This window comes from Bifidobacterium myosotis, assembly GCF_002259745.1.
Taxonomy (GTDB): Bacteria; Actinomycetota; Actinomycetes; order Actinomycetales; family Bifidobacteriaceae; genus Bifidobacterium; species Bifidobacterium myosotis.
Genome location: NZ_MWWW01000004.1, coordinates 230686 through 333501, shown reverse-complemented (window position 1 = coordinate 333501; position 102816 = coordinate 230686). Strand labels below are relative to the sequence as shown.

At 62.9% G+C, this 102816-nt stretch carries 71 protein-coding genes and 3 tRNA genes (1 of these 74 only partly in view); 41 read left to right on the top strand and 33 right to left on the bottom strand.

What is annotated here, in order from left to right; all coding sequences use genetic code 11:
• The coding region (locus BMYO_RS02875; protein WP_143249093.1) for a transposase at positions 1-599 on the top strand (599 nt) is incomplete at its 5' end.
• Between the two features lie 823 nt (positions 600-1422).
• On the opposite strand, the gene BMYO_RS02870 is transcribed toward BMYO_RS02875, so the two are convergent.
• The 5 genes from BMYO_RS02870 to BMYO_RS02850 all read right to left on the bottom strand — a co-directional run bounded on the left by BMYO_RS02870 (position 1423) and on the right by BMYO_RS02850 (position 8923).
• Positions 1423-3405 (bottom strand): glycoside hydrolase family protein, encoded by a 1983-nt coding sequence (locus BMYO_RS02870; protein WP_094667049.1) that lies wholly within the window; start codon positions 3403-3405, stop codon positions 1423-1425.
• A gap of 811 nt (positions 3406-4216) precedes the next feature.
• Complete coding sequence (locus BMYO_RS02865; protein WP_190972388.1) at positions 4217-5155, bottom strand: carbohydrate ABC transporter permease; 939 nt, start codon at positions 5153-5155, stop codon at positions 4217-4219.
• A 22-nt stretch (positions 5156-5177) separates the two neighbouring features.
• A complete protein-coding gene (locus tag BMYO_RS02860) occupies positions 5178-6173 on the bottom strand; it encodes a carbohydrate ABC transporter permease (RefSeq protein ID WP_233428063.1) in 996 nt (331 codons plus the stop codon).
• A 24-nt stretch (positions 6174-6197) separates the two neighbouring features.
• The gene (locus BMYO_RS02855; protein ID WP_233428061.1) at positions 6198-7451 is read right to left on the bottom strand and encodes an extracellular solute-binding protein; all 1254 of its coding nucleotides are present in this window, start codon (positions 7449-7451) and stop codon (positions 6198-6200) included.
• Positions 7452-7849: 398 nt separating this feature from the next.
• Complete coding sequence (locus BMYO_RS02850) at positions 7850-8923, bottom strand: LacI family DNA-binding transcriptional regulator (protein WP_094667047.1); 1074 nt, start codon at positions 8921-8923, stop codon at positions 7850-7852.
• A gap of 586 nt (positions 8924-9509) precedes the next feature.
• On the opposite strand from BMYO_RS02850, the gene BMYO_RS02845 reads away from it, so the two are divergent.
• The 10 genes from BMYO_RS02845 to BMYO_RS02795 all read left to right on the top strand — a co-directional run bounded on the left by BMYO_RS02845 (position 9510) and on the right by BMYO_RS02795 (position 24461).
• Positions 9510-9965, top strand: coding sequence for a holo-ACP synthase (locus BMYO_RS02845; RefSeq protein ID WP_094667046.1), 456 nt, complete (start codon positions 9510-9512; stop codon positions 9963-9965).
• Positions 9966-10163: 198 nt separating this feature from the next.
• On the top strand, positions 10164-12371 hold the full coding sequence (locus BMYO_RS02840) for an alpha-amylase family protein (protein ID WP_233428060.1): 2208 nt from the start codon (positions 10164-10166) through the stop codon (positions 12369-12371).
• 437 nt (positions 12372-12808) lie between these two features.
• A tRNA-Gly gene (locus tag BMYO_RS02835) sits at positions 12809-12882 on the top strand.
• A gap of 604 nt (positions 12883-13486) precedes the next feature.
• A complete protein-coding gene (locus tag BMYO_RS02830; RefSeq protein ID WP_094667045.1) occupies positions 13487-14845 on the top strand; it encodes a Fic family protein in 1359 nt (452 codons plus the stop codon).
• Positions 14846-15301: 456 nt separating this feature from the next.
• Entirely contained in the window at positions 15302-15982 is a 681-nt protein-coding gene (locus BMYO_RS02825) for a hypothetical protein (protein WP_094667078.1), read from the top strand.
• 197 nt (positions 15983-16179) lie between these two features.
• Positions 16180-16449, top strand: coding sequence for a 30S ribosomal protein S15 (gene rpsO, locus BMYO_RS02820; RefSeq protein WP_033891585.1), 270 nt, complete (start codon positions 16180-16182; stop codon positions 16447-16449).
• 474 nt (positions 16450-16923) lie between these two features.
• Positions 16924-19704 carry a polyribonucleotide nucleotidyltransferase gene (locus BMYO_RS02810; protein ID WP_094667043.1) on the top strand — a complete coding sequence of 927 codons (2781 nt, stop codon included), beginning with the start codon at positions 16924-16926 and terminating at the stop codon, positions 19702-19704.
• Positions 19705-19922: 218 nt separating this feature from the next.
• Positions 19923-20501 (top strand): LemA family protein, encoded by a 579-nt coding sequence (locus BMYO_RS02805; protein WP_094667042.1) that lies wholly within the window; start codon positions 19923-19925, stop codon positions 20499-20501.
• 104 nt (positions 20502-20605) lie between these two features.
• Entirely contained in the window at positions 20606-22930 is a 2325-nt protein-coding gene (locus BMYO_RS02800) for a DUF2207 domain-containing protein (protein ID WP_094667041.1), read from the top strand.
• 304 nt (positions 22931-23234) lie between these two features.
• A complete protein-coding gene (locus BMYO_RS02795; protein WP_233428058.1) occupies positions 23235-24461 on the top strand; it encodes an ATP-binding protein in 1227 nt (408 codons plus the stop codon).
• Positions 24462-24490: 29 nt separating this feature from the next.
• Here BMYO_RS02795 and BMYO_RS02790 read toward each other — a convergent pair whose 3' ends face one another.
• Positions 24491-25000 (bottom strand): cupin domain-containing protein, encoded by a 510-nt coding sequence (locus BMYO_RS02790; protein WP_094667039.1) that lies wholly within the window; start codon positions 24998-25000, stop codon positions 24491-24493.
• A 259-nt stretch (positions 25001-25259) separates the two neighbouring features.
• Here BMYO_RS02790 and BMYO_RS02785 point away from each other — a divergent pair, with 259 nt between their 5' ends.
• The 11 genes from BMYO_RS02785 to BMYO_RS02735 all read left to right on the top strand — a co-directional run bounded on the left by BMYO_RS02785 (position 25260) and on the right by BMYO_RS02735 (position 38476).
• A complete protein-coding gene (locus BMYO_RS02785) occupies positions 25260-26603 on the top strand; it encodes an O-acetylhomoserine aminocarboxypropyltransferase/cysteine synthase family protein (protein WP_094667038.1) in 1344 nt (447 codons plus the stop codon).
• Entirely contained in the window at positions 26600-27196 is a 597-nt protein-coding gene (locus tag BMYO_RS02780) for a CoA-binding protein (RefSeq protein WP_233428056.1), read from the top strand. The genes BMYO_RS02785 and BMYO_RS02780 overlap by 4 nt, the downstream gene beginning before the upstream one ends.
• A 59-nt stretch (positions 27197-27255) precedes the next feature.
• Positions 27256-28302, top strand: a complete 1047-nt coding sequence (locus BMYO_RS02775) for a nucleoside hydrolase (RefSeq protein ID WP_094667037.1) — start codon at positions 27256-27258, stop codon at positions 28300-28302.
• A 286-nt stretch (positions 28303-28588) separates the two neighbouring features.
• Complete coding sequence (locus tag BMYO_RS02770; protein WP_094667036.1) at positions 28589-29680, top strand: substrate-binding domain-containing protein; 1092 nt, start codon at positions 28589-28591, stop codon at positions 29678-29680.
• 134 nt (positions 29681-29814) lie between these two features.
• Complete coding sequence (locus BMYO_RS02765) at positions 29815-31494, top strand: sugar ABC transporter ATP-binding protein (protein ID WP_094667035.1); 1680 nt, start codon at positions 29815-29817, stop codon at positions 31492-31494.
• Entirely contained in the window at positions 31491-32480 is a 990-nt protein-coding gene (locus BMYO_RS02760; RefSeq protein WP_211276814.1) for an ABC transporter permease, read from the top strand. The genes BMYO_RS02765 and BMYO_RS02760 overlap by 4 nt, the downstream gene beginning before the upstream one ends.
• 6 nt (positions 32481-32486) lie before the next feature.
• Positions 32487-33758, top strand: a complete 1272-nt coding sequence (mtnK, locus tag BMYO_RS02755) for an S-methyl-5-thioribose kinase (RefSeq protein WP_094667034.1) — start codon at positions 32487-32489, stop codon at positions 33756-33758.
• Positions 33755-34798 (top strand): S-methyl-5-thioribose-1-phosphate isomerase, encoded by a 1044-nt coding sequence (gene mtnA, locus BMYO_RS02750; protein WP_094667033.1) that lies wholly within the window; start codon positions 33755-33757, stop codon positions 34796-34798. Before mtnK ends, mtnA begins: the two co-directional genes overlap by 4 nt.
• A gap of 10 nt (positions 34799-34808) precedes the next feature.
• Complete coding sequence (locus BMYO_RS02745) at positions 34809-35927, top strand: RuBisCO large subunit C-terminal-like domain-containing protein (protein WP_158216931.1); 1119 nt, start codon at positions 34809-34811, stop codon at positions 35925-35927.
• Positions 35928-36249: 322 nt separating this feature from the next.
• Complete coding sequence (locus BMYO_RS02740) at positions 36250-37116, top strand: aldo/keto reductase (protein ID WP_094667031.1); 867 nt, start codon at positions 36250-36252, stop codon at positions 37114-37116.
• Between the two features lie 184 nt (positions 37117-37300).
• On the top strand, positions 37301-38476 hold the full coding sequence (locus BMYO_RS02735; protein ID WP_094667030.1) for a nucleoside hydrolase: 1176 nt from the start codon (positions 37301-37303) through the stop codon (positions 38474-38476).
• A 597-nt stretch (positions 38477-39073) separates the two neighbouring features.
• Here the strand turns inward: BMYO_RS02735 and rimM are convergent.
• The 5 genes from rimM to ffh form a co-directional block, all read right to left on the bottom strand.
• Positions 39074-39688, bottom strand: coding sequence for a ribosome maturation factor RimM (gene rimM, locus BMYO_RS02730; protein ID WP_094667029.1), 615 nt, complete (start codon positions 39686-39688; stop codon positions 39074-39076).
• Positions 39689-39711: 23 nt separating this feature from the next.
• Positions 39712-39945, bottom strand: a complete 234-nt coding sequence (locus BMYO_RS02725) for an RNA-binding protein (protein ID WP_007051427.1) — start codon at positions 39943-39945, stop codon at positions 39712-39714.
• A gap of 23 nt (positions 39946-39968) precedes the next feature.
• Entirely contained in the window at positions 39969-40433 is a 465-nt protein-coding gene (gene rpsP, locus BMYO_RS02720; protein WP_094667028.1) for a 30S ribosomal protein S16, read from the bottom strand.
• Positions 40434-40769: 336 nt separating this feature from the next.
• Positions 40770-42122 carry an endonuclease/exonuclease/phosphatase family protein gene (locus BMYO_RS11655; RefSeq protein ID WP_094667027.1) on the bottom strand — a complete coding sequence of 451 codons (1353 nt, stop codon included), beginning with the start codon at positions 42120-42122 and terminating at the stop codon, positions 40770-40772.
• Positions 42123-42540: 418 nt separating this feature from the next.
• Positions 42541-44199 (bottom strand): signal recognition particle protein, encoded by a 1659-nt coding sequence (gene ffh / locus BMYO_RS02710; RefSeq protein ID WP_169834021.1) that lies wholly within the window; start codon positions 44197-44199, stop codon positions 42541-42543.
• 412 nt (positions 44200-44611) lie between these two features.
• On the opposite strand from ffh, the gene BMYO_RS02705 reads away from it, so the two are divergent.
• Positions 44612-45520 carry a cation transporter gene (locus BMYO_RS02705; protein ID WP_094667025.1) on the top strand — a complete coding sequence of 303 codons (909 nt, stop codon included), beginning with the start codon at positions 44612-44614 and terminating at the stop codon, positions 45518-45520.
• Between the two features lie 401 nt (positions 45521-45921).
• Here the strand turns inward: BMYO_RS02705 and cysS are convergent, their stop codons facing one another.
• Complete coding sequence (gene cysS, locus BMYO_RS02700) at positions 45922-47571, bottom strand: cysteine--tRNA ligase (RefSeq protein ID WP_094667024.1); 1650 nt, start codon at positions 47569-47571, stop codon at positions 45922-45924.
• A gap of 102 nt (positions 47572-47673) precedes the next feature.
• On the opposite strand from cysS, the gene BMYO_RS02695 reads away from it, so the two are divergent.
• On the top strand, positions 47674-48402 hold the full coding sequence (locus BMYO_RS02695) for a type 1 glutamine amidotransferase (RefSeq protein WP_094667023.1): 729 nt from the start codon (positions 47674-47676) through the stop codon (positions 48400-48402).
• A 548-nt stretch (positions 48403-48950) separates the two neighbouring features.
• A complete protein-coding gene (locus tag BMYO_RS12370) occupies positions 48951-51233 on the top strand; it encodes an ABC-F family ATP-binding cassette domain-containing protein (RefSeq protein ID WP_094667022.1) in 2283 nt (760 codons plus the stop codon).
• A 141-nt stretch (positions 51234-51374) separates the two neighbouring features.
• On the opposite strand, the gene BMYO_RS02685 is transcribed toward BMYO_RS12370, so the two are convergent.
• From BMYO_RS02685 to coaD, 9 genes are all read right to left on the bottom strand, one after another.
• Complete coding sequence (locus BMYO_RS02685) at positions 51375-51797, bottom strand: type II toxin-antitoxin system VapC family toxin (RefSeq protein ID WP_094667021.1); 423 nt, start codon at positions 51795-51797, stop codon at positions 51375-51377.
• A gap of 6 nt (positions 51798-51803) precedes the next feature.
• The gene (locus BMYO_RS02680) at positions 51804-52088 is read right to left on the bottom strand and encodes a FitA-like ribbon-helix-helix domain-containing protein (RefSeq protein ID WP_094667020.1); all 285 of its coding nucleotides are present in this window, start codon (positions 52086-52088) and stop codon (positions 51804-51806) included.
• Between the two features lie 141 nt (positions 52089-52229).
• Positions 52230-52784 (bottom strand): acetolactate synthase small subunit, encoded by a 555-nt coding sequence (gene ilvN, locus BMYO_RS02675; protein WP_094667019.1) that lies wholly within the window; start codon positions 52782-52784, stop codon positions 52230-52232.
• A gap of 22 nt (positions 52785-52806) precedes the next feature.
• Complete coding sequence (locus BMYO_RS02670; protein ID WP_094667018.1) at positions 52807-54810, bottom strand: acetolactate synthase large subunit; 2004 nt, start codon at positions 54808-54810, stop codon at positions 52807-52809.
• A gap of 268 nt (positions 54811-55078) precedes the next feature.
• Positions 55079-55840: a ribonuclease III gene (gene rnc, locus BMYO_RS02665; RefSeq protein ID WP_094667017.1), complete on the bottom strand. Its 762-nt coding sequence runs from the start codon at positions 55838-55840 to the stop codon at positions 55079-55081.
• Between the two features lie 98 nt (positions 55841-55938).
• Positions 55939-56133: a 50S ribosomal protein L32 gene (gene rpmF, locus BMYO_RS02660; protein ID WP_094667016.1), complete on the bottom strand. Its 195-nt coding sequence runs from the start codon at positions 56131-56133 to the stop codon at positions 55939-55941.
• 335 nt (positions 56134-56468) lie between these two features.
• Positions 56469-57074 carry a YceD family protein gene (locus BMYO_RS02655; protein WP_094667015.1) on the bottom strand — a complete coding sequence of 202 codons (606 nt, stop codon included), beginning with the start codon at positions 57072-57074 and terminating at the stop codon, positions 56469-56471.
• A 406-nt stretch (positions 57075-57480) separates the two neighbouring features.
• On the bottom strand, positions 57481-58458 hold the full coding sequence (locus tag BMYO_RS02650) for an ATP synthase subunit B family protein (protein ID WP_094667014.1): 978 nt from the start codon (positions 58456-58458) through the stop codon (positions 57481-57483).
• On the bottom strand, positions 58455-58955 hold the full coding sequence (gene coaD / locus BMYO_RS02645) for a pantetheine-phosphate adenylyltransferase (RefSeq protein WP_094667013.1): 501 nt from the start codon (positions 58953-58955) through the stop codon (positions 58455-58457). Before coaD ends, BMYO_RS02650 begins: the two co-directional genes overlap by 4 nt.
• A 483-nt stretch (positions 58956-59438) precedes the next feature.
• On the opposite strand from coaD, the gene BMYO_RS02640 reads away from it, so the two are divergent.
• A complete protein-coding gene (locus tag BMYO_RS02640; RefSeq protein WP_094667075.1) occupies positions 59439-59720 on the top strand; it encodes a DUF3039 domain-containing protein in 282 nt (93 codons plus the stop codon).
• A 1301-nt stretch (positions 59721-61021) separates the two neighbouring features.
• On the opposite strand, the gene BMYO_RS02635 is transcribed toward BMYO_RS02640, so the two are convergent.
• On the bottom strand, positions 61022-62032 hold the full coding sequence (locus BMYO_RS02635) for an aldo/keto reductase (RefSeq protein WP_094667012.1): 1011 nt from the start codon (positions 62030-62032) through the stop codon (positions 61022-61024).
• A 284-nt stretch (positions 62033-62316) separates the two neighbouring features.
• On the opposite strand from BMYO_RS02635, the gene BMYO_RS02630 reads away from it, so the two are divergent.
• Positions 62317-62802 (top strand): MerR family transcriptional regulator, encoded by a 486-nt coding sequence (locus BMYO_RS02630; RefSeq protein ID WP_233428073.1) that lies wholly within the window; start codon positions 62317-62319, stop codon positions 62800-62802.
• A gap of 285 nt (positions 62803-63087) precedes the next feature.
• Here the strand turns inward: BMYO_RS02630 and BMYO_RS02625 are convergent, their stop codons facing one another.
• Entirely contained in the window at positions 63088-64410 is a 1323-nt protein-coding gene (locus tag BMYO_RS02625) for a nicotinate phosphoribosyltransferase (protein ID WP_094667011.1), read from the bottom strand.
• A 115-nt stretch (positions 64411-64525) separates the two neighbouring features.
• On the opposite strand from BMYO_RS02625, the gene rph reads away from it, so the two are divergent.
• From rph to BMYO_RS02610, 3 genes are all read left to right on the top strand, one after another.
• The gene (gene rph, locus BMYO_RS02620; RefSeq protein ID WP_094667010.1) at positions 64526-65290 is read left to right on the top strand and encodes a ribonuclease PH; all 765 of its coding nucleotides are present in this window, start codon (positions 64526-64528) and stop codon (positions 65288-65290) included.
• A 381-nt stretch (positions 65291-65671) separates the two neighbouring features.
• Complete coding sequence (locus BMYO_RS02615) at positions 65672-66445, top strand: non-canonical purine NTP pyrophosphatase (RefSeq protein WP_094667009.1); 774 nt, start codon at positions 65672-65674, stop codon at positions 66443-66445.
• Positions 66446-66743: 298 nt separating this feature from the next.
• Complete coding sequence (locus tag BMYO_RS02610) at positions 66744-67997, top strand: aminoacyltransferase (protein WP_420807279.1); 1254 nt, start codon at positions 66744-66746, stop codon at positions 67995-67997.
• A 119-nt stretch (positions 67998-68116) separates the two neighbouring features.
• Here BMYO_RS02610 and BMYO_RS02605 read toward each other — a convergent pair whose 3' ends face one another.
• The 3 genes from BMYO_RS02605 to BMYO_RS02595 form a co-directional block, all read right to left on the bottom strand.
• Positions 68117-69118 (bottom strand): AEC family transporter, encoded by a 1002-nt coding sequence (locus tag BMYO_RS02605; RefSeq protein ID WP_094667007.1) that lies wholly within the window; start codon positions 69116-69118, stop codon positions 68117-68119.
• Between the two features lie 288 nt (positions 69119-69406).
• Positions 69407-69488, bottom strand: a tRNA-Leu gene (locus BMYO_RS02600).
• A gap of 64 nt (positions 69489-69552) precedes the next feature.
• Positions 69553-69625, bottom strand: a tRNA-Thr gene (locus tag BMYO_RS02595).
• A 495-nt stretch (positions 69626-70120) separates the two neighbouring features.
• On the opposite strand from BMYO_RS02595, the gene pgi reads away from it, so the two are divergent.
• Complete coding sequence (gene pgi / locus BMYO_RS02590) at positions 70121-71821, top strand: glucose-6-phosphate isomerase (RefSeq protein ID WP_094667006.1); 1701 nt, start codon at positions 70121-70123, stop codon at positions 71819-71821.
• A 1223-nt stretch (positions 71822-73044) separates the two neighbouring features.
• Here pgi and BMYO_RS02585 read toward each other — a convergent pair.
• The 4 genes from BMYO_RS02585 to BMYO_RS02570 form a co-directional block, all read right to left on the bottom strand.
• The gene (locus tag BMYO_RS02585) at positions 73045-74523 is read right to left on the bottom strand and encodes a class I SAM-dependent rRNA methyltransferase (RefSeq protein ID WP_094667005.1); all 1479 of its coding nucleotides are present in this window, start codon (positions 74521-74523) and stop codon (positions 73045-73047) included.
• A 53-nt stretch (positions 74524-74576) separates the two neighbouring features.
• Complete coding sequence (locus BMYO_RS02580; protein ID WP_094667004.1) at positions 74577-75215, bottom strand: hypothetical protein; 639 nt, start codon at positions 75213-75215, stop codon at positions 74577-74579.
• A 263-nt stretch (positions 75216-75478) separates the two neighbouring features.
• Positions 75479-76090: an HAD family hydrolase gene (locus BMYO_RS02575; RefSeq protein WP_094667003.1), complete on the bottom strand. Its 612-nt coding sequence runs from the start codon at positions 76088-76090 to the stop codon at positions 75479-75481.
• Positions 76091-76101: 11 nt separating this feature from the next.
• Entirely contained in the window at positions 76102-76986 is an 885-nt protein-coding gene (locus tag BMYO_RS02570) for an aldo/keto reductase (protein WP_094667002.1), read from the bottom strand.
• Positions 76987-78108: 1122 nt separating this feature from the next.
• Between BMYO_RS02570 and rplS the strand changes: the two genes are divergently transcribed.
• From rplS to araA, 7 genes are all read left to right on the top strand, one after another.
• Entirely contained in the window at positions 78109-78474 is a 366-nt protein-coding gene (gene rplS / locus BMYO_RS02565) for a 50S ribosomal protein L19 (protein WP_094667001.1), read from the top strand.
• A gap of 795 nt (positions 78475-79269) precedes the next feature.
• On the top strand, positions 79270-80130 hold the full coding sequence (gene lepB, locus BMYO_RS02560) for a signal peptidase I (protein ID WP_420807286.1): 861 nt from the start codon (positions 79270-79272) through the stop codon (positions 80128-80130).
• 411 nt (positions 80131-80541) lie between these two features.
• Positions 80542-81342, top strand: coding sequence for a ribonuclease HII (locus BMYO_RS02550; RefSeq protein ID WP_420807285.1), 801 nt, complete (start codon positions 80542-80544; stop codon positions 81340-81342).
• Between the two features lie 511 nt (positions 81343-81853).
• Entirely contained in the window at positions 81854-82969 is a 1116-nt protein-coding gene (locus tag BMYO_RS02545; RefSeq protein ID WP_094667000.1) for a LacI family DNA-binding transcriptional regulator, read from the top strand.
• Positions 82970-83649: 680 nt separating this feature from the next.
• Positions 83650-85296 carry a xylulokinase gene (locus BMYO_RS02540; protein WP_094666999.1) on the top strand — a complete coding sequence of 549 codons (1647 nt, stop codon included), beginning with the start codon at positions 83650-83652 and terminating at the stop codon, positions 85294-85296.
• A gap of 113 nt (positions 85297-85409) precedes the next feature.
• Positions 85410-86102, top strand: a complete 693-nt coding sequence (locus tag BMYO_RS02535; RefSeq protein ID WP_094666998.1) for an L-ribulose-5-phosphate 4-epimerase — start codon at positions 85410-85412, stop codon at positions 86100-86102.
• 354 nt (positions 86103-86456) lie between these two features.
• Complete coding sequence (araA, locus tag BMYO_RS02530; RefSeq protein ID WP_094666997.1) at positions 86457-87974, top strand: L-arabinose isomerase; 1518 nt, start codon at positions 86457-86459, stop codon at positions 87972-87974.
• Positions 87975-88876: 902 nt separating this feature from the next.
• Here araA and BMYO_RS12535 read toward each other — a convergent pair.
• Together BMYO_RS12535 and BMYO_RS02515 are read right to left on the bottom strand one after the other, a co-directional pair.
• Entirely contained in the window at positions 88877-89848 is a 972-nt protein-coding gene (locus BMYO_RS12535) for a gamma-glutamyl-gamma-aminobutyrate hydrolase family protein (protein ID WP_233428055.1), read from the bottom strand.
• 388 nt (positions 89849-90236) lie between these two features.
• Positions 90237-92060 carry an AMP-dependent synthetase/ligase gene (locus tag BMYO_RS02515; protein WP_094666996.1) on the bottom strand — a complete coding sequence of 608 codons (1824 nt, stop codon included), beginning with the start codon at positions 92058-92060 and terminating at the stop codon, positions 90237-90239.
• A gap of 716 nt (positions 92061-92776) precedes the next feature.
• Here BMYO_RS02515 and BMYO_RS02510 point away from each other — a divergent pair.
• Together BMYO_RS02510 and BMYO_RS02505 are read left to right on the top strand one after the other, a co-directional pair.
• Complete coding sequence (locus tag BMYO_RS02510) at positions 92777-94369, top strand: sugar porter family MFS transporter (protein WP_233428047.1); 1593 nt, start codon at positions 92777-92779, stop codon at positions 94367-94369.
• Positions 94370-94827: 458 nt separating this feature from the next.
• Entirely contained in the window at positions 94828-99051 is a 4224-nt protein-coding gene (locus BMYO_RS02505) for an ATP-binding cassette domain-containing protein (protein ID WP_094666994.1), read from the top strand.
• Positions 99052-99214: 163 nt separating this feature from the next.
• Here the strand turns inward: BMYO_RS02505 and BMYO_RS02500 are convergent, their stop codons facing one another.
• Positions 99215-101674: a sugar porter family MFS transporter gene (locus BMYO_RS02500; protein WP_233428046.1), complete on the bottom strand. Its 2460-nt coding sequence runs from the start codon at positions 101672-101674 to the stop codon at positions 99215-99217.
• Between the two features lie 374 nt (positions 101675-102048).
• Here BMYO_RS02500 and BMYO_RS02495 point away from each other — a divergent pair, with 374 nt between their 5' ends.
• A protein-coding gene (locus tag BMYO_RS02495) for an ABC transporter substrate-binding protein (RefSeq protein ID WP_094666992.1) crosses the window boundary here: on the top strand, positions 102049-102816 show its 5' portion. Its footprint extends 588 nt past the window's final position; only the first 768 of its 1356 coding nucleotides appear in the window; the start codon lies at positions 102049-102051; the stop codon falls past the right edge of the window.

The window sequence follows — 102816 nt, the reverse complement described above, 5'->3', positions numbered from 1 at the left end:
CGAAGTGGATCGACTCATGCGTCAAGGAGCACTGCCCGAACGCGGAGCGCGTGCTCGACGGCTTCCACATCGTCAGCTGGATGACCGGCGCGCTCGACGACGTCAGGAAGCGCCTGTGGAACGATGCGAGGCGCGGCGGCGACCAGGAGGGCGTCAAGCGCATGCGCGGCGTCAAATACGCCGTGTTGAAGAACCCCGACCATCTCACCGACCGGCAGGACGAATCCCTCGCCGCATTGAGGAACACGGATCCCAAGGGCCAGCTCTACCGCGCATGGCAGCTCAAGGAACTGCTGAGGAACCTGCTCAAGCACCCGCTCGGACAGGCCACCGCGGAACTCAAACACTGGGTGTTCTGGGCGTCCCACAGCCGCATCCCCGAGATCGTCGAACTCTCCCAAAAGATCCGCAGACGGCGGCCCGACATCCTGCGCACGATCGAGCTGGGCTACTCCAACGCCAGACTCGAGGCGTTCAACAACAGGATCAAGGTCACCATCCGCATGGCCTACGGCTTCCACCACGTGGACAACCTCATCGCCCTGATCATGCTCCGATGCGGCGGCCTCGACATCCGACTACCAAAGCCCACAACCTAACCCACGAAAACAGCACAAGCCTCTTATTTAGAGACAGACCACTAGCGGTGCAAAAGGCTCGATTGGCGTTCGCTATGCGGTGTGCGATGAGGCGATCGCGTTTCCGTAATGATGTGGATTGCTCAATAACCAGTGGCTGTTCGGTGTCGGGTGTAGAAGTTTCTACGCGGTGTGTGTGTTGAAACAGGTCCCAGATCCTCGCGGGCACTTCCAGATTGTCCTCAGCGCGGTGTGTGCGATGAAAACGGGTCGATTTAGATAGGGTATCTGCGTTGTGAGGGGTACTTGGGGCGGTTTGCGGAGAGGTAACTGCTTTGCAAGGGGTACCTGATGGGCGATATGGCGAGTAGGAATGCCGTCGTTGCAACGCTCGTACTTGGCATATGTACGATTAGGTACCCCTTGCAAAGCAGATAGGTCTCCGGGAAGCGGCGAAAGTACCCCTTGCAACGCAGATATCGCAGATATCCCGCTTGAATGGGCTCGAATTGGGGCAGCAAGGGGCTGGCTGGTAGCTGAATGCCGCGAAGATGCCGGCTGTGCTTGCGATTCGAATACAGACCAGCCCTCGTGACGTGGCCATCTCGCTCGAACAGGCTCGAATCGGGCGTATCTGCGTTACGAGGGGCTGGTCGCTCCGGCTAATCCCGCCGGGAATGCCACGAAGACGCCAGTTGTGCTTGTTATTCGGATGCGGACCAGCCCCTCGTAACGCAGATAGGCGATTGACGGCGAACACACCCCTGATACGGCGGATGGGCGCCCGCCGAGAGCGGACGCCCATCCTGATAAGCGCGTGTGCGGTGCTGTGAGCTGAGCAAGACTAGCGCGCGCTACGCAGTTCGCGAACGACGACCGAGCCGGTGAGCCCGCTGATGACCGGCTCGGTCCTGAAGTCCGGGGCGTTGACGTTGTCGCAGTCGAAGAGGATCGCGCCTGCATCCTCGCCGTCGTTGACGAACACCTCGGCCACGCCGTGATCGTAGAACACTTCCACCCGCTCCACGTGCTTGGTGGCGGAAACGTAGTCGAAACCGTCGGTCGGCAATCCGGTGGTGGTCAGATGCACCGCGGTGCCGTCGCTCGTCAGACGCAGTGTGGCGTCGGCGGCCGTGCCGTCCGGCTGGGTGCGCACGCCGGAGACCAACGTCATCGAGAACGCCGAACCGGCTTCGGGGCGGATGTCCGCATAATACGCGTGACTGGGCGCTGCGAACCGCCGGGTTTTAGCGTCGGTGGCTGCTGCGCCATTTGCGGTGCCATCTGCGCTGTTGCTCGCGATGCCGTTCGCAGCCGCGGAGTCCTTGACCGAAATCTCGTCGAGCATGTCGCCGATCAGCAGGTCGTAGACCTCCTGAACCGGTCGGGACGTCAGACGGCCGTCCGCCACATGCAGCTCGCGCGGTAGGCTCATCACGCCGTTGGCGTAGTCGTCGCGCTCGATGCGCACGCCGAACCAGTCGCACAGCCAGCCGATGGCGATACGGCGGTCTACGGGGGTGCCGTTCGCCACCGCATGACGGTCGCGGAACGACTGCACTGCGTAGTAGCAGGAGCCGAAATCGCACCAACCGGTATGGTCCACGCGGAACTTCGGGGCATCCGCCGTGTCGTCGGCAATAGCACCCGTGTACCAGCGGATGGGCTGGAACCGTCCGGAGGTGTCACGCAGCTTCATCACGGACCCGATGGCCATGGCCGTGCCGTCGAGCGAGAAGGCGTCCGGACACTCGTACGTGTACGTTTCGGGCAGGCCGGTCTCGAACAGCAGCGGGCCGGCATAACGCCATTCGGCCTTGTTCAGATCGGTGTCGGTGGCACGGAACAGGGCAAGCGCCGACGTGCGCGTCAGGTCGGGCTGCCACTGGCCGGCCTTGTCGAACGGTGAATCGGCGTACCAGAAGGATTCATGGTTCGCAGGTACCGGGGCGGAACCGTCCTCGCCGATGGCGGGTGCCTGTTCGGACGGCAGGTTGCTGGCCACCACGATGGTCGGCGTTCCGGCCAGCGCCGTGCCGTCGAACAGGGTGTCGTCGATCTTCGGGTCGCGGAAGTCGCGGCCCATGTCTTCCGTGGGGCGGCGGATCACCGTGGTCTCCGGACTGAAGGTCAGCCCGTCGGTGCTGATGGCCGTCGTCTGCGTCTCCTCCACGGAATCGTGGTCTCCGCGGCGCTCCCAATGACGGGTCAGGTAGATGCGGATGACGCTCGCCTCGTCGCCCGGCACGATACGGCCGTCGGCGTCCACAGTGACGGCCGAGCCCGAGAACGCGCCGCCGGCGAGCTTCGGGTCACGCGGCAGGTCGTCCTGCGGCAGCAGCGTAATCGGCAGGTCGGTCCAGTGGAGGAGGTCGCGGCTTACGGCATGGCCCCAATGCATGTTGTCCCACTGCCAGCCGTACGGGTTGAACTGATAGAAGAGGTGATAGCGTCCCTGGAAGCGGCACAGGCCGTTGGGGTCGTTCATCCAGTGTTGCGCCGGCTCGAAGTGGGCGCGCGGGCGGTGCGCGGCGGCGCGCGTGTCCGGCGTGACGATGCGGATGCCGCGCTCCAGCAGGTTTTCGCCGCCGGACAGGTAGGCGAAGCCCAATGTGAGACCGTCGATATGCAGGGTGTAGTGCTCGGCGGGGTCGATGGGCAGGATGATGCGCTTGCGACGCTCGGCGGCGTCGAGATGCGCCTCAAGCGGCGACACGTTCGGATTCGCGGGAGTAAGCCGCAGGGTGGCGGGGGTGTTGCCGTCGCCGTGGTATTCGGCGAACGCCTCGAACGAGGTGTAGCCGTCGGCGTTGATGATGTTGGTCATGGGAACATACTCCTTGAGGTCGGGAATACGGCAAAATCAGGATTGTCGACGGGCGCGTCGTGGTCGTCGGCGCGGTTTGCCGTGGTGGGATGGGTTCGATTGCGGTTGGGGTGGATGGTCAGGCGGGGTGGATGGCCAGATGGGTGACGCGGGGGTGACGTGCCAGCCGATGTGGCTGAGCTGGATGGTTAGGTGGGGTAAGGGTGACGTGCCCGCCGGTGTGGTCGGGGCGGATTGGATAGGGATTGTCGGGTAATGGTACGCACCGTCCGAATATGGGTTATGCCGGATGGGTGAAAAAGGGAAAGCCCATCCGGCAAGTATTGATTTGTGGCGAGGCTGGGGCCGTTGACCTTGGGCTCCCTTCAGTCAGCTTCGTTGACAGCTCCCCTCGGAGACGGGAGCCGAGGCGTGGCCCGGAGATTAGGGGAGGTTGGTCTTTGGCGAGGCTGGGGCCTCTTGGTCTGGGGCCTCTCGGTCTGAGGCTCGCTTGGTCTGGGGCTCCCCTCAGTCGCCTTGCTGACAGCTCCCCTCAAAGAGGGGAGCCGAATTCGCAGTTCAGGATTAGGGGAGGTCCGTCTTCGGTGAGGCTCAATTCTGCAATTACGGACTCGCCTCTGACGAGACTCAGTGCTACCTCGCGACTGTCGTCGCTCGGCTGAGCCTAAAACAGTCCACCGGACTGTTTTCTTAACGGCTCAGTCCGCAATTACGGACCCGCCTTTCGGCGAGACTCAGTATTGCCTTCGCTTGACTGTCGTCTCGCTCAGGCTGAGAGTCGTCGAAAGCCCACTGGGCTTCCTTTGGACTCTCAGCCCTTTACTCCCGAGGAGGCGATGGAGCTGACGAACTGCTTTTGGAAGAGGACGAAGACGATGATGATCGGGACGGTGATCAGCGAGCTGTAGGCCATGATCTGGCCCCAGGAGGTGGTCATCTGCTGGAAGTACTGCACGCCGATCATCACGGGCCTGAGGTTCTCGGACTGCACCACCATGAGCGGCCAGACGTACTGGTTCCACATCGGCAGGAAGCTCAGGATCACCACGGTGGCGGTGGCCGGGCCGGACAGCGGCATCACGATGCGCGAGTAGATGCGGAACCAGCCGGCGCCGTCCACGCGGGCGGCCTCGTCGAGGTCCTTCGGAATCGTCTCGAAGTACTGCATGTACAGGTACACGGAGAAGGCGTTGGCAATGAACGGCACGATTTGCACCGGCAGAGTGTCGATCCATCCACGGGTGAAGTACAGGCCGAACTGGTCCACCACCGGCCGCGGCAGCTGGTTGACCCACCACAGCAGCGGAATCGCGTACGTCTCGAACGGCACCATGAGCGTGGCGAGGATGAACGTGAAGATGACCTTCTTGCCGCGCACCTCGAGACGCTGGATGGCGAAGGCCGCCATCGAGTTGACGATCACGCCGAGCACCACGGTCACCACGGTGATGATCACCGAGTTCATGAGGAAGGTGGCCGCGGGCACGCGGGTGAAGACCTGCGCGTAGTTCTCGAGCGAGATGTGGCCGACCGGCAGGAACGCCTTGATCGAGCCCAGGTCGGCCATGATCTCGTCGTCGGGCTTCAGGGAGCTGACCACCATGAAGATCAGCGGGAAGGAGAACAGGCAGGCGAACAGGATGCGTACAATCCAGCCGCCCACGGACAGCCGGTTGTGCTTGTAGGCCACCTTCTTGGATTCCTTCGCCGCGCGCTTGTCGTGCGCGGCCATGGTCGTTGCGTTGCTCATTGTAAAATCCTTCTCTCGTCTCTTACTTCTCGCGGGTCAGGTGCCGCTGGATGCCGGTGATCACCATGATGATGCAGAAGAACACAAGCGTGATCGCGGAGGCATAGCCCATCTCCTGCTGCTGGAAGCCGGAGCGCACGGCCTCGAAGACCACGGTGGTGGTGGCGTCGCGCGGGCCGCCCTGGGTCATCACGTTGATCTGCGTGAACAGGCTCATCGCGGCGATGGTGATGGTGATGAGGATCATGTTGCGCGTGGAGCGCAGGCATGGCCAGGTCACGTTCTTGAACTGCTCCCAGGCGCTGCAGCCGTCCAATTCGGCGGCCTCGTACAGCTCGCCGGGGATGGTCTGCAGACCGGACAGCCAGATGAGCATGTGCTGGCCCACGGCCTGCCAGATGGACATCACGATGATGGCGCCCATCGCGGTGCGCGGGTCGTTGAGCCAGTCCACGGCCTGCCAATGGCCGAAGGTGAGCTTGGCCATCACCTGATTGAGCATGCCGTCGTTCTGATAGATGAACATCCACAGCAGCGAGACCACCACCATCGAGGTCACCACGGGCAGGAAGTAGACCGTGCGGAAGAACACGGAAGAGCGCACCTGCTTGTTGATGAGCACGGCGAGCAGCAGTCCGAGGCCAGCCTGCACCGGCACGACGACCACGGCGAATACCACCACGTTGCGCAGGGCGAACCAGAACGTCGGGTCGGAGAACAGTCGGGTGAAGTTTTCGATGCCGATGAACCGGGTGGGGTTCGGACTGATTGTGCGGGCGTTGGTGAACGCCAGGCCGAAGGCCAGCAGCACGGGGATGCCGATGAACAGCAGCAGCAGGATGGATGCGGGCAGCAGCATCGCCCAGCCCACGGCGTTCTCGTGGCGCTGTTCGGCGGTGCGCTTGCGCCGGGTCGGTGCGGGTGTGGGTGTAGCGGCGGGCGTGGCGACGGGTGCGTCGGCATGCCCGGCGATTGCGGCGTTCGTGGCGCTCGCGGAGGTTGCGGTTGTGTTGGTCATGATGATTCCCTCTCAGTTCTCCGGTCAGTTCTTCCGGTAGCCGTCGGCGCCCTGGATGTTGCCGTCGATGTGGTTGACCGCCTTGTCGAGCCAGGTGTCCACGTCGGCGCCGTTCATGATGTCACCGATGGTCTTGCGGAACTCGGTGGAGATGAAGTTGTAGGCCGGGGTCTCAGGGCGCATCTTGACGTACTTCTTCGAGATCTCGGTGAAGATCTGCATGTCGCCGCCGTCCGAGAACTCGGGCACGAGCTTCTGCGCGCCTTCGGTGGTCGGGATGTTCATGCCGGCCTTGGCCATGTTGGCGACGTACTTGTCCTGCAGGGAGAAACGGATGTAGTCCTGAGCCGCGGCCTTGTTCGGGCAGGACTGGGTCATGCCCACGGTCCAGGAGCCGCCGCCGGTCACCGAGCCGTGGCCGAAGTCGGTCATCGGCATGACCACGATGTCGTCGTAGTCCTTGGCGTACTTCTTGAAGGTGCTCATCGACCAGATGCCGCCGTAGAGCAGGCCGGACTTGTTGTTGACGAAGTCGAGCGCGGTGTCCGAGCCGCCCTTGGAGGAGATGTAGCCCTTGGCCACGAGGTCGCGCATCCAGCGGGCGAATGCCTTGCCCTCTTTGCCGTTGAGCACGCCGTCGGCGCTCTGGTAACCGTCGCGGTTAATCAGATCGCCGCCGAAGGACTGCAGAATCGGAGCGTAGGCGTAGGCATACCATTCGCTTTTGTTGTCGGCGGTGCCGATTTCGAACGGGTAGGTCCATTCGCCGCTGGCCTTGAGCTTGGCGAGCGCGTCGTCCATCTCGGCCTTGGTCCACGGTTCGTCCACGGTGGCTACGCGGATGCCGAGCTTGTCGAGCACGGATTTGCGGGCGAACAGGGCCACCGTGGCGTCGAAGTAGCCCACGGTGTACAGGTCGCCGTTCCAAGTGCCCTTGCCGGATTCCATGAGGTCGTCGGCGCGTTCGAGCAGCGCCTCGTCGGTGAGCGGCTCGAGGATGCCGGCCCACGCCCAGTACGGGGTGTTCGGCTGGTCCACGTCCACCAGGCACGGCAGGTTGTTCGCGGAGGATGCGGAGATGATGGAGTCATTGTACGAGCTCTGCGGGAAGGCTTGCAGCTTGACCGTGGCCTTCTTGTCGGGGCTGGCGTTGTAGTCGTCGATGATTTGCTGGACGCCGGCGAGCTCGGCCTCGCTGCCGGCCGAATGCGTCCAGATGGTGATTTCGTTGGCGTTGGCCTTCGCCGCCGCGCGAGCCGCCTCGCCGCAGCCGCCCACGGTCGCGAGGCTTGCGATGGCGAGCGTCGCGACCGTGGGCGCGGGTGACCGCGCGGTTTCTGGCGGTGCGCCTTGCGACGGATGCGCGCCTGATGGTGTGGGGCATGATGCTCCTCCTTCTTTTCTTGTTCTTCCTTGAATGATGAGGGGTAAGTGTGTTGGGTGTCGAACCGGTTCGAGGTTGGAATGTGGGCGGTTCGGGTGTGAGGCGAGCGGGTGGGTGGTTCGGGTGTGAGGCAGGTGGGTGGGCTAGGAGTGGCTCAGGCGGGTGGGCCGGGCTCGTGGGCCGACTCCTTGCCAAAGGAACCGGGAAGGAGCCGGGCAGGAGGGAATTCCGGGGATCCGGAATCGGCCGTCGCTTGGACTAGTTGCGTGCGGATTGGCTACGCACGGACCGGTTATGTGCGCTGCGGCCTCATCCAGGACTGTTTGATTCTCAGCTTGCAGTCCAGCTTCGCTGCGTGGTCGGTGAGCGGAGGCAGCGGCACGCGGTCAACGGGATAGCCCTCCTTCGGGAAAGGCGCGACCTCGGTCCCTTCGATCATCGAGACCAGCTTGCCCACGGCCCAGTAACCCATCTCGTAATGCGGCAGCTCCACGGTGGACAGCGGCGGGTCGAGCGCCTCGGCGATGACCTGATGGTTGTCCACGCCCACCACGGCGATGTCCTTGCCGATCGCCAGCCCGCGGCGGATGGCCTCCGTGTAGATGCTCCACGCGCGCGTGTCGTTGAAGCAGAAGAACCCGTCGATGTTGGGATGACGGTCGAAGAACGCGGGCATGCGGGCCGCCGCGTCGCTGCCGGACTCCACGTTGATCATGAGTTCGGGGTCGAACGGTATGTCGTGCGCGGCGAGGGCGTCCACGTATCCCGAGATGCGGCCCGGCTGGGCGATCATGTTGTGGATGGTGCCCACGTAGGCGATGCGCCGGCATCCGGCGTCGATGAGATGACTGGTGGCCTTGAATCCGATGCTGTGCTCGTCGGGCACGATGCTGGGCGCGGCGTCGGTGGCGTCGGTCGAATCGGCGACGACCACTTTGCAATCGCGCAGGGACTGCGGCAAGAGGGTGCGTTGGTTGAACATGCGCGCGTAGATGAAGCCGTCGGTGCCGTACTGCTTGAGCGCCAGGATCTCGCGGTCGGAACCGGTGCCCTTGCCTCCGTTGCTGATGCCGACGGTGATGAGCAGGTATCCGAGGGCGCGGGCGGCGTCCTGCGCGCCTTCGATCATGCGGCCGGCGAACGGCGTGGTGGCCACCTCGTCGCTGAGGAACGCGATGATGCGGCTGCGGTTGGTGCGCAGGCCGCTGGCGAGTCGGTTGGTGCGGTAGCCGAGTCCTTCGGCGATGCCGCGTATGCGCTCGGCCACTTCGGGGCTCACGCGTCCGGCGTCATGCCCGTTGAGCACCAGCGAGACCGTGGAGATGGATACGCCGGCTTGGGCGGCGATGTGCTTCATCGTGACCATGCGTTCCCTCCTTGTGGTTGCTTTCGTGTCTGCTCGTGTTCGGTTGCGGTTGCCGGCCGTGCGCTGGTGGTGCGCCGGTGTCCGCGCCGGTCGTGCGGTCGTGCGGTCTTGCGGGCCGCTGGCGGGCCTCGAATGTATGTGTACGGGCTGTTGTGCGGTTGGTTATCGGTGCCGTGCGGCGTTGCGGTGGCTTGCGCGACCTTCGTTGGCTTTTGTTGTTAACCAAGTTAAGACGTCAAACGTTTGACTACAAAATGTGTCATTGCCGGAGTGTTGCCTTAAATTTCAACGGTTATTTGATTCGTTCTCGCAGGTCAACAATTTGACTGACGTGGGTGGTGCGGTCGGATTGGAGTGTGCTGACCGGGGCATGCATACCGCCACCGTTTTCGCGCGGTACGAAGAAGGCTCGAGTGTGCGGACTGTGGTGCAGCCCGGGAAGCGCGCCCAGGGCAGGCTGACGAAGCGGGCGGACGTCGGCGGCGGTCATCGTGCGTAATCGCAATCGCACCGCTGTGGCGACCGTCGCTCCGATTATTGTCATGTAATAAGTGCCGTAGTGGATTTCTGCCGATGAGAGGTGCGTATGGGTGTGTGCGGATTGGGCCATGACGTGGTGGATGTATCGGCGTTCGCGGCGCAGCTCGCCGAGCCGGGCACGCGCATGCGCGCGCTGTTCTCGGTGCGTGAGGTCCGTCAGGCGTCCGAACGGGCGCGGTCCAAGGGCGACGGCGAGGCCGTGCATCTGGCCGCCAAATGGGCCGGCAAGGAGGCGTTCCTCAAAGCGTGGTGCGAGGCGCTGGGGTCGGCAGACTCCCCGTTCACGCTGGACGACTTCCCGTGGCGCGAGGTCGAGGTCCTTGATGATTCTCATGGCGTGCCGCATGTAACGCTCTCCGGTGAGGTCGCGCTCACGTTCAGGGATGGGGGTGTTGCGCGCCGGCAGGCGAATGCGGGCGTGGAGGCGATCCCGTCCGTCCATATTTCATTGAGCCATGACGGGCCGGTCGCCTCCGCCGTGGTGATCATTGACGTTGGCTGACGTTGCGCTTTTGTGCTCTTGCGTTCTTGTGCTCTTGTATTCTTGTGCGCTTGTATTCCTGTGCTCTTGCATTCCTGTGCGCTTGCATTCCTGTCATTCCGGCGTGCCGCGATTGCCTGTATCGAACCGGTTTGATATCGTGTATCCCAACACGTCGGCGACGGATACCGGCGGACAACAGGGACGAAGGAGTTTCCTATGGCTCAAGGTGAGTCAACGCATCAGGCCAAGTCGAACCGCGCAGCCAAGCGTGGCGTCAATGAGACGATTGCGAGTGCCGTGGGCGGTGCCGTCAATGGTGCCAATGGTGCCAAAACGGGTGTGCGCGCGACCAAGTCGCAGGTCGCTCCGGCTGCGTCAGTCGGTGTGACGCCTCAACCGCGGAAAACGAGCCGAGCCGCCAAATCCGTCAAATCCGCAGCCGGCACCGTCAAGGCGGCGGCGACCCGCGTCGCCAATCGTGCCACCGGGAAGAGCCCGGCCCGTGCCGCCGCAAGCCCGGTGTTCGCCGCCCGTCTTGAGTCCCGTAAGGCCGAACTCGAGCGCCTGTTCATGAGCCTGTACGACGATCATGATGCCTTCGACGCACTCGTCGAGCGCATGGCCGAGGCGTACGCCGCCCGCCCCGCCGATCTCAAGCGTCTCGACAAGGCCCGCGAGCAGGACCCGGAGTGGTACAAGCGTGGCGACATGTTCGGCATGACCATGTACACCGATCTGTTCGCCGGCGATCTCAGGAAGCTCGCCGACAAGATTCCGTACCTCAAGGAGCAGAAGCTCACCTACCTGCACCTCATGCCGCTGCTCACGATGCCGCATCCGAACAACGACGGCGGGTATGCGGTCGAGGACTTCGACACCGTCGATCCCAAGCTCGGCACCAACGAGGACCTCGCGAACCTCGCCAGGAAGCTGCGCCGCGCCGGCATCAGCCTGTGCATCGACTTCGTGATGAACCACACCGCGTCCTCACATCGCTGGGCCAAGGCCGCACAGGACGGCGATCCGGAGTACCAGGACTACTACTTCTGCTACGACGACCGCACCGTGCCGGACGAGTACGACGCGCACGTACCGCAGGTCTTCCCGAATACGGCGCCCGGCAACTTCACCTGGAACGAGCAGATGGGCAAATGGGTCATGACCCAGTTCTATCCGTTCCAGTGGGACCTCAACTACCGCAATCCCAAGGTGCTGGTGGCGATGCTGGGCAGCGTGATGCATCTGGCGAACCTCGGCGTGGAGGTGTTCCGCATCGACGCCGTGCCGTACATCTGGAAGGAGCTGGGCACCAACTGCCGCAACCTGCCGCAGGTCCACACCATCGTGCGTATGCTGCGCATCGTACTCGAATGCGTCTGTCCCGCCGTGGTGCTCAAGGGCGAGGTGGTCATGGCGCCGAAGGAGCTCGCCGCGTACTTCGGTACGCCCGAGGCTCCCGAATGCCACATGCTGTACAACGTGTCCATCATGGTGAACCTGTGGAGCGCGCTCGCCAGCCGCGACGTGCGCCTGCTCAAGGCCCAGATCGACAAGCTCGACGCCCTGCCCGAGAACTGCTGGTTCGTCAACTACCTGCGTTGCCACGACGACATCGGCTGGGGACTGGATGAGGACGTGGAACGTGAGCTCGGCATCGACCCGCTCAAGCACAAGGAGTTCCTGTACCACTTCTACGAGGGCGCGGTGCCCGGCAGCTGGTCGATGGGCGAACTGTACAACTATGACGCCGTCACCCGAGACGCCCGCAGCTGCGGCACCACGGCCTCGCTGACCGGCATCGAACGGGCGATCATCACGCATGACCGGCCTCTGCTGGAGACCTCGATTAAGCGTGACCTGCTCATGCACCAGACGATGGCGTTCCTGCGCGGATTCCCGATGCTCAACTGCGGCGACGAGATCGGGCAGCTCAATGGCTGGGATTACAAGGACGATCCGGATCGTGTGGAGGACAGCCGCAACCTGCATCGGTCGAAGTTCGACTGGGAGGCCGCCGCATTGCGCAAGAAGTCCGGTACGCTGCAGAACCGTCTGTGGCGTGGCATGGAGGGACTGCGCGAGGAGCGTCACGACCCGTGCTTCGCGCCGGATGCGTGGGTGAGCACATGGGATACGTTCAATGATTCCGTGCTTGCCGTGGTCCGTAAGGTGGATGGCGCGAGTGACGGGGTTGATGCGGGTGGTGCTGATGTCGCTGGTACCGCTGGTGTCGCGGCTGGCGGGGCTGCGGCCCGCGTGGATGCCGTTGGTGTGGATGCCGGTTCGGCAGGCGCTACGCTGGTGGGTTTGTTCAACTTCTCCGACGAGCCCCAACATGCGCACCTCAACGCCAGTGACGGCATCATCGCCGAACCGGTTGACGTCGATCTCGAGCCGTACGAGGCCCGGTTCGTGCGGCTGTGAGGCGTGCGTGGACTGAGTCGGGACTGCGCTGACTGCGCGGTGCTTTTCGGGTCCTAGTGGTCCGTCTCTTAGTTGTCTGAGTGGTGTTGGCCCCCTTCTGGCGAGGGGCTGGCAGCGAAGCTGACTGGGGGAGACAGGAGATGCAGTGCCCAATTATTAGTGGGACGGACCACTAGCAGACGGTAAGTACGCGTCTCATCGAAGGTCGCGCGTACTTACCGTCTCTATTGGGCTCATCAGGGACGGTAAGTACGCGACTGCTTCGTTGCGCCGCATACTTACCGTCTGCTGTGACCGTGTTGGAGACGACGAGTACGCGATTGCCCTGTCATTCCGCATACTTACCGTCTGCCGAGGAGCTCATTATGCTCGCCGCCGGTTGCGACGCCCGAAGAAATGTGTATAATTGCCCAAGTCGCCAAAAGCGACGACCACACGCGGATGTAGCTCAATGGTAGAGCCTCAGTCTTCCAAACTGATTACGCGGGTTCGATTCCCGTCATCCGCTCCACTTGAAAAGGCCGGAAACCCAACGATTCCAAGGGTTTCGGCCTTTTGTGTATCTGCTCACAACGCCGCATACTGCTGCGCCATGATGCAAAATTAGGCGCAGAAAGGCAAGATAGGGCGACTAATAGGGTCGCCTCTGACCGACAGTTAGGAAGAGGCGCCGAAGCTCACATCGAACAAGACATCGGAACCGAATGTGGTTGTTGGGTGTTAATGATGTATCGCTGAGTGACTGCTACGTAGCGGGTGTTGATGCCTTATAAATAGTGTAATGGCGCGGTTTCATCTGCTTGATGACGCCGGATTCGTAGGGGACAGCTTCACCGGGGGAACGTGCACCTCGCCGCCTACGAGGATTCCCGCAATCTCGCTTCCAACATCGACGAATGACGCGAGCATGGGGCATTCAGAAATCAGGACTGGTTCAAAACCATTGGAAACATTGACTTAGACCATTCCCTGACGTCGGGAAAATAATCGGGAATGATTTCAATCGTCTGGAATTTATACTGTTTATATTATAAACAGTTTTGTTTGACTTATTCCTCTCTCTATTTTATAGTTTCTATAATTTATAGGTCAAATCAGGAAAGAATGCTTGGACAATGGGCATGGAATATAGGAGTTTGGCACGGGTATTTCACGCCGATAGGACGAACAACGCCTTCAACAACCATGCGAAGCTTGCCCGGCAACGACTCGAGGCGGACTCCACATTTAGGACTGGGGTCGTCACCCCTCTGGGCGAACTGTACGCCGCCACGCCACGCGAGACATCCCTGCTCATGGAGAAGATACTCCTCGCGGAGCGGCGGATATCCCGGCTCTGGAACCAGTTCCCCGGCGTCATGCGCTGGGACTACATACGGCATTCCATCAGCGAGGAACTGTTCGCGACCAACGAGATGGAGGGCGTACGCAGCACCCGCAAGGAAACCCGGGAAGCCGTGGCCGCGGCCGAAAAGGCCAGGAAGGGAGGCGACGACGCCAAGGCCAGGTTCAGTGAATTTGCCAAACTGTATCTGCACCTCACGGACAGGGACTCCGCACTGCCGTCAGGGATTGCGGACATCCGCGACATCTACGACAAGGTCGTGCTAGACGAAATCGACAAGAACGACAAGCCGGACGGCGAGCTGTTCCGGAAGGGCGACGTGGAGATACAAGGCCCTCACGGGCTCGCGATCCACAACGGAGTCACAGGCGAAAGCAACATCAGCGCACTTCTCACCAGCATGATCCATCTTGCGACCTCCGACGAGATTCCCCGGCTGCCGGCGGCCATCATGTCACATTTCCTGTTCGAATACATTCACCCGTTCTACGACGGCAACGGCAGGACGGGTCGGTACCTCTTGGCCCTGTACCTGAACCACGACCTGACCATGCCCACCGTGTTGTCGCTGTCCCGCACCATCGCGGAAAACAAGAACGCCTACTACAAGGCGTTCATGGAAGCGGAGGGCAAGCTGAACTGCGGCGAGCTCACGTTCTTCGTGAACACTATCCTCGGGTTCATCCAACGGGCCCAGGACGAGCTGATCGACGAACTCGAGGTCAGGGTCGACCGGCTCGGCAAAGGCGAGGCGGTTTGTGACCAGCTTGAACGGAAGCACGGTCTGTCCGCGAAAGCAGTCTCGATACTGTACGGCGTGATCCAGGAGGAGATGTTCGACTCGTCCAAGTCCATGACGCTGGACGATGCCGCATATCATATCGGCCTATCCAAGCAGAGCGCGAGAAAGTATGTGGGGGAGCTCATGGACATGGGCCTTGTCATTCAATCCGGGAAGCGCCCCCTGAAGATACGGGCGTCGGAATCGTTGAAGGGTATCCTCGATGCCGGAATAGGAGAGGACGGTGGAGAACACGGCGACAAAACCCAACAACAAGAAGAAGCAGGGGGGCGACCGGGAAGACGACTCCAGAGACTCCTCCCACAACCTGTAGACGAGCTAACTTGAATCTTGCGCATGGCGCTGCCTCGCGACTTCATCGTCCCGCAGCACAACCGCGAGTACCATATAACCGATACGTAATGAACGAACCGGCGGCGGTCGGCGGCGATAGCGACAACGGCCGCCGCGATGGGACAGGACGGGGGATGTATGGCGCGCGCCAACAAGACCGCGGATGCTCTGAATTCCAACATGACTGAACAGATGACTGAGATGTCTGAACAGGGGGATGTTGCAGTACGTCAGGACGTGGCGGAGCCCAACAATGTCGAGGCCGCGCCTGGTGTGACTTCGCCTGACGCGACTCCTGTAACTGCCGCATCCGCCGCCGCTGCACCCGAATCCGCGACGCCCGCATCCACTGCGCCCGCATCCGCTGTTGCGCCAGCCTCCGTTGCATCATCCTCCGCTGCACCCGCCTCCGCCGCCGAGTCTGAACTCGCCAAGCTCATCAAACCGGCGCTGCCAGACACGCCCGTCGAACCGAACGAAGCCGTCGAAGTGGTGGGCGGCAAGGTGGAAACCGTTGAGGTTTCCAAGCACCCGGATCCGTCCATCCCCGAAACCGATTTGTCCCTAGCAGACATCGAGCGTCGCCGGTCGCATCCCGTGCGCTGGGCGGTTCTGATTCTCGCGGTGTTGGCCGCCATCGTAGGGCCCTACTGGTTCGGCCGTTCGCTGGCCGTCAACGACACGCTGGCCGTCACCGCGGCACTCGGCGGCATCGACCCGCGTGGCATCGCCCTTGTGGGATGGTCTACGGTCGTCATCACCTATGTGGGATTGGCGATGGCGGTGGTCGTTTCGCCGTCCTGGCCCTGGCTGGTGGTGTTCGTGCTGGGACTGGCCGCCGAGCAGTTCGTGGCGGGCCTGAGCATGCTCAACCTCAATTTCTGGTACTCCACATACGTGGTGTACGGCGATCAGGCGGGATTGGCGAACGCGGCGAACGTCGGCATCATCGCCGCCGCGATCGGCGTCGCCGTGTATGCCGTGATTTTCGTCGGCCTTCTGGTAATCATCAAGAAGACCTCGCCGCTTAACGTGCTGACGAAAAGCTGGGCGAGCTTCATCCTGTACTTCGCGATCGAGGCGCTGGCGTTGTTCGTGGTACTGTTCGGCGGTGTGCTGACCACCGTATGACCGTATGGCCGTATGACTGTATGTCCGACCGTATGACGTGAGCGAACGTCAAACCGCGCTCTCTATTCGCCTCCATCCGCCTCCGTCCGCCCCTCGACCTATAGTTTTCATTTGGCGTGATTTCGCCCGCGGATAGAGAGCGTTTCGGGTACACCCACCCGAATCACCGCGCAACGAACACAATTAAGGAGGATGCCGTGGCACTGACGGCTGAAGAAAAGACCCAGATTATCAACGAGTACGCGACGCACGAAGGTGACACCGGCTCCCCGGAGGTTCAGGTGGCCCTGCTGTCCAAGCGCATCTCCGACCTGACCGAGCACCTCAAGCAGCACAAGCACGACCACCATTCCCGTCGTGGTATGCAGCTCATGATCGGTGATCGTCGTCGTCTGCTTGACTACCTCAAGCGCGTGGACATCAACCGTTACCGCTCCCTGATCGAGCGCCTGGGCCTGCGTCGATAATTGAAGACTTCCGCCCGAGCACCTAGGATGGTGCTCGGGCGTTTTGCATATCGCCAGCCAACGGCAACAACGGCAAGAGGGTTATGAGGATAGGCCGGAAGACGGCGGCCGTGGGCACCGAAGGTGCCGGAAGTGAACAGGCCGTCGCGGACCGCAGGCTCATGGACGCGCGAATACATCGGGTGCATGAGGGCTGAGGACACGAGGATCGGCCGATAAGAGAGCCCGAATGAGACGGGTTGACACGAGGGGCGGAGGCCAGGGGGTCGCCGCCGACGAGGGTATGTGACGTCCGCTGAAGAGGACAATCGCGGTGTATGCGAGCTTCGGTCCAGTCGCATCGGCGCACGGTCGGGACGACCGGGGCGCGGAAGAACCGAAGACGAACCGGTATCGGGCGGCCGGAAGGCCAGACGCCCGGCACGCAACCGCGGACAGTATGTAGGAATAACAGAAAACAGAAGGAGGAACCCTATGGAGGGTCCCGAAATCAAGGCCGTTGAGGCCGTCATCGACAATGGATCGTTCGGCAAGCGCACGCTGCGCTTCGAGACCGGCCGTCTTGCCCAGCAGGCCGACGGTGCCGTCGCCGCCTATCTGGACGACGATTCGATGATCCTGTCCACCACCACCGCCGGCTCCAGCCCGAAGGAGAACTACGACTTCTTCCCGCTGACCGTCGACGTCGAAGAGAAGATGTACGCCGCGGGCAAGATCCCGGGCTCGTTCTTCCGTCGCGAGGGCCGTCCGTCCAGCGAGGCCATCCTCGCCTGCCGTATCATCGACCGCCCGCTGCGCCCGCTGTTCCCGCACACGCTGCGCAACGAGGTGCAGGTCGTCGAGACCGTGCTCGCCGTGAACCCGGACGATGCGTACGATGTCATCGCACTGAACGCCGCTTCCGCCTCCACCATGATCTCCGGTCTGCCGTTCTCCGGCCCGGTGTCCGGTGTGCGTCTGGCGCTGATTGACGGCCAGTGGGTCGCCTTCCCGCGCTGGAGCGAGCGTGAGCGCGCCGTGTTCGAGATCGTGGTCGCCGGCCGTGTGATCGACAACGGCGATGTCGCCATCGCCATGATTGAGGCCGGTGCCGGCAAGAACGCCTGGCACCTCATCTACGACGAGGGCCAGACCAAGCCGGACGAGACCGTCGTGGCCCAGGGCCTCGAGGCCGCCAAGCCGTTCATCAAGGTGATCTGCGAGGCGCAGAACGAACTCAAGGAGAAGGCCGCCAAGGCCACCAAGGAGTTCCCGCTGTTCCCGGAGTACACCGAGGAGCTGTACAACCGCATCGACGAGATCGCCCACAAGGATCTGGACGAGGCCCTCTCCATCGCCGAGAAGCTGCCGCGTCAGGACCGCATCCACGAGATCAAGGAGCACGTGCGCGACGTGCTCGCCACCGAGTTCGAGGAGATGGACGACGTCGAGAAGGACAAGGAGCTCGGCAACGCCTTCAAGGAGCTGCAGCGCCAGATTGTCCGCCGCCGCATCCTGACCGAGGACTACCGCATCGACGGCCGTGGCCTCAAGGACATCCGCACCCTGTCCGCCGAGGTGGATATCGTGCCGCGCGTGCATGGCTCCGCCCTGTTCCAGCGCGGCGAGACCCAGATCCTGGGTGTCACCACGCTGAACATGCTCAAGATGGAGCAGCAGATCGACGCGCTGTCCGGCCCGCAGTCCAAGCGCTACATGCACAACTACGAGATGCCGCCGTACTCCACCGGCGAGACCGGTCGCGTCGGCTCCCCGAAGCGTCGCGAGATCGGTCACGGCGCCCTCGCCGAGAAGGCCCTCGTGCCGGTGCTGCCGAGCCGTGAGGAGTTCCCGTACGCCATCCGTCAGGTCTCCGAGGCCATCGGCTCCAACGGTTCCACCTCCATGGGTTCCGTCTGCGCCTCCACGCTGAGCCTGCTGGCCGCCGGCGTGCCGCTCAAGGCCCCGGTTGCAGGCATCGCCATGGGCTTGGTCTCCGGCGATGTGAACGGCGAGCACGTTTACAAGACCCTCACCGATATCCTGGGCGCCGAGGATGCCTTCGGCGACATGGACTTCAAGGTGGCCGGCACGTCCGAGTTCATCACCGCACTGCAGCTCGACACCAAGCTCGACGGCATCCCCGCTGACATTCTGGCCGCCGCCCTGCAGCAGGCCCACGAGGCCCGCACCACGATTCTCGAGGTCATCAACGAGTGCATCGACGGCCCGGCCGAGATGAGCGAGTACGCGCCGCGCATCCTCACCACCTCCGTGCCGGTCGAGAAGATCGGCGAGGTCATCGGCCCGAAGGGCAAGATGATCAACCAGATTCAGGAGGACACCGGCGCCGAGATCGCCATCGAGGATGACGGTACCGTCTACATCTCCTCCGAGGGTGGCGAGGCCGCCGAGAAGGCCAAGCAGATCATCGACTCCATCGCCAACCCGCATGTGCCGGAAGCCGGCGAGACTTACAACGGCAAGGTCGTCAAGACCACGTCGTTCGGCGCGTTTGTGAACCTGACCCCGGGCACCGACGGTCTGCTGCACATCTCGCAGATCCGCAACCTGGCCAACGGCGAGCGCATCGACTCCGTCGAGGACGTGCTCAAGGAAGGCGACACCGTCGAGGTCGTCGTGCAGGGCGTGGACGACCGTGGCAAGATCTCCCTGGCCATCCCCGGCTTCGAGGATCAGGACTCCGGCGCCGCCCGCGGTGGCCGTGGCGGCTCCCGTGAGGACCGCGGCGATGACCGTCGCGGTGGCCGTGGCTCCCGTGATGACCGCCGTGGCGGCCGTGGCCGTCGTCCGGCCGATCGTGATGACCGCGATTTCGATCGTGATGACCGCGACGATCGCGACGATCGTCCGCGTCGTCGTCGTTCGGATGACCGTGACTTCGACGATCGTGATGACCGCGACGACTTCGATGATCGTCCGCGTCGTCGTCGTCCGGCTGATCGCGATGATCGTGATGACCGTGATTTCGATCGTGATGACCGTGATGATCGTGATGATCGTCCGCGTCGTCGTCGTTCGGATGACCGTGATTTCGATGATCGCGACGATGATCGTCCGCGTCGCCGTCGCTCCTCGGATCGTGATGACCGTGATGATCGTCCGCGCCGTTCCTCCGGTCGTGGCCGTGGTACCGACCGCAACCCGCGCTACGCCACCGACGACAACTACGACGATTACCGCGCCGACCGTGAAGAGCGTTCCGAGCGCCCGCGCCGTCGCGTCCGCCGCGACTTCGATCCGTTCGAGGACTGAGATCAGCCGGTCTTAGGTTCCTCTCGCTGAGGGGAGCTGTCAAACGAAGTGAGACTGAGGGGAGTTCCCCGTAAGCAGTTACTCCCCTCCGCCCGCTTCGCGGCCAGCTCCCCTCAGCGAGGGGAGCCAACGATAAGCTCAAGCCCGTCGCTATATGCGGCGGGCTTTTTGCGTAGTATCGTTGGACTCAAGAAGGGTCCCCGCACGAAGGAGCGCACATGAGCGTCGGCCTGATTATCGGCATCGTTGTCATCGTTCTCGTCATCGCCATCATCATCTGGGCCATCGGCGCCTACAACAATCTCGTCACACTGCGAAACCGGGTGAAGAACGGATGGGCGCAGATCGACGTGCAGCTCAAGCAGCGTGCCGACCTGATTCCGAACCTCGTCGCAACCGTCAAGGGGTACGCGGCGCATGAGAACGCGGTCCTCAGTCAGGTGACCGCCGCCCGTGCCGGTGCCGTGGCCGCGGCAACCGATCCGAACGGCACTACGGCGCAGCGTGCCGAGGCTGAAAACCAGCTTTCCCGCGCATTGCTCAACCTGCAGGCGACGGCCGAGGCCTATCCGGCGTTGCAGGCCAACCAGAACTTCATGGATTTGCAGGGCCAGCTCAAGGATCTGGAGAACAAGATCGCCTACGCCCGCCAGTTCTACAACGACGTGGTGCTGAAGCTCAACACCGCCATCGAGACCGTGCCCACCAACATCATCGCCGGGCTCTTCCACTTCGAGCAGGCCCAGTATTTCGAGGCCGACGAGCCCGCCCGCCAAGCGCCGCGGGTCGCGTTCTGACGCCGCGGTTCCGGCCGGAGATAGGCGATGAGAACGTGGCGTTGGCGTGACGTTGGCGTGGTTGGTGTGACGTTGACGACAAAGCCACGATAGGGAAGGGAATCATGGGAAAGCGATTCATCCGTGCGGGTATCCTCAGCGTCATCATCACGCTGGTGATGGCCTCCATCTTCGCCGTGCTCACGTTCGCACCCAGCATCGCCGATGACGCGGACTTGAGTTATCGCACGCTCGACTATGACGTGAACGTCACCACCTCCGGCGATCTCGAGGTCACGCAGCACATCGACGTGAAGCTCAAGCAGCGCGAGGACGGCGACGGCAACGTCAAGCCATGGAAGCAGCTGTACCAGCAGTACCGTCTACGCGCGGATAACCTCACCGACATCACGGACATCAGCGTCACCAACGTCACCAGCGGGACCGACTATGCGCAGCAAAGCGAACCCCAGTCACCCAGCGACGTGTCGGACGCGGCCTGGGATTCCGATTACGCCAACCACTGGTACATCGCGGATGTGACCGCCGGCGACTATGCCCCCAAGCTCTATCATCCGGGCGAGGACGGATTCGCCCCCGCCAATACCGCCGATTCAGTCAAAACCGTGGAAATCGGCTGGAACATACCCGCCACCGACGAGGCGGACAGCATGAAGTTCGACGTGCGCTTCACCATGCATGACGTGGCCACGCAGTGGGATGACGTGGCGGCCTTCCAATGGGAGCCGTTCGGCCGGTCGAACCCGGTACCGATCGGTACGGTCAGCGGTACCGTGCACTTCCCCGCAGGCGTCAGCGTGAACGACTCCTGGGCGTGGCTGCACACCGAGCGCACTTCGGAGACGGCTCGTGCCGCGGACGGCGGCCTCACCTTCAAGGCGTACAACATCAAGTCCGGCGACTATCTGGATTTGGTGGCCGCCTACGCAGTCACCCCGAACGGCAACAGCGGCATCGCCCGCACGCGCGCGGGCGATCATCTGGATGCGCTCAAGCGCAGTGAGGCCGAGCAGGAACGGCAGTGGCGTGAGAGCCAGCGCAACGCGGCCCGCGCGCGACTCATTTTCTGGATTGCCACGGTCGTGCTCGGCGCGGCATTGTGTGCGTGGGGACTGTATGCCTCCATCACCAGCAACCGTCGCGCGAAATACCGTGGCGAGCTGGAGTATTGGCGTGACCAGCCCGGCATCAGTCCGGCCGCCGCCGCCAAACTCGTGGACGTGGTCGAGCCGTCCAAGACGTCCCTGTCCAACCGGCAGCTCACCGCCACGTTGCTGGCGCTCGCGGTGAAGAAGGCCATCGCCATCTACCCCGGCCCGGCGGACATGTACCGCGGCATCGACATGAGCAAGGCCACCCCGCTGGCACTGAGCCGTATGATCGACGGCGATCCAGGCCGTCGGAAGGCCGCTGCAGCCACCAGTACCATCGTGATTCTGCCGGTGTCGCTCGATGACCGGTCCAACCGGGAGCAACTGGGGCTGAGCGAGTCCGAGGGTGCGCTGCTGCACCTGCTCATCGTGATCTCCAAGCGCGTCGGCGCGCCCGTGTTCGATCTCAAGCAGATGCGGGCGGCCTGCGTCGGTTGGGAGGACGGGTATCTCGAGCTCGGCAAATTCACCGGCGCGTGCGGCATGGAATACGCGCGGCTCAACGCCTCGCGCTCGCGGGCATGGCAGTGGATACTCGCCGGTACGCTCGCCGCGGTGCTCGGTTTCGGCGCGATGCTCGCCAACGTCATCATCGGGTACGGCATGGTCGGCCTGATTACCGGGCTGCCGATATTCCTTGTCGGCCTGTTCTGTGCCACCTCCGGCGCGATGCACGAGCTGACCGATCAGGGACAGCAGCTCGCCGGCCGTTGCCTGGGCCTCAAGCACTATATGCAGGACTTCTCCAACTTCACCGACCGCGGTACCGCCGATTTGGCGCTATGGGACTGGTACATGGTCTACGCCGCCGCCTTCGGCATCTCCGAACAGGTGATGCGTGAGCTTGCGCGCGCCTATCCGCAGGTATCCGACCCACGTTGGCTCGATGACAACGCGGCCGATTCCATGTTCTACTGGACATACCGGCCGTACGGTTGGGGTGCTTGGGGCGACAACCGGTACGGGCGCGGGGATTCGCGCGGTGCTGGTGCTGGTGGACTTGGCGCTGGGGCTGGTGCCGGGGCCGCCGGTGGACTCGCCGGACAGTTCGGTGCGACCCCGTTGTTCGGCGGCAGCTCCTATGCGCCGAGCTTCGGTGATTTGGGCTCGCAACTGTCCGCAGGCTTCGCCGACATCACCTCCACCATCGATGCCGCCGCGCCGTCCAGCTCCGATTCCGGCGGCGGCATCGGCTTCGGCAGCGGTGGCAGTTTCTCCGGTGGCGGCTTTGGCGGCTCGTCCGGCGGTTCCGGCGGCGGCTCCTTCGGAGGTCGGTGATTTTCGATATGAGGGGCAGCGCGGTGATTTAGTTCGGTTGGTGATGCGGCGGGCGGTGATGTGGCGGGAGGCTCCGCTGGGCTGAAATCCATAGCAAGACGACACTCTCGATAGCGTTATTCAGCGGAGATGAGCGACTTCGGTGCTGGAAACTGTTGGACGAGTGCAGCCATGGTGCCAATGCCAATGCCGTCCATTCGCATGCAACGTAGCATCGCGCGTGAATAGCTTATGGTGCACTATAAATAGCAGTTAGTATCACCTCTTATTTTGGGTATACTAAAAATACGAGGTGATGCATGTCATGGTTTTCATCGAACGAAAGAAACTGATTGAATCATTGCGGTCGCATCGTGATACTCCGGAAATCAAAGTGCTTACCGGCGTGCGGCGATGCGGCAAGAGCACATTGCTGTCGAAATACGCGGACATGCTGATAGCTGAGGGTGTGCCGGAGTCCAATGTTTTCGTGCGCAGGTTCGATGCATTTGATATCCCAATCGGATACGACGAGAAATCGTTGTATGCGGACCTTGTCGAAGCCTTCCGCCAATCCCGAAACGGTACGTTCTATGTGTTTCTGGACGAAATCCAGGATGTGGCCGGCTGGGAGGAGGTCGTACGCAAACTGCACACTCGGGACAATACGGACGTGTACATCACCGGTTCGAACGCGAGGCTGCTGTCCGGCGAGCTCGCCACATACCTTACAGGCCGATACGTAACCGTACCGGTGTATCCACTGTCGTTCGAGGAATATCTCGGCTACCGTCGTGCGAAGAACGCCGATGATTCCGTCGATCGGTTATTCGGCCAATACATGATGTTCGGCGGTATGCCGGGACTGTTCGCCGCGGGATTGCCGGATGAGCGCAGGGCGACGGAGATTCTCACTGCGGTATATGAGTCGGTGATCATAAAGGATGTGGCTGGCCGGTACGGCGTGCGTGATCTGGCCACGCTGGAGAAGCTGTCCCGTTACCTGTTCTCCACGTCGGCGAACCTGTTCTCGGTCAATAATGTCGTCCGCGCATTGAAAAGCGCTGGTGTGAATGCGACATATACGACCATCGACAATCAGATCAACGCACTTGAGAAGGCGTTCATCGTGTATTCCGCCGAACAGGAGCGTATGCGGGGAAAGGAGATGCTCAGACCGCAGCGCAAGTACTATCCGGTGGACAACGGCTTGCGTAATCTTGCGACCGGTTTCAACGGCGCGGATCGCGGAGCCCAGCTCGAAGGCATTGTGTTCATGGAGTTGAAACGGCGCGGTTATGCGGTTTCCATCGGTGCATTGCCGGCGGGCGAGATAGATTTCGTGGCCCGCCGCAACACGGAGAGGCTGTATATTCAGGTCACCTTGAATATGACCGAGGAACAGAACCGGCAACGCGAGCTGGCCCCGTTGCGAAAGCTAAACGATGCCTTCCCGCGTCTGGTGCTTACGCTCGACTGGTTCAGCGAGGGCACGACCGAGGAGGGCATTCGGATTATGAACGTCATCGATTGGCTGTGTGCCGGACGGTAGCGTGCGAACACGTCCGTCGCACAGCGCACTCAGACCCGAATGACGCCTTTGAGCTCGGGGTGCTCGGCGTAGATCTGCTCCAGCTCCTCGGCGGTAGGGCGGATCGGATGATCGCGGTCGGCCTTGACGATGCAGATGAAGCCGAGCGGTCCATCATCGGTGGCGCTGAACTGATGCCATTCATTCGGCCCCACGAACACCAGATCGCCAGCTTTGACATGCCGCGTCTCGAATCCGACCAGTGCGGTGCCGCTGCCACGGAAGATGATCACCTCATGGGTGTGCTCGTGATGTTCGAACGTGCTCCAGCCGCCGGATTGCACCTCGAAGTAGCGCACCTGATTGCCTTGGCCGGCGTTGGAATCGAACAGGATGCGACGCGTCACCGTGCGGAAGGTGGTGTCGTGCTCCTTGTAGACCAGCTGGTCGACGTCTTCCCATCGTCCTTCTTCGGTTTCGGCGCGGAAGGGGACCAATGGCTTGATGACGTGACTGGGCGTGCGGTAGGTGTCTTGTTGCGATTGCTGCTGTTCTGCCATGCTCCCTATCATGCATCAGGAGGCGTCGCCGGGTACGGCAAAGTGGTCCCGGGTGATATCGCAATAAGTTATAGAGGGCTATCAAAGGCATGAAAACGTTGAAAAACCGCGATTCGGCGGATGCCCTGCGCGGCTATGGATTCCTGTTATATTCGCTTCTATGCTTGCCGTATATCCATGTGCGGCGATGGTCGGTGCGAGGTAAGGCAGCGTTGCTGCGGCCCGCATATGGCAAACAGGTGGGAAAGGACACACAATCATGGCGGATGAGGAATTCGGCTTCGCTACCCGTGCGGTGCATGCCGGCAATATCCCGGATAAGGCCACGGGCGCTCGTGCGCTGCCGATTTACGAGTCGGCCGCGTTCGTGTTCGAAAACAGTGATGACGCGGCGGCCCGGTTCGCTTTGCGCAAATACGGCGAGATCTACTCGCGGATTGTCAATCCCACGGTGGCCGCACTCGAGGAGCGCGTGGCCAGCTTGGAGGGAGGATTAGGTGCGGTGGCCACGGCAAGCGGCCTGTCCGCCGAATTCATCACGTTCGTGGCGCTCGCGTCGCAGGGCGATGAGATTGTCGCCTCCGCGCAGCTCTATGGCGGCACCATCACCCAGCTGGACGTCACGCTTCGCCGTCTGGGCATCGTCACCAAGTTCGTGGACAGCGAGGACCCCCGGGATTATGCTGCGGCCATCACCGACAAGACCAAACTGATCTATGTAGAGGCTGTGGCGAATCCGTCCGGCGAGATCGCGGACATCGAGGGACTGGCCGAAGTGGCGCACGCCGCGCACATCCCGCTGGTGGTCGATTCGACGATGGCCACGCCGTATCTGATGCGGCCCATCGAGCATGGCGCCGACATCGTGATTCACTCGGCCACCAAGTTCCTCAGCGGCGCCGGCACGGTGTTGGGCGGTGTGGTGGTGGACTCCGGCACCTTCCAATGGAGCCAGGAGCGCTTCCCTGCCTTCTACGAGCCGGTGCCGTCCTACAACGGTCTGACGTGGGTGGGCAATTTCGCCCAGTACGCCTTCCTGACCAGGTTGCGCGCCGAGCAGCTTCGTGACGTGGGCCCCGCCATCAGCGCGCATTCCGCGTTCCTCATCGCTCAGGGCATCGAGACGCTGCCGTTGCGCGTGCAGCGGCAGGTCGACAACACGCGCCGCATCGCCGAATGGCTGCAAACCCAGCCGCAGGTCGAGGCCGTGTACTGGGCCGGTCTGGAGAGCCATCCGCATCACAGCCGTGCGCTGAAGTACTTCCCGAACGGCGATTCCGGTTCGGTGTTCTCCTTCGACATCAAGGGCGGACGCGCGGCGGGCAAGAAGTTCATCGACTCGCTGAATCTGTTCAGCCATGTGGCGAACATCGGCGACGTGAAGTCGCTGGCCATCCACCCGGCTTCGACCACGCACGGGCAGCTTTCCGCAGAACAATTGCGCGAGGCGGGCATCGGCGAGGGCACCATTCGCTTGAGCATCGGCATCGAAACGGTGGATGACCTGCTGCGCGACCTCGAACAGGCGTTGCAGGCCAGCGCCGAAGTCGCGGGACAGTCCGAATCCGGCGAGCATGGCGAGAATGGAAAGGAACAGGCATGAGCGAGCAGACATCCAACCAGCAAGCACCGAAGATTACGCTCAACCGTGCGGGGCAGGGCATTGGTTTGACGGCTCCCCATATGGCCGCCGCATGTGAGGCTCCGACCCCGGTGGGGGAGCGGCGCTGGAAGGAACCGGATGCGCTGACCCGACGCCACATCCTGGAGAACGCCAAGTCGATCGCCATCGTCGGCGCCTCCTCCAATCCGGCGCGCGCCAGCTACTTCGTGGCCACGTACCTGCTGCAGACCACGCCATACAAGGTGTATTTCGTCAATCCGCGCGAGACGGAGATTCTGGGCCATCCAGTCTATCCTGATCTCGCCTCGCTGCCGGAGGTGCCGGACATCGTGGATGTGTTCCGTCGCGCCTCCGCCATCCCACCCATCGCCGAGGAGGCCGCCAGAATCGGCTCCCCGGTGCTGTGGATCCAGCTGGGTATCTGGAATGACGACGTGGCCGAACAGGCCGAATCCCTGGGCCTGCAGGTGGTCATGGACCGGTGCATCAAAATCGAATACGCGCGCTTCCACCAAGGCTTGCATCTGTTCGGTTTCAATACCGGCGTGATCACCTCACGCATCGCGAAATGATGCCGATTATCGGCGGAACCTGTGGACCGCAGTGAAAGGCGAGCAATAGGCGAACGACCATGAATGATTGTCATCAAAGCCTTCGGCATCCTGTGACGGCGGAACTGTGCGGGGCATCCTCCGCCCCGGGCCGTGTCGGTGAGGCTTGGCCGCTCATCATCGATACTGATCCTGGTATCGACGACGCGGCGGCCATAGCGGCGCTGCTGTCCTCGGACGCCGTCGATATCCGTCTCATCGCCACCGTTAGCGGCAATGTGGACATCGGGCATACCACCGACAATGCCCTGAAACTGTTGACATTTCTGAACCACAGGATTCCCGTGGCGCGCGGCGCTGCGACGCCGCTGAGCCGGCCGGTGGTGTACGCGCCGGAGATTCACGGCGATTCGGGCATGGACGGTTTCGTCTTCCCCGAGCCGGATACGTCGCTGTTGATCGGCGAGGACGCCGTGAGTGCCGAGGCACGGGTGATCACGGCCGCCGATCGTCCGGTGGATATTCTGGCGCTTGGACCGCTCACCAACATCGCCCTGCTGATTCAGCGCCATCCCGAGGTATTGCCACGCATCCGTCGAATCGTGCTGATGGGCGGCACATTCGCACATCGGCCGGAAATCACCGTTCCTGATTTCAACATCGCGGTGGACCCGGAAGCTGCGGCCGTTGTCTTCGGTGCCGGTATACCTGTGGTGATGATCGGCGTGGAGATCGGATGGGACGCACGGTTGAACCCATCGGATGTTGCGACCTTGCGCGCAGGAGGAACGGTCGGTGCGATGATCGCCGCGCTGTTCGGCGTGTATGACGACGGACGGGTGGACCGGGGCGTGCAGATGTATGACCCGACCGCGGCCTGGTACCTGCTGCATCCTGAGCTGTTCACCGTGCGGCCCGCTACGGTGCGGGTCGTCGGCGTTGACGGCCCGTTCTCGGCCATCACCACCGAAGTGACGTTTGCCGATAATTCCGATGATTCCGATAATCCAGAAGCCGATTCCGGGCTCCAGACGCATGTCACAGTGGCGACGGACATCGACGTGGACGGGTTCCGTCGCACGTTCGTGGACCATATCCGGCGTGCTGATGCGCGCGGACGCGCATGACGGTGAGGACAAACAAGCCAACAAGCAGCAAGTTGCATGGTTGATTGCACAGGGGCACGGCGTGTCGCAGCGCCGTGCCCCTTGACATATCCGGATTCGTGTATCCCGTGACCGGCGGGAATCAGCAAAACCATAGCAGGGTATAATAATTGGGTATATTTCCCAGCTTGAATCGTCTGTCACCGCGCATTTAGTGTGTAAATCACCGCTTCACCACACCCCTCCGAGTTGGGTTCACGGCGAGGGAGAGAAGCGAAATCACATACTTTCCGAGAGGGGAAAAGACATGGCAGCGAACAACGCACCGGCACAGGCCGGCAAGAAAAACCAACTGCTCATCCTGATCATCGCGGTCGTCGTGGTTCTGGCCGTCGTGGTCGGTGGTGCGTGGGCGATCAAGACCCGTCAGGCCACAGCCAATGAATCGGCCAACGCCAACGGCGAGGACACCGTCAACATCGCGCTCGTCTCCCGTGGCACCCAGGGCGACTTCCTGAACCAGTGGCTTGACGGCGCCAACAAGGAGGCCAAGCGCATCGGCGCCAACCTGCACATCTACGACGCCAAGGGCGACGATAACCAGCAGATTCTCGATGTGCAGTCCGCCATCGCCACCAAGCCGGACGTCATCCTCGTCGATCACAGCCTCGAAGGCGTCACCAACAACGTCAAGGCCGCGCTCGACGCAGGCATCCCGGTCGTCGGCTTCGACTCCGTCGTCAACGACGACCGCGTGGTGCACGTCTCACAGTCCGACGCCGATCTCTCCAAGCTCATCACCAGCCAGCTGGTCAAGGACACCAACGGCAAGGCCGAAGTGATCTACGCCTACGTCGCCGGCTTCGCCCCGCTGGATCGTCGTAACGCCGTGTGGGAGAAGGTCAAGGAGGAGAACCCCGGTCTGAAGCAGGTCGCTCAGGTGGGCGTCGTCAACGAGGCCACCGCGCAGCAGACCGCCGAGCAGGTCAAGGCCTCCCTGCAGGCCAACCCGAACGTCACCGCCGTGCTCGCCCCGTATGACGAGTTCGCCAAGGGTGCCGCCCAGGCCGTGGACGAGCTCGGACTCAACGGCAAGGTCAATGTCTACGGCGTGGACATCTCCGACGCCGACATCGCCGAACTCAAGAAGGACAACAGCCCGTGGATCGCCACCGCCACCACCGACCCGGCCAATGACGGCGCCGTCTCCGTGCGCACCGCCTATCTGGCTGCCAAGAAGCAGCTCGGCGACACCAAGACCGTGACCGTCCCGCCCACCCTGGTGACCGGCGACGTGCTGCGCGAGAAGGACATCACCAGTCTGTCCCAGCTGGTCACCGCCTTCCCGAGCCTGCGCACCGACGATCTCTCCCCGGTGGAGGACGCCGCCAAGCAGTGAGTGAAACCTCGGTGTCCCGGGCCGGCCGGTCACGGCTAGGACCGGGACACCATGTGAATCTGCTCTGTGCAAGCTCGGTCCAGTCCGATAATCCAGTACATCCAATCAACCATCGACAGTAAAGAAGGCATCCTGTGAGCACTGCAACTCAAGGTGCTCAGGAAACCGCACAGCAAGGTGGGGTCGGCGACGGCCCCACCGCTCGTGTGGTTCTTGAGATAGACAACGTCACCAAACGGTTCGGCGCTACACAGGCGTTGAAGGGCGTGAGCTTCCGCGTCCACGCCGGTGAGATTCTCGCCCTCGTCGGCGCGAACGGAGCCGGCAAGTCCACGCTGATGAGCATCGTCTCCGGCTCGCTGACGCCGACCAGCGGCTCTCTGCGAGTCAACGGCAAGGAAGCGGTTCTGGGGTCCGTCAAGGATGCCTCCGCCTCGGGCATCGAGACCATCACCCAGAACGTGGATGATGCGCTGGTTCCCGATGCCACCGTCTGGGAGAATCTGGTGTTTCCCCAGATCGCCGACAACCGGTTCGGCGCATTCCCCTCGGTCAAGGCCATGCGCGCTGAGGCCGAACGCATCGCCGCAGGACGGCTCACCATTGATCTCAACGAGACCGTCCGTCATCTCAGCACGTCGGACAAGCAGCAGGTGCTCATCGCCCGCGCGCTCGCCAGCAAGCCGGTCGTGCTGATTCTCGACGAGCCGACCGCGGCGCTTGGCGTACAGGAAAGTGAACGGTTGCACGCGGACGTCCGCAGGCTGGCCCAGCAGGGCACGGCCATCATTTTCATCTCGCATCATATGGGCGAAGTGGCGGAATTATGCGATTCCGCCGTGGTGCTGCGTGACGGCGCCGAAGTCGCCACATTCACCAAGCCGTTGGACACGACGGCAATCGTGCGTGCCATGCTCGGTGATCTCGCCGATGGCCTACAGCATGACGGGGAACGCGGCGATACGGCCCGCAAGCATGCTCATACCAGCGGTCGTACGGTGCTCTCGCTCAAAGGCGTCCGCTCCTTCCGCAACACCCGTGCCAACAACATCGATATCCATGAAGGAGAGGTCGTCGGCCTGACCGGCCTCATCGGCGCCGGCAAGACCGAACTTATCTCGCAGATTGTCGGTGACCGTCCGTTGATCAGCGGCACCATGACCCTTGACGGCAAACCGTACGACCCCCATCACCCGAGTGATGCAATCCGAGCAGGCGTGGGATACGTGCCCGAGGACCGGGCCGTGCAAGGCGAGATTCCCGACTGGTCCATCCGTGAAAACCTGTCGCTGCCGGACCTGAAGCGCTATCGCCACCGTTATGGTCTACTGAGCTTCTCCCGCGAGGAGTCCGCGGCGCAGCACGTCATCAAGACGCTCGGCATTGTGGGTACAAGCACCGCGCCGATCAAATCGTTGTCCGGCGGTAACCGGCAGAAGGTGATCGTGGGCCGCTGGGTCTCAGCACAGTCCAAGGTGCTTATTTTTGATGAGCCCTTCCGCGGCGTGGACATCGGCGCGCGTGAGGATATCGCCCGGCTGCTGCGCAAGACCGGCACCGCATTGGTGGCCTCCAGTGATCCGGAGGAGATTCTGCAGGTGGCCGATCGGATTCTGGTCATGTCCAACGGCGTGATCACCGGCGAGGTCGACCCGGCCTCCACCACCGCGGACGAGCTGTCGCAGCTCATCGCCGACGAGGCCGGGATCAGCGCGCGTCGCGAAACGAATGAAAACGGAGACGAGGCCGGCAAGTCGGCCGTTGCATCCGACGAGGAACTGGACAGGGAACTGGATAAGGAGCCGGTGGCGTGATTGACATCAAACGGGTTATCTACAAATACGGACTGCTCGCGCTGTTCGTGCTCATGGTGGTGTTCTTCTGGATCGCCTCGCCGGCGTTCGGCACCACGCAGAATGTGTTCGTGATTCTGCAGTCGGTATCGGTCACCGCCATCGTGGCGTTGGGCGTCACCGTCTCGATGGCAGTGGACGGCTTCGATATGGCCGCAGGCTCCATCGTGTCGCTGTCGGTGATGGTTTCCACCGCCACCCAGATTTATCTTGGACTTGGTGCGTTCCCGGCCATTCTCTTCGCACTGCTCTCCGGCGTGCTGGTCGGCGTGTTCACCGGCGCGTTGATAGTGTTCGCCAAAATCCCGGATATGTTGGCGGCGCTCGGCTCGATGTTCGCGATTCAAGGACTGTCGCTGATCATCACCGCCGGCAAGTCCGTGTCCAAGGGCAACGGCTACAACGGCGCCCCGGCCAAAGGCGACTTCGACGATGCGTTCCTTTGGATCGGCAGCGGCACCGTGTTCACGGTCCCGTTCTCGGTGATCCTCATGATTCTTGTGGGTGTGATCGTCGCCGTCTTCCTGGAACGAACCCGTACCGGACGACTCATGCGCGCCATCGGCAGCAACCGTGAGGCCGCTCGACTGGCCGGCACCCATGTGGGGGCCTATCGCATTCTGGCCTATGCGCTGTCCGGTCTGCTGGCCGCTCTCGGTGGCATCGTACTTGCCGCCCGTGTGGGACGCGGTGATGTGAACGTCGGCTCGTCGTATCTGCTGGAAGCCATTTCCGCCGCCTTGATTGGTTTCGCCGTGTTCGGTGCCAACCGGCCGAACGCCTTCGGCACGGTGGTGGGCGCCCTGTTCGTGGGCGTGCTGGTCAACGGCCTGACCATGTTCAACGTGCCGTACTACACGCAGGACTTCGTCAAAGGCACACTGCTGGTCATCGCGCTGGTGGTCAGCTTCTCCAAGATTTTCAATACGCAGCAAAGGGACAGGTAACGAATCATGACCGAATTGCTCAATAACGAGACCGTCGTCGATTACATCGCGCAGCATCCGGAGTTCGCCAAGCATATCGATGTCGCCACGGCCAAGGCCAAGGAGATCGGCGACGGCAATCTGAATCTGGTGTTTCTGGTCAAGGATGCGGATGGCCGTGGATTGGTGGTCAAGCAAACCTTGCCATACGTGCGTTCTGACCACTCGTGGAAGGTCACCGAGGATAGCATCTTCGCCGAGGCGCGTGGCCTCGAAGCCGCGGACAAGTACACCAACGGGCTTTCCCCCAAGTTCTACGGGCTTGATCGTGACCGCCGCTTGGTGGTCATCGAGGATCTGTCCGACTGGGCCCAGTGGCGTGAGGCGCTTGACGAAGGCAGCGTGAATCCCGGGGCGGCCCGTGACGTCGGCCGGTTCGTGGCGCGTTTGGCCTACGGTACCTCGTACTTCAGCAGGGAGCCGCAGGACGTACAGAAGGCGGCGGCCGAGTCGATCAATCCGGAGTTGGAACAGATTACCGAAGACCTTATCTTCGAGGAACCCTACTACGAGCATGAGCACAACGGCTGGGAGCCTGGTGCCACCGACCTGGTGCTCGCCTTGCGCGATGAGGAACTGCGTACGCAGGTCGCCAAACTCAAGTACGAATTCCTGACCAACGGCGAGGCGCTGCTGCATGGTGACCTGCATTCGAGCTCCCTGTTCGTGCGCTCGGAGAAGAACCCGGTAGCCGACGACGATACGGAATCGCCGCGTATCAAGGCCTACGATTTCGAATTCGGATTCTACGGACCGGTGGCCTTCGATCTGGGTATCCTATGGGGCAACTTCCTGCTGGCGCAAGCCCGCGAACTGGCGTTGCTGGCCGATGGCCCGGAGACTATTGGCGTGCGCGAGGGCAAGGACTTCGCGCGCTTCGATTGGCTGATCTCACTGTACGAAGAGGCGTGGGACGGCTTCGAGACGGAATTCCGCCGTCTGGTGGGAGAGCACAAGGCCGATAAGATCTTCACCGATGCATTTGTGGACGGCTGGATCGCGCGTACGTTGCGGTTCGCCGCCGGATACGCCGGGGCGGAAGGTATTCGTCGTACCATCGGCTGGGCGCATCTGCCTGATTTGGAGACACTGGGCCCGGACCGTAAGGTTTGGGCGTCGCGTGTGGTGCTCACTGCCTCGCGTGCTCTGCTGGAGCGGTTCGAGGAAGTCGGCTCTGCTGCTGACGTCCGTCGCATTGTTGAGGAATCCATTCCGACCAGCCAAAGGAGCCAGGCATGAGCGACATCGTGACATTGCGTTCCGTGGTGTGGCGGGATGATGCCGTTGCAGACGGCGACGGCGCGTCCGCCTCGCTGCGCATCATCGACCAGCGCAAGCTGCCGGCCGCATTGGAATACCGCGATCTTCGCAGCGCGGATGATGTGGTGGACGCCATTCAGACGTTGTCGATTCGTGGCGCGAACTCCATCGGCGCCGCCGGGGCGTTCGGATACGCCTTCGCCGTGCGCGATGGTCTGTCCGCGCAGGAGGCGTTCGACAAGGTGTCCAACGCACGCCCGACCGCGGTGACCCTTCGCCACGGCGTACAGCGTGCCGCCGATGCCTATGCGGCCGAAGGGGATTGGTATGCCGCGGTCGCCGCCGGTGAACGAATCATCAGCGAGGACATCGACGAATGCCGTCGCATCGGTGAGGTCGGCGCCCGGGAATTGGCCGGCGCCTCCCGCATCCTCACCCACTGCAACACCGGCATCCTCGCCACTGCGGGCATCGGCACCGCCATTGGTGTGATCTACACCAAACAGGCGCTCGGTCAGGAAGTGCATGTGTATTCCACGGAGACCAGGCCGCTGCGTCAAGGGCTGCGTCTGACCGCATGGGAGCTCGCCAAGAACGGTATCGACGTGACCGCCTTGGTCGATGGCGCTGCGCCCGCCGCTCTGCACAATGGTTTGATCGATGCAGTGATCGTGGGTGCGGACCGTATTGCCATCAACGGCGATACGGCCAATAAAATCGGCACGTATTCATTGGCCGTGGCGGCTCATGAGAACCATGTGCCGTTCTACATCGCCGCGCCACTGTCCGCGGTGGACCCGTCGGCGGCCAGCGAAAAGGACATCCCCATCGAATTGCGCGGTGGCGCGGAAGTCTTGGACGCCCCCGGCGTGGATCAGAACCTGCCTACATGGAATCCGGCGTTCGATGTGACGCCGTCATATCTCATCACCGGCATCATCACACCGGTCGGCGTGCTCAGAGCGCCCTATGAGGAATCGATCAAGAACGCGCTGCAAGGAAAGCCGCAAGGGAACTGAGGAACGAGTCATGACTGATAGCACCTTTGAAGTCGTCTACGAAATCAACGGCGATCTCGGCGAAGCCAGATCGAGGGCGGAATCATTGGCGGTGGAGCAGAGCCACGAATTTCCCCGCGTCTATGCGCCGGCCAAGGCCGATCGCTCCTTGGGGCGGGTCGTCTCTGTGGAACAAGTCGGAGAGACGCGCTCGCTGGCGGTCGTCTCCTATCCCGAGGATTTGACCGCCTATGAGATTCCGCAGTTGCTGGTGGTGCTTTTGGGCAATGCGTCGCTGCTTCCGGGCATCCGGCTTGTTGACGTACGGGTTTCGGCTGAATTTGCCCACCACATCGCCGGTGGCCCGAAGCTGGGCGTCGCCGGCATCCGTCGGGTACTGGACGTGCCGAAGCGTCCGTTGCTGGCCACTGCGTTGAAGCCGGTCGGTCTTGATACGGCTGATATCGCGCAGGAGGCATACGACAGCGCGTTGGGTGGCGTCGATGTCATCAAGGACGATCAGGGACTGGGCAATCAGGTATGGTCGCCGTTCGCCGAGCGTGTGCCGGCTGTGGCGCGCGCCATCGCCAAGGCCAACGGGGAGACCGGCCGTCATAGCGTGTATTTGCCGACCTTCAACCCGAAAGCGGGGGACTGGCAGCGTCACATCGATATCGCGGTCGAAGCCGGAGCCGGCGGTTTTCTGGTGGTTCCGGGCACCGCGGGTCTTGATGCGCTGCGGTACGTGCGCGACCACACGCCGGAGGACTTCATCGTCTACGCCCATCCGGCGTTCTTGGGCGGCTGGACCGCCGGTGCAGACCATGGTATCGAGCCCGGACTGCTCTTTGGTCACCTGCTGCGTTGGTTCGGTGCGGATTCAGTCATTTTCCCGAGCTTCGGCGGGCGGTTTACACTGTCCGAGGCCGTATGCCGCAGCATCGCCACGAGGGCCAAGGACGACTTTGCCGGGTTCGCTGGAGCGCTGCCATCACCGGGGGGCGGCATGACCGTCGAACGAGTGCCTGAACTGGTCGATTTCTACGGTCTGGACACGATGTTCCTCATCGGCGGCGCGCTGCATGCCACCGGCAATCTGGTGGAGGGCGCACGTCGGTTCCGGGAGACGGCTGAGACGTACTCGGATTGATGCGTACGTTGGCGTGTACGCGGGCTTCTGGCTGGTTTCCGTCCCGCTGAGTGTCTGCGGTGGGGCGCGGTCTCTCGGCGGATAATCGGTGCGTGGCCGGGAGATGTAGTGGTGGCTGGCCCGGGTGAATGGTGTTACGGCCACCTCGGTCCTGTGCCCGGAGGAAGCGTCGTGCCATCTCGACAATTCACGGGAAATTTCCGTTGGAAATCCGCGTGGGAATCCATCGTCGTGCCTACGCTGGAATCGGATAATTCGGCTTCCGGGCATCCGGCGCCGGCATTATGACGCATTACCCGCATCACGACAAGGGAGTTTCATCATGGCATTGTTCCGCAATCTCGGACCGTTCTCCACCACCGCCATCGGTCACGGCGAGATGCCGCTGACCATTGAGAACAACCGCGGTCACGACGTCGGCATCGAAACCCTGCACGCCTCGCTGGACGCTGGTTGCCGTCATATCGACACCGCGTGGGCCTACTACACGCCGGGCGAGGAGGAGCAGACCGGCGAGAAGCTCGTGCGCGAGGCGCTGGCAACGTGGCACGGCCCGAAGGACGAGGTCACCGTGGCCACCAAGATCGGCCTGCGCCGCGTCTGGGGCGAGCATGGCGAGCCGCTGTGGCCGCGTGACGGCAAGCCCGAGCACCTCATCGAATACGGCAAGCAGTCTGCCTTGGCCCTTGGCGTAGACACCATCGACCTGCTGTATCTGCACCGCCATGACCCGGAAGTGCCGTACAACGAGTCCATCGAGGCCCTGAAGCAGCTGGTGGACGAGGGCGTGGCCCGCGTGGCCGGCGTCTCCAACGCTTCCATCGAGCAGATTGACATCGCGCGGTCCATCCTCGGCGACAAGCTCGTGGCCGTGCAGAACCAGTACTCGCCGATTCATCTCGAGACGCAGGATACGCTCGACTACTGCGCCAAGCTTGGCCTCGCCTTCGTGTGCTGGAGCCCGCTTGGCGGCTATCGTCACCCGTACGACGAATCCAAGTTCGACCCGTTCCGTGAGGTGGCCGCCGCCCACAACGTGAGCTACCAGCGCGTGGTACTGGCGTGGGAGCTCGCCAAGGGCGACCACATGTTCGTGATTCCGGGCGCGCACCGCCCCGAGACCATCCTCGACTCCCTCAAGGCCGACCAGCTCGAGCTCTCCGAAGAGGAGCTCGCCAAGCTCGGCTGACCTCTCTCGTCTTTGGCTCCCCTCGTTGAGGGGGGCTGTCGCTTGCGATTGAGGGGAGCAGACCCGGCCATATAATTCTCCAGACCAAAGACGGGACTCCGCGAAATCACGCGAGAGGGGAAGTCCCCCATCCACGTACGAATCCTCCGTCCAACGGAACCCACTGCCGCAGAAAAGGAACATCATGCGTAGAAAACTGATTCTTGACCTCGATACCGGTATCGACGATGCGCTGGCGATCGCCTATGCGCTGGGCAGCGCGGATGAGGTCGATCTGATCGGTATCACTGCCACGTACGGGAATGTGGCGGTGCCGTTGGCGGCGCGCAATGCTCTGGCGGTGCTGCATCTGTTCGGTCGTGACGACGTGCCGGTGTATCCGGGTGTGGACCATCCGATCGCCCCGTCACGTCTGCCGTCGGATGTTGTCGGTGCCGCGAATGGTGCGGCCGGGGCTACCGCCGGTGGTGTGGAGACGGCTCAGACTGATGCCGCCGGTGACGGTACCAGCGATGGTGATGCCGTTGCCGATGAGGGCGTATCCGATGCCGCCACCGATGCGTCATGGCGTGCCGCGGCGTACGCGGATTGGCGTTCGGACGGTCGCGGCGGCTGGCCGGAAGGCGTGTCGTGGGCTCCGTCGGCGGGTTCGGTGGCGGTCCATCATCCCAATGGCCTGGGCGGGGCCGTGATCCCGGATTCGCCGCGCGGGCCCGAGCCGGCGGGTTCGGCGGTCAGGTTCATCATCGATGCGATGCGTGAGTACGGCCCTGATTTGACGGTCGTGCCCACGGGCGCGATGACGACGATGGCCACGGTGTTCCGTGACGCGCCGGATACCCGCGACTGTGGCGCGAACGTGACGTTTATGGGCGGTTCGCTGACCTTGCCGGGCAATGTGAGCCCGGGTGCGGAGGCGAACATCAGCCAGGATCCGGAGGCGGCGGACTATCTGTTGCGGTGCGGCGCGCGCACGACGATGATTGGCTTGGACGTGACGCATCAGACCGCGTTGACCCGCGCGAAGGCGCACGAGTGGGCCGGTTTGGGTACGCCGGCGGGGGATTTCCTGGTGGCGATGACGGATTACTACATCGACTTCTATCTGGCTCATCAGCCGGAGATCCACGGCTGTGGGCTGCATGACCCGTTGGCTGTGGCGGCTGCATTGGACCCGTCGTTGGTGACGACGTTTGGGTTCAACCTGCAGGTGGACGTGGATGGCGCGTTCCGCGGACGCACCATCGGCGACCGGTCCCGTCTGCAGGACCCGGACAAGCACACGCAGGTCGCCTTGGGCGTGGACGTGCCCCGCTTCCTCGACCGATTCATGACCCGCGTCGCCAACGCCGCACGGTAACAGTGGGATGGTGCTCGGCGGTCACCGTGATCGCTGAGCACCTCGGCACGTGCGCTGTGTGGGCTGCCGTTGCTATCGGTCCTGTTAGTCTTGTTGGTCCCGTTAGTCCAGTCCTGTCATGTGTCTTCCGGACTTCGACGGATGACTGTCGGTTCTCCACGCATTAGTGTCGGTTTTCGACGGTTGACTGACGGACCTCGACGGTTGACTGACGGGTTTCGACGCATCGGTGTCGGATTTCGTACGGCATAGGTATGAAATCCGACAGTCAACCGTCGAGGTCCGACAGTCAATGGTTGGAATCCGACACTTTTGTATAAGGCCCGGCACTCTTGCGTCGAAACCCGACACTCTTGTATAAGGTTCGGCCTCTCAACCGTTGGCATCCGACACTTTTGCATCGAGAGGCGGCCGAGAGACGTCAGCCAAGCATCACAGGCATCATCATATGGGAAATCGTCAGCCGACATATACGAAAACCGCCAGTCCACGCCGGCCAGATGTCTGGCGGCTTGGACTGGCGGTTTTGTCGTCAATCGCAGTGTGCGATTAAGTCTGCTGCGAACCTGTCCAGCATGCTGCGAACCTACGGACCCGTCACAGACCGGGAATCAGGCCCCCGGGCGGATCGATGGTGAGGTACTGCTCATCGGGATCGATGTCCGGCACGATCTCCTCCACGAAGGGCACCAGCGCGGTCGTCTCCACCACGTCCTCGTCCTTCGAGTTCTGCCCGGTGACGACCGGCGCAACAAGACGAATCTTCAGCAACGACTGCGCAGGGGAGTCGATCACGTCGACCACCTTGCCCACAACCTGACCGGCTGGCAGCCCCAGTCCGTTGTCGTCGGCGAGCCGTGCCTCAAGGCCGATGAGATCCTTCGGATACCATTCGTCCGCTTCGAGCATCTCGTCCGGGTCGTCGGCCTCGCCATACAGCTCCACACCGTTCAGCGCTTCGGCAGCGGTGCGGTCGTCGGTGCCTTCGAATTTGATGATCCAGCGGTCCTTGACCACGCGGGAACCTTCGACGGTGTATTCGGTCTCGCCGTCGCTCTCGTAGAGTACGGAACCGGGCTCGAAACGCCACTCGGGATCATCGGTGTACAGGCGCACATTCACTTCGCCCTTCAGGCCCTGTGCGCGTCCAATACGAGCAACCCTCAGCAACTCGCGCTGCTGAGGGTCGTCGTGCATGTTCTGCTCTGCCATGCTGTGAATCAATCCTTATCGATTTATCGACGCACGTCCATGATGTCGACGCGCACCTTGTGGTCGGACAATGCCTGAATCACGGTGCGAATCGCATTGGCGGTGCGACCCCCACGACCAATCACGCGGCCGATGTCCTCCGGGTTCACGCGCACACGAAGCAGTTCGCCGCGCGCGTTCTCATGGGACTTGACGGAAACATCGTCCGGAAAATCAACGATGTTCTTGATGAGGTGTTCCACAGCCTGTGCAAGCATTGTTGCTAGCCTTTCGTGTCGGCTCAGGCCTCGGCCGGAGCTTCAGTGGCTTCCTCGGCCGGAGCTTCCTCAGCCTCAGCAGCGGCGGCAGCCTCGGCTTCAGCCTTGGCCTTGGCCTCAGCTTCGGACTTGGCGGCCTTGAGCTTCTGGGCCTGGTTCTCGGCGGCCTCAATGCGGGCGGCGGCATCCGGGCCGGCCTCAACGGTCTTCAGCGTGCCTTCGGCACCCTCAAGGCCCTTGAACTTCTGCCAGTCACCGGTGATCTTGAGCAGGTTGAGCACGGGCTCGGACGGCTGAGCGCCGACGCCAAGCCAGTACTGAGCGCGCTCGGAATCGATCTTGATGGTCGAGGGCTGGGTGTTCGGATCGTAGGTGCCGATCTCCTCGATGGCACGGCCATCGCGCTTGGTGCGCGAGTCCATGATTACCACGCGGTAGAAGGCGTAGAACTTCTTGCCCTGTCGCTTCAGACGAATCTTGGTTGCCAAAATGGCTCTCCTTGTAATGCTAGGTTTGTGGTTTCTCGGTTGCTGTGTGGGGCACGGCACGCCGGAACCCACGTGTCCTCGCGGCACGGGGTGTAGAGGGCGCCACGCGCGCGAATAACTGACACATTATAGCGCGTGCCCCCGGACTGACACACCAGTGCGGATGGAATTGCGCTACGCCGGTTGGGGAGGCGGCGCGGCGTGCGTGTGTCGGCGGTCTCCGAGGCCTTAACACAGTGACCGCGCGGCGTCTCCTGCGATGTCGCACGATCTGGCGGTACAGCATCTTGTCTTGCCGATTGCCGCCAGATTGCCGCCGGATGCCGCAACGTCACATCACCGCAGCGACAGCGTAGCCACCAACGCCAGATGATCTGTGTCCTTGACCACGAACGACTCGACTCCGGACGGCTTTAGTCCCCGTGTGAACAGGATGTGGTCGAGTTCGATGCGCGGCCAACGCAGCCAGCTCGGGAATGTGAGGTGCGGGCCGGTGCCCTGCGTCAGGCTCGCATCCTTGAATCCGCCCTTGAGCAGCGCGCGGAAGCTCGGGTGGTCGGTACTGGAGTTCAGGTCGCCCATCACGACGGCGATGTTGTGGTCGCCGATGAGCTTGGCGCCGGCGATAGACCGCAGCCCCAGAATGCCGGCCGACCAGTCCTCGCAGCCGCGCATCGGCGATTTCGGATGCGCCGAGCAGAAGGTCACCGTGCGTTCGGGAGCGTGACCGGCGGTGCCGTTGGCGGTGCTGGCGGCAGTGCTGTTGGCGGTGTTGACAGCACCGCGGTCGGTATTGCCAACACCGCTGTCATTGCCGGCAGCGGTGCCATAGGTGTCGCTGCCATTTCCGTCGTTGTCGTCGTTGCCGTCGGCAGATCCATCGCCGCCGAACCGGGACGCGGCGTGCGTTCCGCCATCCTCGCCCGCAAGACGCAACGTAACGGCTGGCACATCGGCGGCGGGAATCGCGACCACGTTCGGCACGGCGGCAGCCGGCTCGTAACGGGAAAAGATGACGTTGTATCCGCCGTTGTCGCTGCCTTTGGGTTCTCCGGATTGACGGTAGGGGAGGAGCTGAGCGACGCCAGCCGCGTCCAGACGCGCGATCAGATCGTCGCTGACCTCCTGCAATGCCAGCACAACGATACCGCGCGTGCGCACATTCTCTACAATATCGTCGGCGTCCGCACGGCCATACCGGCAGTTCAGGGTCATGACCGCAAACTGCGGAGGCAGTGTTTCACGAGCTGTTTCACGCGTTGCCGAAGATGGTGAAGGAGTTGCCGAAGATTGTGCTGATTGGCTGGCATCGGTGGTGGTAGGCGCGGCAGAATCGTTGGATTTCTGCGAATTTCCCGCTTGCTTGGTGTCTTTTGCAGTGGGGGTGTGTGGTGTTTCACGGCCTGTTTCACGCGATGTGTCCCGCGTGCTTTGCGGTTTGATGCCGGTACCCCAGTAACTGATGCGCTGAGAGCTGGTCATAAGGGCTGCGACCAGCAGCAGCGAGACCACGCCCCACTCGTGCTGCCACGCGCCGATGCCGGCGAATATGACCAGCGGTACCCATAGGAACGGCGTCAGGGCGATGAGATAGGGCATCGGCATGCGGGCTTCCATCCCCGCCGGCAACGCGCATAATCCCAGCCAGACGAAACCGATGAACGCCAGGATATAGAGGAAGGTGATCATGCGATTCCTTTCATATACGGCATTGGCTCCCCTCTTCAGGGGAGGAGCTGTCGTTGCAAGCGGGTGAAGGAAGTTTGCGGTACTTGGTGTGGTACTCAGCTCCCCTCAGTCAGCCTTGCTGACAGCTCCCCCCAGTGAGGGGAGCCAAGTTACGATGACGTGCAGTTTCCTGACCGCTCTTCACGGAGGGAAGCTTGGCTGACCGATGGCTACGGACATTATTACTTCTGACCTTCCCTCGGGAAAGGACGCCAAGGGTGTGGGTTTTCGGCGTATAGCCCATCAGCAACAGCTCCCCTCGGGGAGGGAAGCCAAGGGACAATGCCGCTGCGCACATGCTTCTGACCTCCCTTCGGGAAGGAGAGCCCAAGGAATGGGGCTTGCTCCTTAACGAAGAAGGTCGTAACAGTCAGCCGAATCAGCGGCCGAGCAGTCCGCCGAGGCCGCCTCCCAGATTCGGGGGCAGCTCGGTACCGCCGTCACCGCCACCCATCAGCTCTTCCAAGCCTGCGGGCAGGGCCGGGTTCTTCGGCTTCTTGGCGAACGCGGAGCCGCCGGTCGCGCCGCTACCGGACGACTTGCCGGCCAGACGGTCGCGCAACGCCTTCTCCTCGGCCTCGCGCTTCATCGGATTGCCGGACCTGCCGCCCTTCTTCTTGTTCTTGCCCTTCTTCTTGCCGCCGCCCATGGACGGGCCGCCGAAGCCGGGGATGCCGCCGCCCATGCCGGCGCGGTTGGACATGCGCTTCATCATCTTGGCGGCCTGCTCGAAGCGCTGCAGCAGCGCGTTGACCTGCGAAACGGTCACGCCCGAACCATAGGCGATGCGGGCGCGACGCGAGCCGTTGATGATCGACGGGTCACGACGTTCGGCCGGCGTCATCGAGCGGATGATGGCCTCGGTGCGGTCGATTTCCTTCTCATCGAACTGCTCAAGTTCCTTGCGGTGCTGGGCCATGCCCGGAATCATGCCGAGCAGCGACTTCATCGAGCCGAGCTTGCGCACCTGCTGCAGCTGGTCGAGGAAATCATCCAGACCGAACGAGCCGTCGGAGATCTTCTCGGCAGCCTTGCGGGCCTCCGTCTCGTCGAACTGCTTCTGCGCCTGCTCGATGAGGGTCATGATGTCGCCCATGTCGAGGATGCGCGAGGCCATACGGTCCGGGTGGAAGACCTCGAAGTCCTTGAGACCCTCGCCGGTGGAAGCGAACAGAATCGGCTTGCCGGTCACGCTCGCCACCGACAGCGCGGCACCGCCACGGGCGTCGCCATCAAGCTTGGAGAGCACCACGCCGGTGAAGTCCACGCCCTCGTCGAAGGCCTTGGCGGTCTTGACGGCATCCTGACCGATCATCGCGTCGATGACGAACAGGATCTCGTTGGGCTGCACGGCGTCGCGGATGTCGCGCGCCTGCTTCATCAGCTCCTCGTCCACACCCAGACGGCCGGCCGTATCGATGATCACCGTGTCATACAGCTTCTGCTTGGCGAAGGTGATGGAATCGCGCGCCACCTTCACCGGATCGCCGGTCGTCAGGCCCGGTGCGGCCACGGCCTCGCCGCCGTCCGACTGCACGCCCTTCTCGGGCGCGTACACCGGCACGCCGGCGCGTTCGCCGACCACCTGCAGCTGCGTCACGGCGTTCGGACGCTGCAGATCGGCCGCCACCAGCAGCGGCGTGTGGCCGGCGTCCTTGAGCCAGTAGCCGAGCTTGCCGGCCAACGTGGTCTTACCGGCGCCCTGCAGACCGGCGAGCATGATGATCGTCGGCGGGTTCTTGGCGAAGTTCAGCGGACGGTCCACGCCCTGGCCGAGCACGTCGGTCAACTCCTCGTTGACGATCTTCACCACCTGCTGGGCGGGGTTGAGCGCCTGGGAGACCTCCGTGCCAAGCGCGCGCTCGCGCACCTTGCCGGTGAAGGAACGCACCACTTCGAGCGCCACATCGGCGTCGAGCAGCGCGCGGCGGATCTCGCGGATGGTGCCGTCGATGTCCGCCTCGGAAAGCTTGCCCTTGCTCTTCAGATGCTTGAACGCATTCGAGAGCCTGTCAGTCAAAGATGAGAATGCTGCCATAATGGGCAACAGTCTAGCCGTCACGCGGGAAAATGCGGCCTCGGCGACGATTCGGTCCTGCCTGGAACGGCGATCGCGTGGCGGCGAGGCGGGTATCGGCGTGGTTGCACTGGTCCTGCGCCGGTCCTGCGCCGGTCGTGTTGGGGTCTCGGGCCGATATCAGGACGGTCAGAATCGGGCCCGTTGTCCGGATTCCTGCCGCTGTGCGCCTGCGGCGCAATCTCGACTGCCAATCGAGCGTTTCCGGTACAATGGAATGGCAAAATTCTGTGGTTTGAGAATGCTTATGCTGTTTTGACAATCCATGGACACCACTTATACGCAGACTGCCGTGCGCCCTCGCGAACTTCGGTCAACGACCAGACCCGACGCGGGCCAACGCAGACATGCCGTGCAATAAGAAAGGCCCACTATGCCCCAACATAAGACCATCGAACGTAAAGCCCTGATCATCGGCATCGTCGTCAATGTGATTCAGGTCGCGGCCGGCATGGCCGTGTTCTTCATGACCGGCCTCAAGGCCATGTTCCTCGACTTCTCCTTCACCGCCATATCCGTGCTCTCCGGACTGGTGGCGGTCTACCTATCCAAGCGCACCGTGCGCACCACTGAGCGCTTCCCCAACGGCATGTTCGCCCTCGAACCCATCTACGCCATCTGCAAGGCCATCTTCACCATGTCCCTGCTGCTGTATTCGCTCATCGACGTGTGCCGGGTGGCCTATGACTACTTCGTGCTGGGCGAGGGCGAACGCATCACCACCGGCCCGGTGGTGGTTTACGAGGTTCTGGCGGTGCTTGCGTGCTTCGGCCTGTACCTGTACTACCGTCGCGAGAACCAGTCGATACGCAACGCCAGCACCATGCTCACCGCCGAATGCAAAAGCTCGCTGGTGGACGGCGCGATGTCGTTCGGCGTCGGTGCGGTGGCGATTTTCCTCATGGTGCTGCCGGTGGACGGTCCGCTCAGTTTCCTGCACTACACCGGCGATTTCTTCATCACCGTGGCGTTGGTGGTGCTCACGATCAAGGAGCCGTTCGCCGTGCTCAAGGAGGCGTTCGTCGAGCTGGTCGGCGGCGTGCATGACGATGACGAGACCAATGCGTTCGTGGAGGCCGAAGCGCAACGGCATCTGCCCGCCAACACCGAATACGAGCAGACCCTGATCTTCAAGACCGGCATGAACTACACGGTGGACGTGTATCTGGCCGGAACCGGCGAGACCATCGACGTGGCCGACTTGGTGGACCGTAAGCGCTCGCTGGAGCAGGCGCTCAAACGGCGGCTGCACATCGTGGACGTCGATTTCGTGTTCGACTGACCTGTCTCTGCGGTTCCCACGGGATGTGTGCGCGGGTGCAACGACAATTCGCCGTCATCGGAGTCCCCGCTGCGGTTCCCGTGGGATGCTCGTGTGATTCGTACCCGCCTCAGACGCCCCTAACTGCTTTGCAAGGGGTACATTGAGGGGCGCGCGGACAGCTATCTGCGTTGCAAGGGGTACATAGATACGGAAAACCCGGGTATGGGTGTTGAATTATCAACGTTCATACCCGGGTTTTGTTGTTTCAGGTACCCCTTGCAACGCAGATAGCTGTCCGGGAGGAGGGAAAAGTACCCCTTGCAACGCAGATAGCGATGAACGGTGCGCGACCGATACCGTAAGCTGCCGTATGCTGCAGTAAGCATGCCTATTGGCATACCGGCGGCACGCTTACTTGGCTACTTCAAACTCCAGGTCGAACCCTGCGGGCCGTCCTCGATGGCGATGCCGGCCGCGCCCAAGGCGTCGCGGATCTGATCGGCCTTCGCGAAGTCCTTGGCCTTGCGGGCTTCGGCGCGGGCCTCAAGCTGCTCGGCGATAAGTGCCTCCAAGGCGGCGTGCTCGGGGGACTCGGACACTCCGTCACCGGCTCCACCGGCGGCACCGGCGGACACCCACGGTTCGGCCAGCGGATCGAGGCCGAGCGTGTCGAGCATCGCGCGCACCGCCACCAGCGACGCACGCACCTCGGCGTGAGCGACGGCGGAATCGGCGTGGTCGTCGAGCTTGCTCAGCAGTGTGTTGCCGGAACGGATGGCGGTGAAGATCGCGGCGGTCGCGCCGGAGATGTTGATGTCGTCGTTCATCGCGGCCACGAAATCGGCGGGCAAGTCGTCGGCGGAGACGGCGGCCACCTCATCACGGGACGGCTGTTCGCCGAGCACCACGCCGGCGCGTTCGATGAAGTTCGCGATGCGGTCGTAGGCGGCCTGCGCCTCCACCAGCGCCTGATCGGACCATTCGAGCATCGAACGGTACTGCACGGAACCCAAGGCGTAGCGCACCACCCAGGCGGAGTGCTCGGCCAACACGCTCGGCACGGACAGACCGGTGCCCAGCGACTTCGACATCTTCTCACCCTTGGCGGTCACCCACGCCGAATGCATCCAACGCGCGGCGGAGGGGTAGCCGGCCGCGCGGGTCTGCGCCATCTCGTTCTCGTGATGCGGGAAGCGCAGGTCCAAACCGCCGCCATGGATGTCGAACCCGTCGCCGAGGTAACGGTGGGACATGGCCGAGCATTCGATGTGCCAGCCCGGACGGCCCACACCGAACGGCGTGGGCCAGCGGGCGTCCTCCGGATCGGTGTCCTTCGGGGCCTTCCACAGGGCGAAATCACGCGGATCGTGCTTGTCAGGGGAGGCGTCGGCCGGGTCGACCGGATTGTACTTATCGTCGCCGGCGGCGTCCACGGACGGGCCCATGCGGTCCGCCACCGCGGCCGCCTCGTCCACCTCGGCGGTCTGCTTCTGATGGGTCAGCTCGCCGTAGTGCGGCCACGAGGCCACGTCGAAGTACACGTTGCCGGTGGGCTTGCCCTCGTCGTCGAGCACCACATAGCCGTGACCGTTGTCCAGAATGCGCTGGATTAGGTCGATCATGTCCGACATGTGGCCGGTGGCGCGGGGTTCCACGGTAGGCGGCAGCACGCCCAGCGTGTCGTAGGCCTGCGTGAATTCGCGCTCGTAGTAGTAGGCGCGGGCCCACCAGCGCTGGCCGGCCGCAGCGGCCTTGTCGAGGATCTTGTCGTCGATGTCGGTCACGTTGCGCACGAACGTGACCTGATAGCCGAGCTTGAGGAACCAGCGACGCACGATGTCGAACGCCACGGCCGCGCGGATATGGCCGATATGCGGGGAGGACTGCACCGTCGCGCCGCATACGTAGATGCCCACCTTGCCGGGCTTGATCGGCGTGAAATGGCTGACCTGGTGCGAGGCGGTGTCATAGAGGCTCAGACCTTCGGCGGCCTTGGCCACATGTACCGGCGTCAGGCTTGAAGGCATGACGGAAATGTTGAAATCCTGCGGTTCTTGGCTGTTTCCCATAGACTCCAAGCGTAGGGAACGAGCCCGACATGGATGTTGCCGGCGGCAAGGCCGGACGACTACGTTACATGGACGGGTGAGGTTCGTGCCACAATACCAAGTATGACCACACCACAAGTGCTCATTGTGCAACATGTCCCGTGGGAACGTCCGGGACGCATTCTGTCCAGTCTTGAGGATCTCGACCTCAAGACGGTGACGGTGAACATCGTCGACCAGAAGAAGCCGGATCTCCCCGATTTCGAGGATCTCGCCGGCGTGGTGATCATGGGCGGCCCAATGGGGGCGCTGGATTACGACAAGTATCCGGGGCTCAAGGCGGAGGCCAAGCTGGCGCGGGCCGCCGTGGCCTCGGGCAAGCCGATACTCGGCGTATGCTTGGGCCACCAGATCATCGCCACGGCGCTTGGCGCGCAGTTGCGCAAGGGTGACGCCCCGGAAATCGGGTTCGCGCCGATCAAGCGCATGGACCGTCACGAGTTCTTCTCGATGTGGGACAAGCAGGTCGACGTGCTGCACTGGCATAACGATGTGGTGGGATTGCCGGAGGGCGCGCAGCTGCTGGCCCGCTCGTCGGCCACCAAGGTGCAGGCCTTCCGCATGGGCTCGGCGCTGGGCATGCAGTTCCATCTTGAGGTGTGCAAGTCGCTGCTGGACGAGTGGCTTGAGGAGCCCAGCATGGTCAAGGACCTCAAGGCGGCAGGCGGTTCCAAGTCCGCGCTGCGTGAGGCGTTCGAGCAGTACGATCCGCTGCTGCAACCGCTTGCCGAGCAGGTGTTCTCCGGTTTCGCCGCCCGCTGCAGCACCTACGCGCAGACGCTAGGCGCTTAGTATGCCGTGTCAGAAATTCGTTGACGAATTGACTGCCCCTCAGTCCCGCTTCGCGGGCTAGCTCGTCCTGCAATTAAGGACGTGCTTCGTGTGTGTTCTGCTGGCTTGCCTGTCGGCTCGCACGTTGCCTGCAAACAGCTCCGCTGTTTGCAGCACGGCAACGTCCTGACAAGGGGAGCCAAAAATATAATCAACGAATTAATGACGCAGCATACTAGCGACGCGTGGCAGCGTCCCGGTGCCGCTCGCAGTCACCCCTCCGGGCATCCCACGATGCAGGGATTGCCCCACCGTGTAGGGATTTTCGCACCGTGTAGGGATTCGCCCATGATGCGGTTTTGCAAATCGGCTTGTTTCCGCCGTTTTCGGGCGATGACGAATATTGCAATCCCTACACCGTGGGAAAGTCCCTACACGGTGGGCGTGCGGGAGGCGCTGCGGGTGCCGGCCATAGTGGGGCGGCGGCGTGGGCATGAGCACAGCATGGCCGCGATGTGACCGCCATAAGTCCGCCGGGATGGGCAAGCATGCCGCTACATTGGTGAATCATGCCGACTTACGATATTGGACTGGAACACGTTTCGCTCGCCTTTGCCACCAAAACCATCTTCACCGATGTCACGCAGGGCGTCTTCGAGGGCGACCGCATCGGCATCGTCGGCAAGAACGGCGACGGCAAATCCACATTGCTGCACCTGTTCCGTGGCACACAGGAGCCGGATTCCGGCCGCGTGACCAAACGAGGCGGACTGACCTTCGGCATGCTTGACCAGCGCGATCCGCTGGACGACGACGCCACCATCCGCGAGGCCGCACTCGAGGGCCGTGCCGACTATGAGTGGGCGTCCGACAATACATCCCGCGAGATCGTCGAGGCGCTGCTTGGCGGCATGAGCCTTGACGCCAAGGTCGGCTCACTCTCCGGCGGTCAGCGTCGTCGCGCCGATCTGGCCCGTCTACTGCTCAAGGACTGGGATATCCTGGCGTTGGACGAGCCCACGAACCACCTCGATGTGGTCACCATTCACTGGCTTGCCGAACACCTGAAGAACCGCTGGTCGAAGGGGCAGGGCGCACTGCTGCTCGTCACCCACGACCGCTGGTTCCTGGACGAGGTGTGCGAGTCGATGTGGGAGGTCCACGATGGCGTGATCGAGCCGTTCGAGGGTGGATACTCGGCCTACATGCTGCAGCGCGTCGAGCGTGACCGTCAGGCCGACGTGCGCGAAACCAAGCGCCGCAACCTCGCCCGCAAGGAGCTCGCGTGGCTCTCGCGCGGCGCCCGTGCGCGTTCCACCAAGCAGAAGTTCCACGTCAAGGCCGCGCGCGAGCTTATCGCCGACGTGCCGCCGATGCGCAACACGCTGGAATTGAAGCAGATGGCCACCTCGCGCCTCGGCAAGCAGGTGGTCGATCTCATCGACGTGACGCAGATTTTCGAGCATGCGCAGGGCATGGTGTCGGCGGCCGCGCGCATCGACCCGGATGTGGCGGCGCTCGCCGATTCCGCATCGCGCGTGGACGTGGTCAACGCAATGTACGCCGAACCGCAGCTGCACGGATCCGTGGAGGTGGCGGTCACCGACATGACCGATCCGCGTCTGGTGGACGCCGGCGTGCCCGAGGCCGTGGCCGCCGCTGAGGAAGCGCGCAGGAAGGCCGAAGCGGAAGGTGGCATCGACCCGCAGTCAGCCGACGATCGCGAGGTTCGCCGCATGAACACCGGCGGCGAGACCATCGGCGGTCCGGCGAATGATGACGCCGATCTTGGGTCCACGTCGGCCGCCCGCAAGATCACGGTGTCCGGTCGGGAGATTCTTGACGACGTGACCTGGCTGATCGGTCCGGGCGACCGTTTCGGCATCGTCGGTGCGAACGGCGCCGGCAAGTCCACGCTGCTCAAGCTCATCGACGGCACGCTCACGCCGACCGTAGGCCATGTGAACATCGGCAAGACCGTGAAGTTCGCCGTGCTCTCGCAGCGACTTGACGAGCTGGAGAAGCTGGGCAAGTACAAGATCAAGGAAGTGCTGTCCCGCTATAAGCCGAGCTACATCGTGGACGGCAAGGAGGTCACGCCGGGGCAGCTGATGGAGCGGCTCGGCTTCGAGTCCGCCCAGCTGATGACGCCGATCGCCGACCTGTCCGGCGGTCAGAAGCGTCGCATGCAGCTGCTGCTCATCCTCTTGGACGAGCCGAATGTGCTCATCATGGACGAGCCCGGCAACGACCTCGACACCGACATGCTCGCCGTGATGGAGGACCTGCTCGACACCTGGCCGGGTACGCTGATCGTCGTTTCCCACGACCGCTACCTGCTCGAGCGCGTGACCGACCAGCAGTTCGCGCTGATTGGCGGCAAGGTGCGTCATCTGCCCGGCGGCGTGCAGGATTACCTCGACATGGTCGAGGACCTGAAGAACGGCAAGGGGCTTCCGGAAGACAGGGCCGGATTCGCGGGAACCGGTGGATCGTCGAGCCGGCGTGGAGCGCAGAACAACGCGCAGAATAAGGCGTCTGTGGCTGGTACTGCCGGGTCTCTTGCGCAGTCGGCCTCGTCGGCGGCGCCCGTGTCGGACGGAACCCAGGATTCGGCCGAGCCGAAGCTCACCGGCAAGGCCTTCCACGAGGCATCCAAGCGGGTGAAGGCCATCGAACGCAAGCTCGCCAAGCTGGAGGACCAGAAGACGAATCTCGAGCAGCAGATGGCCGCTCACGACCCCGCCGATTACGAGGGGCTCAACAAGCTCAACGAACAGCTCACCGCCGTCAATGCCGAGAGCGACGACCTCGAGGCCGAATGGCTCGAGCTGTCCGAACAGCTGGAGTGACGGCTGCCGATATTCAGAACGTCTACTGCCCTGTGGCAGAAGTTTGCTGATTATATTGGGCTCTCCTTGTCCGGGGCACTCGCCACGCGTAAACGATGTGACTGGTGGGGCAACGCATCTGTTGCCCATCACCCCCAGTCACTAATCCTCGTGCTCCCAAGGATTGATGAGTTTCACGCCCGTGCCCTCAAAATCTTTGACATTGCGGGTCGCCACGGCCGCGCCGTGGGCGCGTGCGATCGCCGCGATCATGGCGTCCTGCACGCTAATCGGCTTGCCGTTGGTGCTTCGCATGGTGCGTATTTCGGCATAATCAATTGCTGCTTGGGCGTCAAAAGGGAGGATTCGATTTCCTAGCAGCAATAACTGGTAATCGATGGCTCTGGAAAGGTTATGTCGCCGTTTGCCGATGGGCATGAGGCAGATTCCTGTGAATAATTCCGCAACGGTGATGGCGGTGGTGCCTATATCGTCCTCGGAGATGCTTCTGTACCAAGCGACGACGCGGGGGTGGGGGCGAAGGGCAATCGTTTCACTGATTACATTGGTGTCCAAAATGATCATCGAGAATCAGATTCCCTTAAGGGCGATGGGTGGTCGTTCCGGTTTTGCGTTGCGGTCGGGCAGGGGGAGCTCGCTGTCCGTGAGACCTTCGATGTCGTTGCGATCCATGAATTCCCGGACTCGATCATAGAAATTCGACGTTTGCATATCATGCCGCACAATCCTTCCCGCCGTGAAATCTTCGATAAGCGAGCGGGCCTCCGCTTCTGCGGAACGATGATTGCTGCTGGCTATGGCTTTGAATCGTTCGATGGTGTCGTCGTCAAGTTTGCGAATGGTCATGGTGCCCATGGTCGTCCTCCTTGGCATGATAATTACTGTGCTTGCATAATGCTAGCATGGAATGCATGCATTATGCAAGCACGGTGTCGGTACAAAAACGGCGGATATGCGCAGTGCATATCCGCCGAAAAGCAATCAGACCGCCGGCAATCAGCGACCGGTCACCTCGGAGCCGACGACCTTTTCTGCCAGCGCGCGGGGGCCGCGGGTCACGGCCACGGCGCCGGAACGCACCAGCTCGATGACGCCGTAATGCTCCAGCAGACCCAGCAGCGCGTCGATCTTGCCTTCGGCGCCGGTGGCCTCGATGGTCAGCGACTCCGGGTTCACGTCCACCACGCGCACGCGGAACAGACGCACGATTTCGAGTACGTCCGAACGGTTGGACTGGTTGGCGGCCACCTTGATGAGCACCAGTTCGCGCTCCACGGTGGAATTCGGGTCGAGCTCCACGATCTTCAGCACATGCAGCAGCTTGTTGAGCTGCTTGATGATCTGCTCGAGCGGCACGGCCTCCACGTCGGCGGTCACGGTCACGCGGGAGATGTCCGGACGCTCGGTGGGGGAGACGGACAACGAGTTGATGTTGAACGCACGGCGTGCGAACAGGCCGGCGATGCGGGCCAGCACGCCGGGGCGGTTCTCCACCAGCACGGAGAGCGTGTGACGCTCGGAACCCGGCTGCGATGCAGGATACAAAGCCATGTTATTCCCTTTCTCCCTTGCCTCAGCGCTCGTCCGCGGCATCCGCGGCGTTCGTATCGGTCCCGTCAGTCGTTTCGGCGGCGGTCTCGGCCTCACCGGCGGCCAGCGCCGGATCGCCCTCCGCGCCCGTGCCCGGAGCCGGAGCGCCACCCATAAGCGGCTTGATGCCGGGCATGTACGTCACCTCGTCATTCGAAGCGCCCGCGGCGACCATCGGCCACACCATCGCGTCCTTCCAGACGCGGAAATCGATGAGCACCGGACGGTCATTGATCTCGTTGGCCTTCTTGATGGCCGCGATGGCCTCCTCCTCGGTGAACGCGCGGATGCCGACGCAGCCGTACGCCTCGGCCAGCTTGATGAAGTCCGGAACCTCGAGCGGGGCATCGCCGTTGGCCAGGGCGGTCTCGCCCTCGGTGCCGTGCGCCTCGCCGTCCTTGAGGTTGGTCTGCGAGTAATGGTGCTGGTAGAACAGCGTCTGCCACTGACGCACCATGCCGTACACGGAGTTGTTGAGAATCGCGATCTTCACCGGCGCGTGGTCCAGGAACGCGGCGGCGAGCTCTTCGGAGGTCATCTGGAAGGAACCATCGCCGTCGATCAGCCACACCGGCTTCTTGCCGTCGAACTCACGGGTCGAACCCACGGACGCGCCGATGGCAGCGGGCAGACCGTAGCCCATCGTGCCGAGGCCGCCGGAGGACAGCCACGAGTGCTGGTTCTCGAAGTTGATGAACTGGGCGGCCCACATCTGATGCTGGCCCACGCCGGTGACCCAGATCGTGGACGGGTCGGCCAGCTCGGACAGCGTCTTGATGACCCACTGCGGAGCCAGCGAACCGTCGGTCGGCTGCTCCCACGTCATCGGGTACTGCTCTCGCCAGCCGTTGATGGCGTCCCACCACGGCTTGAGGTTCGGCTTGCCCTGAATGGCCTGCGTGCGCTCGATTTCGGGGATGAGGTCGTCGAGCACGGTGGCCACGTCGCCCACGATCGGCACGTCGGGCTGGCGGTTCTTGCCGATTTCCGCCGGGTCGATGTCGATGTGGATCACGCGGGCCGTGGGCGCGAAGGCGTCCAGCTTGCCGGTGACGCGGTCGTCGAAGCGGGCGCCGATGGCCACCAGCAGATCGGCGCGCTGCACGGCGCCGGTGGCGGCGATCGTGCCGTGCATGCCGAGCATGCCGAGGTTCTTCGGATCGGTGTCCGGCACGATGCCGCGTGCGGGCAGCGTGGTCACGATCGGGGCGCCGGTCAGATCGGCCAGGGCCTTGACCTGCGCGCCGGCGTTGGAGCGGGCCGCGCCGCCGCCCACGTACAGCACCGGGCGGTAGGACTTGGAGAACAGCTTCGCCGCGTCCGACAGCACACGGCCGTGCGCCTTGGTGGTGGGGTTGTAGCCGGGCAGAATCATGCGCTGCGGCCACGAATAGTACATCTCGCCGGTCTGCGCGGTTTTGGTCAGGTCCACGACCACTGGGCCGGGGCGACCGGTGCTGGCGATGTGGTAGGCCTCGGTGAGCACGCGCGGGATGTCCTGCGCGCGGGTCACCAGGAACGAATGCTTGGACACCGGATAGGTGATGCCCACGATGTCCGCCTCCTGGAAGGCGTCGGTGCCGATGGCCTGCACGCCCACCTGGCCGGTGATGACCACCATCGGCACGGAGTCCATGTTGGCGTCCGCGATGGCGGTGACCACGTTGGTGGCGCCGGGGCCGGACGTCACGATGCACACGCCCACCTTGCCGGTGGCCAGCGCGTAGCCCTCGGCGGCGTGGCCGGCGGCCTGCTCGTGGCGCATGAGCACGAAACGGAACTTGGTGCTGTCATTGATTTGGTGATAGACGGGCAGAATCGCGCCGCCGGGGATGCCGAACACGTCCTCGACCCCCAGATCCTCCAGCGAACGGACCAGTGCCTGGGCGCCGGTCATCTTCTCGCCGTCGATGATGGTCTGCTTGTCGGTTGCCGCAAAGGTCTTCGGCACGCCGCTGAATGCCTGCAAGGGCGTAGGTAAAGCCATGGTTCCTCTCACCTGTATCGATATTCGATGTCGTTCGGAAACCCGGCCGCCTCGGGTGGGGCGGTCTGTCCCGTCTGTGCTCCCTGCCGCGCGTGACGGGGTTTGTGACCCCAGCACGGCCTGTTTCTCGTGTGTCTCTTTAGTCTATGCATAAACCCGGCCGGATACGCCGGTCGTGCTCACTGGGCAGACGCCGGAATCGGCCGGGAATATGCCTCCGTCCGGTGACTGGAATCACTCACCGGACGGAACAATCGTTTGTTTGGTTCTATTGCTGGCCTTGGTCCTGATTCTGATGCTGACGCTCGTCCAGCGTCTTCCAGCCCATTTCGGCGGCCGCCAGCTGCGCCTTGCGCTTGCTGGTGCCCTGACCGACGCCGATGACCTCTTCGCCGTCGTCGTGGCCGCGCTTGCCTTCCGCGACCAGCGTGGCCTTGGCGGTGAAGATCTGGGCGTATTCGGGGCCGGAAACCTCCATGAGATAGACGGGATCGGGCAGACCCATGTCGTGGGCCTTGACGGTCAGCGAGGTCTTCCAGTCCAGTGCCGGGCCTTCGGTGGCCACCTCGGCCAGCGTGTCGTCGATGAGACGGTGGACCACCTTGCGGGCTTCGTCGATGCCGTGCTCGAGGAAAGTGGCGCCGATCAGCGACTCCACGATGTCGCACAAGATGGAGCTCTTCTCCGACCCGCCCTGCTCGGCCTCGCCGTGGCCCAGCAGAATGTAGGGACCCACCTTGAGCTTGGTGCGCGCGATGGCGCTCAGCGCCTCTTCCGACACCGCTTTGGCGCGCATCTTGGCCAGCTGGCCTTCGGTCATGTCCGGGTGGATGGTGAACAGCGTCTCGGTGGAGATCAGCTCCAGCACCGCATCGCCCAGGAACTCCAGACGTTCGTAGTTGGGCACTCCGGGGTGCTCGTGCGAGAAGGAACGGTGGGTGAGCGCCTGGACAAGCAGGTCCGGGTTGATGGTGGTGCCCAGTGCCTCCAGCAGTTCGTGGGCTGGTTGCTGTTCGGTGTCTTCGGTCATGGTGATTAGTCATCCTCCATGTGGGATGTGGGTAGGTTACGCAAAAGGCCCCGCCACCCGTCGATGGCAGGGCCTTCGTTATGCCGTTATCTCAGGGCTCACTTGGTGTGGGCCGGCTGGATGGCGGAGCGGTAGGTGCGGCCGCGGAAGGAACCGCAGCTCGGGCAGGCCATGTGCGGCAGGGCCGGAGCGCCACAGTTCGGGCAGGTCACGGTCGCAGCAGCGGTAGCCTTCCAATTCGCGCGACGCGAGCGCGTGTTGGCGCGCGAGGTCTTGTACTTAGGCAGTGCCATTTGAATATCCTCTATTTCGTTCGAACAATTGAGCTTAAGCGTGCGTTATCTTAGCGCACGGCTCGTACAAAGTCCAAATGGGCGTGGGATGCAGTGGTCCGGAGCGGGGGTGTGGCGGTCTGGGCGGGGTGTGTGGCGTGGCGTCTCGCCCGGTTGGACCTGCGTTAGCGACGCAAGGCTGCCCCAGCGTGGCGTCTCGCCCGGTTGGACTTGCGTTAGCGACGCAAGGCTGCCCCAGCGTGGCGTCTCGCCCAGCTGGACCTGCGGAGCGTTGCAAAGCCGCCCCGGCGTGGCGTCGTACACACGGGCGTTGGCTGGGTCCGTGTGCCGTGATCCTACTCCTGTTCGGCTTCAAGCTGGGCCTTGAGCGCCGCCAGTCCGGCGAAACGGATGTCCTCGGTCTCGTGATGGTGATCAGGGTGCTCGTTCAGATCCACGCCGCACTGGGAGCACAGACCCTTGCAGTCGGGCCTGCACAACGGTTGCAAGGGCAACGATTCGACCAGCGTGTCGCGCAACATCGCCTCGATGTTCGCGAACGCGCCGTTCTCCAGCAGCGGGTAGGTGTCCTCCGACTCGTCCTCGCCGGCGATGATGTCTGTCTCCTCGTCGTGCTTGCCCTGCTTGCCGCGGTTGTCCGCGCCGGATTCGTACGGGAAGAAGACGGTCACGTTGACCGTCCAGTCCTTGTCGATCGGCTTGAGGCAGCGGGTGCACTCGCTGTTGAACGGGGCCGTGATTCGGCCGGTGAAGATCAGGCCGTCCACGATCGAGTCGAACGAGCCGTCCACATGCACGGGTTCGCCCTCCTTGATGCCGACGATTTCATCGCCGATGCCGCCCGGAGCCGGGAAATCGGCATCGACCTGCTTGGACTGGCCCGCGCGGGAGGCGACCTGCGCCACCGGAATCGACCACGGGGAATCCTCAACTCGTGCCATGACTTATGCCTTTCATGTGTTGTGTTCGTGTCTGTGCATGTGCTGCGTCGCCTGTGGCGGCGTCGCGCGCTTGTTGCGCTCTTGCATGCACCTTATGTTGTGAATTGTTACGTACGCTACTGATATGGCGGCGTGTGCGTAGCGTGGGGTGTGCGCGTGGATGTGTGGGGTTGGCCATCCAGTGTGGCACGAGCGCGGGGGTGCGCGCCGTGTGCGCGTGGATGTGTGGCCGGTGGTGTATGCCGCATGTCGTGGGTGTGCGCGCAGCGGGCAGTGTGCCCATAGCGCGTGGTGCGTGGTGCGTGTGCGCGACCCGCGATGTGCGGTGTGCGGTGTGCGCGTGGTGCGCACACGGTGCGCAGCGCACTACGCCGGCGCTCGTCCTATGCGGGCTCGGTCCCGGCCGTCACTGCGCTTCCGGATAGTCGTTGAGCGTGAGGTTCGGCATCTGCTCGCCGGCCGCACGCTGGCGCTCCTCCAACACGTTGAGCCCCGCCTGCACATCCTGACTGAGTTTGCCGAGCTGCTGGGACAGACCCTCCATCACGGTGGTGCAGTACTGGTCCGCGCCTCGCGTGAGGTGATCGGCCTTGGCCTGCGCCTGATCGAGGATCGTGCGCGCCTTCTGCCGGGCCAGCTCGGTCACATTCTCCTGGCCGGCCAGGAACTGGGCCTGTTCGTTCGCATCCTTGATCATGTCCGCGGCCCGGCTTTGCGCGGAGGCCACGATGGCGCTGGACTGGCTCTGGGCCGACTCCAGACGCCGCTCGGCTTCGCGCATCAGGGCGGATGCGCGTTCCAGCTGGACCGGCAGCATCTTCTTGAGCTCGGACAGCCGGTCGGTGAACTCGTCGCGATCCACCTTGACCATGTTGGGGGAGAACAGGCTGGATTTGGCCTCTTCGAGGCTGGCTTCCAGTTGGTCGATGATGTCGTAGACCGTGGTGAACTCCTCGCGGCTCTGCTCGTCCGGGTCATCGGCGTTCTCGCGCAGATCGGGCATGGCGTCCATGAACGCGGGGCGAGTGCCCGTCTCGTTCGCCGACGTGGAACGGCTGTTGGCCTTGGCGGCGGCTTCCGCCCGCGCCTGCAGCTGCGCCGGCGTGGGCTGCAGTGGCGTCGGAGCGTCGGGGGAGGCCTGTGCCGCTTCGGTGGGGCCCGGCTCACGCAGGTCCGGCATCGGCGGCAGGACGGTTGCGGGGTTTGCCGGCGCCGCGGGCGGCATATCACCGGTCGGTGCGGTTGAGGAGGTCGGTGAGACCGGCGAAGCCGATGCGACCGGTGCGGTCGACGGAGTGGAGATCGTATCCGGCCGGTCCTGCGGCTGGCCGGCCGGCTGGGTCAGATCCACATAGCCGGTGGGGTGATCATCGTTCATGTTCAGTCCTTCCGTGTGCGTTCCTCGGCCAAGGCCTCGGCGAGCATCGGCACCACGCAGTCGGGCACCATGCCGGTCACGTCTCCGCCGTGACGGGCCACGTCCTTGACGATGGAACTGGAGATGTGTTCAAGAATCGGATCGGCCGGCAGGAACAGGGTCTCGATGCCGGCGAGTTTGCGGTTGACCAGAGCCATGCCGAGTTCGGCCTCGTAGTCGCCGTTCTGGCGCAGTCCCTTGACGATCACGCTGGCGCCTACCTGCCTGCAGTAATCGGTGATGAGCCCGTCGGTGGAGGCGACCGTGATATTGGTGCATCCGTCCTTGTCTAGGGCGCGGCGAATCACGTCCACGCGGGTCGCTTCGGAAAACATCGGTGTTTTCGCGGCATTGACGGCCACCACCACGTGTACCTCGTCGAAAAACCGCGCGGAGCGCTCGATTACGTCCAAGTGTCCGGCGGTCACGGGGTCGTACGAGCCGGGGCATACTGCGATAGTCATGCCTTATAGCCTACCGCGATTGGAGGGATTCGGGATGCCGGTGAGGTGCCGCTGCGGCGCAGGTGGTGTGTTGGTGTTGTGCGGGTGATTCGGCGGCGGGCGTGCTGGCTCGCTCTACAAGGTGGCACGTATGCATCCATCCCAGTTGATTCGGTGGCGGGCGGGCTGGCGTGCGGGCGGGAATGCGGATGAGGATGTCCGGGACGTCGTCCGACATCGCGTCAGACTTTTCCGGTTGATGGTGACGGTGTGTCATGCGGTGATTGCTGCTTCCGATTCGAGCTCGAATCGCCGACTGGTGACGATTGCGGCGTGTGCGGGATGCCGTATCTTTGGTTGCCGCGGTAAGACTGTCGTATACAGATGTGGATGCGCGTGATGAGTGTGGGGGTGCGGCGAGTAGGGCTTGGGGATTTCGCTGGTGGCGTTGGGAATCTATGATGGTACGCAGAATCGTTTCGCAGCTGCAGAAAGTGGTGCATGATGATGTTCGTTGATGATGCCGAACCGTTGAGGAATCCCGATCAGGGCGCCGGAACTTCCGTGCTTGAGCGTCCCGAGACCCAGGAGTCGCCGGTTCGCGACGATGGCGGCGACGCCGACCGGTTCGCCCATTACGTGTCCAAGGACCGCATCGCCGAATCCCGTATGACCGGCCGTCCGGTTGTGGCGCTGTGCGGCAAGGTGTGGGTGCCCAAACACGATCCGTCCAAGTATCCCGTCTGCCCCGACTGCAAGCGCATCTACGAAGAAATGATGGGCTGACGCGTTAAGCGGACAGTCCGGTGGACTGTCCGTAGCGTCAGCCTGAGTGAGGCGTGAGCCGAGCGAGGGTTGGATTGGGTCTTCGCGGGGCGAAGTCCGTTCTTGCTGGGGCCGGAGGCGGTGTGTGAAGCGGACAGTCCGGTGGACTGTCCGTAGCGTCAGCCTGAGCGAGGCGTGAGCCGAGCGAAGGTGATGTTGGGTCCGCCGTAGGCGTGTCTGTTCTTGCTGGGGCCGGAGGCGGTGCGTTAAGCGGACAGTCCGGTGGACTGTCCGTAGCGTCAGCCTGAGTGAGGCGTGAGCCGAGCGAGGGTTGGATTGGGTCTTCGCGGGGCGAAGTCTGTTCTTGCTGGGGCCGGAGGCGATGTGTGAAGCGGACAGGCCGGTGGACTGTCCGTAGCGTCAGCCTGAGTGAGGCGTGAGCCGAGCGAGGGTTGTGGTTCGGGTTTGCCGTAGCCGGGGCCGTTTTTGCGTCCATTTTTCGAGGACCGGATTGAACTTCGCCGCATATTGGCCATCTTCGTGGGGCGGTGATGATGCAGTAACCGTATTGGCGGGCTTTACCTGTCTTTCGCTGTGGAGACAGTGTGCTTCGCCTGCGAGCAGGAGCGAACTGCCCGTGTGATATCTCTTGTGGGCCGTCCCACAGCGTCGGCCTGAGTGAAGGCTGTGCCCCCGCAGCCGTTTTTGGAGTGAAAATGGGCTGCGGGGGCACAGCTGTTTTGGACGGTAAAACGTCTCAAATCGATGTTTTGGCGGAATTCCAGGCTTTTTGCGGAATTGACGGTGTGCCCCGCAAGGCTGTTTTATCGTTACAAACGGCTGTGGGGGCACGCGGTGTGCCCCCGGACGTCGAATATCGGTGAAAATGGTCTGCGGGGGCACGGATTCTTGTCCCAATAATCCCGAAAACCGGGAAAATGGATTATCGGGACAAACGGTATCGTTGCGGCACCATGTCAACAGCGCTATGCAGGGTTATTGTTCGATGACAAGCAGAGATGGAACAATAACCCTGCATCCGTCGTGCATCCGTCGTGCATCCGTCGTGCATCCGTCGTGCATCCGTCGTGCATCCTTCGTGAGGCCATCTAGTATCCTGCGTCAGAAGTTCGTTGATTAATTCACTATCCCTCAGTCCCGCTTCGCGGGCCGGCTCGTCATGCAATTACGAACGCGCTCCGCTCAGTCAGCTGGCTCGCCTGTCGGCTCGCACGTTGCCTGCAAGAGGAGACAAAAATATGATCAACGAATTTATGACGCGGCATACTGGCGGTCATCATGCGCGATTGCCGTCGCGCGCATTACCGTGCGGCGATGTCGTCGATGAGCTTCAGCTCTTCATCGGTGAAGTGCGTGTTCTTCAGCGCGCCGATGTTGTCGACGATCTGTTGCGGCTTGGAGGCGCCGGCCAGCACGGAGGTCACCTTGCCGTCGTGCAGCAGCCAGGCCAGGCTCATCTCGGCCAGGGTTTGGCCGCGCTCGGCCGCCAGGTTGTTGAGGTCCACGATTTGCCCGTGCAGCTTGTCGGTCAGTGCCGAATCCTTGAGGAACCGCGGATCATGGGCGATACGGCTGTCGGCCGGGATGCCGTTGAGATAGCGGTTGGTCAGCAGTCCCTGCTCCAGCGGGCAGAAGGTGATGAGGCCCTTGCCAAGCTTGGCCGCGGTCTCCTTGAGCCCGTTGCGCTCCACCGTGCGGTCGAAGATGTTGTACTTGTTCTGGTTGATGACGAACGGCACATGCAATTCGGCGAGGATCGCGGCGGCCTTCTCCATCGTCGGTCCGTCGTAATTGGACAGGCCGACGTACAGGGCCTTGCCGGAGTTCACGGCCTGGGCGAGGGCGCCCATCGTCTCCTCGAGCGGGGTTTCGGGGTCCGGGTGGTGGTGGTAGAAGATGTCCACGTAGTCCAAGCCAAGGCGCTCAAGCGACTGGTCGAGCGATGCGAGCAGGTACTTGCGGCTGCCGAGATCGCCGTACGGGCCGGCCCACATCTCGTAGCCGGCCTTGGTGGAGATGATGAGCTCGTCGCGGTGGTGCTTGAAGTACTTGGCGAGCAGCAGGCCGCAGTTCTTCTCGGCCTGACCGGGTTCCGGGCCGTAGTTGTTGGCCAGATCGAAGTGCGTGATGCCGTTGTCGAATGCGGTGAAGACCAGCGACTTCATCTGCTCGAACGGAGTGATGTCGCCGAAGTTGTGCCAGAATCCGAGCGAGACGGCCGGCAGCTTCAGGCCGGAGGTGCCGCAGCGGTTATAGGTCATGCTGTCGTAACGGTGCGGGTTGGGGGTGTATGGGGTGGTCGGCTCGAACATTGAGGCTCCTTCGTTGGTGCGTGTTGGCGCGCTGTCGGATGGCCGTCGGCATACGCCGTTGTCGGCGCATTGTCTGCCGTAGGCCGTCGTGCGGTGCGTCTGTGCGTCTTGTTCCGTGGGCCTGACATCGGATGCGGGTGAAGACCTACGTCATCTGCGTCCATAATCCGGCTCGCGAACGGTTTCGTTGTCGGTTATTATGGTTCCAGTTCAAGTGAACTTGAATGCAAGCAATATGCGATGCGTCGGCGTGTCGTGATGATGAAGGAAGGTCGATGATGACGATGACTGATGCGGCTTCGGCTGTCCGGATGCCGGTGGACGAGGTGCCGGAGGTCCACGCCACCCATACGATTCGTGAGGTCGCGGCGCAGTTCCATATGCAGCCGTCGACGCTGCGCTATTACGAGGAGCAGGGGCTGCTCACCAATGTCGGCCGCACTGCCACCGGGCAGCGCGTGTACGAGGAATGCCATATCAATCGTCTGCGGGCGATCTGTTGCTTCAAGAACGCCGGCATGACTATCGACGACCTCAAGAAGTTCTTCACGTTCGAGCAGGACGAACCCGCCCATATCGATGAGATTCTCGAGTTGCTGGAATCGCGCCGCCGGACTTTGGACGAGCAGCGGCGCGCGCTGAACGAGGCCGCCCTGCACGTCCAACGCAAGCTTCACTACTACCAAGGTATCAAGCAGGCGCTCGACGCCGGCGAACCGTTGCCGGACTGGAAGGACTACAAGACCCGTATCTATGCCATCGACTGTTGAGCGGCGGCGTGGACGGCATAGGTGACATAGATACGGGTGGATTGCTGCGGGACCGAAGTTCCGGCGGAAGCCGCCGTCCGCAAGATGGTGGTCTCCATCGCAATCGGTGGCTTCCATCACAGGACGGTGGCTTTCGTAACCGAGCCGTTTGGCGGACAATCCGGTGGACTGTCCGTAGCTGAGGGAGAGCGGCGGTACGCGGAACGATTGACTGGAATCACCATCAAGGGCTGTCCGTAGCTGAGGAAGCGGCGGCACCGCGACGGATTCCGACGGAAGTCGCCGTCACAGAACAGTGGTCTCCGTCGGAATCGCCGGGTCGCCCTTCATCAGGCTTTGCGCGGTGATGGGCAGCTCGGCCAACGCCTTGGCACGGTAGTCGTGCGCGGCCATGATGGCGTCGTGACCCTGCCACGTCGCATCGATCGAACCGTGGTCCACGAAGTCCACCAGCAGATTCTTCCAGCCGTCTTCGGGCGTGAATCCGGCCAGTTTGTCCTCCGAGCCCGAGATCACATGCTCGGCCTCCGCCAGCGCGTATTCGTAGGAGCGGAACGCCAGCTTGCGGCCCGGCACGGTGGCCTTGTTCTTGGACTTCTTGGCCACCGACTGCATCACGCCGTCCGCGTCCTCGCGCTCGGTGAGCTTGTACACCATCGCGCAGGTGGGTGCGCCGGAACCGGTGACCAGCATCGTGCCCACGCCGTAGGAATCCACCGGCGCGGTCTGCAGGGCGGCCAAGGCGTACTCGTCCAGATCGTTGGTCACGGTGATCGTGGTGTTCGTGGCCCCCAGCGCGTCCAACTGGTTGCGCACACGCTGGGCCATGGCGGCCAGATCGCCCGAGTCGATGCGCACGCCGCCGAGTCCGGGGCCTGCCACCTCGACGGCGGTCTTCACAGCCTCCTCGATGTTGTACGTGTCCACGAGCAGCGTGGTGTTGCGTCCGAGGGCGTCAATCTGCGACTCGAAGGCGTCGCGCTCGGAGTCGTGCACCAGCGTGAAGCAGTGGGCGGCGGTACCGATGGCCTTCAGGCCGTACATCTGCGCCGCGAGCAGGTTGGCGGTGCCCTTGAAGCCGCCCACCACGGCGGCGCGTGCGGCGGCCACGGCGGCCCACTCGTTGGTGCGGCGCCCGCCCATGTCCATGCAGGGGCGGTCCTTGGCGGCCGAGACCATGCGGCTCGCGGCCGAGGCCACGGCGGAATCGTAGTTGAGGATGGACAGGATCAGCGTCTCCAGCAGCGTGCACTCGCCGAACGTGCCCTCGACCTGCAGGATCGGCGAGTTCGGGAAGAACATCTCGCCTTCGCGGTACCCCTTGATCGATCCGGAGAAGTGGTAGTGCTCCAGCCAGCTGATGGTCTCGGGGCTCACGACATGCCGGTCGGCGAGGAACTTCAGGTCGTTGTCGTCCAGATGGAAGCGTTCGAGCGCGTCCAGAATGCGGCCGGTGCCGGCCACCACGCCATAGCGCCGGCCTTCGGGCAGGTGACGGGTGTACACCTCGAACACGCACTTGCGGTTCGCGGTGCCGTCCCTCAGCGCGGCGTCGAGCATCGTGTATTCGTACATGTCGGTCATCAGGGCCGGCGAATAATCAAGCATTTCCAGTGCCTTTCCTCATCGCGGTACCACTTTTGGTTACGATGACTATAAGTGTAGTCGCCTGTGGCCCTTGCTGTTTCCGGCCGGCGCGCACGGCTCGGCGTACGATGGGCGTATGGCTCAAATCAAGGATCTGTTGAAGGAACATCAAATCATTCGCGCCGACGGACGTCAGGTCGACGAGCTGCGCCCGGTCAGGATCACCCGGCACTTCACCGACGCGCCGGAAGGCTCCGTGCTGATCGAATGCGGCAACACGCGCGTAATGTGCACCGCCACGTTCACGCCCACGGTGCCGCGCTGGCGCAAGGACTCCGGCCTCGGCTGGGTCACCGCCGAATACGCGATGCTGCCGCGCGCGACCTCCGAGCGCACCGATCGCGAGTCGGTCAAGGGCAAGCTTGGCGGCCGTACGATGGAGATCAGCCGTCTGGTCGGTCGTTGCCTGAGGGGCGTGGTCGACATGAAGGCGCTGGGCGAGAATCAGATTCAGCTGGACTGCGACGTGCTGCAGGCGGACGGCGGCACGCGTACCGCCTCGGTGACCGGCGCGTACGTTGCCTTGGTGGACGCGCTCAACTGGGCCGAGCGCAACCACCACATCAAGTCCGCCGCCAAGGTGCTCAAGGATTCGGTGTCCGCCGTCTCCGTGGGCGTGATCAACGGCACGCCGATGCTGGACCTGCCCTACATCGAGGACAGCCAGGCCATGACCGACATGAACGTGGCCATGACCGGTTCGGGCACGTTCATCGAGATTCAGGGCACCGCCGAGCATCGTCCGTTCAACCGCGCCGAGCTGGGCACGCTGCTTGATCTCGCCGAAAAGGGCAACCGCGAGCTGCAGGCCGCCCAGCGCGCCGCTCTGGCGTTGGACTGAGGCGTTTCGCGTCTCGTGTCTTGCGTTTTCGCGTCTCGCGCTCGCGCCCGACACTCACGATTCGTCCGGCTCCGTTGCCGTTGACGTCGTTGCCGTCCGAGCGCGGTCGCTGATGCCCAAGTACGGGTAGTGCCTGCAGTGCGCTCCCGCCGGCGCGGTCGCCGACGGTAAGTATGCGTCTTAACGAAGGTCTCGCATACATACAGTCGGAAATCGTCCCCAAATCGACGGTAAGTACGCGTGACCCTCGTCAGGCCGCGAACATACCGTCGATTCCGGCCTTTTCCGTCCCGGTCCGCGTCCGCCGACATTTCCGCGTCACCGATACATTCGATATATTCGACACAATCCTATACATTCAGAGGAGCAGAGGAGATGCATATGAAAATCGTCGTCGCCACCCACAACGAAGGCAAGCTGGTGGAAATCCGCCGCATCCTCGAGGAGGATTTGGGCGAGGATGCCTCGGGCATCGAGCTCGTCTCGGCCGGCAGCCTGCATCTGCCCGACCCGGTGGAGACCGGCGTCACTTTCCAGGAGAACGCGCTGCTCAAGGCCCGTGACGTGGCGAGCCGCACCGGTCTGCCCGCCGTCGCGGACGACTCCGGCATCATCGTTGACGTGATGGGCAACGCGCCGGGCATCCTCTCCGCCCGCTGGGCCGGCGCGCATGGTCATGACAAGGCCAATAACGCGCTGCTGCTCGCGCAGATCGAGGACATCCCGGACGCCAAGCGCACCGCGCGCTTCCGTTGTGCCGCGGCTCTGGTGGTGCCGGACGTCGAGGCCGGGGTGGACGTGACCGGCGTTGATAATCCGCGGGAGGCCGCCGACGCCTCGGCCGTTGCCGCTACGGGGGTCTCTGCCGGAGCCGCGGTGATTGGCCGCTACGCCATCAAGTCCGAAACCGTTGAGGTGGGGGAGATGCCGGGGCGGATCATCCACAAGCCGCGCGGCGAGCACGGCTTCGGCTACGACCCGTTGTTCGTGCCTGACGACCAGCCCGGACGCACCAGCACCGAGCCCGATTACGAAGGCGAGCCGCTGACCAGCGCCGAGATGACGCCGGCCGAGAAGAACGCCATCTCCCATCGCGGCAAAGCGCTCAAGGCTTTGGTTCCCGCCATTGAGGCGCTGCTGAAGTCCGCGGACTGAGCGGCAACTGGACATCACAAGCCGACGCATCGGCCGGGCGGTGGGTGCCAGGCTGGCGGGTTCGATTCAGCCCGCCGTCCGGCCATGTGCGGTCATCGCCGACTTGCATACCAGGATTTTCGTGCAACAGCACTCGTATCCCACCGTCGCCCGTCGGTGTCCGGTGCCGTCCATACGGCGGGCGGAGTGGAGGATCGCCTCGCACGCATCCTGTGGTGCGTAAAATACTGTCCCGTTGAGTGCGGCAATATTGAGTGCGGCAATGACTATGGATAAGACGGATAAGACTGAGACATCAATGACATACGAGATTGTGACCATTACTCCGGAAGAGTTCGATGAATTCTCCATGCACCATCCGCAGGGCAACTTCCAGCAGAGTCTGGGGATGGTGAACGTCGCCAAACATCATGCCGACGCCTTCGACTTCGTGGGTGTGCGTCGTGAGGGGGCGCTGGTAGCCGCCTGCTCCATCGCCTATGAGCGCGGCGGATTCGGGGAACGCGGATACATCTGGCTTGGCCCCCTGTGCGATGCGCACGATGAGGGATTGCTTGCGACGATGACCGACGGAATCCGCCGGTCCGCCCGCCGCCATCATGCGGTGTCCGTGATCTGCTGGCCGAATCTGGTGTATCAGCAGCGCGACTCCCAGGGCGAGCCCGACGGCACGCCGGACGATGCGTCCCTGAAGGCGTACGAATCCTTGGGATGGCGGCATGCCGGGTTCACGCGCGGCTACGGTGCGGTGGTGAATCGTTGGGTGTACGTCAAGGATTTGACCGGTCTCGGCGATGGCCCGGCCCTGATGAAGTCGTTCGATAAGCGTACGCAGTGGAGCGTCAAGCGCTCCCTGTCGATGGGTGTGCGCGTGCGTGAGTTGGGCATCGACGAATTGGACGTATTCGAGAAGATCGAGACGGCCACCGCAGAACGCCGTCACTTCCGCGGGCGCGGGCTCGAGTATTTCCGTCAGTTCAAGCAGGCGTTCGGCGACAAGTCGCATTTCATGGTGGCCGAAATCCATCTTGACGAGTATCTGGCGGATATGACCGCCAAGCGTGATGCGCTCAAGGCCAAGGTGGAAGGACTCCAGGCCAAATACGACGAGCGCCCCACCACGCGCATCGAACGCCAGTTGGGCGAGGAAGGCCGTAATCTCGCGGCTGCGGAGAAGCGTCTGGCCGAGGCCGCCGAGTTCGCCAAGGACGGTGATGTGCTGCCGGCTGCGGCCTCGTTGTTCGTGGAGCACCCGAATGAGGTGGTGTACCTCTTCTCCGGCAGTGTGGAACGATACAAGCCGTTCTATGCCTCGGCGCTCATCCAATACGAGGCCATGCTGCACCTGTGTGTGGAGCGCGGGGTGAACCGATACAACTTCTACGGCATCGATGGAATTTTCGATGATCCGGATGATGAGGGGCGTGGCGTGCTCGAATTCAAGCAGGGCTTCAACGGCAACGTTGAGGAGCTGCTCGGCGAGTTCACGCTGCCGGTGGACAAACTGCGGTTCGGCGTGAGCGAGCTGGCCCATAAGGTGCTGAAGCGCTAGGCGTATGCGGGGCGTTCGCGGGCGCCGTCGTTCTGCCGAGTTCAAGGCAATCGGCGACCGGCGTTCCGCATGTTCGGTGCTGTCGCGGTAAACGACGTGGTTTGCCGCGACAGCACCCCTCACACGCCCATCAGCATGTGGGCTATGGCCATGAGCACCAGCGAGATCATGGCCGTCAGCGCTAGTGAGAAGCCGGCGAGCTTGGCGTTGCCGAGCACCTTGTCGGTGAACAGCGTCGAGAAGATGGCGATCGGCGCGAGCGTGCAGATCACGGCAACCGCGCGTATCGATGCGGAGAACGGCAGCAGGAACCACGCCGCGCATGCGAAGGCGATGCTGAACGGGACACGCCATGCCACCACGGCAAGCACTTCCTTCACATCGTGCTTCGACTGCGGCAGATCCATGAGCATACCCACCATCAGCATCGAGACCAAGGCGTTCGCGTTGCTCAGCGGCTGGCAGAACGTGGCGATCCATGCGGGCACATGCACGTCGAACACGGTGAGCGCGATCATCAGCAGATACGTGTCGAAGGGCACGGAACCGAAGAAGCTCTTGCCGATGGTCCGCCACAGCGCGCGCCGAGCGAGCCGTTTGGCGTCCTTGTCCTTCGGCTTGACATATGGCAGGGTCGGCGCCGCGCCGGCGTGCTGTTCCGCGAGCGTCTTGCCCGGCTGGATGTGCAGGAGCTGCTGGGTGAGCACGTTGGTGCCGGCGGCCACCATCACGCAGTTGCCGATATCGAACATGGCTGCCGGCACCACGGCACCTGCACCCCAGAACGACTGGACCACCGGGAAGCAGAAGCAGCCGAGGTTGAAGCCCGCGCCGTTGAGCATCAGGAAGGCACGGTCGGTCACATTGCGGCGCCGCGTGGTCAGGAAGATGAACACCACCGGCAGCAGCGAGCAGAAGAAGGCGAATACGGAGATCCACAGCAGCGAGATGTCGTGCGGATTCGTCGCGAAGGAGTACACGATGGCACCCGGCAGCACGATGTCGAACTCAACGGTCTGCAGAATGCGGTAATCGCGTTTGCCGAACAGGCCGAAACGCCGGAACAGGTATCCGGTCAGAATAATCAACAACAGGCCGACCGGCGTCAGTATTGCGGACATGGTTCACTCCCTTACTTCATGCTCATGATAACCGGGGCCATCGCATTGCGGCGCGGTATGGAAGGCATTGTGGACGATTGCGGAAGGAGCCTGCGGATTTTTAGGTGCATTCATCATTGCTTAGGTAGGTTCCGGAGAACAGCGGACGCCGGCAAGGCCGAATCGCGTGTGATGCGTCGGTGCGTAGTCGGCGCGTAGGTACCTAAGCAGCGTGGAATGTACCTCAGAAAGGCGCACAGGAAAACAATACGGCCGGGAAGGGCCCGATTCGCCGGATGCCGGAAGGGGTGCGAGAGACGGGAATCGAACCCGCAAGACCGAAGTCACAGGAACCTAAATCCTGCGCGTCTACCAATTTCGCCACTCTCGCGTGCCGGTTCTACCGGCTGATATGCAAAACCCTAGGCGGACGAACCTACCTAGGGTGGTGCTCGAGCCACTTGTCAGAATCGAACTGACGACCTGCTCATTACGAGTGAGCCGCTCTACCGACTGAGCTAAAGTGGCTTGGTTCGCGGTAGGCCTTTCGCCAGCCGCGCACAAGAAATTAAGTATAAGGCATTCTCTGGAAAAGTCCAATCGGGTGGCGTGCTGCTGTGTCGCGGCCGTGGCAGAACGGTTTTCTCGGCTTGTGTCGCATCCCCTGTCGAAGCCTAACGCATCCCGCCGTGCCATGTCGCGCAACGTGTATGCCGCGTACTTCCGGCCCGTTCGTGCCCTACGGACTCGGATATGGCGGTCCCTGCGGCGGTGCCATGCCATATGTCTCCCGTCCTTCGCCGGGCGACGAGCAGATGGTGTGCACGACGGTCGGCATGGGTCCGGTGCATTTCGGCGTATTTCGGTGGCTAATGTTGGCCAACTTGCCATCAAACGGACACTGAATGTTTTTGTTCTGTTCATGTCCGAATTTGTGAGTATTCTGTTTGGTGATACGGAACGCATCCGAGCCGTGTGCAAGGGCGCTCCAGTCACTGATGAAAGTGAAAGGAATGGAATCCTATGGCCATCAATCCGCCCGTTGACGCCACCAAGACCCCCGCGTGGGTGGCGCTACAGAAGCATTATGACGAGCTCCAGGCCGAAGGCGTCGACCTCAAGAAGTGGTTCGCCGAAGATCCCGACCGCGTCAAGGAGCTGAGCTTCGACGCCGGTGATCTGCACTTCGACCTGTCCAAGAACCTGATCAAGCCGGAAACCCTGCGCCTGTTCACCTTCCTTGCCGACGAGGTCAAGCTCGGCGACCGCATCAAGGCCATGTACACCGGCGTGCACATCAACAACACCGAGGACCGCGCCGTGCTGCACACCGCGCTGCGTCGTCCGGTCGAGGACGAGGGCAAGTACATCGTTGACGGTCAGGACACCGTCAAGGACGTGCGTGAGACCCTCGAGAAGATCTACGCCTTCGCCGAGGATGTGCGTTCCGGCAAGTGGACCGGCGTCACCGGCCGCAAGATCGAGACCGTGGTCAACATCGGCATCGGTGGCTCCGACCTGGGTCCCGTCATGGCGTACGAGGCCCTGAAGCCGTACGCGGACGCCGGCATCTCCGCCCGCTACATCTCCAACATCGACCCGAACGACCTGGCCGAGAAGACCAAGGGCCTTGACCCGGAGACCACCCTGTTCATCATCGTCTCCAAGACCTTCACCACCCTGGAGACCCTGACCAACGCCCGTGAGGCCCGCACCTGGCTGCTCGAGGAGCTCGAGGCCAACGGCGCCATCGCCAAGGGCGACGACGCCCAGCGCGCCGAGGCCATCAAGAAGCACTTCGTCGCCGTCTCCACCAACCTGGAGAAGGTCGAGGAGTTCGGCATCGACCCGAACAACGCCTTCGGCTTCTGGAACTGGGTCGGCGGCCGTTACTCCGTCGATTCCGCCGTCGGCACCTCCCTGGCCGTCGTGTTCGGCCCGGCCCGCTTCGAGGAGTTCCTGCACGGCTTCCACGAGATCGACGAGTACTTCGCCAACACCCCGTTCGAGAAGAACGTCGTGGTGCTGCTCGGCATGCTGAACGTCTGGTACCGCAACTTCTTCAAGGCCGCCTCCCACGCCGTGCTGCCGTACGACCAGTACCTGCACCGCTTCCCGGCCTACCTGCAGCAGCTGACCATGGAGTCCAACGGCAAGTCCGTGCGTTGGGACGGCACCCCCGTCACCACCGAGACCGGCGAGATCTTCTGGGGCGAGCCCGGCACCAACGGCCAGCACGCCTTCTACCAGCTGATCCATCAGGGCACCCAGCTCATCCCGGCCGACTTCATCGCGTTCGTCAACACCCCGAACCCGACCAAGGACGGCGACCAGGACGTGCACGAGCTGTTCCTCGGCAACTACCTGGCGCAGACCAAGGCCCTCGCGTTCGGCAAGACCGCCGACGAGGTCCGCGCTGAGGGCACCCCGGAGGAGATCGTCCCGGCCCGCGTGTTCACCGGCAACCGCCCGACCACCTCCATCTTCGGCGTGGCTCTGACCCCGTTCTCCCTCGGCGAGCTCATCGCCCTGTACGAGCACATCACCTTCGTCGAAGGCACCGTGTGGGGTCTGGACTCCTACGATCAGTGGGGCGTCGAGCTCGGCAAGCAGCTGGCCAAGCAGATCACCCCGGCCATCTCCAAGGATGACGACGCCCTGGCCGCTCAGGACGCTTCCACTCAGAGCCTGATTCAGTTCTACCGCGCGAACCGCGAGTTCTGATTTTCGCTCCGCTTCAATCAGAACTCGCGGTTCGCTGCGTCGCGCAGTGCTTGTTTGGTGGCCGGTCTGGCGACCGTCCACACCCGCGAGTTCTGATCTCCTTGGGAAGCGCCTTCTGGCGAAGGGGCTTCCGGTATAAAACCGCACTCCGATTGCTGGACTGGAATGATTCCGGTTCGGCAATCAGGGTGCGGTTTTTGCGTCTGAGATCCATTCGGCCTAGTGTCCCGCGTCAGCAATCGTTGAATATATCGTTGGCTCCCCTTGCGGGACCGTTGCCGTGAAGCAAGCGGCGGAGCTGTTTGCGGACAGCGTGCGAGCCGGCAGTCGAGACGGCAAGCCGCGCGCGGAGTGCGTCCATATTTGCAGAGCGAGTTGGCCCGCGAAGCTGGACTGAGGGGCGGTCATTTCGTCAACGGATTCAGTCAACGGATTATATGGCGCAGGATATGAGGCGCCGAAGTCTTCGCCCCACCGAATACCTAAAGCCGAATGCACGGCGGTGTTCTTCCGCCTACGGCCGTCAAGTGCCTGTGGCCTCGCATGGTCAAGAGCCATAGTGGTTTCGATACGACTCCACAGCGGCTCAGGATTGGGACGCAAACGCAAAATCAGCGATTCTGCACTTGCGTTCCGCTCGAATTCGGGACGCAAACGCAATACCGGCGGAATTGCACTTCCGTCCCACTGGCAAGGACTGCAAATCCTTGGAATTCCGCCATTCCTCAATAGCTCCCAGACAGGCGAGCGAAAATGAGAGCGGGACGCAAGTGCAAAATCGGGGGAAATGCATTTCCGTCCCGCTCTTACCGCAGACATTGGCGAATAGTAAGTGTGTTCACATCCATGGATGAGTCACTGTTGCCGACGAATGCACTCGGCACATTCGGTACTACCTCGTTGCGTGAAAGAAAAATGAAGAAAACCGCGCGGCTTACCAGTGGGTCTTTCGCGTTCGATGGCCGGGTGCTGCTCGGTCTCGACAAGTTGGGTCTGGTCCCGGTATCGCAGCGGCGTGAGGGGAAGGGCCGCGCGCCGGTGTGCGGCTGATCGGCTGTGAGCTCGAGGATGACATGGCCTGGTATTGCACGCAGCGCGGCGCGGTCGGCAGGGTGCGTTCCGTATGGTGTTGTCGATTCGCGCGGAATTTCCGCAATGACTGCCTGATTTCGGATCGTCGCATCCTACTCATGGCCGTATCGCGGTCGTGGAATGGCTACACGCTACACCACTTGGAACAGCAGACACTTGAGATAGTCGGTTTCAGGAATGCCCCAGACAATCGGATGGTCCGGAGCCTGCTGTCGCTCTTCGATCTGGCGCAGGCGCACACCGGCATCCTGCGCTGCCTCGGCGAGCATGCGCTTGAAATGCTCATGATCCATGAAATGCGAGCAGGAGCAGGTCGCCAGATAGCCGCCGCGCGGCAGGATGCGCATTGCCCGATAATTGATTTCCCGATAGCCGCGTGCAGCCGAGCCGATGGTCCTGCGACTCTTGGTGAACGCAGGCGGATCAAGGATGATGAAGTCGAAGCGTTCAGGGTTATGCGTGCGCTCCAGCTCGGGCAGCAGGTCAAAGATATTGGCGACGGTGAAGTCCATGCGGCCTGCGATATCCGGTCCGTTGAGCCGCGCGTTCTCCCGTGCCATGTCGATGGCGGTTTCGGATACGTCCACCGCGCGTACGAATTCCGCACCGCCGAGTGCCGCATTGAGGGCGAAGGAGCCGGTGTGCGTGCAGCAGTCGAGCACGCGCCGCCCCTTGGCCAGACGCGCCACAGCCCTGCGGTTGTACTTCTGATCGAGGAAGAAGCCTGTCTTCTGGCCGTTTGCGAAGTCAACGTGATACCGGACGCCGTTCTCGGTGATGTCGGTGACGGTCAGGTCTGAATCGGCATCAGTGTCATCGTCTGATTTAGGCGTCCACCAGCCGGTCGTCTGCTCCAGTCCCTCCAGCGAGCGCGTGGCCACATCGTTGCGCTCGTAGATGCCGCGCAGTGATACCCCGTCTTCGGCGAAGACCTTGAGCAGTGCCGGGAAGACCACAGGCTTGAGGCGTTCCATGCCGGCGGACAACGTCTGAGTGACGAGCACATCGTTGAACCGGTCGACGATCAGACCGGGGAACTCGTCGGCTTCGGAGAAGATCACGCGGCAGGCGGACAAATCGTCGCCCATCACGGTTTTCCGGTATTCCCATGCCCAGCGAACCTTGCGCTCCCAGAACGCGGGGGAGAAATCATCGTTGGCGTTGCGCGTCACCAGACGCACGCGGATGCGGCTGTGCCGGGACAGCAGGCCGGTACCGAGATAGGAACCTTTGAGATTCACCACGTCCACGATTGAGCCGTCGGGCAAGGCCTCGAGCGGAATAATGTCGTCCTCGGTCTGGGGTGCGTTGAGGAGCTCTTTGCGACGACGGCGCTCGCGGAAGTCGTTGGCGGGGCGCTGCTGCCGTGCAGATTGTGCGGATTGCTTGGATTGTGCGGAATCCGCGGATTGTGCGGAATCCGCCGCCTCTCCGGAGCCGGTCGAATCCCATGCCCCAGGCTTGAGCGAACCGTTATTGTCCCATGAATCGCCTGAAGGCAGCTCGAACCGCCTCACTTCGCCTTCGTACACCCAGGGATGTCCCTCTTCAATCGAGTGCGCGGCCTTTGCGGTGACCACGGCACAGGGGTGATTTCTGTTCGTCTTCATAGCGTTTGTCCTGTTCGTCTAGCGCATCCGGCTCGCTCGTGCTCAGTGAGTGCTCAGTGCGTGAGCACGGGTATGCGCGTCTCTGGGGAAAGAGGGCCGGTCGGCAGGAATCCCGATGCGGGAATCCGCATCAGATTGCGGTCGCGCGTGCCCATCGGATAGTCGGCGTACGCGCAGATGCGATGCTGCCCGTAACCGACGCGATACCGGACCGGCGTGGATTCGGTCGTGTGGTCTGCCGCGTTTTCCGTACTGGTGTGATTGGTGGTATCGATGTGGTCGGTGTTGTCGATGGTGTTGGCGCGGTCGGCGTTATCGGCGTTTCCGGTGTCACCAGTACGCTCGCCGCTGATGGCCGTGGCTTCGACACTCGGATCGCCGTAGCCAAACCACATCTCCAGAAATGTGCGCTCCCGTATTGAAGGGACGTCGAATTCCAGGTCGGGCGATGCGTCGGGGTGCTTCTCCAGTTGGTCCGACGCCAGATTCATCTGACTGCGGATGGCGTTCCAGTCCATCGCATCCCATTCGAGCCGGTTGTATTCTTCATGCCTGCTCGGCCAGAAATCGTCATCGAATGCGCCGTCATACGGTTCGCTCACCTGTGGGAATTCCAAGCGTCCCAGCGGAACCGCTTTCCACACGGCCTGCGGGCCGATTTCGTTGTTGGCCGTCAGAGAAAACGCGACCATGATTACCCTCCGCCACCCTGATATCCTTTTGGCCGCGGACGCTCAGTTACGTGCCGCGGTTGGCCGCCCCTTCAGCGGTCACTGGTTATATGTTCATTATGTGAATGATAAAGTCCGTTATATGGACATTAATGAACCGAAGGCATATTAGAGCAAGGCGGTTGGTCGCCGCAATCGACGACCAGCTCGCGGACCGGGCGTGTCCGGCTCGCGGAATGGAGGCGGGGAAGGAAGCGCGGGAGGGGAAGGGATTGGGTGTTTCGTCACGCTCCGAGGGTTCGGGCGCGCACCCCGGCGGCGTCGACGAACCGGATGGCTGGCAACCCGGCGGCTCGTGCGCCGTCGATGTTGTACGGGGAATCGTCCACGAAGAGCGTGGTCGCGCGGTCCACACCGAACCGTTCGAGCGCGAGGCTGAAGAACGTTTCGTCCGGTTTGGCGGCACCGTCGCCGTCGCGGCCGGAGACGACGACGCCGTCCAACGCCTCGATCAGCTGGGGGAATCGACCCGCCATGACGGGCCATGTGTCCCGGCCCCAGTTCGTCAATCCCCATACGCGGACGCCCCGCTGCTTGAGATCGGCCAGTAGCTCTGGCATGCCGGGCATTAAACCGACCAGCGTGCGATCGATGTGTGCCGCATAGGCGCGCATCATTTGGGCTAATCGTGTGCCGTATTCCTCTTCGTATGCGGGCAGCAGCTCGGGGTAGTCGGTACCGCGATCGTGCAGATCGTCGTAATACATGAATCCGCAGCGATCATCATCGGCGAAGAACGCGTCGATATCCTGCTTGGGGAACAATCCGTCCAACGCGCGTCGCGGCTGCCAATCCACCAGCACACCGCAGAAATCAAAGATGACGTCGTTGACCATGTCCGGCTATGCTACTCCATGTCGAGCGGTTCTTTGCTCGTCGGTGCGGGGAATGCGTCGTCCAGCGCCGCGAGCTCGTCCTTGCCAAGCGCGATATCAAGCGCCTTGAGATTGTCGAGCACATGCCCGGCGCTGCCGCTGCAAGGAATCGCGATGGTATCGGGGCGTCGCAGCACGAATGCGAGCAGCACCTGCATGGGCTCGACGTTGTGTGCCGTGGCGATATCGCGCACGGCGAGCGAATCGAGCAAGCCGTCGCGCAAAGTGCCCGCTTGCGCCAGCGGGCAGTACGCCATCAGAGGTACGTTGTGCGCGTCCATCCACGGCAGCAGGTCGAATTCCACGCCGCGCGAGCCGAGATGATAGAGGTCCTGATTGACCGCGCAGTCGTCGCCGCCCGGAACGCCGAACAGTTCACGCATGTCATCGGTGTCGAAGTTCGACACGCCCCAGTTGCGGATCAGCCCGTCCGCCTTGGCCTGTTCCATGCACTCCACGGTCTCGACCAGTGGCACCGAACCACGCCAGTGCAGCAGATACATATCCAGATAATCGGTGCCGAGCCGCTTGAGCGACGCCTCCAGGCTGCGACGCAGATGCGCGCGCCCGGCGTTATGCGGGTAGACCTTGGAGACCAGAAACAGCTGGGACCGGTCGCGTCCCGCGATTGCATGGCCCACCAATGATTCCGCGCGTCCGTCGGCATACATCTCGGCGGTGTCGATCAGCGTGATTCCGGCGTCAAGACCAGCCTGCAGCGCGGCGAGCTCCTGCCGCTCAGGGCGGCGGCCCTCAGCCAGATGCCACGTACCCATGCCCAGCCGCGGCATCGTTGTGCCGTCGTGCAGCGTCACAGTCGGTATTGCGGCCCTCTGGCCGGTCTTCTCAACTGCCATATGCCATGCCCTCCTCGCATTGTCGTCGTCGTTTCCGCCTTCGCCATATCAAACGCCATGTCGAGCGCCGTATCCAAGCCTCGTGTTCGGAAGTGGACGGGAACATGTGCGCGGCATCTCGAGCGGAACGCGCGCGTACACCATACCCGAGCATAGGCATGATGCGTTGCGACGCGGGGGAGTTGCCCGACTCGTGAAGCGGCCGGGTAGGCGCGGGCGGCTGGGGAGAGGCAGAATCTCAATCCTCAATTACCGGTGATACAAACCGCTGGTGGGAATGTCCTCCGATGCCTCGGTGTGGCTTCTGAGGCGATACTCTGATTCTCGGATCTGTTGCAGAGCATCTACACCGGCGACGCCACGGTGGAATCGGCGCTGAAGGCCATCCAGCAGGTCAACGAGTCCATCGACCGATAGGTCCGAGGACTTTGCGGACTGTACTGACCTGAGTATCCCGCGTCAGAAGCCCATTTATGTCGTTCTTGTCTCCCCGTGTCAGGGGAGCTGGACTACAACGTGGTTAATTCGTTACGAATTTCCGATGCGGGACACCAGTCGGGCGATTACGGATGTTTTATTGGGCCTTGCCGTCCTCATGACTGTCGGATTTCGATGTTTGACTGTCGGTTCCCGACGCTTGACTGTCGGACCTCGTACATATGGTGTACGAGGTCCGACAGTGTTGCGTCGGGAACCGACACGTATGCGTTGAAATCCGACAGTGTTGCGTCGGGAACCGACACGTATGCGTTGAAATCCGACAGTGTTGCGTTGAGAACCGACAGTCAACGGTCATTGGTCACTGACGGTCATTGGTGTATGTGGCGCGATTCCGGCATGTCCGCAACGCGGTGCCTGCAACGCGATGCCTGTGGCCTGCCGGTGTCGAGGCCGACATGTACATTAGACGATTGCTGTGTCGCGGAACGGGTCGCCGCATAAACCTGTACCGCATAAGGTCCAGTCGGGCCGCCGCAAGGCGCGATTCCCGGCGGATTGGCATCACCCGTGCGGGCGAATCCGTGCGGGATTAGGAATCCGGCGCATATGCAGGGGCATCGTGTGGTGTCGTGTGTGCGCCCTGACCGGTGACTGATATGCGGCAGCACTGAAGGAACAACAATGGTTAACGCTATTGAGGCTTTTGACGCCAAGCACCTGAAGCCGGCCGAGGAGATCCCGGCCTTCCGTCCCGGCGACACCGTCGACGTGAACGTGAAGATCCAGGAAGGCAACAACTCCCGTATCCAGACCTTCACCGGCGTGGTGATCGCTCGTAAGGGCGCTGGCGTGCGTGAGACCTTCGTGGTCCGCAAGATCAGCTTCGGCACCGGTGTGGAGCGCCGCTTCCCGCTGCACTCCCCGTCCATCGACTCCATCAAGCTCGTGCGCAAGGGTCGTGTGCGTCGTGCCAAGCTGTACTACCTGCGCGCTCTGCGCGGTAAGGCCGCTCGTATCGTCGAGCGCCGCGACAACTCCGCCAAGTGAGTTTGTGCCGCACTATGACTTCGGTTTGGCCGCGTGATTCACGTCAGTGACCCGCGCGAATAAACCGTGAAATTCAGCCCGGAACCGTTTACGGTCCGGGCTGTTTTCATTGTGGCCGCGTATGATAGACGCGAATCGGTGGGTTCGGCGCAATGCGCATCAGATGATTCATGAGGAGACGGCATGCAGAACGATCAGGGCAACAACGGCGTATTCCCGGATTCTGAGACACCGGCGGGCGTGGAACCGACGGATACCGGCAGTGCTGCAGCTCCCGTGGAATCACCCGCGGCTGAGACTGTGCCCGTGGAAGTGGTATCTGCCGAGACACCGTCCACGGACACCTTGCCCGGCGAGTCCGCAGACGAACGCTCGTTGGGCGCGTCGTCCGCCGCCATGCCGAGCGGCGAGACGTCGGCGGACGGACATGCTCTGGACGCGCCGGTCGCTGAGGGCGTGTCATCCGGTCCTCTGCTCTCCGTGCAACTTCCGGCCGTGCCGTCCCTGCGCGTCCAATCGTATGATTCCAGCCTTACCGATGCGGGAATGATCGTATCCGCTGATTTCCGCGATCCCGCGCCCAGCGACGGTTCCTCCGATACCTCCGCAGCCGGAGTCGAGGGCGACGACCCGAGCGAACGCCGGGAACCCGATCAATCCGACTTCGCCCGCAATGAGAACGAAGCCGCGGCTTCCCAATATCCGTATGATTCGTATGCATATGCCGGCGAGGACAGTGCCAATGGCGTCGCCGGTGATGCCGATATCGACGGCGCTGACGACGTGAACGGCTTCGTGTCCGACTCCAGCGCGATCGATGACGCCGAGTCCGCCGCCCGCGATGCGCGCACCTTCCAAGTGGCCGATCATGGCGTGGATGTTTCCCCGGTTCCGCCTGCGGTTCCGCCGCATGCGGCCTATGCCGCTGAGCCGTCCGCGGAGTCCGCCGGTCACGCCGACGGCAGCGGGCGACGGCAGCCCGACGGCTCCTCCACCGCTACCGATGCGGCTGCCGGCGCCGAAACGAAATCCAACGACCGGTTCACCTTCCGCGACTTCCTGCTGTGGTGCGGCGTGCCTGTGCTCATCGTGCTGCTGATTCGCATCCTGCTGGTCGGCTTCTATGAAATCCCCTCCCGTTCGATGATGGACACCGTGGTGCCGGGCGATCGTGTGGTGGCCAGCAAGCTCACCCCAAAGGTCTTCGACCTCAAGCGCGGCGATGTGGTGGTCTTCAAGGATCCCAACAACTGGCTCAGCGAGGAGCAGAGCAGCGGTTTCGGCGGTGGCTACCTCATCAAGCGACTCATCGGTCTGCCCGGCGACGTGGTGGAGTGCAAGGGCGCGGGGCAGCCGGTCACCATCAACGGCGTGGCCATCAACGAAAGCTCGTACATCCGCCCCGGCGTGGAGCCCAGCGCCTTCCCGTTCTCCGTGACCGTGACCGAAGGCCATATCTTCGTCATGGGCGATAATCGCGCCAACTCCGCCGATTCCCGGTACCATCAGGACGACGCCGACCGTGGTCTGGTGCCCATCTCCGATGTGGTCGGCGTGGGATTCGTGCGTTACTGGCCGCTCGACCGCATCAGTCTGATCGATGCCCATCACGAGGTGTTCGATGCCGTGCCGGCGGGCACCGCGTCGGGGGAGTAGCCGGGGGTAAGCCGCCGGCGGGGCATCAATCAAACCGCCTGTTCTGTCCGGGCCAATAATTGACGAGGGTGACGGTGCCGCTCTTGTCGGTGGCCGGCGCTTGGCGTTAGCTCCGCTGGTCGGTGGCGTTCGTCCGCTATCCGACACCTATGGCAGGCGCTCATCGATTGGTGATTGACCGAGTCGTCCATCGCGCGGCGAATCGCCGTTGGACCCGGCGCCGTCGCTCGCGAACGTCCGCAATCTTCAAATCCCGCCAACCAATCCGCCACGAACCGCACGAACGATAGGGGAGCGCCAATGCCTGTGATTACGCCGACGCTTGATATGGAACGACGCCTCGCCGCCGACGGCTACGACCTGATCGTCGGATTCGACGAGGTCGGCCGTGGTGCGCTCGCCGGCCCGGTGATGGTCGGCTGTGCTGCCATCTGGGCGCGCGATCTTGAACCGCTGTCCAGCGAGGATGACGGTGACGATGATAGCTGCGATACCGGCGATGGCGGCGATAGTAGCGACCATGGCGCCAACCATGCCGCGCACGGCGGGGATGCTACCGGTGCCGCCGGTTTTGACGGCGTCACAGAGATTGCGGATAACGATTCCGGTTCTCACGACGAGCCGCCCGCTCCCGGACGCCGTTTCCTGACCGTGCCGGATGGCGTGGCCGATTCCAAGTTGCTCACCGAACACCGACGCGAGGCCATCTTCGACGAATTGCGCGACTGGTGCGCCGCATACGCGGTGGGTGGTGCCAGCAACAACGAAATCGATGAGTGGGGCATCACCTATGCCCTCGGCGTCGCGTCGTTGCGGGCCTTGGCCGACGTGGAACGGCAGCTGGGGGTGGGTGCCGAACGAGCCGCCCGCGCCGCCTGCGCTGACGGTCCCATCCGAGTCGCCGCGATCCTCGACGGGCCAAGCGACTACATCACCAAGGCGCTCGGCACCTTCGACGCGCCCGACGTGCCGGTTCCGGCGCGCGTCACCACCAAAGTCAAGGGCGACCGTCATTGCGCCACCGTCGCCACCGCGGCGGTCATCGCCAAAGTGACCCGTGACCGGCTCATGGTCGACATCGCGCACGACAATCCGCAGTACGCGCCCTACCAGTGGGACCATAACAAGGGGTACGGCTCCGCCGCCCATCGTTCGGCCATCGCCGAACTTGGCCCCACGCCGCTGCATCGGCTCTCCTGGCACCTCACCTGACGCCTCATGTGTACTCGTGATCTGTCTGGTAATTATCTGAGTGGTGTTGGCCCCCCCTCTGACGGACCGTTGCCGTGAAGCAAACAGCAGAGCCGTTTACGGGCAACGTGCGAGCCGACAGGCGAGCCAGCATGTCGCGCGCAGTGCGTCCTTAATTGCAGGACGGGCTAACAGCGAAGCTGACTGGGGGAGAGACAGAAGCTGAACCCCTCAATTATTAGTGAGGCAGACCACTCGTGTGTGTCGCGTACGTTGGCGGAAAGCTGCCATCCCGGCGATGCTACCAGTGCCAAGCTGGGGCTGCCGGCTTAGGGGCCGATGCCCTGTGCCGGCGCCCCGCTTCTCGAGCGTCTTCGATGCGCCCGTGGTCTCCGGCCTGGAGGCAGCGGCGCGACACGATATTGTGAGCGCTAACGCACAACCCGACGGAACGCGCTAAAGTCGATATTGTACAGAACAGCAGTTCGGCCATGCAACGTTCGCTGGCCGCCAGCGGGAAGGTTCGGTAGTAATGGTAACCAGCCGCAGACCAAGCAAACGCCCCTCAATGTTCGAGGTCGCCAAACTCGCCGGTGTCAGTCATCAGACCGTCTCCCGCGTGATCAACAATTCACCGGACGTCTCCGACGCCACGCGCGCCCGCGTGCAGGCGGCCATCGAGCAGCTCGGCTATCGCCCGTCCAATTCCGCGCGTGCCCTGGCGTCACGCCGTTCGCGCACCATCGGGCTCATCGCCGGAGGATTGAAGTTCTTCGGCCCGATTTCCGCCATCACCTCCATCGAATCGATGGCCCGCGACCACGGCCTGTTCATGAGCGTGATGATGGTACATGAGGCGCTGTGCACCCAAGCCGACTTCGACAACCTGTGCGACACGTTCAACGAACAGAACGTGGACGCCTTCATCTTCCTGACGCCGACGGATGTGATGTTCGCCGCCGCTTGCCGTGCCGGCGTGACGCAGCCCCGCGTGATCGTGACCTCCACCCATGGTCAGGTGACGGTGCGCGAGGGCCTGAGCCTGATTCCCTCGGACAACCGTCGCCGCACCTCGCTCGTAGGCATCGACCAGTGGGATGCCATGGGCAGGGTGGTCCGGCTGCTCGCCGAATACGGCCACAAATCGGCCCTGTATTTCGCCGGGCCCAATGAATGGCGAGACGCCCACACGCGACTGGACGCCTGGCGCAAGCTTTCCGCCGCGAAATCCATCGATTCGCAGATCGTGCGCTGCCATACCTGGGATTCGGACGAGGCGTACGCCCATATGAACCATCTGCTGGACGAATACGGTCAGCGCGGTGCCGCGTTGCCCACTGTGGTGGTGTCCGCCAATGACAATCAGGCCATGGGCATCTGCCGCGCGCTGCATGAGCACGGTGTGCGGATTCCTCAGGACGTGAGCGTGGTGGGCTTCGACGACATGTCCGGCATGGACAACATGTATCCGCCGCTGACCACGGTCCGCCCCGATTTCGAGGGACTGGGTGTGGCCGCCATGCGTGAGACGTTGCGGCTGCTGGGGGAGGGCGGCGAGCCAGCGTTCCTCAGCAGTCAGCACGGCGTGGGGCTGATCCCCGCCAAGGTGGTGGGGCGGCGCTCGCTGGGGCCCGCGCCGCGTCGGTAGCGGTGGGCTTCCTGCGTTAAGGTTCCTGCACTACGCATAGCCTTTGGCTATGTAGGGTTTCTGTATTGGCTTGCTGTGCCGGTTTTCGCTGGCGCTGGTTGGCTGCCAGTCTCCGACGTGTCCTTGACGCTTGGCTGTCGGTCCTCGACGTGTCCTCGATTTGGCTGTCGGTTTTCGTCGTAAGGCTGTCGGATTTCTACCGTTGGCTGTCGGGTTTCTGCACTTGACTGTCGGACCTCGACCGTTGACTGTCGGGTTTCGTACGAAATATGTACGAGGTCCGACACTCAAGCGTCGAGGTCCGACAGTTTGGCTCCGAGGTCCGACAGTCTTTGGTCGAGGTCCGACAGCCAACGGTGGAAATTCGACAGTTTGGCATCGGAATCCGGTATCAGGATCCGGCATTGGAATCCGACAGTTTGGCATCAGGATCCGGCAGCGGAATCCGGCAGTTTGGTATCGGAATCCGGCAGTGTGGCGTTTGAACCGCGTTGGAACGGCGGCTTAACGCCGAAAACCGACAGCCAAGCACCTCTGTTATCGAACCGTTATCTTTCGTGACACGGTATAAGTTGTGTCGAATGCGGGTTATCGGTACAATGGCTTGTGGAAATTGTGAGCGCTAACAGCCACCCCAAAGAGGGGGTTTGCGCCCAGGCGTTCCGAGGCAAAGGATAGATATGGCAGCAATCGACAACGCGGCCGAACAGGTCGCGACCATCGCCGAGAAGATCCGCGCGGGCAAGACCACGCTCGGCATCGAATTCGGCTCCACCCGCATCAAGGCCGTCCTCATCGACGACGACTTCCGCACCATCGCCTCCGGTGACTACAGCTGGGCCTCCCATCTGGAGGACGGTCTGTGGAGCTACTCCACCGAGGAGATCTGGGGTGGTCTGCAGTCCGCGTACGCCTCCATGGCCAATGACGTGGAGACCGCCTACGGCGAGAAGCTGACCCACATCGGTCACATCGGCTTCTCCGCCATGATGCACGGCTATCTGGCCTTTGACGAGAACGGCGAGCTGCTCGTGCCGTTCCGCACCTGGCAGAACACCAACACCTCCGAAGCCCACCAGAAGCTTTCCGAGCTGTTCCAGTACAACATCCCCGAGCGCTGGTCCATCGCCCACCTGTATCAGGCCGTGCTCAACAAGGAGGAGCACGTCTCCAAGGTGGCGTACTTCACCACGCTGGCCGGCTACGTGCACTGGAAGCTCACCGGTAAGAAGGTCCTCGGCGTGGGCGACGCCTCCGGCATGTTCCCGATCGACCCGACCACCCACACCTACGAGACCGAGTTCATCGAGAAGTTCGACGCCCTGCCCGAGGTCGCGGCCCAGCCGTGGAAGCTCGAGAACCTGCTGCCCACCCCGCTCGTGGCCGGCACCCCGGCCGGTGAGCTGACCGAGGAGGGCGCCAAGCTCCTCGATCCGTCCGGCACCCTGAAGCCCGGCATCGTGCTCGCCCCGCCGGAAGGCGACGCCGGCACCGGCATGGTGGCCACCAACTCCGTGCGCGTGCGTACCGGCAACGTCTCCGCTGGCACCTCGATCTTCGCGATGGTCGTGCTCGAGCACAAGCTCAAGGCCCTCCACCCCGAGGTCGACCTCGTCACCACGCCGGCCGGTGATTTGGCCGGCATGAGCCACGCCAACAACTTCACCTCCGACCTCAACGCGTGGGTCGGCCTGTTCGGCGAGTTCGCCAAGGCCATCGGCACCCCGGTGGACGCCGGCACGCTGTACGGCACGCTGTTCCGAGCCGCCATCGCCGACGATGTGGACGCCAACTGCGGCGGCCTGCTCAACTACCCGTTCCGCTCCGGCGAGTTCCTGGCCGGTCTGCCGGAAGGCCGTCCGCTGTTCGCCCGCAGCCCCGAGGCCCACATGACCCTCGGCAACTTCATGCGCGCCCAGTTGTTCTCCGCGTTCTCCCCGGTCAAGATCGGCATGGACGTCATGACCAAGCAGGAGCACGTTCAGGTGGACTCCCTGGTGGGCCACGGCGGCATCTTCACCACCCCGAAGGTGGCGCAGAGCATTCTGGCCGCCGCGTTCAACACCCCGATCAAGGTCATGTCCACCGCTGCCGAGGGCGGCGCATGGGGCATGGCAGTGCTCGCCAACTACCTGTGGAACACCAACGAGGACCACACCAATCTGGCCGACTTCCTTGACGGCTGCGTGTTCAAGGACGCCAAGTCCACCACCGAGGTTCCGGTGGCCTCCGACGTGGTCGGCTTCGAGGACTTCTTCGCCCGCTTCTCGAAGGGTCTGCCCATCGAGCACACCGCCATCGAGTCCATCGATCTCGAAGACAAGTAAGTCTCCCTTTCTCCTTTCGGCCTCCCCTCCTTAGAGGGAGGCGGCCGGAGGAGAGACCCAAAACAGTATTTGAAGCAAACGTCCATCCATGACAGTGGAAAGGAAAACCAACAATGGCAACTTTGGCTGATTACGGCCCCGAGGTTCGCGCCGAGGTCAAGCAGGTTCGCGAGGTCGTCTCCAACCTGCACCAGCAGCTCATCAAGTGGAACCTGGTCGTGTGGACCGCTGGCAATGTGTCCCAGCGTCTGCACACCGCCGACCTGATGGTGATCAAGCCCTCCGGCGTGCGCTACGAGAACCTGACCCCGAATTCGATGGTTGTGTGCGACCTCGAGGGCAACGTGGTCGATGGCTCCGAGGCCCCGTCCTCCGACACCGCTTCCCACGCCTACATCTACCGCAACATGCCGGACGTGTACGGCGTCGTGCACACCCACTCCACCTACGCCACCGCTTGGGCCGCCACCGGTCAGAACATCCCCTGCGGCCTGACCATGATGGGCGACGAGTTCGGCGGCCCGGTGCCGGTCGGCCCGTTCCGTCTCATCGGCTCCGAGGCCATCGGCAAGGGCGTCGTCGAGACCCTGAAGAAGTACCCGAAGTCCCCGGCCGTCCTCATGCAGAACCACGGTCCGTTCACGATCGGCAAGGACGCTGAGGGTGCCGTCAAGGCCGCCGCCATGACCGAGGAGGTCGCGCACACCATGTGGGCCGCCCGTCAGCTCGGCGAGATCATCGAGATCGACCAGGCCGACATCGATAAGCTGAACGACCGCTACCAGAACGTCTACGGCCAGCACTGACTTGGCGGAGTGTCCGCGGCGTTGCTCCTCGGTCGACGTGCCTTCGCACGCCTTCCCTCGGTGCGCCTTGCGGACACACACGCCAAGCCGTCGCTGACGCGATGACTGCGCCAGCAGCACTGAGGGCTTTCCTTTGGCCCCCTCTGATGAGGGGCTGAGCCGTAAAGCAAACGCCAGAGGCGTTTGTAGGCGAAGGCGAGCGACAGCGAGCTGATATAAGGCCAGCCGCAGGCTGTCTTTGACTACGGGTGGGGAAGAGACCTACCGATCAATAAGTAAATAAGACTTTTGGTCCGACTGCGAAGTCGACCAAAATGTGATTCATCCATCACAATGAAGTAAAGGAAGTAACCCATGGTTATGGAGAACCCCTTCGAGGGCAAGGAAATCTGGTTCGGCGTCGGTTCGCAGGACCTGTACGGTGAGGAGGCCCTGCGTCAGGTGGCCATCCACTCCGCCGAAATGGTCGACTACCTGAACAACACCGGCAAGATTCCGGCGAAGATCGTCCTCAAGCCCACCCTGAAGTCCTCCGACGGCGTCAAGGAGTTCATGGTCGAGGCCTCCGCCAACCCGAACGTCATCGGTGTGATCACCTGGTGCCACACCTTCTCCCCGGCCAAGATGTGGATCCGTGGCCTCGAAGTGCTGACCAAGCCGCTGCTGCAGCTGGCCACCCAGCACCACAAGGAGATTCCGTGGGAGACCATCGACATGGACTTCATGAACCTGAACCAGGCCGCCCACGGCGACCGTGAGTTCGGTTACATCGTCTCCCGTCTCGGCATCAAGCGCAAGATCGTCGTCGGCCACTACACCGACCCCGAGGTCGCCGAGAAGGTCGGCACTTGGGCCCGCGCCTGCGCCGGCTGGGACGCCTCCAACAACATGAAGGTCATGCGCTGGGGCGACAACATGCGTAACGTCGCCGTCACCGAGGGCGACAAGACCGAGGCCGAGCGCGTCTTCGGCGCCTCCATCAACACCTGGGCCGTCAACGAGCTCGTCGCCGCGTACGAGGCCGTCAAGGACGATCAGGTCAAGGAGATCATCGAGGACTACAAGGCCAAGTACGATGTCGATCCGGCCCTGCTGGACGCCAAGTACGACTCCCTGTTCATCGCCGCCAAGGAAGAGGCCGCGATGGTCAACATGATGCGCGCCAACGGCTGCACCGCCGGCGTTGACAACTTCGAGGACCTCGGCGCCCTCCCGCAGCTGCCGGGCGTTGGCCCGCAGCGCTTCCCGTCCGAGTACGGCTGGGGCTTCTCCGCCGAGGGCGACTGGAAGACCGCCGTGCTCGTGCGCATCGGTGCCGTCATGGGCTACGGCCTTGAGGGTGGCGCCTCCCTGATGGAGGACTACTCCTACAACTTCACCGAGGGCGACGAGCTCGACATGGGCTCCCACATGCTCGAGGTCTCCCCGTCCATCGGCACCATCGCCAAGCCGAAGCTGGAGATTCACCCGCTGGGCATCGGCGGCAAGGCCGACCCGGTCCGTCTGGTCTTCTCCGGCAAGCCGAAGAAGGACGCGGTCGTCGTCTCCATGTCCGACGTGCGCGAGCGCTTCCGCCTGCTCATGGACGTCGTGGACGTCGTCGAGCCGCAGGGCTCCCTCAAGGAGCTTCCGTGCGCCCGCGCCGTCTGGCAGCCGAAGCCGTCCCTGAAGACCGCCGTCCAGTGCTGGATCACCGCCGGCGGCTCCCACCACACCTGCATGACCACCTCCGTCGGTCGTGAGGCTTGGGAGGACTTCGCTCGCATCGCCGGTGTCGAGCTCGCCGTCATCGACGAGAACACCACCGCCCGCCAGTTCGAGAAGGAGCTGGAGCTGTCCGAGATGGTGCACCGTCTCGACAACCGTCACTGATTGGTTAAGCCAGCGCTTTAAACGCCTCTGATAAGGGCCGTTCCGGGGAACCGGGGCGGCCCTTTGTTGTGTTGTGTTGTGTTGTGTTGTGTTGTGTTGTGTTGTGTTGTGTCGTGTCTGTTACCTATCTCCGCCCGTTATTGGCGATTGCGTCGCAGAAGGGCCATGGCTTGGCTCCCCGCTGACGGAATGCCGCTTGGCCGTCGCCGACGGGCCATAGTCTGGCCTGCCGGCACCATCGATGGTGCCTGTACCGTCGCTGATGATCCAGTCCGTGGCACTATCGCGATGTTGATTGGCCCAATCGAGGTGTGGCCGGGCCATTCGCTGGCCCATTGGCGACGCTGAGATTCTCAACGGTCGCCGTCATACCATCATGTGGCCTGCCGACGATGCGGAAGGCGTGTGATTGTTCCGCATCGTGGGATTTATAGGCGTGATGCGATGTACCAAGCGATGGTGTGGATACCGCAATTCGATGAACCGTTCGGTGATGGGGATGTGATACTGCAATGCAGTATCATGCGGAATCATGTTGGCAAAGTACGGGTCGCTCATGGGCGATGGCGCGAATCGTTGGCGTGGTATGATTCGCTGGCGCGGTACGATATGCGATTTTGGTTCTTTTCAAGCTGTTGTACCGCGGCGCTGCGGTGCAACAGCCCAAGCAATCGTTGTCAATCCGTATCGTGGCAATGTGATGAAACCAGAAACCGCGAAAACAGGCCATTCCTGATATGGCGGCCGAATCTGTCCGCCGCACTCGTGCGGTACGATATGAGAAAAGCGCACGATTACGCGCTTCGTACCGCACCAATGTGTACATAGCACGTCGGAATCATCCATTTTGCGATATCGTACCGCGTTCACGGCAATCACTCGTTTGTCATTGGGCAGCCTGATCAGCCTTGGAGCGTCGATACAGCCTCATCGACATGCAGCCGAACTGTATCCCTGCCAAAATGACATCTGTACACCGCACTGACGAATGAGTCGAATATGGCCTGGGAACGCGGGTCCACGCGATACAGGAATTCGGGATGCCACTGGACGGCCCAGAGGAATCGGCTGGCCGGCCGCCATATTGCCTCGATCACGCCGTCGGGAGCCGTGGCCATAACCTCAAGGCCGGGTGCAGGCTCGCGCACGGCCTGATGGTGATAGCTGTTTACGGCAATCTCCGACTGTCCGGCAAACAAGTCGGCCAGCGGCGTGCCCGGCGTCAGGGAAACCGTATGTCCAAACGCGTCGTAGGGCGGCTTCATATGATGCTCGATCTCACTGGGATGCTCGGTCGGCAGATCCTGCCAGAGCGTGCCACCCAGATACTTATTGATGAACTGGATGCCGCGGCAGATTCCCAGAATCGGCTTGTCCGCGACCATCACCTCGGCCAGCAGTCGGGACTCCACCCGGTCGCGCTCCGGGCTCAGCACCTCGCTGCGTCCGGTGGTGCTTGGCACATGGGCGGGGGAGCCGTCCTCCGGGATGCGGTCCGGTATCGGGAGTGTCGGGTGAGACGGCGAATCCGGTGACGGCGCCGACGATGCTTCCTCCGGCTTGGCTGGTGCCGCTAAGGTTGGCCCGGTGCCCGGCTCCGCATCCATTCCGGCATCGGACCCCATGACCGGGCTCATACCCGTTCCCGCACCCGACCCTACATCCGGTCCCACGTCCGGCCCGCCGGTGAACAGGAACGCATCGAACTGCTGGGCGCATTGCGCGATGATGTCCGGGTCGTCCGTCAGCGGAAGCATGACCGGAGTACCGCCGGCCCGCATCACCGCGTCCATGTAGCCGGGCAGCATCCACAGGCTGTCGCGCCCGTAATCCATAAGTGGCGTCACCGCGATCAATGGTCGTTGAACGGTCATGAGTGCCTCCTCCCCTGGCCGGGCGAACATGCCCCAGCCAAGCACAGGGTGCCGGCCAAGCGGATTGCGGCATCATGGGGAAGACCGGTGACGCATGGCTGGCACCCTGTGCCGCCACTGTACCGAACCCATGTAACGGCGCACGCTCATGCCGAACCCACGCCGAAGGGCGGGGCCGAAAGTCACATTGCGCAATCGGTGGTTGGGGAGGTTCGTGAGGTTCGGTGGGTCTGGCAGGTCTGACAGGTCAGGTCCGGAGCTGTCAAGGGGCGCAATGCCGACGATGAGAGCGACGCCTGATGGTCCGGGCCGATTCGGCGGCTCGAACCATCAGGCTGGGCCATCGAGCCGCCGAATCATGCCAAGCGGTTGAGCCGCCGTCCCCCGGTCAGTGCTTGCCGTTGTAGATTTCGCTGTCGATCACGTCGGCGAACACGCGGTTGACAGCGGGGCGCACCACCTTGAGCGAGGGCGTCAGGCACTTGTTCTCCTGCGTGAACCGGTCGTCAAGCACCACGAACTTGCGTACGGATTCGGCGCGGGAGACCGTGGCGTTCGCCTTGTCCACATACTGCTGGATCTCCTCGCGCACCGCCGCGTTCGCCGCAAGCCGGTCCACCGGCGTCTCGGACGACAGTCCGTGGGCGGGCAGCCAGACGGCCAGCGACTCCGGGTCGAGCGTGACCAGCGCGCCGATGAACGGGCGACGGTCACCCACCACCACGCAGTGCTCCACGATCGGGCACTTGGCGATCTCCTCCTCCAGCGGGATGGGGGAGACGTTCTTGCCTCCGGCGGTGATGATGATGTCCTTGATACGGCCGGTGATGATGATGCGGCCCGCGTCATCGATCTCCGCCAGATCGCCGGTGCGCAGCCAACCGTCGGCGGTGAACGCCTCGGCGGTCTTCTCCGGCAGGTTGTGGTAGCCGCGGAAGACGTTCGGGCCCTTGACCTGCAGCTCACCGTCGTCCGAGATGCGCACCGAGGAGCCGGGCGCGGGCTGACCGACCGTGCCGATCACGTTGTCGTCCACGCGGGTGGCGGCGAACGGGGCGGCCGTTTCGGTCATGCCGTAGCCCTGGATCATCGGCAGCCCGATGCCATTGTAGAAATGCGCCAGATCCAACGACAGCGGGGCACCGCCGCAGGCCACATACTTGATGCGCGGGCCCAGCGCGCCACGCACCGTGCGATAGACGAGGGCGTCGTAACGGGCATGTTCGGCGATCTCGCCGAGCGTGTGCTTCATGCCGGCCTGCTCCTTGCGGCTCCAGACACGCGCCGCCTCGGCGGCCTTGAGGAACAGACGGCCCTTCCAACCGGCGCCCGCCTTGTGTGAGGCGGCGTTGTAGACCTTCTCGAACACGCGCGGCACGCCGAGCAGGTACGTCGGCTCGAAGGAACGCAGATCCGGCAGCAGCGACTTGGTGTCCGGCAGATAGCCGACCACGCCGTCGTCCGAGGCGATGGAGGCGTACTGGATGAAGCGCGCGAAGCAGTGCGCGAGCGGCAGGAACAGCAGCAGGCGCGGATGGTCGTCGAGGATCATCTGGTGCAGCGCCTGCGAGGCCGCCAGCGTGATGGACACGAAATTGCGGTGTGTCAGCTCCACGCCCTTTGGATTGCCGGTGGAACCGGACGTGTACACGATGGTGGCGAGGTCGTCGGTGGTGACGGTGGCCGCGCGCTCCTCCAGTTCCTCGTCCGAGACGGCCACGCCGAGGCCTTCCAGTGCGCCCAGTGCGTTGCCTTCGATCATGAGGATCTGACGCAGGGCCGGGCAGTTGTCCTTGACCGAGTCAAGACGGTCGTAACGCTCGCGATTGTCGGCGAAGGCCAGCTTCACGTCGGAATCGTTCATGATGCGCTGGGCCTGCGATGCGGAGTCGGTGTCGTAGATCGGCACGCTCACCGCGCCCACCGCGGCCAGCGCGAAGTCCAGCACACCCCATTCGAGGCGGGTGGAGGAGAAGATCGTCACGGCGTCGCCCTTGCGGATGCCTAGGGCGATCAGGCCCTTCGCGGCGGAGACGACGAGCTTGTGGAACTCCCCGGTGGTCACGTCCTGCCAATGACCGGGGCCGAGCTTCTTGGCGGCGGTCACCGTGGAGGCGCCGGTGCGCTCCAGTCGGTCGGTGAGCAGCGAATAGATGGTCTGATCGTCGCGCAGCTGGATGGACTCGCCCGGCGTGGTGTATTCGGTAAGCATATGCGGCATGTTCCTTCGTGACGTAAGTGGCGTGCGGCTGACTGACGTCTTGATGTCCTGTCTGATGGCCGGCGCGTCGGTGCTGTCGCGGGATTGACGTTTCCGGCCATGCTGTCACCGAGGTTACGCTGCCGTAGCGTGGCTCGCGTTGTGGGGAGTGGAGAAGTTGGCGCATGGGTTTTGTCGATTGCCTACAAGGCTTTGTCGATTGCCTACGAGGTGCGGGACTGGCGTCGAAATGGGTGGACCTGGGATGACGTCGAGGATTCAGCCGTGGTGGTGTCGTTGTGGTAGTGCTGGAACGATGATGGGATATCGCCGGGGATGGTGTCGGGGACAACGCTGAGGTTGATTCCGCGGCGGGCGAGGAAGAACGGCGTCCGCGCGAGGCGTCCGATGGCATGGATAACAGTTTGACAACAGTTTTTGGGTGCTCGCATGTTGGGGGCTTTGCCGGGCTTGGTTGACGATATAGTATCCTTCGGCAATTATGTTATCGCTAACAATTTGGCGCCCATATGGTGCATGCATCCGTGCTTTCCCGTCGTTGAACGGCTCCGTCCTGCCATCCGCTATGCCGCCCGCCATGTCATCGGACGGTGGTGGTGGACGGTGTCGGATGATCTCGGGCGGCATGGTGAAGCGTCACGACTGCCACAGGAACGTGAGAGAAGCAAGAGAAGTAATACTGAAGAAAGAAACACGAGGTTACTGCCGTGAGTCAAGTGACATCCGCAAGTGAGTCCGTTCAAACGGTTGAAGAAGAGGACGACCACCAGCGCCGCGGTTCCGGTCGCTACATCGTCGGTCTGGCGTTGAGCGCAGGTCTGGCCGGTCTGCTCTACGGCTACGACACGGTGTCCATCTCCGGCGCCATCGACTTCCTCCAGACCAAGTACGCGCTGAGCCCGGCGCTGCAGGGCCTGGTCATCAGCTCCATCATGATCGGCGGCGTGATTGGCGCCGGCTTCTCCGGCTTCCTGTCCGACAAGTACGGCCGCCGCAAGATCCTCATGTTCGGCGGTGCGTTCTTCTTCGTGGCCGCGTTGTGGAGCGCCTTCACGTTCAGCCCGTTCACGCTGATTCTGGCCCGTGTGATCGGCGGCATCGGCATCGGTCTGGCCGCGGCGCTCGCCGTCACGTACATCACCGAGTCCGCCCCGACCAACATCCGCGGCGCCCTGACCTCCGCCTACCAGCTGCTGACGATCTCCGGCATCTTCCTGACCAACGTCATCAACTACTTCATCGCCTCTTCCGGCAGCCATGACTGGGGCGTGGACTTCGGTTGGCGCTGGATGCTGGGCATCGGCGCCATCCCGGCCGCCATCTTCGTGGTCGCGCTGTGGTTCTCCCCGGAGTCGCCGCGCTTCCTCGTGCAGGCCGGCCGCGTCGAAGAGGGCTACAAGGTGCTCGAGCGCATCAACGGTTCGGACAAGGCCCGTCGCGACGTCGAGGAGATCCAGCTGCAGATCAAGTCCGAGCGCGAGGCCAACGCCAGCTTCTCCGATCTGTTCAAGCCCGGCCTGCGCAAGGCGTTGCTCATCGGCATCTTCCTGGCTATCTTCAACCAGGCCATCGGCATGAATGCCATCTCCTACTATGGCCCGGTCATGTTCTCCCACATGGGCTTCGGTGGCAACACCGAGTTCCTGGCCTCTTCGCTCGTGGGCGGCATCGAACTCGTGTTCACCGTGGTGGGCATGTATCTCATCGATACGGCCGGCCGTAAGAAGCTCATGGCCGTGGGTTCCGGACTCATGGTGCTGTTCGCACTCGGCATTTCCTTCTCCTACGCGAACAACTACCAGCTGCTCATGCTCATCTTCGTGATGTGCTTCACCTCCTGCTTCGCGTTCTCAATGGGCCCGATTCCGTGGATTATGATTCCGGAGCTGTTCCCGACCTACCTGCGTGGACGCGCCACTGGCATCTGCACGGTGTTCCTGTGGGCTACCAACTGGGCCATCGGCCAGTTCACCCCGATGCTCATCAACGGCATCGGCGGCATGGGCACCTTCCTGGTGTTCGCATGCACCAACCTGATCTGCTTCGTCGGCGTGATCACCTTCGTGCCGGAAACCAAGGACAAGACGCTCGAGGAGATCGCCGAACTGTGGAAGCCGAAGGACGAGAAGCAGTCCAACGCGCAGCTTGAGGTGGTGCGCGCCACTGCCGATCTCAAGCAGGCCGAGGCCGATATCAAGGCGGCTGAGGCCGAGCTGGCCCGCGCCCGTCGTGCCAAGGAACGCGCGATCGCCACGAAGGCCGCCGCCGAGGCGCTGGTCGCCGCGCAGAAGCGGCGCTGAGCCGGTGCGCCGCGCTCAGGCGACGCCCATATAGTGTTCATTCGGCATCCAGTGGTCTGCTACTAATAATTGAGAGCTTCGGCCGCTGTCTCGCTTTCCCAGTCAGCTTCTGCCAGCCCCTCGCCAGAGGGGCGGTAACCACTCAGACAATTGTGAGACGGACCACTGGTCACCGCCTGTGTGAAGCCATCGCTTATGGTGGCCTTGCGCAGGCGGTTTTTCGTATGACAAGTCTGTGCGGCGTATCTGTGGCATATCTGTGGCATATCAAGGTGACGGCGTTGCGCGAATGAGTCGAACGCGGCGAACGTCACGGGATTAGTCGCTCGTCACGCCGATCGGACGCATCCGATGGCGCTGTTGGCGCAATGCCCTTGCGCGCCCGAGAGGCTTTCGCATAGTGTGGCATAGGATTGCGCGCCGCGAGGTGCGCCGGCACAGACATGATGAGGGGAACAATGTTCGACAAACGACTATTCCAGATCGCGCCGGGAATCGGCCGGTTGGTGGCCGGCAAAGTGGCGCTGATGTGGGTCAGCCTGCTCGCCAATATCGGCTTCATGGTGGGCGTGGTCATGCTGCTGCAGGGGCTGCTCACCGCCGCCGACCCGCACATGTTCGCCTGTGACGCCGCGTCGCCGGCCGACTGCCCGACGAATCTGTTCGATGTGCCCGGCGTCGCCGTTGCGCCGATGGCCGGCGACCTCATGATCTACGTGGCGATGCTCATCGTCTGCGCACTCGTCCGCTACGCCGCCACCACTTGGTCGGCGCGGCTCGGCACCGAGGCCGCCGAGCGGGTCAAACTCGCTTTGCGTTCCAAGCTGTACCGCAAGATGATCGCGCTCGGGCCGTCCTACAAGTCCCGCGTGACCACCGCCGACGTGATCCAGTCCGCCGGCGAGGGCGTCGAACAGATTCAGAGCTTCTTCGAACTGTTCCTGCCGCAGTTCTTCTACGCGATTCTCGCGCCGATTACGCTATTCATCGTCATCGCGCCCATCAACATGCCCTCCGCGCTGACCATGCTGCTGTGTGCGCCGCTCATCATCATCGTCACCGGCATGGTTTCGATGACCGCCGCACGCGCCTTCAAGAAATACTGGGGCCGCTACACCGACATGGGTGCCGCCTTCCTTGACAATCTGCAGGGCCTGGAAACCCTGAAGAACTTCGACGCCGACGACCACGCGGCCGCCGACATGGACCGGAAGGCCGAAGGCTTCCGCGTGATGACCATGCGCGTGCTGCAGATCCAGCTGCGCTCCCTCACGGCCATGGACGTCGTGGCGTACGGCGGCGCGGCGGCAGGCATCGGCGTGGCCCTGTGGCAGTACGCCCACACCAACGGCGCCTACCAGCCCGGCACGGTCTGGTCGCCGATGATGTGGGCCGCCGACCTGAACGGCCCGCTCGCGTACGTGGCCTATGGGCTGCACTACCTGATGCCGTTTGGTGCCGGCTTCCCGCTGACTCTCACCGGCTTGCTGTTCATCATCCTGCTGTCCGCCGAGTTCTTCATCCCGATGCGCCAGCTTGGTTCGTTCTTCCACGTGGCGATGAACGGCATGACCTCCACGAAGCGCATCTTCGCGCTGCTCGACACCCCCGAACCCGAGCATGGCACCGCCACGTTGCCGGCCGACGCCGATGATGGCGATGGTGATGGAGACGGCCTGACCGTCGCGTTCGATCATGTCGGGTTCTCATATGGTTCTGGCGCTGGAACCAAGGCCAAGCGTGATGCCAATGCGGCGGCAAGCGCCAAGAACAATGACTCCGGCAAGCCCGAGTCAGCCGCGTCCGTTGCATCCGCCGCATCCCCGGCCCTTGCCGACATCACGTTCACCGCGCGTCCCGGCCGGTTCACCGCCATCGTCGGCGTCTCCGGCTCCGGCAAGTCCACGGCCGCCGCGCTGCTCGCCGGCTCACTCATCGGCTACCATGGCTCGCTCGCATTGGGCGGCGTGGAGGTGTCCGAGCTGTCGGGGGAGACGCTGGCGCAATCCGTCACGTTGATTGGCGCTCGCAGCCACCTGTTCGCCGGCACGTTGCGCGAGAACCTGCTTATGGCACTGCCTGCCGGTGATGCCACGACGTCCGCGCTTGATGACCGACTGTGGGCCGCGCTCGAACAGGCCCGCATCGCCGACTTCGTGCGCCGGCAGCCGGCCGGCCTCGATATGACTATCGAACCGGATGCCGCCAATCTGTCCGGTGGGCAACGACAGCGCATCGCCATCGCCCGCGCGCTGCTGCACGATTCCCCGGTGTTCGTGTTCGATGAAGCCACCAGCAGCGTGGACGTCGAATCCGAGGCGATGATTCTCGATACCATCCGCGAACTGGCGCAACAGCGCGGCAAGACCGTCATCATGATCACCCATCGCATGGCCAATGCGGAGCATGCCGATCAGGTAGTGGTGCTCGAGCACGGGCGTTCGGTTGAGACCGGCACGCATGACGAGCTCATGGCCGCCGGCGGCGCATACGCCAAGCTGTACGACACGCAGGCCGACATCGAACGGTTCGCCGGCGGCCGACGCATCCCCGGCCTCGACTTCGCCGACACCAATGCGATCGGAAGCCATGTTGCGGATTCGCAGGATCGCCTCGGCGTGGATGACGGTTCCGGTCATGTCCTCCGGCCGTCCTCCGACTCGGTCGTCGCTGCGGAATCCGGCCATGCGGCCGTGGCCGTAGGCGCAGGCTCTGGCCATGCGCACGCGGCCGTAGGCGCAGGCTCGCAGTCGCCCGTCGCCTCCCAGCCGGCTCAAGCCCCGTCACATGACGCGGACGCGGCCCCAGCTGCCGAGCGGCCTGAACCCACTTCGGCGGCGAATCCGCCTGCGCTGACCACCACTCAGGTGGTCGGCAGGCTCCTCAAGGAGGCCACGCCGCTGGCCAGACTGATGGCGGCGGCCTCCGTCTCCGGCTCCATCGGCCATCTTGCGGCCACGTTCCTGCCGGTGTTCGGCATCATCGCGGGATTCGCGCTCGCCGGCAACCCGGTGTGGGGCATGGGCGTGGGCCCGGCCGTGGGCGGCATGATCGTCTGCGCGCTGCTGCGCGGCGTCACCCGATACGTGGAGCAGTACCTCAACCACAACGTGGCCTTCCACCTGCTCGCGCTCTTCCGTTCCAAGGCGTTTGCGGCATTGCGGCGACTCGCTCCGGCCAAGCTCGCCGGCAAGGGCAAGGGCGACCTCATCGCCATGCTCACCACCGACGTGGAACTGTTGGAGATCTTCTTCGCGCACACCATCAGCCCGGTCGTCATCGCCGTGACCACCACCGTGGTGTACGCCATCGTCATCGCCACGCTCAATCCGTGGATGGCTCTGATGCTCATCGCGTCCCATCTGATCATCGGCGTGGTCATACCGCGGTTCTTCGCCACCGGTGTGCACAATCTGGGCCCGGTCATCCGCGGTGCGGCCGGCCAGCTGGACAACGTGATGCTCGACGACATGCGTGGTCTGGACGAAATCATCCGATTTGGTCGCGGCGAGGAGCGCGCGCAGGCCATCGAGGAGCGCACGCGCGCTCTGTGGCGTGACCACGCCAAGCTGAGCCGCGTGAACGGTCGGTTCGCCGGCATCGGCGGACTGCTGGTGTTCCTGCTCACCGCCATCGCCGTCGCCGTGGTGATTGCGCTGGCCTCCGCCGACCCGCACCGTATCCCCGCGTTGACCGCCGCATTCGTGCTGTTCGTCAGCTCCTTCGGCCCGATGCTGGCCCTGAGCGCGTTGCCGGCGAACCTCACGCAGACGTTCGCGGCCGCGCGCCGCCTGTTCGGCATCATGGACGAGGCTCCGGCCGTGGTCGAAACCGGCATCGCCACCCCTCAATACGCGGGCATGACGCTGGACCATGTCACCTTCGCGTATCCGCGGCCGGATGCTGCTTCGTCTGTCTCGCCGCATGATGCTGCGGCGGCGGGGACCGCTGCCTCCGGCACCGCCATCCTTGACAACTTCGCGCTGGACATCCCGCGTCACGGCGTGCTCGGCATTCAGGGGCCGTCCGGCCGAGGCAAGTCCACGACGCTCAAACTGCTTATGCGCTACTGGGACCCGCAGCGCGGCCGGGTATTGCTCTCCGGCATGCCGCTGCCCGAAGTTGACGCCCACCATCGCCGCCATATGCAGGCGATGATGAGTCAGGAGACGCATCTGTTCGACGGTACGATCCGCGACAACCTGCTCATCGCGTTGCCGGAACCGCAGATTGAGCGGGGTGTGGATGACGGTGTGTTGCGCGAGGCCCTTGCCAAGGCCTCGGTGCTTGACCTCATCGATTCCCTGCCGGATGGTCTCGACACCCAGGTGGGCGAGCTCGGCGACCGGCTGTCCGAGGGTGAACGACAGCGCATCGGACTGGCTCGCGTGTTCCTGCGTCACGCCGAGCTCGTGCTTTTCGATGAGCCGACGAGTCGGCTTGACGCGCTCAACGAGGCCATCATCCTGCGGTCGATTCATGCGCTGGCTGACGGCGGGGCAGGTGCCGGTTCCGGTTCTGGTTCCGATGGAGCAAGTGATGGTTCCGGCGCGGTTGGTGATGGTTCCAGTAGGACAGGTGAGGGTTCCGGTGAGTTCGGTGACGGTTCCGGCGCGGCCGTGGTCCTCGTCTCCCACCGCGAGTCCGCCATGCGTATCGCCGACCGCGTGCTGCAGATGTGACCTCTTAAGGCCTTCTACGCAGGCGGTTCACTAACCGTTCGGGCTCCCCGATGCAGTGTTCCGGTATCGGATGCCTGTGTCTGGGATGCGGAAAAGACGGAAGTCCCGATACCGTGTGGGTATCGGGACTTCTTTAATAGTCACTATCTAAGCTTTAATGAGCCTATGCCTTGATGAGTGCGTCCAGCGAGTCAAGGGCCGCATCGATGGCGCGGGCTTCGCGGTCGTCTTCCGTCTCGGAATAGGACTGTCCGTCATAGTCCCTGTTGCCGGTGGGCAGCAGTACGCCGCGCGTTGAATCGATATCCTGGGAACGTTCGACCGACGATATCGAGGTCCGTCGTGTGGCATCGGCAGATCGGGTGATGGTGGCGTCAAGCATGGCATCGAAACCGTCACTGTGACTGGCATTGTGGCTGGCTTCGCGGTTAGAGACGCCAAGTTCGGAGACACCACTGGAATTGTCGACGTCGCCGGTGCTGTCGGTGCCGGCAATGCTGTAGGTCTCGCTCGCGGGAAGACGCGTGCTCGACCGCTTGAGGAACATGGACAGGTCATCGGGCAGTGTATCGGCAAGAGCATCGACCGCCGCGCGCGCCGCAGCCTCCTCGATTGCCGCAGTGTGCGCGGCCGATTCCGCGGCAATTGCGGAATCAGGGGAATCCGCGGAATTCATGGAGTTTCCGGGTATCGAGGACTGTGTCGTGCCCGCTGTGGAACGCTCGTGTGCGGATAATGTGGCGTCGTCGGACGGGTATTGCGTGGACTGCGTGGACTGCGCGGATCGGGCGCCGGTGGGTGAGTGTTCCGCCGCAGTCAGGGCGTCCGTGGCGCCGGCATCCGTTGTACGTACGCCGGCGATGGCCTGTCGTGCCATTTGCCGCACGCCCTGCCGCACGGTCTGGAGTTCGGTCTGAGGTTCGGCTGACCGCGCGCGGACGGCCTTGGTCCGCTGGCCCCGCATGGCTTCGAGCCGCGCCTCCTTGGCCTGAGCCTTCGCTTGGGACTCGGCTTGTGCCCCCTCGGCCTGCGCCTGTGCCCCCTCGGCTTCGGCCTGCGCCTGTGCCTCTGCCCGCCGCGCCGCAGTCTCGATGTCGAAGATCTTTTGCTGTGCCGCGATGCGCGCATGCTGTGCGGCGGTCATGATGCCCATGGCCTGCACACGTTCGTTTTCGATGCGCCGCAGCGTCGCCTCGGCGTGACGGATGTTCGCGTCGGCCGAGCTGAGGGCGTACCGCGCCGAAGCCAACTTCGTTTTCGGTTGCCACAGATGCTCGATCTCCTCGAGCGTGCGTCCCATCGTTTCCGGCACCAGCAGGACGATGCCGAACAGGCACATCAGATCCAAAGCGCCGAAGATCGCGAACGAGACGCCGCCGCCCAGACCATCGAGCATCATCGGCGTGAACTGGGCGATGACCCAGTTGGCGAACAACAGGCACATCACGCACAGGCCGGTGGCGCGGCCGCGCAGATAGGTGGGGAACAGCTCCGGAATGACGATCCACGGGATCGGTCCCATCGAGAACGCGAACGATGCGGTGAACGCCATCACGAAGATGAGCGTGAGCAGCGGCCTGCCTGTCAGATAGGAGGCGGATATGCACAGTGCGAACAGGCACATCAGGCTGGCGCCCACTTCCATAAGCCGCTTGCGCCCGAACGTGTCGATGAGATACATGCCGATGACCGTGGCGACCAGTTCCACGCCGCCCACGCTCGCGGCCGCGAGGAATTCGGTGTCGCCGCCGAATCCCATGTCCGCGAACATCACCGGGCCGTAATAGGAGATGGCGTTCATGCCGACGAACTGGTTGGCCACGGCGAGGAAGATGCCGATGACCAGCGCCTTGAGCAGTCCGGGACGGAACAGATCATGGAATTCGTGGGACATCTCGTTCTCGAGCTTGACCGACGCGCTGATGTCGTCGGTGCGCAGACGTGCCCGTTCGGTGCCGAGAATGTGCTCGAGCACCGCGAATCCCTCATTGGTCTTGCCCGCTTGGATGAGGAAGCGCGGGCTTTCCGGGGCGGCCATCATCGCCAGCAGGAACGCGGCCGCCGGAATCGCGCCGAGCCCGAGCATCCAACGCCATCCGGTGTCGACATCCCAGTCGTTCGTGCCATAGGAGGCGATGATGTAGTTGATGACGTTGGTCAGAAAGATGCCGCATACCGCGAGCATCTGATAGGAGAAGGAAAGCAGTCCGCGGATGTTGGTCGGCGCCGATTCGGTGATATAGGTGACGGCCAGCGCCGCGGTCAGGCCGATGCCGTAGCCGCCGACCATACGCGCCGCGATCAGATCGATGGGGCTGACGGTCAGCGCGCTCCAGATCGCCGCGACGAAGAAGAACGCGCCGCCGATGATGAGGATGCGCCGCCGGCCGAACTTGTCGGACAGGAAGCCGGCGGTCGCCGCGCCGATGACGGCGCCGAGCATGATGGAGGAGATCACGAAACCTTCCATCAGGGTGTCCAGTCCGTATTTGGCCCGCAGGAATTCGATGGCGCCGGAAATGGACACCGTGTCGTACCCGTATAACAGACCCGCAAGGCCCGCGCTCAGCGCCAGGCCGAAGGTGTACTTGCCCGACCCTTGGGTGCGTATGGTCGTTCCCAAAGGATTCCGCTGATGTGTGGCAGTCCGAAACAGCCCCGCCATATGCTCTCTTCCTCTCAACGCAGCTATGGGGGATACGTGCCCATACTAGGCGACCGTTTTCGCGGAGTGTGCGAGGATTCCACGCGACACGCCGAATGCGGCATCTTCGCAGTGACTTTGACAAACAGGTACACAGGTGTATCATTGTCGGTGTTGGTACACGGGTGTACCAATGAAAACACCCAAAGGAAGGCGATTGGAGGAACATTCGCTCACCGTGTGTGAAGCAGGCCATTGCAGTGTCCTGTTCCGCGTCGCGTCCGGCACGGCCGGTCCTCCGGGAAGACCCGGTGGGGTGAGAGAACGGTTCCGCCGATACGGAAGGAGACAACATGCGCAACACCAAGAAGGCCATCGCGGCGGCCGTGGCCGTGGCCGCGCTCATCGGACTCGCTGCCTGCGGAGGCAGCAATGACGGCGACACCACCGCCAACCAGGGTGACGCCGACAAGGCAGAGCTTGTGTTCTGGGGCTGGGATTCCGGCAACTCGATGAAGTCGATCCTCTCCGACTTCGAGAAGGCCAACCCCGGCATCACCGTCAAGTTCAACAACACCGGTACGGCCGAGAAGACCTCCACCGCACTGTCCAACGCGATCGCCGCAGGCAACGGCGCCCCGGACGTCGTCATGCTCGAGGACCCGACCGTCACCCAGTTCGCCGTCACGGACGGTCTGGTGGACCTGAGCCAGTTCGGTGCCGACAAGCTGGCCGACGATTTCGCCGCCGGTCCGTGGAACAAGCTGCAGTACAACAACAAGCCGTACGCGCTGCCGATCGATTCCGGCCCCGAGATGTTCTTCTACAACAAGGCCGTCTTCGACAAGGCCGGTGTGGACGGCGAGTCCATCAAGACCTGGGACGACTACTACGAGGCCGCCAAGAAGATTCGCGCCACCGGCTCCTACATCACCAATCTGGCCGGCACGTCGAACGACTACCAGCCCTTCACCGCCCAGATCTGGCAGGCCGGAGCCAAGCCGTGGACCGTTGATGGCGAGAACATCACCATCGACATGACCAAGGACGAGGGCATGCAGCGCTACATCAAGTTCGTCCAGAAGCTCATCGACGAGGATCTCGTGGATACCAAGACCCCG

What these genes read in the sequence shown, in the direction of transcription:
- BMYO_RS02870 (WP_094667049.1), bottom strand. Translation starts at nt 3,405, where the DNA reads ATGACCAACATCATCAACGCCGACGGCTACACCTCGTTCGAGGCGTTC.
- BMYO_RS02865 (WP_190972388.1), bottom strand. Translation starts at nt 5,155, where the DNA reads ATGAGCAACGCAACGACCATGGCCGCGCACGACAAGCGCGCGGCGAAG.
- BMYO_RS02860 (WP_233428063.1), bottom strand. Translation starts at nt 6,173, where the DNA reads ATGACCAACACAACCGCAACCTCCGCGAGCGCCACGAACGCCGCAATC.
- BMYO_RS02850 (WP_094667047.1), bottom strand. Translation starts at nt 8,923, where the DNA reads ATGGTCACGATGAAGCACATCGCCGCCCAAGCCGGCGTATCCATCTCC.
- BMYO_RS02845 (WP_094667046.1), top strand. Translation starts at nt 9,510, where the DNA reads ATGGGTGTGTGCGGATTGGGCCATGACGTGGTGGATGTATCGGCGTTC.
- BMYO_RS02840 (WP_233428060.1), top strand. Translation starts at nt 10,164, where the DNA reads ATGGCTCAAGGTGAGTCAACGCATCAGGCCAAGTCGAACCGCGCAGCC.
- BMYO_RS02830 (WP_094667045.1), top strand. Translation starts at nt 13,487, where the DNA reads ATGGGCATGGAATATAGGAGTTTGGCACGGGTATTTCACGCCGATAGG.
- BMYO_RS02810 (WP_094667043.1), top strand. Translation starts at nt 16,924, where the DNA reads ATGGAGGGTCCCGAAATCAAGGCCGTTGAGGCCGTCATCGACAATGGA.
- BMYO_RS02805 (WP_094667042.1), top strand. Translation starts at nt 19,923, where the DNA reads ATGAGCGTCGGCCTGATTATCGGCATCGTTGTCATCGTTCTCGTCATC.
- BMYO_RS02800 (WP_094667041.1), top strand. Translation starts at nt 20,606, where the DNA reads ATGGGAAAGCGATTCATCCGTGCGGGTATCCTCAGCGTCATCATCACG.
- BMYO_RS02795 (WP_233428058.1), top strand. Translation starts at nt 23,235, where the DNA reads ATGGTTTTCATCGAACGAAAGAAACTGATTGAATCATTGCGGTCGCAT.
- BMYO_RS02790 (WP_094667039.1), bottom strand. Translation starts at nt 25,000, where the DNA reads ATGGCAGAACAGCAGCAATCGCAACAAGACACCTACCGCACGCCCAGT.
- BMYO_RS02785 (WP_094667038.1), top strand. Translation starts at nt 25,260, where the DNA reads ATGGCGGATGAGGAATTCGGCTTCGCTACCCGTGCGGTGCATGCCGGC.
- BMYO_RS02780 (WP_233428056.1), top strand. Translation starts at nt 26,600, where the DNA reads ATGAGCGAGCAGACATCCAACCAGCAAGCACCGAAGATTACGCTCAAC.
- BMYO_RS02775 (WP_094667037.1), top strand. Translation starts at nt 27,256, where the DNA reads ATGAATGATTGTCATCAAAGCCTTCGGCATCCTGTGACGGCGGAACTG.
- BMYO_RS02770 (WP_094667036.1), top strand. Translation starts at nt 28,589, where the DNA reads ATGGCAGCGAACAACGCACCGGCACAGGCCGGCAAGAAAAACCAACTG.
- mtnK (WP_094667034.1), top strand. Translation starts at nt 32,487, where the DNA reads ATGACCGAATTGCTCAATAACGAGACCGTCGTCGATTACATCGCGCAG.
- mtnA (WP_094667033.1), top strand. Translation starts at nt 33,755, where the DNA reads ATGAGCGACATCGTGACATTGCGTTCCGTGGTGTGGCGGGATGATGCC.
- BMYO_RS02745 (WP_158216931.1), top strand. Translation starts at nt 34,809, where the DNA reads ATGACTGATAGCACCTTTGAAGTCGTCTACGAAATCAACGGCGATCTC.
- BMYO_RS02740 (WP_094667031.1), top strand. Translation starts at nt 36,250, where the DNA reads ATGGCATTGTTCCGCAATCTCGGACCGTTCTCCACCACCGCCATCGGT.
- BMYO_RS02735 (WP_094667030.1), top strand. Translation starts at nt 37,301, where the DNA reads ATGCGTAGAAAACTGATTCTTGACCTCGATACCGGTATCGACGATGCG.
- rimM (WP_094667029.1), bottom strand. Translation starts at nt 39,688, where the DNA reads ATGGCAGAGCAGAACATGCACGACGACCCTCAGCAGCGCGAGTTGCTG.
- BMYO_RS02725 (WP_007051427.1), bottom strand. Translation starts at nt 39,945, where the DNA reads ATGCTTGCACAGGCTGTGGAACACCTCATCAAGAACATCGTTGATTTT.
- BMYO_RS11655 (WP_094667027.1), bottom strand. Translation starts at nt 42,122, where the DNA reads ATGATCACCTTCCTCTATATCCTGGCGTTCATCGGTTTCGTCTGGCTG.
- ffh (WP_169834021.1), bottom strand. Translation starts at nt 44,199, where the DNA reads ATGGCAGCATTCTCATCTTTGACTGACAGGCTCTCGAATGCGTTCAAG.
- BMYO_RS02705 (WP_094667025.1), top strand. Translation starts at nt 44,612, where the DNA reads ATGCCCCAACATAAGACCATCGAACGTAAAGCCCTGATCATCGGCATC.
- cysS (WP_094667024.1), bottom strand. Translation starts at nt 47,571, where the DNA reads ATGGGAAACAGCCAAGAACCGCAGGATTTCAACATTTCCGTCATGCCT.
- BMYO_RS02695 (WP_094667023.1), top strand. Translation starts at nt 47,674, where the DNA reads ATGACCACACCACAAGTGCTCATTGTGCAACATGTCCCGTGGGAACGT.
- BMYO_RS12370 (WP_094667022.1), top strand. Translation starts at nt 48,951, where the DNA reads ATGCCGACTTACGATATTGGACTGGAACACGTTTCGCTCGCCTTTGCC.
- BMYO_RS02685 (WP_094667021.1), bottom strand. Translation starts at nt 51,797, where the DNA reads ATGATCATTTTGGACACCAATGTAATCAGTGAAACGATTGCCCTTCGC.
- BMYO_RS02680 (WP_094667020.1), bottom strand. Translation starts at nt 52,088, where the DNA reads ATGGGCACCATGACCATTCGCAAACTTGACGACGACACCATCGAACGA.
- ilvN (WP_094667019.1), bottom strand. Translation starts at nt 52,784, where the DNA reads ATGGCTTTGTATCCTGCATCGCAGCCGGGTTCCGAGCGTCACACGCTC.
- BMYO_RS02670 (WP_094667018.1), bottom strand. Translation starts at nt 54,810, where the DNA reads ATGGCTTTACCTACGCCCTTGCAGGCATTCAGCGGCGTGCCGAAGACC.
- rnc (WP_094667017.1), bottom strand. Translation starts at nt 55,840, where the DNA reads ATGACCGAAGACACCGAACAGCAACCAGCCCACGAACTGCTGGAGGCA.
- rpmF (WP_094667016.1), bottom strand. Translation starts at nt 56,133, where the DNA reads ATGGCACTGCCTAAGTACAAGACCTCGCGCGCCAACACGCGCTCGCGT.
- BMYO_RS02655 (WP_094667015.1), bottom strand. Translation starts at nt 57,074, where the DNA reads ATGGCACGAGTTGAGGATTCCCCGTGGTCGATTCCGGTGGCGCAGGTC.
- coaD (WP_094667013.1), bottom strand. Translation starts at nt 58,955, where the DNA reads ATGACTATCGCAGTATGCCCCGGCTCGTACGACCCCGTGACCGCCGGA.
- BMYO_RS02640 (WP_094667075.1), top strand. Translation starts at nt 59,439, where the DNA reads ATGATGTTCGTTGATGATGCCGAACCGTTGAGGAATCCCGATCAGGGC.
- BMYO_RS02635 (WP_094667012.1), bottom strand. Translation starts at nt 62,032, where the DNA reads ATGTTCGAGCCGACCACCCCATACACCCCCAACCCGCACCGTTACGAC.
- BMYO_RS02630 (WP_233428073.1), top strand. Translation starts at nt 62,317, where the DNA reads ATGACTGATGCGGCTTCGGCTGTCCGGATGCCGGTGGACGAGGTGCCG.
- BMYO_RS02625 (WP_094667011.1), bottom strand. Translation starts at nt 64,410, where the DNA reads ATGCTTGATTATTCGCCGGCCCTGATGACCGACATGTACGAATACACG.
- rph (WP_094667010.1), top strand. Translation starts at nt 64,526, where the DNA reads ATGGCTCAAATCAAGGATCTGTTGAAGGAACATCAAATCATTCGCGCC.
- BMYO_RS02615 (WP_094667009.1), top strand. Translation starts at nt 65,672, where the DNA reads ATGAAAATCGTCGTCGCCACCCACAACGAAGGCAAGCTGGTGGAAATC.
- BMYO_RS02610 (WP_420807279.1), top strand. Translation starts at nt 66,744, where the DNA reads ATGACATACGAGATTGTGACCATTACTCCGGAAGAGTTCGATGAATTC.
- BMYO_RS02605 (WP_094667007.1), bottom strand. Translation starts at nt 69,118, where the DNA reads ATGTCCGCAATACTGACGCCGGTCGGCCTGTTGTTGATTATTCTGACC.
- pgi (WP_094667006.1), top strand. Translation starts at nt 70,121, where the DNA reads ATGGCCATCAATCCGCCCGTTGACGCCACCAAGACCCCCGCGTGGGTG.
- BMYO_RS02585 (WP_094667005.1), bottom strand. Translation starts at nt 74,523, where the DNA reads ATGAAGACGAACAGAAATCACCCCTGTGCCGTGGTCACCGCAAAGGCC.
- BMYO_RS02580 (WP_094667004.1), bottom strand. Translation starts at nt 75,215, where the DNA reads ATGGTCGCGTTTTCTCTGACGGCCAACAACGAAATCGGCCCGCAGGCC.
- BMYO_RS02575 (WP_094667003.1), bottom strand. Translation starts at nt 76,090, where the DNA reads ATGGTCAACGACGTCATCTTTGATTTCTGCGGTGTGCTGGTGGATTGG.
- BMYO_RS02570 (WP_094667002.1), bottom strand. Translation starts at nt 76,986, where the DNA reads ATGGCAGTTGAGAAGACCGGCCAGAGGGCCGCAATACCGACTGTGACG.
- rplS (WP_094667001.1), top strand. Translation starts at nt 78,109, where the DNA reads ATGGTTAACGCTATTGAGGCTTTTGACGCCAAGCACCTGAAGCCGGCC.
- BMYO_RS02550 (WP_420807285.1), top strand. Translation starts at nt 80,542, where the DNA reads ATGGTCGGCTGTGCTGCCATCTGGGCGCGCGATCTTGAACCGCTGTCC.
- BMYO_RS02545 (WP_094667000.1), top strand. Translation starts at nt 81,854, where the DNA reads ATGGTAACCAGCCGCAGACCAAGCAAACGCCCCTCAATGTTCGAGGTC.
- BMYO_RS02540 (WP_094666999.1), top strand. Translation starts at nt 83,650, where the DNA reads ATGGCAGCAATCGACAACGCGGCCGAACAGGTCGCGACCATCGCCGAG.
- BMYO_RS02535 (WP_094666998.1), top strand. Translation starts at nt 85,410, where the DNA reads ATGGCAACTTTGGCTGATTACGGCCCCGAGGTTCGCGCCGAGGTCAAG.
- araA (WP_094666997.1), top strand. Translation starts at nt 86,457, where the DNA reads ATGGTTATGGAGAACCCCTTCGAGGGCAAGGAAATCTGGTTCGGCGTC.
- BMYO_RS12535 (WP_233428055.1), bottom strand. Translation starts at nt 89,848, where the DNA reads ATGACCGTTCAACGACCATTGATCGCGGTGACGCCACTTATGGATTAC.
- BMYO_RS02515 (WP_094666996.1), bottom strand. Translation starts at nt 92,060, where the DNA reads ATGCTTACCGAATACACCACGCCGGGCGAGTCCATCCAGCTGCGCGAC.
- BMYO_RS02505 (WP_094666994.1), top strand. Translation starts at nt 94,828, where the DNA reads ATGTTCGACAAACGACTATTCCAGATCGCGCCGGGAATCGGCCGGTTG.